The following is a 98,407-nucleotide window of genomic DNA, read 5'->3' as shown; positions in this document are numbered from 1 at the left end:
CTAAAGCAACACTTGCTGCTAAACTTAATTTTAGAAATTTCATTTTAATCTCCTTTTTCGTTAAAATTTCGAAATTACAACTCTGACTACTTAGGGCTAAGGCTTCATAAAGCAAACTTGTGCTTTAATCCGCTTCACCCTATCAATCAAGTAAGATCTAGCTTTAGGAATATTCTAACCTAACTAAAGCAAGGTTCAAATTGTAGCAAATTGGGGGGGGTGTCAAGTTATTTTTTAAGATATTTTTAATTTAAAGTAAATTTTGCAGAAAAATTCTCCTTTGGATTCTTTTTCTTAATCCTCAAAAACTCTCTATTTTAAGATATTTCCTTATCCTTTTACTTTTGAATTAAGGACTCTACTATGAAATTTATGATTTTATAGAATTTATGTAGCAGCCTATGCCAAGTGGGGTGGGTTTGCGTCTTGAGTTGTTATTATCTGTATTATAGATTGTTTCGGGCATTGCCCTCTATTTCAATTCGCCCCAATTATTTGCGGTGCTAATGGTGCATTTGAGAGGGATTTTTAAAGTAGTGATGTTTTCCATAATAGAAGCGATTTTTTGTGCTTCCTCTTGTGCATAATTTTTGGGAGATTCAAAAATTAATTCGTCATGCACTTGTAAAAGTAATTTAGATTTTAAATTTGCTTGTGTGATAGCATTCATTGCCATTTTAATAATGTCTGCTGCACTTCCTTGAAAGATTGCATTGATTCCCTCACGCAAAAATGCTGCTTTTTGGTATTCTTGTGTTCCACGAAAATCAAATTTGCGCATTCGCCCTAATAAGGTAAGAGAATAGCCATTTTCTAAAATAAAATCTTCTTGAGCTTTTAAAAAATCTTTCACGGTTGGGAAAGATTCAAAATAGTTTTGGATATAAGTTTTTGCTTCTTGGAAGCTGATTTTTAATGTTTCAGAGAGTTTTTTTGGTCCCATACCATAGATAAGCCCAAAATTAATGCTTTTAGCCACTGCACGTTTTTCTTTTGCTAAATCTTCACCAAATATTTTTTTGGCAGTTTCAAGATGAATATCTGCATTTTGCCGAAACGCTTCAATCATTGCTTTATCTTGTGAGAAATGAGCCAAAAGTCTTAGTTCAATTTGCGAATAATCTAGGCTTACGAGTAGATGGTTTTCTTGTGCAATGAAACCTTGCCTTATGCGTCTGCCCTGCGCAGTTTTGACAGGAATATTTTGCAAATTGGGATTTTTAGAGCTTAGTCTGCCTGTGCTTGTGCCTGTTTGCATAAATGAAGTGTAGATTTTATGTGCAGAGTTGAGTTTCGCGTGTTCAATTAAAGGTTCAATATAGGTGCTAAAAAGCTTGAAAAGCTCACGATATTCTAGGATTTTTGGGACGATGGGGTGTGCATCAAAGAGAGAGTTTAACACCATTTGAGAAGTGCTTAAACCAGATTTTGTTTTTTTGCCACTTTGTAATTTTAAATCTTCAAATAACACAATAGAGAGCTGTTGGGGTGAGTTGAGGTTGAAATTCTTTTGCGCAAGGGAGAAAATCTCCTCTGAAAGGCTAGAAAGTTTGGCAGACATTTCAGATTTGAGTTCTTTAAAATATTCAATATCAATTTTTGTCCCGCTTAATTCCATATTCACAAGACATTGAATAAAGGGAAATTCTGTGGATTGCGCGACTTGAAGTAGATTGGGCGGAAGTAGGCTAGTTAGCTTTTGATAGAGTTGATAACAAGCTGCTGCGTCTTCACTAGCATATTGACAAGCATATTCTATTGGAATCTGTGAGAAATTTTCCCCCTTTTTAACCACATCTTTATAATGAATCATCTCGTGTTTGAAGTATCGTAACATTAGTGAATCAAGGTTACAAGGCAAGTCGCTTTGGTAAAGCCAAGCGACAAGCATACTATCTTTAATGTTAAAGAAATTTTGAGGAGTGAAGTTAAAGTTTGTGCGTAAGATTTCTAAGTCATATTTCAAATTATGTCCAATAATGGCTTTGGCATTAAAAAGTGCTTGGATAAATTCTAGGGCGACTTGTTTGCTTATTTGTTCTTCTACGCCTAGATAATTATGTGCCAAAGGTGCGTAATAGGCATTGATTCCATCAAGACTAAAGGAGAATCCCACGATTTTAGCATTCAATACATCTAAATTTGTTGTTTCGGTGTCAAAAGATACGATAGAATCGCGGGTAATTTGAGGTAAAAAATCACGTAATTTTTCATCAGTGTTTAGTAAATGGGCTTTGAAGTGAAAGGGGGTTGGTGCTGGTGTTTGTGGAATAAAATCTTGCGATTCTCTAATTTTTGTAGAGTTTTGAAATAAGTGCAAAGAGTTTTTTGGTAAATCTTTAGGTAGAATCTTTTTTAATATGCTATTGATTTCATAGGCTTTTAGGGATTGCGTGATTTTTAGCAAAGGGTTTTGGTGGGGCATTTGGCAATCTTGCAAATTGAAATCTTCTAACAAATCATCACGCAAACGCACAAGTTTTTGACTACGATAAGCATCGTCTTTATGAAGTTTTAGTAGTTCTTGTGTGCGTTTGGAGGCAATTTTGTTAATATTTTCATAGATTCCATCTAAGGTTTGAAAGTTACACAACAATCCCGCTGCACCTTTTGCTCCGATTCCTTTGACGCCCGGAATATTATCAGAGTTATCGCCCACTAAGCTTTGAAAATCCACAAATTGTGCTGGCGTAACCCCATATTTTTCTAGGCAATCTATTTCGTGTATTTCCTTTTTTTTCTTAGGGTCAAAAAGAAAAGTATCCCCATCAATGAGTTGATAAAGGTCTTTATCGTGGCTGATAATTCGCACATAAACATTAAGATTATTTGCTTGCTTGTTGATAGAGGCTATCACATCATCAGCCTCATATCCTGCAATGGAAAGGTTTTTAAACCCCATTTGTTCTACCCAATCAATCGCGACTTTTAATTGTAATTTAAGGTCTTGTGGGACTTCCGGACGATTTGCTTTATAAAGCGGGTCTATACTTTTGCGGAAGTTTTCTTCCTTGGAATCTAGTGCAAACACTAAATAATCTTGTGGATAGTCCTTATATAATTGCATAATCAGTTTTGCAAAGCCTGTGAGTAGTCCTGTGGGAAAACCATCGTGGTTTTTAAGTGGTGGTAGGGCAAAATAACTGCGAAAGAGGAAACCAAATGTATCAATGATTGTAAGTGTTTTCATAAATTTATCTCGTTGGTTTGATGGGAGTTTGTTGCATTTTCTTTACGTTTTTGTGTAATTGTGATTCCACCTACTCCATAATTATCGCAGTCAATTTCGTCAATGACAACAACAAGTGAAGCAGGGTTTCTACCCAACACTTCACTTAAAAGATTCGTAACCCCTGCGATAATGCTTTGTTTTTGTTCTTTAGTAGGTGTGCCATTTTCTCTTGTAATTTTAATATTAACATAGGGCATAGGATTCCTTAATATGTGTAAAGTTAATTTTCTCTTTTGGCTAATCGTTTTTTCTTAATATAAATGTTAATAGATTCCACACCCAAAGAGAATGCCATTGCAAAATAAATATAAGCCTTAGAAATATGGAAATCCAAACCTTCAGCAACAAGTGTTACACCTACTAAAATCAAAAAAGCAAGTGCGAGGATTTTAATCGTTGGGTTGTTTTCTACAAATTCTGAAATACTTTTACTAGCAATCATCATTACACCCACTGCAACAATCACTGCAATCATCATAATTTCAATATTGCTTACCATTCCAACAGCGGTAATGACAGAATCTAGGGAGAAAACAATATCTAAAATAGCAATTTGAATTAGCACACTAAAAAATCCTTTTCTTACTCCTGCTTGTAAGGAATTTTTCTCGTTGGATTCTTCTGCATTATCAATGTCGTGGTGAATTTCTAATGTAGATTTTCCAATTAAAAAAAGCCCACCCAAAATTAAAATCAAATCACGACCGGAAATCTCTTGCCCTAAAACACTAAATAAAGGTGTGGTAAGTTTCATAATCCAAAAGAGCGAAAGAAGCAACAAAAGACGCGTTATCATTGCCAAAGAAAGCCCAAGAATACGAGCCTTTTGTCGTTGTTCTTTTGGTAGTCTTCCTACAAGAATCGCAATAAAGATAATATTATCAATTCCAAGCACAATTTCAAGAGCAATCAAAGTTGCTAGTGCTACCCACATTTCAGGATTTACAATCCAATCAAACATTAAGATTCCTTATTTTAAAATCATAATTATAAGTTATTTTTAGCAAAAACTGCTTAAAAGGTATTTATTGGGATATAATTCTGCCTTATAAACTTATAATTTAGGAGATTATATGCTAGGAAGAATCCTTAGTGAAAATATTATTAGTGGCAATGATGGGCATCGTTATAACTTTGAAGTTTCAGAGATAAGAAACCTAGAAGGTAGAGCAGTGCAGAGCATCATAGAAAATGAAGTGGATTTTGAAATACAAGAGGACAAAGCCGTCAATATTTATTTAATCAAGAAGCAGTTTAGTTTAAGTAAAGAAAGTCTTTTAGCAGAGGATATTCCAAGCATAAAAATGAAAGCATTTTTAATGTATGGTTGTTATGTGCTTAGTGGGATTCCAATCATAGGGCAGATTCTGGGCATTATTGGCTTTGTATTAAATATCTTAATTGTGATTGCATTGAAAAAAATAAGTGGTAGTCAAACTTTACTCAAAAACTTCGTTATCGGAATGATAGCAATGGTATTTTCTATGGTATCCATTATTTTTTCTATCGTAGGTGGTTTGCTTTTGGCTAGTTATACAGATAATGCGTCCTTTGGTATCTTTGGTATCGTTTTCTCTTTAGTTGTTTTGCTTGTATGTGCTTATTATGGGTATTTGTATCATAAAGAACTTGCGCAAATCACGAATCAACCCTTTTTCTTATATAGTTTTTATTTGACAATGGTTGGTTTGGCAACTTCTTTTTTCTATATCGGCTTCCTGTTCTTAATCGGAGCAATTGTTTTACAAGTTTTAGCGTGGATTAAATTTGAAGAAGTAAAAAAGTCTCCTAATGCCTTGTAATACATTAGTTATTGTAGAAAAGTGTAGGGGTTAGAGTAATGCACAACCTCTACAATCTCATTCTTATTTGAAGTTTTACCTTAGTTATTGTCTTTTCTAGAGAATTAAACTCATATATTATTTAGGATAAAAACATAAGACGCCATTGCTTTGCTTGAAATTTATTGAAATTTTTGGTATAAGTGCAAGTTTTAATTTTTGATTCAAATTTAGGAATCCTTGATAATGCAAAAAATCTTAAAAATTGCGCATATTTTAGATAGTTTAAGCCTTTGGAATTCTCGTGTTTCTATGATTGCATTGTGGGCATTGTGTTTGCTTACCTTTGGGCTTTCTATTGCATTGAATTTTTCTTATGTGAATAGCAAATTAGACGACTTCAGCCTTTATTGTTTTGCTTTAATGGTGCTTTTAGCATTTTCTTGGACATTAAAAGAAGACAAACACGTGCGTGTAGATTTGCTCTATGTGCATTATAGTGATAAAGTAAAAGTGGTGAGCTTTCTTTGTGTGAATCTCTTTTTTATCTTGCCATTTTGTCTAGTGATGATAAAGTATGGTTTAGATTTCACGATTCAATCTTTTAAGATTGGAGAATCCTCGCAAAATGGAAAAATTCCTTATTATTTTATTTTTAAGTCTTTTGTTGTGTTTGGATTCTTTCTTCTAAGTTTGCAAAGTCTTAGTGAAATCTTGAAGTCGTTTATAAAGATAAAGCAGCAAGATTACTCAACACGCATAGGTTTTTTTACAGAAGAAACACAAACACTAAAGGCAAATTTAAAAGCACAAAAGCAGGAATCTTAAATGGAATTACTCGCTTTAATTGGAATTGCAATCATTCTTTTGGTTGTGGGTGTGCCTGTTGCTTTTGCTTTTGGTTCTAGTGGGTTGATTGTAGGTAGTTATTTAATGGCTTTTGGTGGTAATCCTTATGTGCTGACTTTTTTGCCTAATCGTTTGGAGGGGATTTTTAGTAATACCACTTTGATTGCGATTCCATTGTTTATTTTAATGGGAATGATTTTAGAGCGAAGCGGAATCGCAGAACGTTTGATTAACTCTATTGCAAAGCTTTTTGGCTCACTTGGCGGGGGTGCAGCAATGGGAGTGATTCTAGTGGGTGTCTTGCTCTCTGCTAGCACAGGAATTGTAGGGGCAACCGTTGTAATGATGGGTGTGATTGCAGTGCCAACAATGATTAAAGCTAACTATGATAAACGATTAATTTCTGGTGTGGTGGCTGCAAGTGGAACTTTGGGACAGATTATCCCTCCATCTATTATTTTAATCATTTTAGCTGATGTTTTAAATGTGAGTGTGCGCGACCTCTTTAGTGCCGCAATTCTGCCGAGTATTATACTTGTGGGAGTTTATGTTTTGTTCGTTTTAGGGGTAGTGATGTTTGCCCCTAAACTTGCCCCCGCCAATCCTGATGATTCTAAAAATCTACGCACTTTGGCATTAGATGCATTGAAAATGGCGATTCCACCGATTATTTTAATCACATTAGTATTAGGAAGTATTTTAGGTGGAATCGTAGAGCCAACCCAAGCCGCAGCAATCGGTGTAGTAGGTGCGTTACTCCTAAGTTTGCTCAATGGACAACTTCATTTAAGCTTAATTAAACAAGCAAGTCAAGAGACGATTACCTTTTGCGGAATGGTGTTTATGATTCTCATTGGTGCAAATTGCTTCACGCTCGTATTTAATGAGCTAGGTGGTGATGTGGTTGTGCTAGAGTTTTTTGCAAATTATTTAAATTCACCTCTTTATTTTATGCTAGTGGCAATGCTTGTGATTTTTGTATTGGGATTTCTAATTGATTTTTTTGAGATTTGTTATATTGCTTTACCGATTCTAGCGGGGATTGCTATGCACTATCAAATTAATATGCTATGGTTTGCATTGTTAGTAGCGATTAATTTGCAGACAAGTTTTTTAACTCCTCCCTTTGGATTCTCCATTTTCTTTTTGAAATCTGCAGTTGGAGACGCAATTAAGATTGGTGAAATTTATAAAGGGGTTGTGCCATTTATTGTGCTACAAGTTTTGGTATTAGGATTGGTATTTTTGTTTCCTCAATTAACGCTTACAAGTGCAGATTGGGCTACAATTTTGCGATTTATTTTTTAAAGGATTGATGATGAAAAGACGAGAGTTTTTAACAACAAGTTTAGGGGTGGCTTCTATGCTAGGGGTTGCGACTCTAGCAGGGTGTAATAGTGAAGAGAAAGTTGCTAATGCTAGTGAGACTCCAACCCCTACAAAAAGAGCAACTCTTAAAATTCGTTTGGCGATGACTTGGTCTATTACAATGCCGATTTTAGCAGATATAGTAAAGCACTACGCTAAAGTTGTTAAAGAGCTAAGTGGTGGTAGTATAGAGATTGATATTTTTCCTGCGGGTAAGCTTGTGCCAGCACTTGGGGTATTTGATGCAGCAAGTAGCGGACAGATTGATGCATTTCATTCTGCTCCTTATTATTGGGAGGGCAAAAATACTGCTTTTAACCTGTTTTCAGGGATTCCTTTTGGAATGATTGATAGTGAGCAAAATGCTTGGTATTTATATGGAGAGGGAATGGAGCTGTGGCGTGAAGTGGCAGCAAAATATAATCTTTATCCTATGTTAGGTGGGGCAACTAGCATTCAAATGTCGGGTTGGTATAAACAAGAAATGAATAGTCTCAAGGATTTTGAGGGTTTAAGGATTCGTATGGTAGGTGTGGCAGGGCAAGTGTTATCCAAACTTGGTGCAGCAACCAAAAATACTCCTGGTGGTGAGATTGTGCCGAATTTAGAAAGAGGTGTTTTAGATGCAGCAGAATGGGTTTCACCCGCTTTTGACCAAAAGTTAGATATTCATAAGGTTGCCCCTTATTATTATACGCCTTGGCAAGAAGCAGGTTCTATCACGGAATTTGTTTTTAATAAACAAAAATGGGAAAATTACTCTAAAGAAGTGCAAACGATTTTGGAGGTTGCAAGTCGTGAAGCGCATATGCAAATGACTGCAATGGGAAATTTCTATAATGCCAAAGCCTTAGAGATTCTGAAAAAAGAGGGTGCAAAAGTGCGCACATTTCCTCCTGAAGTCATTGAGGGATTCAAAAAGACACTTGCAATCGTGCTAGAAGAAGAAAGTAATAAAAATGCAGATTTCAAAAAAGTATTAGAAAGCTATCAGAAATTTCAAAGTGAGCAAGCAACTTGGACACAAGATAGTTTGGGAGCGTATTTAGCAATTCGTTAATTTTACTTAGAATTTATGGTGGGGTTTAACTAAATATCTATCAATGGAAGTTGTGTTAATCTAGTTTTTAAGATTCTACTTTATGGTAGAATTTTGGCTATAATTGTTGAATTTTTAAACTTAAGGATAAGAAATGTTACTTTTTACTCCCGGTCCTACTCCTGTGCCAGAATTTGTGCGTGTTGCAATGAGTGAGCCTACGATTCATCATCGCACTCCAGAATTTGAAGCAATTTTTGCAAAAACTCGCACACTCTTAAGGGAAGTGATTCAATTACCTGAAGTTCTAATGCTAGCAAGTTCAGGAAGTGGAGCAATGGAAGCTTGTGTTACTTCCTTATGCCAAAAGAAGCTTTTAAGTGTAAATAGCGGTAAGTTTGGGGAAAGATTTGGCAAGATTGCAAAAGCATTTGGAATCCAAAATGTAGAGATTAAAAATCCTTGGGATACACCTGCAAGCGTGGATTCTATCCTGGAGGCTTTAAAACAAAACCCAGATATTGATGCCTTTTGTATCCAAGCGTGTGAGAGTGCTGGGGGATTACGTCATTCTTATGAAGAAATTGCTAAAGCAATTAAGAATCATAACCCTGAAATTATGGTTATTGTAGATGGTATTACTGCAATGGGGGTAGAGGAGTTAGATGTACGTTGTGTAGATGCGCTTATTGGTGGTTCGCAAAAGGCTTTTATGCTACCACCGGGACTTAGTATCATCGGACTTAGTCAAAAAGCCATAGAAAAAATTGAAGAACGCAATGTGGGATTCTATTTTAACCTCAAAACGGAGCTTAAGAATCAGATTAAAAACACTACGGCTTGGACTGCACCAACAACAATCGTCATAGGGCTTTGTGCCTTTTTGCAAAAGGCAAAAGAAATAGGGTTTGATACAATTTATAAGCAGACAAAAGCACGTTCCCTTGCTTGCGATAAAGCAATGGAAAGTTTGGGATTGAAAATTTATCCAAAGAAACCAGCGCTTTCTATGACTTGCATTTATGATGAAGCAAGTGATTTGGTGCGCAAAACTTTAAAAGCAAAATTTAATGTTAATATTGCAGGTGGGCAAGATGATTTAAAGGGCAAGATTTTCAGGATTAATCATATGGGATTGATTGATGTTAGCGAGACTTCTTGGGTGGTTAATGCGATAGAATTAAGTCTTGCGGATTTAGGAAGGCACAAATTTAATGGAATCGCAAATCAAGTGTTTTTAGAAAACTATTTCAATCTTTTGTAGGATTGTATGATGAAAATTTTATTAACAGGCACAGCCGGGTTTATCGGTTCTTTTTTGGCAAAACGTTTGTTAGAACGTGGTGATGAAGTTGTGGGGTTGGATTGCATTAATGATTATTATGATGTGCGTATTAAATATGGCAGGTTAGCAGAAGCTGGAATTACACAAGATACTATTGTAGAAAATCAGTTGATACAAAGTAGCAAATATCCAAATTATCGTTTTATCAAATTGAATTTAGAGGATAGAGAAAATCTCTTTACACTTTTTAAAAATGAACAATTTGATAAAGTGTGTAATCTTGCCGCACAAGCGGGTGTGCGTTACTCCTTGATTAATCCTTATGCGTATGTTGAGAGTAATATTGTAGGATTTGTCAATATTTTAGAAGCTTGTAGGCAGTTTGGTATTCAGCATCTTGCTTATGCGTCTAGCTCCTCTGTCTATGGATTGAATGAAAAAATGCCATTTTCTACAAGTGATAATGTAGATCACCCTATTAGTCTCTATGCAGCAAGTAAAAAGAGTAATGAATTAATGGCGCATACTTATTCTTATTTGTTTGGTTTGCCAACGACAGGTTTAAGATTTTTCACGGTTTATGGTCCTTGGGGTCGTCCAGATATGGCATTATTTTTATTCACAAAAGCAATCTTAGAGGGTAGAGCCATTGATGTTTTTAACCACGGGCAAATGTTGCGTGATTTTACCTATGTAGAGGATATTGTAGAGGGTGTAGTGCGTGTGATAGATAATATAGCACAGCCAAATCCTGCTTGGAGCGGATTAACTCCAGATCCCCATAGTTCTAAAGCGCCTTATAAGATTTATAATATCGGTAATAATAATCCTGTGAAATTAATGGATTTTATTGAAGCTATTGAGAAAGAGCTTGGAATGGTAGCAAAGAAAAATATGCTTCCGCTTCAGCCAGGTGATGTACCAGCCACTTATGCTAATGTAGAGGATTTAGTCAGTGATTTGGGTTATAAACCAAATACAAGTATTCAAGAGGGAATCAAAAATTTTATCCAATGGTATAAAGAGTTTTTTAAAGTTTAAAGATATTGCTTGTGTTTATAAGATTGTTTGACAATAAAAAATAAATCTTTATTGATTGCCACGAATATTTTTGAATTTTCTTGCAGTAACAGAAAGGTAAAATTTCATACAAATCAAAATCTTAAGTTGATTTTTGGCAAAAACCTAATATAATCCCACTCGCCTTTCTTGAGACTTGTGCAATAGGTGGCTTGGATAATGCTTCAGGGTGGGAACACAGCAGAGCCCCCAAACCGCTTAGGTGCCGCAAGTATCTTGAGGAAGGTTTTTCGCAATTTCCTATTATCTCCATTATAACAAAGTGATTTCTAAAGTATATGGATAATGTAGAATTTTATTTATAAAAATTACATTGTTAAATTTAAGTGATGCAATGTTATGGGTTTTTTATGATTCTGATAAAAATTTACAATAAATGAGGAGTTATTCTTCCATTATTGGAGTATTTTTAGCGGATTCTAGGTATTTATAGATTGCTTCAATTTCGCTTGGGGTTAAATAATACTTTGGCATAATGTTTTTACCCTTTTGTAAAGCACTTTCAAATCTTTCAAAGCCTAAATTATTGATGCGCGAACCTTGTAGGGTTTTGCCTTTGCGTTTATGAATATAGTTTGCAATCTGTTGCCCTTCACCAAATCGTCCGTGACATTCCACGCAACCGATTCCACGCGGATTATTGTAGAGCATTTTGCCATATTCTAAAGTTGTGATAAAGCTTTCCTCTGCATTAAAAATTGTAAAAATACTCATTAGGATTAGAAAGGCTTCAAATACTTTTTGCACTAATACTCCCTTAAACTTTTAAAAAATCTTTTTTGATTATAATAACAAAATTATTTTTTAAAGGGTATTATGAATGCAGATTTTAGATGGAAAAGCACTTGCACAGCAAATTGAAGCAGAAATCAAATCTAAAGTTGAAGGTTTAAGTCAAAAGGGCATTACGCCCGGATTGGCAGTGATTTTAGTAGGAAACGACCCTGCTTCGCAAAGTTATGTCAATATGAAAGCAAAAGCGTGTAAGCGCACAGGTATTTATTCTATTACACATGAAATGCCTGAAAATATTGCGCAAGATTCTTTGCTGCAAACCATACAAATGCTAAATTTGAATCCAAATATTGATGGAATCTTGGTGCAGTTACCTTTACCCAAACATATTGATACTACTGCAGTGTTAGAAACGATTGCGCCTCATAAAGATGTAGATGGATTCCACCCTTTTAATATGGGACGTATTTTTGCAAATCTTGAGAGTTTTACTCCCGCGACTCCTATGGGTGTTTTGACGCTTTTAGAGCATTATAAGATTCCAATACAAGGTAAAAATGTTGTGATTGTAGGTGCTAGTAATATTGTTGGTAAGCCGCTTGGTGCATTATTTTTAAATAAAAATGCAACCATTACGCTTTGTCATATCTATACAAAAGATTTAATTCAACATACAAAAAAAGCAGATATTTTATGTGTAGCAGTAGGCAAACCAAATTTAATCACACAAGAAATGGTAAAAGAGGGTGCAATTATCGTAGATATTGGAATCTCAAAATTACCTAATGGTAAAATTGTAGGTGATGTAGATTTTGAAAATGTTGCGCCTTTATGTGAGTTTATCACTCCTGTGCCTGGAGGAGTTGGACCTATGACGATTGCTTCTTTGTTGCAAAACACATTAAAATCTGCCAAGCTTCGTGCTAATGTTTAAAAAGGAAAAAGAGAATGAAAAGAATCTTTACCAAACTTTACGAATTTGTTAATAGCTGGGTTGGGACAATTATTATTGTATTAGGCATTATTTTCTTTGTTGCACAAGCCTTTGTGATTCCAAGTGGAAGTATGCTAAACACAATGTTAATTGGGGATAATTTGTTTGTCAAAAAATATGCCTATGGAATCCCAACGCCTACAATTCCTTGGATTGAGCTTAAAATCTTGCCCGACTTTAAGGGCAATGGACATTTAATAGAAGGTGAGCGTCCTAAACGCGGAGATATTGTCATCTTCCGCTATCCACAATCACCCAAAATTCACTATGTCAAACGCAATGTAGCCATTGAAGGAGATGAGGTGCTTTACACTTCACAAGGGCTTTGGGTGTATTTCAGTAGTGATTCAACCTATCAAGATAAAACCACCAAGACTCTACAATTTAGAGGAAAAACCTTTTATTATGACCCTTATTTAGCATCACATTTGGGTGTGCAATATATTGATGTGTTTCCTGACGCCTTTAATCAGTTGGAGATTCTATCCAAACAAGGTGAAGTGCTTGGTATGGAGAGAGTGCAATTACAAAATGGCGAGATTGGGTTTTATGTGAAAGTTAAAGAAGACGAATTTTTTATGATGGGAGATAATCGCAATAATTCTAATGATTCGCGTTTTTGGGGTGCAGTTCCTTATAAATATGTAGTAGGTAAGCCTTGGTTTGTGTATTTTAGCTGGGATAAGGATTTTAATATTCGTTGGGAACGTATTGGCAAAAGCATAGAGTTTTTAGAATCGCAAATGAAAGAACATACAAAGAGTGAAGTTTCTAACAATGCTAATGTGCCTAAATCACATAATATTAAATCACAAGTAATGTAAGGAAATCTTTAATGTTTGATTTGCCACTTAGTTTTAAGATTCCTATTATGGTGGTTGCATTGTTGGTTGCAATCATTGGACACGAAATTATGCACGGATTGGTTGCGCTGAAGTTTGGCGATACTACCGCTAAAGAAGCAGGGCGCTTGAAGATTAATCCGTTGTTACATATTGATTTGGTGGGTTCTATTCTTTTGCCTAGTATGCTGTTTCTTTTGAACGCACCCTTTTTATTCGGTTGGGCGAAGCCTGTGCCTGTGCGGATGGAGCAAGTGATTTTCGGCGGAGGATATTTTGGAGCTTTTGCTGTTTCTATTGCAGGTGTAGCTTATAATTTTGCTCTTGCAGTTTTTACTGCTTTATTGATTTATGCGTTCAATGGTGGAATTTTTGCAGGATTTTTTGAATATTTTTCTAGTCCAAACTTTGTCGCTCTCCTTGTGCTATATTTTTGTTTGCAATTATTGATTTATAATGTTGTATTAGGTGTGTTTAATCTGATTCCAATCCCGCCTTTAGATGGTTCGAATGCGCTTGCTTATCTTGGCTTGATGTTTAAAAATGACTTTTTTGCTAGATTGTTTGATAGAGTGCCTCCAATGATAGGTATGATTTTGTTAATGATTATTTTAAGCACACCCTTATCTCGTGTAATTTTTGTGCCTGTGCAAACCATTATAAACTTGTTATTATAGGAGGATTAATGAAGTTTTTTATTGCAAGTGATCACGCAGGATTTGAGTTAAAAATTTTTGTGATTCGGACATTAACACAAATGGGGCATAGTGTGGAAGATTTGGGACCACAGGATTCTAATCGTGTGGATTATCCCGATTTTGCCAATGTTTTATGTGAAAATGTTTTGAAAAATGAAAAAAATTTTGGAATTTTAATTTGTGGAAGCGGAATTGGAATGAGTATTGCTGCTAATCGTCATAAGGGAATTCGTGCAGCACTTTGCAATGAGCCTTATAGCGCAGCAATGAGCCGTGCGCATAATGATGCAAATGTCTTATGCCTAGGTGCGCGTATCGTAGGTGAGGGTATGGTGGAATGGATTTTAAAAAGTTTTTGTGAGGGTGTATTTGAGGGCGGTAGGCACGCTTGTCGTATAGGGAAATTATAACTTTTAAGGAAATATAATGGCGCAATTTACGCAATGGTTGTTTTTAACAGCATTTATTTTGTTTATTTTGTTTATGGTTGTTAAAACCTTTTTTTATAAAAGTGTAGCCCAAAAGGAAGAAAAAAATAGTGCCGTGATGAAACTCACACTGCAAGAAGCTGAAATTTTAATTCGCAAACACCAACTACAACTTCAAAGAGCTTTGGGAAATATTGATATTTTAACTGATGAAATTACTTCTTTACGAAATGAGGTTAAAGCACTCAAACAACGTAATTCGCAATATCGTGTAGAGAGTGAAAAATACAAAAGTAAAATCAAAGATTTAGAACAAAAAATTGAGGCTTTGTTGTAGTCTGCTTTATTGCAAGGCTAATCCATAGTTTTGTGCAACTATGGATTGAACTCTTAAAGATTCCTCATAGGGTTTTTCAAAATCAAATAAGCAAATTTACCCTAGAATTTTATAAAATTTTTAGGAATCTAAAATTGTGAAAAATTATATTTTATTTGTCGTAATGTTAAGTGCTATGGTAACGATTTCTAGTCTTTACATCACGCAGCCTATGCAACCTCTTTTTATAGAAGAGTTTGGAATCTCTATTGCACAAGTTACGCTTTTTACTTCCGTTGTTTTACTTGCACTTGCTTTTGCGCCCATAGTTTATGGATATTTGTTAGAAAAGTTTGATACGCGTAGAGTGTTGCTTGTTTCATTAATTTTGATTGGAATGTTTCAATGTTTGCTTTGCTTTGCCCAAGATTACAAAACATTTTTATCCTTGCGACTTCTTGAGGCGCTTGCGATTCCAGCAGCTTTAACTGCGACTTTAACAACTTTAATGCGCCTAGATACACAAAAGATACAAAAATACATTAGTCTTTATGTAGCCTCAACAGTTTTTGGTGGTGTGTTGTCGCGTGTAGGAGGTGGGTTTATCACTTCTATTTCTTCGTGGCAATTTACCTTTGTAGCACTTGGGATTACAACATTAATCGTTGCGATTCTCTCTTATAAAATCCCTCAAAGCTTGCAAATGACTAATGCCAAAATTACACCTAAGATTATCCTAGAGTTGCTCAAAGATAGACGTTATGCAGCAGTTTATATGGGGGCTTTTTTAGTGTTGTTTTGCTTTCAAGGTGCATTGAACTTTATGCCTTTTGAAATCAAGGCTTTAAATCCAGATATCACTCCCGCACAAATTGGGTTTTTATATCTTGGATATATCGTTGGTATTATTACCGCTCTTTTAGTGGAACGCATTAAAAGATTTGTGGGTGGGGATTTAAAGGCAATTATTGTTGGCTTTATTATTTTTGGAATTGCACCTTTAATAATGTTAATTAAAAACTTCTGGTGGCTGTTTTTTGCGGTATTTGTGATTTGTATTGGAATGTTTATCGTGCATTCTGTCTTATCTGCGTTGGTTAATTCTATTTCAGCAGAAAAAAAAGGTATTACCAATGGTTTGTATCTTGCATTTTATTATACAGGAGGCACGATTGGGACCACAATGCCGAGTTTTTTATATTATCATTTTGGTTGGGAAGTGCTTTGTTTATTTTTAAGTGGAATTTTATTTTTAAGTGCATTAGTATTTTATAAAATACATTTAATTTTTAAGGAGGTAAAATGAATGAATTAGGAGAATATTTTGAATCAATCTTCAAAGAAATTGTGCCATTAGGAAATTTGCATATTTTAGAAAGTGAGCAAGCAAGTGAAATCTTAGCGATTTTCTTAAGCCTTGATAATCATACATTTAATCTATTTTGGCAAAGTTCTGTGTTACAAAACCTCTGTGAAAAGTATTGCAAAACTTTGAGTTTTAAAGGAATCTTACAAGTGCAATACACTTTACTTTTAAATATCCACAAAGTCTTTTTAAAAGAGCCAAGATTCATACAGAATTTACTCAAAAAAGTCTTAGAAAATCTTAATCTATTAGAGCAACACGACCTTGCAAAAGGAGAGTTTTTTTACCAAATCAAAAGACATTTAGATAGTATTATTCATCAAGAAATCAAAGAATCTCATATGCATAAAGAGCAACAAAAATTAACCTTAGATAAAAGTTTCTTGAGGGATTTTTTAACAAATAGTTTAAGGTTGTTGGAGCAGAAAAAAGAGATTTTAAATGCAATGCGCACTCAAAATTTACTCAATCTTAATCCAAGTTTAGAAGAGTTAGAATCTCTATTAGAAAAACTTAGAAATCAACATTTTTCTATTGGAATCACGGGCGTTTTAAGTGCGGGGAAAAGTACGCTTTTAAATGCTCTTTTAGGGCAGGAAATTTTAGGTAGTTCTACGATTCCAGAAACTGCGAGTTTAACGCTTTTAAAATATGATAAAACACCCAGTGCGCTTGTGAGTTTTTGGAATAAAGCAGAGTGGAAAGATTTGAAATCCACAATGGAGGATTCTTTGCTTCGTGAGATTATGGCAAATGCAGAGTTTAAAGAATTTTTAGAAAAATATGTGCAAGATTCTACAACAAGTCTTAGGATTTCTTTGCAGGAATTACCCAAATATACTTCAGCAAATCATCCAAGCAAGTTGTGTAATCTCATCAAAGAAACAACACTTTTTACTCCTTTGAAGTTCTTAGAAAACAAAGTTGAAATTGTAGATACTCCCGGTCTTGATGACCCTATTGTTCAAAGGGAAGAAATCACTAAGGGCTATATTTTAGATTGCGATTTGTTAATACACGCAATGAATGCTGCGCAAAGTGCAACACAAATTGATGTAGATTTTATCTTGCAGACTTTGCAAAATGCAAATATTTCAAGAATTTTAATTTTACTAACACACGCAGATTTATTGGAACCAAAGGATTTAGAATCGGCTTTGAATTACACAAAAGAGAGCATTAAGACACGCTTATCTCAAAGTATGGCAAAGCAAAGTGTAGAACTTTTATTACAAAGACTTGATTTTATTGCACTTGCAAGTTATCCTGCGTTGCTTTGTCAAACTAATCCGCAAAAAGCTAAAGAATTAGGGTTTAGTTTAGAATCTTCCAATTTTAATGCGCTAATTGATTATCTCAATCAAACTTTATTGGGTAGCAATAGCACAAAAGCAAAAGATTTAGTTTATTTAAGTGCGCAAGGATTTACAAGAGTTTTTGAAAAGATTAAATCTGCTTGCAGTTTAGAAAAAAGTTTGCTTTTTGCCAAAGAGAGTCAAATCCAAGAGTTAATGCAAGAAGCTAAATTTGAGAAAGAACAAAGTTTAGCTAAACTTCAAGTGACTAAAGAATCTTTAAAGAGTGCGACAGCACAGCTACAAGAATACCTTGTTACACTTCAAAAGGAATTGAATCAGCAGCTAGAAACTTCTAAAAATATTTTAAGTGAAAGGATTTTTGCTGATATTATCTATGATTATGAGAAAGGCAAAATACCAAGTTACGAAAGGCTACAAAGAATCTTGGATTTAGGATTAAAAGATGTTTTGAGTGATATTTTGCGCTTTTGTACTCAAAGTTTGGACAAAAAAATCACACAATTGCAAAGTCAATTTGAAATGTATGTTGAGTTTCAAGAAAAGGATTCTAGTCTTTTGGGTAATTTTCATCTTCATTTTGATGAAAGTATTTTGAAAAAAACAACACTTAAAATCTTAAATCGTATGATAAAGTCTGTAAAGAAATTTGGTAAAAATCAAAAGATTGAGCTTAAAAGCGCATTGGATTTGGATTTTAAAGATGGGTTTTTGGAATTTTTTGAAATCATTATCAGACAAAGCAAAGCATTGGAATCTAAGCTAACAGAGAATTTCCAAAGATTTCTTAATGATTTAGAAGCTGCTTTAAAAACAGATTTGGAGAATAAAGAGAGAATTTTACAAAATGCTTTACAAACTTCGCAACAAAGCACACAAGAAAAAACAGAGAAAGAAATGTTATTAACACAAAATGAAGTTGTTTTAGAAGAATCTTTGCAGTGTTTTGGTGCTTTGCAAGATTATGCCACACAAGGAGCGTAGTGATGCTAAAGAAATATTTAGAAGAATGTAAAATCTTGCAAGCAAAAATTGCACAAAAATCTCCCACTCAAAAGTTAATTTTGGCTTGTCAGAATCATCTTAATCCAAATGATTATATGTTAAGTTTTTTTGAAAATTTAGCACAAAAGGAAATGGAGCCTATGCAAATTGCGATTATTGGGCAGTTTTCAAGCGGGAAAAGCACTTTTTTAAATGCTCTTTTAGGGCAAGATATTTTGCCAACAGGTATTACGCCTATTACTTCAAAGGTATGTAAAATCTGCTATGGCGAAGATTATATTTTAGAGATTCTTTATAAAGATGGGCGTAAAGTGTTGCAGAATGTGGATTTTTTGCATAAGCTTTCACGTGAAAATTCTCAAAATATTGATTATTTTTGCCTCTATGCCCCGATTATATTATTAAAAGAAATTAATTTTTTAGACACACCCGGATTTAATTCTCAAAACTCTGATGATACACGCACTACACTAAAAATTTTAGAAAATGTAGATGGAATCATTTGGCTTACCCTGATTGATAATGCAGGAAAAAATAGTGAAAAAGCATTACTTAAAGAGTTTATTACACATTTTGCACAAAAAAGTCTTTGTGTATTAAATCAAAAAGATAGGTTAAAAGATGAAAAAGAAGTGCAAATTAGCGTAGATTATGCAAAAAGTGCTTTTGAAGGGATTTTCTCTGCTGTGATTCCAATCTCTGCAAAGTTAGCACTCAAAGCAAGATTAAACACGCCACAAAAATTTCTTGAAACAACTCTTTTGGACTTTGCACAAACAATCCAATCTCTTGCATTAAAAGTTTCTGATGAAGCTTATGAAAAATATCAAAACCCGCAGAGTGTGCTAGATTCTTTAGGTATGACTTATCATAAGATACAAGAAAAAATTAACCAAGAATTGCTTTTACTTAATACTCAAAATGCAACAACTCTTATGCAAGATTCCAATATGCCTTTGATTTTTGATTTTCTCAACCAAACGATTAAGCCAAAGGCAAAACTTGCTAAATCTTATAGCATACTTAAAAAACTTCGCGAAATGCACATTTTATTGCATTTACAATACCATAAAATTAACCAATGTTATTTAATTTTACAAAAGACTTTGCAACATAATTTGCAGCATTATATTACGAGCTGTGCTATCTCACAAGAAAAAGAACAAAAAATTTTTAATGATTTGTATATTGGGCTTGATTTATGGCTTGACACTTTAGCACAAAGAATCTTTAATGCGTTGGAGAAAAAATCTCTAAGTTTTGCGCAAAAAGAAAAACGTTTTTTGGGGACTAAATCTGTTGAAACGACTAAAGAAGTGGTTTTGCTCCCAATAGAAAAGATTCGTTTAGAGTTACAAAATCCCGATACGCAATTAGTTAAAAATTACAAGGCACTAAGTGTGCAAATTAAAAATTTCTTAGATTTGTTTATCCAATCTATTGCCAAAAATACAGATACTTTGAAGCTAGAGTTGGCAAAATGGCAACACGATGCGCCCAAGAGTATTGAACTTTATCTCGTTGCCCCACAAAGTCAAGCGTTAAATGATTTGCACGATTTTGCACAAAATTGTTACGAAAATTTGCTAGATGATTTCAATAAAAATACTCTCGTGGCAACCTCTTATTTACAAAGTGAATTAAATGTTTTAAGTAACTTTTTGGCTCTAAGTTATAATAATGCAATAGATTTGACCTTAAATCGTTTAGATTTGAAAATCAAAAATGCAATTGCTAAACATAGCGAGAACCAAGAAGAATTTGCCCTATTTAGCCCCACTTTGGAAAATGTGCGTGAAAGCTTGAATGAAACTTTTTGTTTTGAACAATTCCAAGCACGTCTTTTTGGTCCAATGAATTGTTTAAAGAAAACCTATGCGCAATTTTTAAATCAAAGCGAACAAACCACGCAAGAGAAAATTCAATTAATTGCACAAGTTTCTTTTGAACTTAAGAAAGAAATAGATAAAATTACACAGAATCTTAAAGCAATCAAGCAAGAGCTAAAGAGCGTAAATGCTTAAAGATAGCAAAGTGGAATTAGAATTGCTTAATTCTAATTTGAACTGCCATATTTGGATATGTCAAATGGCAAAACTAAGGATAAGACTTAAGGAAAGTTTATGAAAGTAGAGCTCTTAGAGCCATACATTCAAATCAGCATTGAAAAAGAATCACAATTTTTAAAACGTGCAGTGGATTTTGCGTATAAACATTTTTCTAAAGCCTATCGTCTTTCAAGTTCAGTCTTGATTCTTGACGATGGTGAGCGTTACAAGAAAGATTACTTTTTGAATTGGGCATATCACGTTGCTATGCAAGAGGAAGCCAAAAAGGATAGCGAGGATTTTCAAACTATTATTGATAGTAGCTATCTTCCGATTCGTATCAAAATGATTGAAAATCGTGCAATGTTAGAGCATATTATCGTGTCTTTGCAGATAATTCAGAGTTCTTTTGGTAATTCGCAAGTCTGTTTAAAGCTAAATCGTCCAAGTCGTCTTGCAAGACGTTATTTAAGCTCAATGTTTCAAGATTTTGTGCTAAGTTACACAAGGCAAGAAATTTTTTTAGATTCTAGTAGCCCTTATTTTTGGGAAAAGTTAATTGGTGCGCTTTCACAAAAAGTTATTCATAATATCGTGTTGGATTTTGATTATGAGACTTTTAAAACGCACAATACTTTTGAATGTTTTGAGGAATATTTAACTAAAGAGGAAAAAATCCTTAAGAAAAGCTACAAGATTCTAGGTTGTGGTTATAATGATGATTTTGAATGTGTGAAAAATCGCTATATTGAACTTGCCAAAATCTATCATCCTGATAATGTTTATGGTCAAGATAAAAAAATTATTGATGGCTATGCGGAAAAATTCCGCCTGATTAATGAAGCGTATGAAAACATTAAATCTAATTTTAAACGCGTGGCATAACTAAGGAGTTAAAATGTCAGATAATACACAAAAAAATCCAAAACTTGAGAGTCTATCCGCTACGATTCCAGATAATATTTTTGATACTTTTGAAGAGTTTAAAGAAGAGCCAAAAACTAAATCTAGATCTAAAGGAACGATTGAATATTCTTTAGAAGATACCAAAGAGTATTCTGAAAGCAAAGGACATTTCTTTGTCTATCTATTTTTACTTTTTGTATTAATTGCATTGATTTTTGGTGGAGGATATTATTTCTTGACAAGCCCTAGTGGGCAATCTTTGCTTCATAAAGCGCAAGTTGCGTTAGGATTCCAAACAAAGGCAACAGAAGCGGTACAATCCCGATTAGATTTGACAAGTGAATTTGCCAAAGATGAAGAAATTAAACGTTTGCAAGAAGCTCTTTATCAAAAAGAAAAAGAGCTTGCTTCTCTTGCGCAATCTGTTGATGGATTGAGTTTGTCTGTGAAAGAAATGCAAAACGCACGTGGCGCAGAAGCAAATACAATGGCAAAGTTGCGTTATACCATTAAACCTAAAAAGCAAATTATTGCTGAATGTTTTTCTATGAATGTGGGACAATGGCAGATTCCACAAAGTTGTATGCTTTCAATTGCGACAAAAGTGGATAAAGAATTGCAAGAAGATAAACGCGTGGTTGCTTTTGAAGTGCAGGGTATTGTAGATACTCGTCCTTATCGTGGTTTATCTTCAGAATTAAAACAAGAAGGACTCGCAAGTTTTCGTGCGTGGAATGCGATTCGTGCAATAAATGCTAAAATCCCAAATGCTACTGTGTTTGAAGGTCCAAGTTTGCAACTAGAAAACAAACGCGGGTATAGTATTAAAGCTTATTTTGTAGAATAAGATGAATCATAATCCACCCATTCATACTTTGGGCGTATTTTTGCGCCCCTCTACCCCAGAGTTAAAGGCTTATTTTTTGGAATTTCAGACTTTAGCCTTAGATTTGGGATTCCGTGTGATTTTGGATTCCTTAAGTGCGGGAATGATTGGAATGCGTGGATTAAACTTTGAAGAGCTTTGCAGTGAATGTGATGCGCTTATTTCTATTGGTGGCGATGGCACATTGATTTCTACTGCAAGACGCTCTTTTGCTTTTGGTAAGCCTATTTTGGGAATCAATATGGGGCATTTAGGATTCCTTACGGATTTGCAAAAAAATGAAGTAGAATCCTTTTTACCTCATCTTAGAGCGGGAAACTACAATATAGCAAACCATCTGATGCTAGAGGGTAGCATACAAAATGTAAAGAGTAATACTGCAAGTTTTTTTGCACTTAATGATATTATTTTAACGCGTCTTGATGAGGCATCTATGATTTATCTTAAGGCTTACATTGATGGTGAATATTTTAATTCCTATTATGGTGATGGATTGATTGTTGCTACACCCACAGGTTCTACGGCTTATAATATCAGTGCAGGGGGTGCAGTGGTTTATCCTTTCTCTCATAATTTACTTTTAACTCCCATTTGTGCGCATTCTTTGACGCAACGTCCGCTCATCTTGCCAAGTAGTTTTGAAATTGCTGTGGAGCTTGGTGAGCAGGGACGTTGTAATATTGTAATTGATGGGCAAGAGAGCAAACCTCTAAAGTTTGGTGAGAAAATTGCGATTCGTGTTCAAAAGAATGGGGTTAAATTGATTCATAATGCAAATTGGGATTATTTTAAAATTTTAAAAGAAAAATTCCATTGGGGAGATTTTGAATAATGCAAAAATTGCTTATTCACAAAATTACAATTAAAAATTCTCCAATTTTTAGAGAAATTACTTTTTCTCCAAGTGCGCATTTTAATGTTTTCAGTGGGGCAAGTGGAGCAGGAAAATCTGTGCTAATGGAATCTATCCTTGCGCTTTTTGGTCTGCGTGAATGCAATGCACAGGTGTTAGAAGCAACTTTAGAATTACAAGGCTTCAAAGAGGAATTTAAAGGATTAATAGATGAGGGTGAAGTGATTTTGACACTAACAAAAAAAGACAAAATTCGCTTTTTTCTCAATGCACAAAATATTCCTAAGAAAAAAGTTCAAGAACTTTTTGCTCCGTTTTTAAAACATTTAAGCACAAAAATGGACGATGCAACAAGTTTGGAAAATTTATTTTTGGTTTTTGATTCTTTTTGTTTATCTAAAGATTCCAAGTATAAGGTGCTTTTAGATGCTTATAAGGATTCTTTTGTGCAATTTCAAACTGCAAAAGTTGCGCTTAAAAAAATACAAGAAGAAGCACTCAAAGTTGAAGAACTTAAAGAGTTTGTGCGCTTTGAAATCCAAAAGATAGAATCTTTAAGCCCTAAAAAAGGAGAATATGAAGAGCTTTTAGAGCTTAAAAAGGAAATTTCTAAAAAAGAAAAAATCAATGAGAGTTTGCAAGAAGTGCAAGAATTTTTAAATCATAGTCCTCAAGTTTCTCATTTTTTAAATCTTATTGGTAGAGAAAATGATTCTATCTTGAATGCTTTTAGTGAATTAGAAGAGTTATGTGCCCAAGAGAGTGAGCGACTAGGAGAGTTAGAAAATATCAACCCTGAAGAGATTTTAAATCGTTTGGAATCTTTAGGAGCATTGAAGCATAGATATGGTGGCGTAGAGGAGGCATTAGAATATTTAGAAGTTAAAAAACGAGAATTAACAAAATATGAAAATTTGGATTCCATTTTAAAAGATTCTAAAGAGGAGTTTCAAAGTGCCAAAGAATCTTTGATTCAAAGCGCAAATACATTACAAAAGGCAAGAGAAAAGTGGGTTATAAACTTTAATTATACTCTAGACCAATCCCTTAATTCACTTAAAATGCCAAATGCTAAAGTGTTATTTAAGCCAATAGATGAAGTAGAATCTTATATGCCCTTTGGGAATCAAATTTTAGAAATCACCTTAAATACGGATTTAAAAAATCTAAGTGCAGGAGAGTTTAACCGATTTCGTCTTGCACTTTTGCTTACTCAAAGTGCGCAAGAAAAAAATCAAGCCCTTATTATTTTAGACGAATTAGATGCAAATCTAAGTGGAGAGGAATCGCAAGGGGTCGCAGAAGCCTTGAAAAAACTCTCTTGCAATTATCAAGTCTTTGCAATTTCGCATCAACCTCATATGCCAAGTCTGGCGGATACACATTTCTTGATTCAAAAGCATTCGCAAGGTTCAGAGATTATTCTACTAGACCAAAAGGGCAGAATTTATGAAATTGCGCGTATGATTAGTGGTAATACAATTACTAAAGAGGCTTTAGAATTTGCTACTAAACGCATTGAGGGAGAATAATGTATAGTTGTATTTTAAAGATTGAAGATGAATCTTGCAATACTGCAAAAATTTGCTAGTTATTTACAGCAAACTCCCCCCTTTAAACTTCGTTCTATTTATAGAATTGCAGATAATTTGTTTAAAATGGACATAGATGGACATTCGTTTTTTATGGATTTAAGCAAGGGCAAAAGTACAATTTTCATCAGTAATGAGGTCTTTGTCGCCTCAAAGGTTTATCAAGCTCCTTTTGATAAAAGTTTGCAAAAATATTGCTTCAATGCTTGGATTATAGGGGCGAAAATAGATGGTAATAATCGTATCTTGCAACTTACTTTACAAACGAAGAATAGCTATAAATCTTCACAAATTATCTTACAAGCTGAATTTACAGGGAAAAATACAAATTTAATTTTACTAGATACTAACAAAATCGTTCTAGATGCTTTGCGACATATTACCAAGGAGCAATCATTCCGTGATGTGAGGATTGGGAAGCCACTTTTACCTTTGCCGCAGCCCAAAACTTCTCCTTTGTTTCAATGTGAGGGAGAATTATTTGAGAATCTTTTAGATAATTTTATCCATTTAAAGACAAAGGAATTAAAGGAAAAAATTGCAAAATCTAGTGCGAAAATTCATCATAAAATTATGCACTTAAAGCAGCATTTAGAATCCCTAGAAGCAAAAGATATTTTAGAAGCAAATGCCAAAAGAGAAGCGTATCTAGGGCAACTTGTTTTGCAAAATCTTTATTTGTATCCAGATTTTAAAGGGAGAGAAATTTGCTTAGAAAATGAAAAAATTATATTGCCTAAAAAAGCTTATTCTCTAAGCCATTGCGCACAAATTTTCTTTGAAAATTCCAAAAAACTTGCCAAAAAGGCAAAAAATATTTATCTACAAGCCCAAAATCTACAAGAAAAGATTTTATTCTATCAAAATTTGCTAAAAATGATACAAAATGTAACAAATCTAAATGATTTACAGATTTTGGATTCTAATTTACAAAAAAAATCCAATCCTAAAGAATCTAAACAAAAATTAAAATTGTTTGAAAGTTTTTTTATCGCAGGGATTAAGGTATCTATTGGCAAGAATGAGAGAGAAAATATTGCATTATTAAAGGAAGCTAAAGCGGAAGATATTTGGTTACATATTCGCGGGATTCCAAGTTCGCATTGTATTGTTCATTGCGGAAAGGCGAAAATTTCTGATATAATCTTGCAAAAAGCTACACAAATTTTAGCAGGATTGACAAAAGATGTTGGTGAAAATTATGCAGTAGATTATACCAAACGTAAATTTGTAAAAATCACATCTGGTGCAAATGTTGTTTATGCTAAAGCACAGACGATTCAGCTTAAGAAGGACTAATATGGCAGTTTCTCCTATTGGTAATATTACTCATATCCATCAAAATGCTCAAGTTGGTTCTGTGCAACACGCAAACACGCAAACAAAACTTGATTTTCAGGCAATGGTCAATTTGCAAGAAATGCAAGATAAACAAGAGGAAATAAAAGAAGTGCGTCCTACTGAAGAAACGCTTAAAGCAAACGATGAGCGTGAGGGGAATGGTAAAGAGCCTGAACAAGAAGAGCAAGAGAAACAGCAAGGAGAAAATTCTCAAGAATCTCAAGAAGAGAAAGATTCTATACAAACCAAGGAAGATGGCACAATCTTGCATTTAAATATTTCTGTATAAATCTTCTGTATATCAAGCAAACAAAAGTATATATGGAAGGGATTTGTTGCATAGTTTATGGCAAATTTTTAGAAGATAAATAATTAAGGGAGGGGATTAAGATGAATAGAATCAAGTTCTATTCTAAAGAGCGTAGCCATAGAATCTTAAACATTGCAATTCCTTCTGGCTTAAATTCACTTTTAGATATTATTAATCTTTCCATAGATTTGTTAATGATTGGGACTTTTGGGGCAAGTGCGATTGTCGCAGTCGGAGTGAGTTTGAACTTTATTATGCTGCTTTTTGCTTTCACAACCATTATTTTTGTAGGCAATAGTGCTTTGGTGTCAAGATTTTTGGGTGCGAATAACCAAAATGCAGCAAATGAAGTGGTAATGAGTTTAAGTTTTGCTGCATTTTGTTTGTCTTTGCCTTTAATGCTCTTTGCTTTTTTTGGCTTTGAAGTTTTTTTCTCTTGGATTGGGGTAGATTCTAATGCACATAGCATTGGGAGAGAATATTTAAGTGTTGTGCTTTTTAGTGTGCCTTTGTTGTTAATCAAGCAAGTGAGTATCTCTGCATTTTCCGCAGCTGGAGCAACAAAATTGCCTTTTTATATCAAGGTTTTTATTACATTTTTGAATCTTTTTGTCAAATATGCTTTGATTTTTGGATTCCTTTTTATTCCTGCATTTGGTGTGCTTGGAGCGGCAATTGGGACCTTGATTATTAATTTTTTAGAAACTTCTGCCCTGTTTGCTTGTCTTTTATTCTATAAAAATAGCCCTATTTCCCTTAGAGGTAGGATTAATTTTGATTATATTAAACGTGCTTTTATTGTAGGGATTCCTAGTGGTTGTGAGCGTCTCTTTACGCTTTTTGCCATTATTGTGATGACAAAGTTTGTTGCGCTTTATGGGACTTATGACTTAGCGGGTTATCAGATTGCGACAAGGATTGAAGGATTTGCTTTTATGCCAGGATTTGGCTTTATGATTGCAGCAATGGCATTAATGGGACAGAATCTTGGAGCAAAAAAACCGCTAGAGGCGAAATATTCTACATTGAATACTTTACTTTTAGGTGGGATTTTTATTGGAGCGGTTGGGTTATTTATGGCGATTTTTGCACCCTTTTTATCTAGTTTTTTTAGTCAGGATTCTGCTACAATCCAAGCAAGCGTTCATTATCTTATTCCTATTGGAATCTCACAAATTGCTTTTGCATTTATTTGTATTCTTGATGGTGCTTTGCGTGGAGCGGGTATTACAAAAATTACACTTTTAATTAATAGCATAATGATTTGGGGATTACGCGTGATACCTTGTTATTTTATTGCTACTATGAGTTATCCTGCAATTTATATTTATCTTTGTATTTGTATAGAGACTTTTTTGCGTGCATTTGTTTATTGGAAAATTTTTCAAAGTGGTATTTGGAAAAATCAAAAAGTTTAAAGTTTGACTCAAAATAGGGCGAAAAATAAATTTAAGTTAGAAAAAATATAAAGCAAAATAATTCCAAGACAGAGTAAAAAAGCCACAACGAATAAAATCTTTTTTTCAAAAGGAGTGAGTTTATCACCACTCTTACTGACTGAAATCGCTGTAATTGCTAAAATGATGATGGATACTAAACCCAAAACCCCAAGTATCATTGTAAAATTCTCAACTGAATTCAATCTTTACTCCAAAATATTAAGGTAGTTTTGCTAGAATCTACAAAACTTAAGAATAATTTTTAATTATACACCATTCTCTTATAACTTTTGATGATTTTTAGAAATTTTAGTGTGTTTTAACAAGCCTTAGTGTAGAATCTAGCCATTTAATTTAAATTTTGGGACTTAAATTATGATTGATTTAAAGCTTCTTATTCATCATTTTGAAGAAACGATGGAAAAACTCTCTAAACGTAATGTTGATGCAGTTTTTTTAAATACATTACGTGAAAGTAGTTTGAATTATAAACAAAAAAAATCTGCTTTAGAAGAATTGCAAGCTACGCAAAATACAAAAACCAAATTATTTGCTAAAATTAAACAAGAAGGAGGCGATATTAATGCCTTAAAAGAAGAATGTGATTTGTTAAAGGCGCAAATTGCACTCTATTCTCAAGAAGTAGAATTATGGGATAATAAACTTCAAGAGCTTTCTCATAATATTCCAAACATTCCTGATTCTAAAACGCCTTTTGGCAAAGATGAAAGTGATAATCTTGAGATTAAAAAAGTATTAGAACCCACGCATTTTGATTTTAAGCCCAAAGAGCATTGGGAGTTGGCTGAACAAAATGGTTGGATTGATTTTGAACGTGGAGTAAAGCTTGCTAAAAGTCGCTTTAGTGTCTTTATGGGAATGGGAGCTAAAATAGAGCGCGCATTAATTAATTATATGCTTGATTTTAATAGTAAGCGAGGTTTCAGTGAGGTTGGGACGCCTGCAATTGCAAATGCACAAACTCTCTTTGGCACAGGTCAATTACCAAAATTTGAAGATGATTTGTTTAAAATATCTGAGTTTGAAGAGGAGGAATATGAAGATAAAAATGCTAGAAAAGGACACGAACTTTATTTAATACCTACCGCAGAAGTAACGCTTACGAATCTTTATCGTAATGAAATATTAGAAGAAGAGAGTTTGCCTTTAATGCTAACAGCCTATACCCCTTGTTTTAGGAAAGAAGCAGGAAGTGCAGGACGTGATACACGAGGAATTATTCGCCAACACCAATTTGACAAAGTAGAGCTAGTTGCCATTACGATACCAGAGGAGAGTGATATGATGCAAGAGCGTATGGTTGCGTGTACATCAGAGCTTTTGGTTTCTTTGGGGCTTCCTCATCGTCTAATTCAGCTTTGTGGTGGAGATTTGGGATTTTGTGCAAGTAATACTATAGATATTGAGGTATGGTTACCAGGACAAAATTGTTATCGTGAGATTAGTTCTGTTTCTAATACGCGTGATTTTCAAGCAAGACGTGCCAAAATTCGCTATAAAGACTCTCATAAGAAAAATAAGTTAGTCCATACTCTAAATGGTTCAAGTTTGGCAGTTGGACGCACATTAGTTGCAATAATGGAAAATTATCAACAAAAAGATGGAAGCATTAAAATTCCTCCTGTTTTAGAACCGTATTTAAGGTGATTAAATGCCAGAAAATCAAGAAAATAACCAAGTTATCCAGCTTGATGATAATTTTAGTGTTTTAGATGATATTTTAAAAAAAGAGCCAGAAGCACCTAAACCACAAAGTAAGCTTGATAAGCTTCTAGAATTTTTTAATCAACATAAAAAAATAAGTGTTATCTTAGCAATTTTATTGGGATTTTTTATACTTGGATTTATTTTTTTAATTGGTTGGGTTTTGACGCATAAAGTTGAGCCTCCGCAAACTCAAATGAATGTTTTGCCACCTGTGGAATTTAAGATTGAAGGAGGAGCAGACCTTATTACAGATGCTGAAAATTTAGAAGCACTCATTAAAAAAGCCAATTTTCTTTATGCAAGTGGCAACAAACAAGAGGCATTAGATTTGTATGGCAAAATTTCTAATTATTCTGAAGGGCTTTCTAACTACAACTTGGGTGTTGCACAAATGGAAGAAAAATCTTATTCTGAAGCATTAGATTCTTTCCAAAAGGCGATTGATTTAGGAGAGGATAGAGTGATTAGTGCATTAAATGCTGCAATTTGTTCTTTATATTTACAAGAGCCTCTAAAATATCGTTATTACTTACACCTTGCACAAACCTATCTCCCAAAAACAGGGAATTTACCTATTTATTCCTATCTTTATGCCCTTACAAATTTCTATTTAGGAAATTATTTGGAAGCTTTTTCCTCTTTATTACATAATTCTTCCAGTTTTTATCAAGAGGAAAGTAATCAACTTTTAGCTTCATTGTATGCATATTTTAATAATAACTATAATGCGATTGATGCTTTGAGTAAAAATTCCACCGACCCACAAAATTGGTTCAATTTAGCTTTGCTTTATGCGCGGATTGGGGATTATAATGAGGCGAATAAGCTTCTGATGCAAAGTATTGACACCTTAGGAAGCACTTTAGAATCTGATATGGCTCTTATGCTTATTAAGATTCAACTTGCAGAGTATAGTCAAGCGGCGCGTCTTGCAAATAAATATTCTCAAAAAGAAGAAGATTTGAATCGTAATCCTTATCCAATTCAAATTGCTTTACGTGATGATTTTTTTAATATTGAAGTTGCACAAAAACGCTTTTGGGGAGATTTTATAGGGCAGAAGTTGAACGCTTATAATATAATATTTTATTTTGCATCTTACAAGGTTTTTGACGCAAAAGAAGCTTTTAATGTGATTCAAGAAGGAGGGATTAATATTAACATTGAAAATTTGCAAGAAGCCAAAGAAATTTTAGTGCGCGGACAGACTATTTCAAGAATGAATCGTAATATTGCAAATGCAATTTTAGAAACTTTAAATGGTAATATTCGGAATGCGAATGCTTTATTAACAGAAGTGGTTAATGCCTATCCAAATCATTCTATTTTGCATTATAATTTAGGATTAAACTACGCACAGATGGGTAATTTTGATGCAGCTTATCGGCATTTTTTGCGCTCTTTTCACTTAAATCCAAAAGATTTGTATGCAGGCATTTTTGCCTTAATTGCTGCTAAACTTACATTCCGTGATAGTGGGCGATTGGAGAGTGAAATCGGGAAAGAGATTGTAAATTTTCAAGGAAATGCTAAGGAGCAAGAATTTATCAATGCTTTGTTAAATTTTACACGTGATGGTGTTCCAACACCTTTGCAATTTCTTGAGAATGAGGAAAGCAAGGTTGCAATCTATTATGCTTTGGATTTTGCACAAGGTGTGCAGATGAACAACCAAACATTATTGATAAAATCTGCTAACAGATTAAAAGATTTATATCCTAGCGACCCAATTAGCAATCTTTTAGCTCTTTTGGCTTTGAATTATCAAGATGAGCCAAAATCCCTTGCCTTGAAACTGCAAAGCTATTATCAAGACCCCAAGATTAATAAAGATCCTATTTATTATGGTGCGTCTGTTGTGCGTGAAATGTATATTGAAATTGCACATATTATTGGAACATTGCATTATATTCAACAAGACTTGGATATGCGTTTGATTACAGAGCAAAAAGATGCGCGTGGCGTGATTCAGGCTTTAGCACTGACTTATTTGTATTTACAAGAATTTGAAAAGTCTTTTACGCTTTATAATAGTTTAATTGATGATTTTAAAGAGCAAGATACCCAAACACTCTTTTTGAGCGCAGTTGCTGCGATTGGTGCAGGACATATTGAGAATGCCGCAACGCTTTTACAACTTTCAAAGTTAGAAGCTCCCACAAACTATGAAACAAGAATCGCAAATGGAATCTTGTTTTTGCAAGAAAAGAACTTCAGCGCCGCTGCATCACAATTTACTGCCATAGCTGCTTCTAAATTGCGTTCTAAATATTTTGATTTTAAAATTGACACCAAACAAATTTTACAAAATCCTTAAAGATTCACAAGTTTTAAAGGCTTGTAAAATTTGCTTGAATTTGTCAAAATTCACATTCATTTTAGAGTTTTGATATAAAATATCAGCTTTATTTTAAGGAGATATTTTGGCGCAATCTATTTTGTGCAAGACTTTATTAAAATATTTTGCATTATGTTTGTCCCTCATTGGTTGGGTGTTTTTTGGCTGTGCTGCAAACTTGCCTAAGGAATCAGAAATCACTCAAACGCTTCCACAATCCTTTCAAAACACTTCTTTAATTAGTGTAGATACTCAATCCCAAGCAATGCCAAAAGCAACGCCTACGGAACAAATTAAGATTCTATTTTGTAATGATTCTACATTAGAGAATCTTTTTGAGATTGCATTAAGTCAAAATTTGGATTTGCAAATTATGAATGCAAGGATTTTACAAGCCAAGGCACAGCTAAAAAGTGCTTGGGGAGAGCTTTTCCCAAGTGTAGATGGAAGTTTAGGGGCAAACGAATCACACACGCGCACCAACACATCAAAGGTGCAAAAAACACAATCTTATACTTCTCAAATGGGTGTGATACTTTCGTGGGAAGTGGATTTGTTTGGACGTTTGCAACATAGTAAAAATGCTAGAGCTTCTCTTTATGAAAAGTCCTTGCAAGACTTAGAAAACGCTAAAATCACGCTTTTAGCAGATATAGCAAGCTTTTATTTTACACTCCTTGAATCTTCTTCAAATCTCTCTTTAACGCAAGAAAATATTGTGCATTATCAAAATGCTTTAGAATGGACGCGTTTAAAGGTTGAAAATGGCTTATTGGATAGCACAGAGCTTTTTGAAAAGCAAGATATGCTAACGAATGAACAAAATACTTTAGAATCTTTAAAAAGTATTTTTGAAGAAAACAAAAATGCTTTGTTGGTTTTATTAGACTTACCCCATCTTCCTTTTGTAATAGAATCCAAAACACCGCCTAAGTTCACAGACCAATTACATTTGGATTCTATGCCAGCAGAAGTTTTGTTAGCTCGTCCAGATATTAAAGCCGCACTTTTTAGTCTCTATGCGCAAAGCTATCTTAAAGCCAATGCAAAAGCAAGTTTGTTTCCGATTCTCTCTATTAGTGCGAATTTAAATGAAATTTTAGATTCCAACACTCAAGCAAGTGGTAATTTGGCTTGGCAGTTTGCTAGCTCTCTTACTGCGCCGATTCTAAATCGCACACAATTAACGCAAAATTACTTTTTACAAGATGCAATTTTAAAAGAATCCTATGCAACCCTTCAAAAATCACTCAAAAATGCTTTTGCTGAAATTGAAAATACAAGTTTTAATTTCAAAAGCACCGATTTGCAATTGCAAAATAGCCAAAAGAGAATGGAAAATGCACAAAATTATTTTGAATTTTCCTCTAATCGTTATTTTGTAGGCTTAATTGATGGTTTAGAACACGCATTAAACACTGCTTCATTTAATAATTCCAAAAAATCGCTTAATTCTGCTAAATTTGAGAATCTCAAAGCACTTGTTTTGCTCTATAAAGCCTTTGGTGGTGATTTAAATCTTGCCGCTTCCCAACAACCTGATTTAATGAACAAGGAATAAAATGCAATCCACAAAAGAAATTTTAATGAATTTGAATCCTAAAAAAAACTATAAAAAACTTTTTACCCTTTGGGGTGTAATCTTCATCACTGCGATTCTATGTGCTGCACTAATTTATTGGTGGAAAACTAGAGAACCAAACTATATTTACACGACACAAGAAATAATTTTAGGAGATATTTCTACAAGCATTAGCGCAAATGGTACACTCTCCCCTACGCACGAAGTTTCTATTGGTTCAGTGATTTCTGGAATCGTGCTTGAAGTACTTGTAGATGTTAATGATGAAGTCAGCAAGGGGCAAGTCCTTGCCAAAATTGATAGTGAAAGCATTGAACAAGACTTGTATCGCTATGAAGCACAGCTTGAGAGCGCCAAAGCACAGCTAAAAAGCGCAAGAGTAACTTTAGAAGAGAAGCAATGGCAGTATAAGCAGCTTCAAGCACTTTTTAAAACAACAGGGGGCAAGACACCCTCAAAGCTTGATTTACAGAGTGCAAAGACTTCCTATAATGCGGCTTTAAGCGAGGTTGAGCTTAGAGAGGCGAATATTAAAGAGATTGAAACAGCGATTCGCTCCACACAAGTGGATTTAAAAAATGCTCATATTACAACCCCTATTGATGGGGTGGTGCTTAGTCGTTCTATTGAAGTCGGGCAAAGTGTTGCAGCAAGTTTTCAAGCTCCCGAATTTTTCATCATTGCAGAAAGTTTAGAAGAAATGGAACTCAATGTTAGCATTTCTGAAGCTGATATTGGTAAAGTCAAAGTAGGACAAAGCGTGAAGTTTAGTGTAGATTCTTATCCTCAAAAAACTTTTGAAGCATTAGTGGATAGGGTGAATTTTGGTGCAAGTGAAAGCACGGATAATATCGTAAGTTATGAGGCGCGTATTTATGTGAGCAATAAAGATTTGCTTTTAAAGCCCGGAATGAGTGCGACTGCAGATATTGTTACAGATTCTGCTAAAAATGCGCTTTTGATTCCCTCTAGTGCGCTCTATTTTACTCCAACAACAAAAAAGGATTCTGCGAAATCCTCCTCAAAATTAAATTCTTTTGGTTTAGGAATGCGTCCTGTGCGCACAAGAGGAGGTGGCAACAAACCGCAGACGAACTCTAGTATTTGGGTTCTAGAAAAGGGTGTGCCTAGGGAAGTTACGATAGAAGTAGGCATTAGCGATGGAATCTTGACACAAGTCTTTAGCGATTCTTTACAAACAGGAATGCAAGTTATCATCACGCAAAAAGAAGAGAAATAATGCCTTTTATCAGTCTGCAAAACATTCATAAGACTTATGGGAAGCCACCCAATCTTTTTGAAGCTTTACGCGGGATTAATTTGGAGATTGTAGAGGGTGAATTTGTTGCACTGATGGGTCCAAGTGGAAGTGGTAAAAGCACTTTAGCAAATATTTTAGGTTGTTTAGATAGCCCAAGTAATGGTGTTTATGAGTTTTGTGGCGTGAATGTGTGCGGTTTAAATTTGAAGCAAAAAGCCCTTTTAAGACGATATTATATTGGCTTTATTTTTCAAGGATTCAATCTTTTGCCCCGCACGACTGCATTAGAAAATGTTGAACTTCCTTTGCTTTATCGTCAAGTACCCAAAAAAGAGCGTATCAAATTATCTATGCAGGCTCTTGAAATGGTAGGTTTAGAGAAATGGCACAATCACCAAAGTAATGCGCTAAGTGGTGGGCAACAACAGCGCGTGGCAATTGCTAGAGCAATTGCTTCTAACCCCCTTTTTTTACTTGCCGATGAACCCACAGGCAATTTGGATACAAAAAGAAGTGTGGAGATTATGGAGATATTAGCACGTTTGAATCGGGATTCAAAAATTACAATTTTGATGGTTACACACGAACCGGAAATGGCGCAATATGCCACGCGCGAAATTATGTTTTTAGATGGTTTAGTGCAGAGTGATTCTGCAAGTTTGCAATCTGCAAATGTAGAATCTACAAAAGTGGATTCCATACAAAAGGAGTGCAATGATTCTTAATGCTTTTTTTCTTGCCTTTCGTCAGATTAGACGCAATTTTTTGCGCGCACTTTTAACAATGCTTGGGGTTATTATTGGGGTGGGCGCAGTGGTGATTATGATTACGCTTGGGAATGGCACAACACAAGTCATTACAGAGCGTATGAGTAGTTTAGGGAGCAATATTTTGCTTGTTTTTCCTGCACGAAATCAAAATATCGGTGGGGGTGGAAGAAAGCTTTTTAGCTTAGATAATATTAAAGCACTCAATCTCCAAGTTGGGCATATTACACGCGCAATTGCACCAATTTCTATGACTTCTGCTCTTGTGCAATTTCGCCAAGAAAATACTCAAACACAGATTCAAGGTGTAAATCTTGATTATTTTATTGCGACAAATTGGAATATAGCTACTGGGACGACCTTTAGCACACAAGACTATCGCGCAGGGAGTAATACTTGTATCATTGGAGCAAGTGTGAAAAAAAACTTGTTTGATAAATCTTCTACGAATCCTCTAGGAAGTAGAATCCGACTAGGAAATATCGTGTGTGAATGTATCGGAATCTTAGAGGAAAAGGGGCAGGGTGCAATGGGAAATGACCAAGATGATGTGATTTTGCTTCCTCTTAAGACTTATCAGCGCAGTATTTCCAAGTCTAGCACATTGTATAATATCTCAAGGCTAATGATTTCGCTTAAAGACAATGTGGATTCTACCCAAGCCACGACACAAATTTCTAGTGTATTGCGTGAAATTCGTAATGTCCGAGAGGGGCAAAAAGATGATTTTGAGATTATGGATACAAAGCAAATCATAGAAATGATGCAAAACACCACCGCAAACTTGACAATTTTTTTAGGAGCAATTGCCGGAGTGAGTTTGATTGTTGGTGGAATTGGGATTATGAATATTATGCTAGTTTCTGTAACCGAACGCACAAGAGAGATTGGCACACGTCTTGCTATTGGTGCAATGCAAAGTGAAGTGTTGTTGCAGTTTTTAATAGAGGCTTTAACGCTTAGTGCATTAGGTGGAATCTTAGGCGTTTTTTTGGCGTTTTTAGGTTCATTTGGCATTTGCTATGCTATGGAGTTGCCTTTCAACTTTGATTATACGATTGCGTTAGTGGCATTTATTTTTTCTGCTTTTATGGGGATACTTTTTGGCTATCTCCCAGCACGGCGTGCTTCAAGATTGAATCCCATTGACGCCTTGCGCCACGAATAGGTTTTCCTTAATGTGGAATCTCACACAGGAAAGACGCGAATGCTAGAGTCTAGACTCTCTTGCAAGACAGATTCAATTGCAAAGAGTGTGCCAGTTGATCCACTTGCGCACCCGCTACAAGCACCCAAATACCTAATATATACATCATTGTAGCCATCACTTGCATTTTTTAAGTCAATAATCTCCATATTTCCGCCGTCCATCATCAGCATTGGACGGATTTTTTCATCAATGACAGCTTCAATTGCTTTGATTTTTTGCACCATTGTCATATTGGAGAATTTTAAATCCCCCTTAGATTCCAAATCCACCTTATTTTTCAGCCTTTCCTCTTCCATTTCTGAATGCACTTCGCGTAAAATATCTACCAAATAATGCTCTCTTTCCTCGTGTCCTCCGGGCTTAATACAGCTTTTACAAAATGCACCCGCTTTTGTATATTCGGTAATTTCTTCAATTGTTTTTAAGTTGTTTAGTTTAATTACTTCTTTTAAAGTGCCTAAGCTTACACGTGCGCATTCACACACGATGATTTCATCTTCAAAATCCTCTGGTTTTTTGCCTAAATATAATGCAGCCGCTTTTTTAATCACATCATATGCCATAACAGAACAATGCATTTTCTGTCCAGGAACAGCAGGGGTGTTTGGCTCATCTCGCAAGGCTTTTTCTACATCAATATTTGTGATTTTTACCGCTTCTTGCACCTTTTTTCCAAGACAGAGTTCCACCATCATATCACTACTTGCAATCGCAGTTCCGCAGCCAAAGCTCTTAAATCTAGCATCTACAATCGTGTCGTTATTGTCTATCAGCCAATAGAGACGGACAGCATCACCGCAAGCTTCTGCACCATAGTCTGCAACAATGAGTTTTAATCCTCTTTTGTCTGCCTCTTCTTGTGTGATGACACCCAAATGCGTTGGGTTATCCATTCTCTCGCTAACTTTTTTGCTATATGCGTCCCACAACGCACCACCTAATAATTCGTTTTTTGCCATTCTTTTCCCTTTATATTAATTATTAATAACTGCTTGAAATAGAGCGCAAACGCTCAATAGATTTTTTGAAAATTTCAATTGCATAGTCAATTTCTTCTTTGGTTGTAAAACGACTAAGTGAGATTCTAATTGCTGTGTGAGCTAGTTCTTTATCTGCCCCAATTGCACTCATTACAGGGTTCGCTTCTAAATCTTCACTTGCACACGCACTTCCTGTGGAACAAGCAATTCCATATTTATTTAAATCCCACAACATCGCCTCTCCTTCTACTCCACGAATGCTAACTAAAATCGTATTTGGCACGCGTAAAGAACGTTCTCCAATCACAAAAACATCTGGAATCTCTAGCAAGGCATCTTCTAGTCTATTACGCAGACAGCGGACATTATTACGTTCAAAGTCTAAATGCAAGGTTGCCTGTCGCATTGCTTCTCCTAGCGCAATGATATAAGGGACATTGAGTGTTCCACTGCGCCTACCGCTCATATGCTCTCCCCCGTGAAATAGTGGCGTGAGCTTAATACTTTTGCGGATATATAGCCCACCGATTCCTTTGGGTGCGTGGAATTTATGCCCACTAAAGCTTAGAAAATCCACTTGTGTTTTCTGCACATCTACCGGGATTTTGCCGATTGCTTGCACGGCGTCTGTGTGAAATAGCACATTTTTTCGTTTGCAAATTATACCAATTTCTTCAATGGGAAAAATGATTCCTGTCTCGTTGTTTGCCCACATTATACTGACTAATGCCGTTTTATCTGTAATTGCAGCTTCTAGCTTACTCGGGTCTAGTGTGCCATTCTCGCCCACAGGTAGATAAGTCACTTCCACGCCCAAATTTTCTAAAAACCGACAGGTAGAGAGAATAGCTGGGTGTTCTACTTGTGTCGTGATGATATGGTTTTTCTCACCAAAACGCAAAATATCAAAATATATACCTTTTAACACCCAATTATTGCTTTCTGTCGCGCAAGAAGTGATGATAATGTCGTCCTCGTCTTTTGCATTAATTCCTTCATAGAGGTAATTGAAAGCTTCGCGGATCGCGGTATGTGTCTCTGTGCCAAAACTATGCAATGAGTTAGGGTTGCCATATTTTTGACAAAAATAAGAATCCATTAACTCCTTTGCATTTGGGTCTAGCATAGTGGTTGCGTTATTATCTAAATAAACTCTTTTAGATTCCATATTACTCCTTAAATATATTTTAGTTTTTATTGAATCTTGCCTATTTGGACAAAATAATCTTTGTCTTTTACCCTAAAAAAGCTTAATGTAATCTTGTGTAACAAACACACTTGAAAAGATAGAATTTAGTGTGTAAATTGTTTCAAAGCACGTTCTAAATCTTCTTTGGTATCAATGCCAAAGGATTGGGATTCCACCTTTGCCATTACGATAGTTTTAGAATACTCTAATGCGCGTAGTTGTTCTAGTTTTTCTAAGGATTCTAAAGTGGATTTTGGCAGTTTGCAAAACTCTTGCAAACTCTCTCCGCTAAAGGCATAGATTCCTAAATGTCCTAAATATCCTATACCATCAACATTTTCTCTATTATAGGGAATGATGGAGCGTGAAAAATAAATTGCTTCGTTTTTGGCGTTTAGCACAACTTTAACAAGATTTGGGTCGTTTGCTTGTTTTTCTGTGATTGGTTTAGCACAACTTCCCATAAAGGGGACTTTACCACGACTTTTTGCTTCTCTCTCCATTAAACGTTTTAAGCTTAATATCACTTCTTGCTCTAAAAAGGGTTCATCTCCTTGTAGATTAATAATGATTTCTTCTTTGGTAAGTTTTAGGATTCTGGCACATTCTGCGATTCTATCTGTCCCGCTCTCGTGCGTGTTACTTGTCAGAATTGAGCGCACATTATAACGCGTACAGACCTCCGCGATAATGGGTTCATCACAAGCAACAATGACATCATCAATTTCCTTTGCAAGTTGTGCGGTACGCACTACCATTGGGATTCCATAAATTTGAGTTAAGACTTTATGGGGGAAACGAGTAGATTTTAACCTTGCAGGAATGATAATCATCAAGAACTCCTTTTTGAAATTTAAGTGAGATAAGCAAATAATCCAAATCTCCCACACATTGGGTTTCTACGATAAGAAAAATAAGTTGATGTGCAACAAGTGCAATGGGGAGAGAAGTAATAATTTGTAATGTTTGCATTATTAAATTGTTCAAGGATTAATGCAATTAAATCTAAGTAAATTTTATCTCCTTGCACAATTTTGCCGACTTGTAAAATGGAATTGCTGAAGACTTCTTCGCCCACTTCATAGCAACACGCACGAATAGAAGGACCAACATAGGCAAATAAATCCGAAGCATTCGTGTTAAATCCTTTTTTCATCAGCTGGAATGCGTTTTGAATAATGCCTTTTTGTAAGCCTACTCTTCCTCCGTGCAGTAATGTGAAAACTTTGTGTTTGGTGTCAAAAAGTAAAATAGGATTACAATCTGCTACCATAATCAGTCCTATGATATTTCTTTGCATACTTAAGATCCCATCACCTGTGCCTAATAATCCACCTTGATTTGCCTCTAAAATTTCTTTGCTATGCACTTGATTACAATAAGCAAGAGAGGAGAGGTCAAAAGGAGTAATACAAAGAGCACGATTTTGTTTTATGATTTCTTTAGAGTCCCCTCCAGCGTGAAATGCGATATTTAAAGGTGCTTTGCTTAAAAAAGCTTTGATTCCCTTAGGCGTGGCAATAGGTTCAATAAAGGGGGAAGTGCAATTCATTAGAGACTTTTTTCGTAGATTTCATAGTTTTGCATAATTTGCCAAACACCTTTAGAAATATCTAAAAGAGGGTCTGAAGAAAGATGGATTTGCATACGAAGTTCTTTTTCTAAAAAGTCTTTAAGTCCGGGAATGAGAGCTAATCCTCCTGTAAGAGTTGCTCCATCCTCAATAAGGTCTGGTGCAATCTGTGGTGGAGCATTATGAATCGCCTCAATAATAACCTCTTTAATTTTATAAATATTCTCTAAAATAACATTTTTAAATTCCTCTAAATCTAGTTCGCATTCTATTGGCATACCATTGGCAAGATTTTTTGCACCAATATGTATTGTAGGATTCTTGTCAAAGACATTCACTCTTCGTTTGAGGTTTTCGGCTATTTCTTTACTGATTCCAATGTTTTTGTTATGGCGACAATGTTCCATTAAGGCATAGTCTATAAAATCCCCTGCTTCTTTTGTAAAAGCACTTGTGATAAGTCCATTTAAAGAAATGATACTAACTTCTACTAATCCGCCTCCCGCATCAATAATCATTTTTGCACGTGCAGTGGAGATGTCTAGTCCAGCCCCTACACTCGCGCTAAAAGGGTCTTCTATGAGTAAGACCTCTTTCGCACCTGCTAGCATTGTTGCTTCATAGAGGGAATGTCTTTCAACTTGGGTAAGGTTTTGAGGAATGCTAATGCCAACGCGTGGAGCAAGTGAGCTTGTTTTGCTTTTTTGTAAAATGGCATTCATAAAGATTTTTGTTACTTCAAAATCACTAATGGCTCCATTTAAAAGTGGATTAATGACTTCTATTTCACTAGGTGTGCGTCCTAGCATTTTTTTTGCTGAATCGCCAAGCGCAAGAATACGGCGAGAGGTGAATTTGTTTTCAAGTGCAATGCAGGTTGCTTCACAAAATAAAGCTTCTTCAAGATTGTTACGCACAATCGTATTGACTGTTCCTAAATCAATCGCAATATCATTTCGTTCAAAAATTCCCATAGTAAAATCCCAATAAATTACAATATTTTAAGTTTTTTAGATTATATACTAAAGCCATAATTTTGTAAATGCTTTTTGCTATAATGCGCAAAAATTTTATTCTATAAAGGGTTTATTATATGGTGTTTGTTGTGTGTTACATTTTATTTTTTAGTGTTCCTAAATTCACTTTATCTCTTTTGCAAATAAATTTTTTAAAGCAAGAGAGGAGAAAAACTCCTTATATTTTGGAATCTCAAGCATTTTTGAAAGCAGCAGATTATGCAAGTGTGCGTGAGAGAATCGCAATGGCAAGTATCCTTGTAGATATGTTGTTGATCATTTTTTGGATTTTTTTTGGGTTGTCAGCTTTGGATTCTGCATTAGAGTTTTCACCTCTTATAAAATCGGTTGTCTTTGTGCTTTGTTTTCTTGTGGTTGGCATTTTGGCTAATTTGCCCTTTGAAGCTTATCAAACTTTAGTAACTGATAAAAAGTTTGGTTTTGCAAAAGGTGGAGTAAAACTCTTTATATTGGATAATTTAAAGTCTTTTGCGCTTTTGCTTGTAGTGGGTGGAATTTTGATTCTAATTTTTAGTTGGATTATTTTAGAAGTGCAGTTTTGGGAAGTTTATGCTTTTGTTTTTGGAGTTGTCTTGATTGTTGGAGTGAATTTTTTGTATCCTTTACTAATTGCACCAATGTTTAATCAATTTACTCCCTTGCGAAATACAGAATTAAAAGATGAAATTAATCATCTTTTAAAACGTGTAGGATTTCAAAGCAAAGGAGTATTTGTAATGGACGCCTCTAAACGTGATGGGAGATTGAATGCTTATTTTGCAGGATTAGGACGGGCAAAACGCGTGATTTTGTTTGATACTTTGTTAGATAAGATTCCACACCCTTCTATTCTTGCTGTTTTGGGACACGAATTAGGACATTTTAAACATTATGATATTTATAAAATGATGGTTTTGGTGCTTGGGTTTTTTGGTGCACTATTATTTATGGTAACCAATTTACCTGAATCTTTGTTTAGTAGTGCGAATGTAGAAAGAAATGTGCATACATTAATTGTTTTTTTGTTGCTTTTAAGTGCGCCGATTGGATTTTACTTTATGCTACTTGTGAATTGGAAAAGTTGTCAAAATGAGTTTGCAGCTGATAGATTTGGTGCAAGTTTAACTAGTGCAGAGTCTCTTGCAAATGCTCTATTGGTGCTTGTTAAGGAGAATAATTCCTTTCCTTTGGCGCATCCCTTATATATGAGGTTTTTTTATAGCCACCCTCCATTAATGGCGCGTTTATTGGCACTGGGTTGTCAAGATTTGGCAAAACGATGAAAGATTAAAGACTATGAAATCCAAACCTTTATGGAGTATTAAAGAAGCTTTAGGCTATGGCGCAGTAGAGTTAAAAAAAAGTGGGATTGAACGCCCTATTTTAGAATCTGAAATTTTACTTGGATTTGTTTTAAAGCAGTCTAGGGTTGCTTTGCATTATAATTTTGAAATGACCATAGATTCCTTTTGGTTGGAATCTTTTAAGCGATTAATTCGGCGCAGAAGATTTTATGAGCCAATGGAATATTTGATTGAGAATGTGAGCTTTTATGGAGAAGAATTATATATCTCCTATGGCGCACTAATTCCAAGACCAGAAACAGAGATTTTGGTGCAAAAAGCAATGGATTGGATTGTGTGCAAATCTTGTGTAAAAATTGCAGAAATTGGGGTGGGAAGTGGTGCGATAAGCGTTATGTTATCGCACCTGCTAAAGAATCCTAAATTAGAATTTCACGCAAGTGATATTTCTCCTGAAGCTCTCTTCAATGCTTATGTGAATAAAGTAAAGTTTCAAGCGGATAATCTTACATTACACAAAAGTGCGTATTTGGAGTTTAATGAAAATTTAAAGATTCCTTTTGATTTACTTCTTTCTAATCCACCTTATATTAAAGAGGGAGAGATTTTACCTAAAACTCTTGAGTATGAGCCTAAAACCGCACTTTTTGGTGGTAAAAAAGGTGATGAAATTCTTCTTAAGATTATCCAACTTTGCTTTGATTGCAAAATTCCATTTTTGATTTGTGAGATGGGGCATAATCAAAAAAAAAGTGTGGAGTCTTGTTTGCAAACTTTGCCATATAAGTCGCTAGAATTTTATAAAGATTTAGCAGGATTGGATAGAGGTTTTATGATAGAATTTTAATCGTTTTTATAAGAGTAATAAAAAATCTTTGCCATTTTTGCCAATTATAATCTTGTGTATGTTAAAATCTGCCACTATTAAATTTAAGCATCAAAAGGTGGATAAATGCTACGATTTGCACCTTCTCCAACAGGGGATATGCACACAGGAAACTTGCGCGCAGCAGTATTTAATTATATTTTAGCTAAACAAAAACAAGAGAAATTTTTACTCCGTATTGAGGATACAGATACTGCAAGAAATATTGAGGGTAAAGATAAAGAGATAATGTTTTTATTAAATCTCTTTGGAATTACTTGGGATAATCTTGTTTATCAGAGTGATAATTTTCCACGTCATCGGCAATTTGCAGAATATTTAATTGCCAAGGGTTGCGCGTTTTATTGTTATTGCACTAAGGAGTTTTTAGAGCAAAAGCGAGATGAAGCAAGAGAAAGGCACGAAGCTTTTCGGTATGATGATGGTTGGGCGGAGTTAGAAAAAGGAAGTAATTCTAAGCCTGTTGTGCGTCTGCGTGGCTCTAAAGTAACAATGAAATTTGTAGATTGCATTAAAGGGGAAATTCAGTTTGCGCCCAATGAAGTGGATAGTTTTGTGATATTAAAAGAAGATGGAATCCCTACTTATAACTTTGCTTGCGCCGTAGATGATATGCTTTATGATGTAGATTTTATTGTGCGTGGCGAAGACCACGTGAGTAATACTCCCAAGCAAATGCTGATTCATAAAAATTTAAATTATGATAAAGAAATCAAATTTGCTCATTTGCCTATTTTGCTAAATGATGAGGGCAAAAAAATGAGCAAACGTGATAATGCTTCTAGCGTGCAATGGTTATTGGATTCTGGATTCTTACCACAAGCAATTGTGAATTATCTTATTTTAATGGGTAATAAAACACCTTGTGAAGTTTTTACTTTGCAAGAATGTTTAGAATGGTTTGATATTTGTAAGATTGCTAAAGCTCCAGCACATTTTGATATTGATAAGCTAAAATTCCTTAATCGTGAGCATTTTAAAAGACTAAATGAACAAGATTTAGCATTGCTTTTAGGATATAAAGATTCTTCCATTGGGGCATTAGCAAAAATTTATTTGCAAGAAGCAAGCACTTTAAATGAAATAAGAGAAAAAATGGATAGAATCTTTGCTAAAAAGGCATTACTTTTGCATCAAATTCAAAAATTAGCAGAAAATAAAAATTTACAAGAAATAGAATCGCAAAATATTGAGGTTGTAGAGTTTAAAGCTGAAATTTTAAGCTTGCAAAAAGTTATTTTAAAAATGTTAGAAGAACAAGATTGGACAAAAAGTGCATTTGATACCTTTAAGGAGTGTGCAATACAAAAAAGTGCCTTAAAAGGTAAGAAGTTTTTTAAGCCTTTGCGTTTTTTGTTCACAGGCTTTGTGCAGGGTCCAGAGCTAAGTGATTTATTCCCAATTTTGCGTTTGTATTTAAAAGAGATTGTAAGGAGTTAAGATGGTTTTAAGCACATTTGTTGAAGCTCTTGCGCAGATTTTAAGTATGGTAATAAATATCTATATTTGGGTAGTTATTATTGCAGCACTGATTACTTGGGTGCGTCCTGACCCTTATAATCCTATCGTGCAGGTTCTTTATAAACTAACTGAGCCTGTTTATGCAAAGATTCGTCAAGTCATTCCTACATCAATTGGAGGTATTGATATTGCGCCTATCATAGTGATTTTAGCACTGAAATTTATAGATTTATTTGCTGTGAAGTTACTTTTTGGATTGGCAAATAGCATTTAAATTATAAGGAAGTCAATGAAAAATCTTTTTATTTTATTAATTTTTATTAGCACACTTTTCGCACAAACTGTGCAAAAAGAACAGAACTCCAAACAATCCTCACCCCAAACTTCAGGTAAGCAGCAGACAGCTAAAAAACAGGATTCTAAGCATAATGTGAATAAGAAAGATTCCAAAACAAAAGCCACTCAAACCAAAAAAATAAGCACAGCCCCTACATTGAATCAAAAGATCACTTTAGATTATCTTAAAAAGCAACCAGCGGGTATTTCGCGTGATTTTTATATTTGGTTATTTTTGCAGCAAGATATTAACCCCAAAGAAGCTAAAGAGGCTTATGACCTTGCAATTCGTAAAAATGCAAAACTTTTTGGATTATATTTTAAAAAAGGTAGCAATAAAACTCTTTCGCGCAAAACAATTTGCCAACGTATGAGTTTAGATAAACTTTTAAAAGAAGATACTAAGTGCATTGCTCTAGCACTCACGACTAAAAAGGCGGAATCCTTAGATAAAAAAATCTTGAAAAAGCTTTCACATAATGTGCAGCCTCACAATCAAAAACTTGCTAGAAATCTACAAATTTTAGCCTCTAAAGACCCTTTTTCCCATCTGATTACACAAGATGCAAAATCTTTTGGAGATTTTTATTTTGCTATTTCACAAAATTATCGTAATCATTTAAACTTTGCTATTTCAAAAGAAACTTTAGCAAGATTATTAAAAGAACGCAATGAGACTTTTAACCGCGCACTCAAAAGTATGATTATGAATACAAATTTAGGAAACTTTAATCGTTCGCTTACTACACTGAATTTAGAGGAGGTTTTAAATATACTAGATGCGGAGAGTTCCTTTTATCTAGGATTAAATGCGATGAGGTATCAAAAAAATGGACAAGCTCTTAAGTTTTTTGTTCATTCAAAAGAAAAGGCAAAGCATACTTTTAATAGGAATCGCGCAACTTTTTGGGCATATTTGGCTAGTCAAGATAAAAAATATTTGCAGATTTTGAGTGATTCCAAAATTGTAGATATTTATGTGCTTGCAAGTCTTGAGATAATAGAAGCCAAACCGAAATTTAATCTCGTCTATGACATTTCTACGCAGCAAAAAAATGCAAATTGGAATTTTAAAAATCCTTTTGAATGGGAGCATATCCGCAATTCTTTTAAAAAACTTAAGGGGAAAGAAGCGCAATCACGCAAACAGCAATTACTTGCAAAGGTGGATAGTGAGGAGACAAAAGCGCATTACATTTGGCTCGCACGTCAAAAAGACACCGAGTATTTTTTAATGCCCTATAAAGAAGTGTTTTCTAGATTTCCTCAAGATAAGCAAGCTTTGCTTTACGCTCTTGCAAGACAAGAGAGTTTATTTATCCCAACAGCAATCTCAACTTCTTATGCTTTAGGTCTTATGCAATTAATGCCTTTTAATGTTAAAGCCATAGCTAAAGAATTAAAAGAAGAGGATAGAGTAGGATATTTTGATATGTTTGACCCAGCGGTAAATGTGCCTTATGCGGAATATTTTACGCGTCCATTGTTGCGAGAGTTTAATCACCCGCTTTTTGTAGCGTATGCTTATAATGGAGGTCCTGGATTTACGCGTAGATTGCTTGGAAAAAATCATTTGTTTAAGAAAAATAATTCACTAGATCCTTGGTATAGTATGGAGATGATTCCTTATGAGGAATCACGCGTGTATGGTAAGAAAGTATTAGCTAATTATTTTATCTATCAAAATAAACTTGGCAATAAAGTGAAAATGTTGGATTTATTGCAGCAAAGTTTAGTATATTGAGCGAAGTTTTGCTATAATTATGAAAATAATAAAGGAGCAACAATGGATACAACAAGCATTAGTAGTTATTCAAGTTATTCGAACTATGGCTCACAAGCAAGTTTAGAATCTCAATCTCAGACACAACAGGCACAACAAGCTCAAGAAACAAGAATGCAAGAACAAAATCAGCAAACACAACAAGTAGCAAATGCAGATTATTTTAGTGGTTTTAGTGTAATGGCGTAAGCCATTGCCTAGCTTTCTCTTCTTTTGTAATTTGCAGCTACATTGAATCTATCTTTTATCACAATTTATTTTATTTCTCGTAAGAACTTTCCATAAAAATTTTAATTTTAAAAATAAATTTTAGATTTTTTCGTTATAGTTTTAGAATCTTTAAAAAATACAGGGAGAAAAATGGAAATTAGTAGCCAAAATATCGGAGTTTATAGTGGTTTTAATGCTTTTGATAATGGACAAAGTGGAATTAATGCAAATGTTCAAACTGCAAATGAAGCTGCAGTTTCTATTTCACAAGGTTTTTTAGAGGCTTCAAATGTAGATTTGGCACAAAGTGCAGTGGGGCAAATCATTGTGCAAAATGGTATGGCAGCAAATGCACAAAGCATTCAAACTGCGGATTCCATCTTACAAACGTTATTGGATATTCAAGCATAAGAGATAATTTAAAGGCTGGAAATGGTGGATTATGGGATTGAATATTGGGGAAAAGATGACTTTATTATTGAAGATGGGCAGGTAAAGGTTAATTATAAATCTAAACCAGCGTTAATTAACATTGTTAAGCAAGTGCGTGAAGAGGGCTATCGTGGTCCGCTTTTAGTGCGCTTTCCTCATTTGATGAAAAAGCAGGTAGAAAAGATTTTTACAAGTTTTGAAAATTCTATTAAAGAATACCATTATAAAGGCAAATTTAAAGCAGTTTTTCCGATTAAGGTTAATCATTATCCTAATTTTATCTTGCCATTGATGGAAAATACGACCCATCGTTGTTATGGATTAGAAGCAGGAAGCAAATCAGAGCTTATAATTGCAATGGCTTATACTAATGACAATGCTCCTATTACGGTAAATGGCTTTAAAGATAAAGAAATGATTTCGCTTGGGTTTATTGCTGCGAAAATGGGACACGATATTACTCTAACGATTGAGGGGTTAAATGAGCTTGAAACTATTATTGAGGTTGCTAAAACACTAGGAAAGCCTTATCCAAAGATTGGGCTTAGAATCCGATTGCATAGCACAGGGATTGGAATTTGGGCAAAAAGTGGAGGGATTAATTCTAAATTTGGATTAACTGCAAGTGAACTCGTAGAAGCAATTTCATTACTAAGAAAAAATGACCTACTTAATAAATTCACAATGATTCATTTCCATATTGGTAGCCAAATTAGTGATATTTCTCCATTAAAAAAAGCCCTAAGAGAAGCAGGAAATATCTATGCAGAGCTCCGTAAAATGGGAGCAAAGAATCTAAATAATGTCAATATTGGTGGTGGGCTTGCTGTAGAATATGCACAGCACGAAAATCAACAAAATCGCAATTATACACTTGCAGAATTTAGCGGAGATGTTGTTTTTACATTAAAAGAAATTGCGAAAAACAAAAAAGAGCCTGAACCAAATATTTTTATAGAATCTGGACGCTATGTTTCTGCAAGCCACGCAGTGTTAATCGCTCCTGTATTAGAACTATTCTCCCAAGATTATGATGAAAAATCTTTGCATTTAAAAGATAAAAATCCCCCTTTAGTAGAAGAGCTTGTTGATTTGTATAATACTATCAATGAACGTTACGCCATAGAGTATTTACACGATAGCTTAGAGCATATGGAATCTTTACTTACGCTCTTTGATTTGGGTTATATTGATTTACAAGACCGTAGCAATACAGAAGTGCTTGTGCATTTGATTATTAAAAAAGTTATTAAGACTTTAAAGCACAAAAACCATAGTGATATTATTCGGATTCAAGAGCAGGTGCAGGAACGATATTTATTAAATTGTAGTTTTTTTCAAAGTTTGCCAGATTATTGGGGATTAGAGCAAAAATTCCCTGTGATTCCATTAGACAGATTGAATCGCCGTCCCACTCGTTCTGCGAGTCTTTGGGATATTACTTGCGATAGTGATGGTGAAGTAGCATTTGATAAAAATGCCCCTTTATTTTTACATGATATTGACATAAATCAAGAAGAATATTTTGTAGGATTCTTTTTGGTTGGTGCATATCAAGAAGTGCTTGGAATGCGTCATAATCTTTTCACGCACCCAACAGAATTTAGTGTGGTATTTGACGAAGAAGAGGGTGGATATAAGATTGAAAACTTGTTAGAATCTCAAACAATTTTAGATGTATTAGAAGACTTGGACTATGATACTAAAGAAATTGAACGTTCCTTAAAACAACGTTTGGAGGATAGCAAGGAGATTTCAGAAGATGCTAAAAAAGAAGTTTTGGGACAACTTTATATAATGCTTAGTGAGAATGGTTATCTAAGGACGGTATTCAAGAATGGAGGGGAAAAGTCTTGAACTATGCCACAACGCTTTTTGGCACTATTAAAGAAGATTTCGCGGTAATTTTAGAAAAAGACCCAGCAATTAATTCTAAAATTGAATTATTTTTTAATTATCCTGGACTGATTGCTTTGGTGCATTATAGAATCGCACATAAGATTTACGATATAGGATTTAAAGGATTGGCTAGAATCCTTATGGGAATCACGCAATGGCTTACAAATGTGGATATTCATCCTGCGTGCAAGATTGGACATCGTGTATTTATTGACCACGGACACGGGGTTGTGATTGGTGAGACAGCCGAAGTAGGCAATGAGGTTGTGATTTATCAAGGTGTGAGCTTGGGAGGTGTGAGTTTGGAGCGCACTAAAAGACACCCTACAATTGAGGATTATGTTATTGTTGGAGCAGGTGCTAAAGTCCTAGGAAATATTATCATTGGAGCGCATTCTAAAATAGGTGCAAATTCTGTTGTGATTCGCTCTGTTCCGCCTAATTCCACAGCAGTTGGAATCCCTGCAAAAAATATCATTAAGGGAATGAGTGATGATTTAAATAAGATTCCAGATATTCAATATCAGCTTTTTAATTATTTGCAAAAGCGTTTGGAGCTATTGGAATCTGTTGCACCAAAAAATATAGAGTATATAGAATCACGTAAGAAGTTAGAGATTTTGTATCAAGAATTTTTGAAAGTAAAATTTTAAATCATAAATTTTTATACTTGTGAAAGAATAGTATAAAATAGAAAATTACTAGTTGAATTTAACTTTAGAAATTTTATAGAATTGATATAATTTCAAAATTTTAATTTAGAGGTGCGTAATAGATAATTTGCTTATAATTATTTATGTTTTGGCTATGGCGGTAGTTTCTGGGATTATTTTAAATAAACTAAAAATTCCAGCAATTATTGGGTATATTATTACAGGGACACTCACTGCTTATATTTTTGGATTGCGTGTGCAAGATTCTGTGGATTTAAACGAAGCTGCAGAACTTGGAATCGTTTTTTTGATGTTTATGATTGGATTAGATTTTAGTTTCAAGAAAATCACACAAATGAAGCAGGAAGTATTGCTTTTTGGAGGAATGCAAATTGGATTATCTATCCTTGTTTTTTTTGCAATTTGTTATTATTTACTAGGCTTTAATTTTGATACTTCTATCATTATAGCAAGTGCAGTAAGTCTCTCTTCCACAGCAATTGTTTTAAAGAGCTTAAATGAAACCAATCAGACAAAAACACCTTATGGAACGGCTTCAGTTGGGATTCTGGTTTTTCAAGATATTGCAGTCATTCCGATTTTGTTAATGATTAAATTGCTAAGCAATAAAGATTTAAGTATGGGAGAAATGCTATTTAGCACAGGTATTTCAGCGGTTCTTGTGCTTTTGTTATTGATATTGCCTGGAAGATTTTTTGCACGAATTGTCTTGCGTTCTAGTGCTAGAATGAAAACAGATGAAATTTTTGTTGGGACTGTGTTTTTGATTGTATTGGGTTCAGCCTACCTTAGTAAATATTTTGGGTTTTCTCTCTCACTTGGAGCATTTTTGGCAGGAATGATTGTCTCAAATTCGCCTTTTAAATATCAGGTTGCAAGTGTATTGGTGTATTTTCGTGATTTACTTTTGGGAGTATTTTTTATCACTATTGGTATGCAAGTAGATGTGATATTTTTGGCTAAATATTTTGTGGTTGTGCTGATACTCGTTGCGATAATGTTGTTTATCAAAACTTTAATTATGTTTGCGTTTTTGAGTCTTTTTAGAGGTGCAAAAGTTGCAATGCGTATCGCACTTTCTCTTTCGCAAATCGGGGAGTTTTCTTTCGCAATCTTTCTACTTGCAAGCCAGCATAAAATCTTAAATTTAGGATTAGAGGGTGGAATCTTAAATTGGATTTTTGGGCATCAATTTTTGGCTTCTATTACACCTGATGAAATTTATCAATTTCTTACCTTAATGGTTATTTTTTCTATGATTGCAACACCTTTTATTTTAGACCGATTAGATTTTTGTGTAAAATCCGCTTTAAAAATCTTTAAAATTCCACTAAAAATTGCAAAAATTGGTAGTAAGGCAGGAAAGAGTCAAAAACCACAAGTGGAATATCATTGCGAAGTTGTGATTTGCGGATATGGGACTTTAGGTAAGAAAGTATTAGAGTTTTTTAGTGGTTGCGATGTTACAACATTAGTAGTGGATTCTAATTATGAACGTGTAGAAGAGGGGTTGAAAAAGGGGTTTAATATTGTTTATGGCAATATTACAGATAAAATGATGTTTAAAGAAATTGGGATTGAAAAGTCTAAAGTTGTTATTTTGTGTGTGGAATCCCCTTTGGCAATTGAAAAAGCGTGTCGTCATATAATGGATATTTCTCATTTAGTCAAAATTATCGCTCAAACTGATGAAGAGGCGATAGAAGCAGATTTGAAAGGAATCGGGCTTTATAATGTTCTTAATGGCAGTCGTGAATTAGCAACAATGCTTGCAAATCTCGCATTAGAAGCGATTAAAGAGTCTAAAGAAATGGGAATAGATGAGAAAGAGGAAATAAAAACTTAAAAGATTATTTATAATAATGAAAATTTAAATCAATGGTTAGCTAATGAAATCTTATCCTGAAAATTTTGCAAAACTTGTAGAATCCCTAGAAAAACTCCCAAGTATTGGCAGGAAGTCCGCAATGCGTTTAGCATATTTCTTGGCATTTGAAGATAAATTCAGTGCCATTAGACTTGCACATAATATTGAATGTTGTGTTCAGCAGCTGCTTGTTTGTGAGGAGTGCGGTGCAATTTCTAATGATAGGATTTGTGGTATTTGTAGTGATAATGAACGTAATAATGGTGAATTGTGTATTGTAGCAAATCCTAGGGACATTTTTTTGCTAGAAGAAAGTGGAGAGTTTGTGGGTAAATATTTTGTTATAGAAGGTCTTGAAAAGCTAGAATTAAAGCATTTAGAAGAAGTGATTCAAAAAAATAAAATCAAAGAAGTCATTTTTGCTTTTAGCCCTTCTTTGGGTAATGAGAGTGTAATGTTGTATTTAGAGGATAAATTGGAGCATTTAGGATTACAATTTACCAAAATTGCGCAAGGTGTGCCAACAGGTGTTAGTCTAGAAAATATTGACCAGCTTTCTATCGTTCGTGCCTTACAATCACGAGTAAAAGTTTAAAAATTAAAAGGAGAAATTTTGTCGGAAATTATTGATAATCTTCATTTGTATATCATAGCCATTGGAGTGATTTTATTTATCAGTGTTTATGCGAGTAAGATTTCAGAGAAAATTGGTTTTCCATTATTGCTTGTGTTTTTGATTTTAGGAATGTTATTAGGAAGTGAGGGAATTGTCGGAATTAAGTTTGATAATGCCCTTTTGGCACAAGCAGTTGGTTCAGTCTCATTGATTTTTATTCTTTATAGTGGAGGGCTTGATACGCATTGGGGACATATTAAGCCAATCTTAGTCAGCGGTGTGATGTTAGCAACATTTGGAGTTTTGATTACAGCAATAATTTTAGCTTGTTTTATTTATTTAATGTGGAATGTAACGATATTGGAAGCTTTGTTGCTCGGCTCTATTGTGTCTTCTACGGACGCAGCTGCAGTGTTTATGATTTTTCGCTCCCACAAAATCAAATTAAAACACAATATTCAACCGCTTTTGGAACTAGAATCTGGGAGTAATGATCCAATGGCAATTTTTCTCACTATTACCGTGCTGCAGTTGATTGTGATGAGCAATGCCACTTCTATAACAGAATGGATTGTGCAATTTGTCGCACAATTTGCTATTGGAGGCGCAGTAGGATTACTTTGTGGTTATACTTTTCCAAAAATCTGTGAAAGATTGAATATCTCTCAACCTGGTCTTTATCCACTTATCAGTGTTGCGTGGCTTTTTATGATTTTTGGACTCTCTATGATGTTAAAAGGCAATGGTTATTTAAGTATTTATATTGCAGGGATTTTGACGAATAAATTTGCTTTTCCTTATAAATCACATATTATTGCTTTTCACGATGCGATTGCTTGGATGATGCAAATTCTTGTATTTTTGGTGCTTGGATTACTTGTATTTCCATCTCAACTTCCAGAAGTTGCTTTGCAAGCTTTGATTTTAGTTTTTGTGCTGATGTTTTTTGCGCGTCCTATTGGCGTGTTTATTTCTTTGGCAAAGAGTAAATATAGCAAACGTGAAAAGGCATTTATATCTTGGGTTGGCTTACGCGGAGCTGTGCCAATTATCCTCGCTACTTATCCTTTCGTGTATGATTTGGAGCAATCCCAGCTGTTTTTTAATGTAGTGTTTTTTATGGTGCTTGTCTCTGTGCTAGTGCAGGGTATGACTTTGGGCTTTGCTGCAAAAAGGTTAGATATTATTGAAGAAAAGGAGAAGCACTGAATAACTCATTGAAAACTACATTTTAAAATTTCAAGATTCTATTGCAAATGCCTATAATAATGTCCCTAAGTTTTCGTAACAAGAGATTAGATTTATAAATATTTTATTTTCCTTAAATATTAAATTTAATTTTTGAATTTAAATATTATTTTTGGTATAATTTTTTCAAATTTGAGAGGAGAATCAATGGATAAGATTTATAAGGTTGAAATTATCACACGTTCAGAAAAGTTAAATATTTTAAAAGATTCTTTAGCGCAAAGAGGAATCAAAGGTATGACGGTCAGTAATGTTATGGGAGCTGGTAACCAAAAAGGCAAAACAGAAGTGTATCGTGGCAATGAAATAACCATTGATTTGCTACCAAAAATTCGTGTAGAAATTATTACAAAAGAGAGTTTATTACAAACGATTATTGAAGTAACAAAAACTACTTTAAAAACAGGTAATGTAGGTGATGGTAAAATTATTATTCTCCCTATTAGCAATGTAATTAGAATCCGCACAGGTCAAGAAGGAGAGGACGCAATTTAACAAAACTAAATTATAGAATTAATATGATTTAGGATATTCAAGATTGGAGAAATAATGAAAATCATCTTGTTGGTTTTAGCGTTGAACAATATGGCTTTTGGCGCAGAATCCACAATTTCCGCTGTGGATACATTGTTTTTAATTGCTTGTTGTGGTTTGGTTTTGTTGATGACACCAGCGCTAGGAATGTTTTATGGTGGAATGGTCAATCGTGGCAATGTATTAAATACAACCCTAAATTGCACAATACTTTTTGCTTTGTTGTGCATTCAGTGGGTGATTGTAGGCTATACACTTGCATTTGGAGATGATGTAGGGCAGTTGATTGGAAATTTAAATCATATTTTCTTAATTAATATTCAAGATTCTATGGTTGGTTTAGTTTCAGAAAATCTTTTTGTCTTTTTTCAAATGCTCTTTGCTGTAATTGGAGCGGCAATTATTACAGGTTCATTCGTAGAAAGAATACGTTTTGGCGTCTTGTTGATTTTTATTTTATGTTGGAGCACTTTAGTTTATGATGTTTTAGCACATTGGGTATGGGGTGGAGGATGGTTGATGAAAATAGGCTCATTGGATTTCGCAGGAGGGGGAGTGGTGCATATTGCAGCAGGTGCGGCTGGGCTTGTAGGCTGTCTATTAATTGGAAAACGCAAGTCTCAAAAAGGAATCCTCCCACATAACCTTCCTTTATCGTTTATTGGGGCAATCTTTTTATGGATAGGTTGGCTTGGATTTAACACAGGAAGTGCGCTTAGTGTTAATTCTGTCGCTGTCAATGCGTTTTTAGCGACAAATTTTGCGGTGGCGGGTGCAATGATTTCTTGGATGATGATAGAATGGACAAAATATGGTAAGCCTACATTGTTAGGGAGTATCACAGGAATTGTTGTTGGGCTAGTAGCTATCACGCCTTCTGCCGGGTTTGTAACACCATTTTCTGCGATTGTGATTGGGTTTTTGGCTTCACCTATTTGTTTTTTTGCCATTGGTTCTATGAAATCTAAGTTTGGATATGATGATACATTAGACGCATTTGGTTTGCATGGCATAGGTGGGATATGGGGAGGAATCGCAACAGGACTTTTTGCTACGAGTTCTGTAAATGAGATTGTCTGTAAAGAAGCAGCAGGAGAGGGGCTATTTTATAGCGGAGAGTTCAATTTATTATTTGTGCAGATTGTTGCAATTATTGCGTGCTTTACCCTCTCTGCTCTAATGAGCTTTATTGTATTAAGAATAATTAGTATTTTCGTGTCATTGCGTGTAGAGGAAACACAAGAAGAAAATGGATTAGACCAGTCTCTGCACGGAGAGATTGCCTATCGTTAAGGATTCTTTATCGTATTTATAAGGGGGTATTTTATTTTAAAGTGGAAAATTAAGAAAACTTTAACACAAGGTTTTTTGGATTATATTATGAGGCAAATTAAGAGATGGGTTAATACAATGAAATTAGTAAAATTTAGTTGGTTGTGTGAGATTGCAATAAGGAATCTCACACAAATGATACAAAGGTAAATTGATTATTTTCCCACAATACTTTTAATGTATTGGTCTGCTAAATAAAGTCCATTAGCTTGTTCTCCAATTAGTTTAATCTTATCAATAATGTTTCTAAAAAGTGCTTCTTCCTCGTGTTGCTCTGCTACATACCATTGTAAGAAATTAAAAGTTGAATAATCTTTATGTTCAAGCATAAAGCTTACCATATTGTTAATAGAATCAGTAATGGACAATTCGTGTTGATATGTTTTTTCAAACACATCAAGTAGGTTTTTGAAGTTATTATCAGGTTTCTTGATTGCTTGTATCTCAACCATAGAATCTGTCTCATTTAGATAGGTGATGAGTTTTTTGGCGTGATTATTTTCTTCTCCAGCGTGTTCAAATAAAAAAGCACCTGCGCCTTCATAGTGATTTTTAAAGCACCAAGAACTCATACTTAGATAGAGATTTGAGGCATACATTTCTTTTGCTACTTGCTCATTTAGCCTTTTGACAATTTCTTCGTTTAACATATATAAACTCCTAAAAATAATTTTGCTAATTTGAATTAACATTGAGGATTATAACAAATAAATAATAAATTTAATAATAATTATCATATTTTTATAAAATCCACACTGAGACTATCTTGTATAAAGAAATAGTAAAATGTAATGCAATTTTATAGATTATCTTTAAAGATAAATTCTTTCGGGGGAGGACAAATAAAGTTGTAGCCTAAAAGTGTAATGGATTCAGCGTGTAGTAAAATGCGATTAGCAGGTTTTGCTCCATAGAGTGTATCGCCAATAATTGGGTGTTTTAAGTGTGCTAAATGCGCACGGATTTGATGTGTTTTACCTGTTTTGATTTCCACTGCTAACTTAGTTTTTTTGCCTGAAATTTCTAAAGGACGAATTTTTGTAATTGCCTTTTGCCCCTCGTTACTTTTGCTAATTGTAACTTTAGCAAATTTTCCTTTTTTGATAAGTAAAGGGGCGGTAATTTCGCTCTCTTCTTCTATAATGCCCTCTACAATAGCGATATAATGTTTTCTAACTTGCATTTGTTTAAAGGATTCTTTTGCTTTAAGATGAAATGTGCTTTGGTCTTTTACTAATAGCAAAACACCACTAGTCTCTTTGTCTAGCCTATGAAGCAAAACCCATTCTGGATACGATTTGGCAATTTCTTCACTTGTTAAAAACGCGGGTTTTGCAAGAGCTAAGATTTGCGAATCTTTAAAGATTTCTGTTATATTGCTTGGAGTTTGGAGGGCAAATTTTGTTTGTGAGGTAAGAAGAGTTCGTGCAATTTGTAGTTTTTTGCCATTAACACTAACCAATCCTCTATCAATAAGGTTTTTGGCTTCGTTGTTGGAAATATTTTCTTGTAGGCTTAAAAGCTTGTAGGCTTTTTGTGCATTTTTTGGAATCTTTGATTCTTGATTTGAATCTAATTTTGTCGCTCGTTGCTTAGAAAAATTGGATTTATTTTTGAAATGTTTTTTGCAAGATTGAGTTTTAGATAATTTTTTATTTTTCATTGATGACCTTATTGGCGCAAATGGCTTGAATGATTTTTTTAAGATTGAGTTTTTTGGTAATTTTTGTATTTTTTAAAACTTTATATTTTTGCAAGGCTTTTGGCAAATTTTGAATAGAGCATAAAGTATAATTTTGTATGCTAAAAAAGAGTGATTTTTGATTAAAAATATAAATTCCACTAATGAGTTTAGTGCGAAAAAATGCGGGTTCTATTGGATTGTGTCCCCCAATATCTTTCAAGAAACTTCCCCCTAGAATCACTCCTTGTGCAATTTTGTAAAGATTATTCAACTCTCCTAAAGAATCTAGCAGAATAAAGGGAGCGTTGAGGGCATTTTGCACACCATTATTTGAAGTTTTTACTAAAAGGGGGAGGGAATGGGATTTTAAGATTTTATTTAATCGAGATTCTACTTCTAAAAAACGTTCTGGGTGGCGAGGAGCAAATAAAAAACGCGGCATAGATTCTAAGTTGGAATTTTGATTGGGGTTGTCTATAAAAAATGCCTTTAAAATAGCATCTAGGATTAGGGTTTCTTCACTTTGATGATGCTTACAATGTGTGCTAGCAATTACCCATAAAGGTTGCTTTGGAGAGGTGTAATGAACACTTACTTGCGGAATTTGAGCTAATTTTAAATTCCCTAAAACTTCAATATTTTTAGCGCCTAATATCTTAAGATATTTTTCATCAGAATGTGTTTGACAAAAAATTTTTTCCACAAGACTAAAGAGCCTACGATAAAAAAATCTAAATCTTTTATAACGTGGAAAAGAATGTTTAGAAATTCTAGCATTAATAAGTAGTGTCTTGGCACCTTTTGATTTAGCACAAACTAAAGGCATAAGCCATAGTTCCGCTTCTACCAATGTAAGACTTACCAAATTAATCTTGTGCAACCAAAAAGGAATCAAAGTTTCAAAGGGCAAATAACGCACGATACACTTTGGATAAAGTTTGCAAGCAAGAGTGAAACCCGTTTGTGTAGTAGTAGTAAGCAAAATCTTTTCATCACTAGAGAGTTGTTTTATAAGAGATTCTATTACACTTTGTAGGGATTGAACCTCTCCAAATGAGCAGGAATGTAGCCAATGTAGTTTGAAACCTGTTGCATCTTGGAGTAAAGAATCGGGTACAAAAAAACGTTTTTTAAGAGAGAAACGATATTTTAACTTAAAGTTTAAAAGAAGTAAAAAGGGTATAGCACAAATATGTGCTATACAAAGCACAATATAGTAAATCCTAATAAAAAGATTCATTATAAATTAAGCATTTTCTTCTTGAAAGTAAAGGATTCTACCGCAATGAGGGCAAGTGATAATATTATCAAGGCGGATAACATCAGAATAAATCTTATCATTGATGCGAATAAAGCAACCACCACACGCTTGACGTGTAATAGACACAACACTTGTGTTTTTTGCCCATTTGCGAATTTTTTCATAAAATGAGATAATTTTTTGGTCCATTTTACTAACAAGTTCTTCTTTTTGAGTGAAAACCTTTTTTTGTTCTTCTTTTACCTTTTGGACTTCTACTGCTACCTTTTGTGCAATTTCTTTTTCGCTGATTTTTAATGAATCTATTTTTTCTTTTAAAGAATTAATGGAATCTTTTTTGGATTCTATGAGCGTATTTAAGCGAGCAATTTCTTCATTAGCAAAAGTAATTTGCTCTTTGGCGAGTTCCTCTTCTAAGCTTAATGCTTTACTCTCTTTTTCCGTTTTAATTAGTTTTGTTTTGTTGGCAATCTCTTCTAGTTTTAAGGATAAATCTTCTAAGTGATTCTCATTTTTGGCAATAGAAAGTGAAATATCACGTGTTGCACTTTCAAGCTCTTCTACTTCACGATTGAGCGTATTTTCTTCCTCTTCAATGAGATTTAACTCTTTTCTCACTTCTTTAATGCGAGGCTCAAAAGAATCAATTTCTTTATCAAGATTTGCAATTTCAATTAATTGACTTAAATGCTTATTCATAACAGCTACTCCAAAGATTAAAATATTATTTAAACAAAATTAAAGGGATTTTGTGAATCTAAAATTATAGCTTTATAGCCTTGATTTGTCAAAAAGGGCAACAAGATTTCACCAAAGTAACGTTCTAATTCATAATGCCCACAATCAATGATGTGAAGATTTTTAACCAAAGCTTCCATTGCTTCGTGGTATTTTACATCACCTGTGATGAGGCAGTCTATGTTATCAAGTGAATGAACGAATCCCCCACCGCTTCCTGTAACAAGGGCAATATTTTGACAATATTTATTTTGCGATTCTGTGATTTTAAGTTGTTTTAAGGCAAACTTCTCCTTGATAAGCGCGCAAAGGGATTCTAAACTATCACACCATCTAAAACACACCATAAAGTCATTTTGTTCAAATTTTTGAATCTTTAGGATTTCTTTTACGATATATTTGCCAAAATGTGTTTTATCAAAATTTGTGTGCATAGCAATGAGTTGAATGTTTTTTAATATAGCCATTTGTAATAACTTAGAGGGATAGCTTTCAAAGACTAATGTTTTAAGAGGATTAAAAATCAATGGGTGGTGCGTAATGAGTAAAGAATCACATTCCATTTGCTCTAACACTTCAAGAGTTACTTCTAAGCTTAAATAGACTTTTTCAAAGCAATGATGGGGTGTGCCTAAAATTAATCCAGAATTATCCCAAGATTCTTGTAGATTAAAGGGACTTAGAGTGTCCAAAAACTTAAGAATCGTAGCAATATCGTATTTTTTATTATTTACCATATTCGTACAATCTTTACAATTAGAGTTTCTGCTTTGCACACTCTAATCGTTCTTGACGCATAGGTTCTTGCTCTTTGTATAGGGTTGCGCACGCCTTAGAAAGTTCTCGGATTTTTAGAATATAATTTTGACGCTCTGTTGCAGAAATTGCTTTTCTAGAATCTAATACATTAAATAAATGACTTGCGAGCATAGCGCAATCATAAGCGGGTAAAGGCAGTCCTGCTTTTAAGGCTTGATTGCCTTCATTTTGTATTTTAGCAAAAAATTCAAATAGCATTGAGGTATCCGCAATTTCAAAATTATATTTTGAAAATTCATATTCCCCCTCCAAATGCACATCTGCATAGCTATAATGTTCGTTCCATTGAATACTAAAAACATTTTCCACACCTTGTAAATACATTGCTAATCTTTCTGTTCCATAGGTGATTTCAACTGCCACAGGCTCACAAGGGATTCCACCTACTTGTTGGAAGTAAGTGAATTGTGTTATTTCCATACCATCTAACCAAACTTCCCACCCTAAGCCCCACGCACCAAGCGTTGGAGATTCCCAATTATCTTCAACAAATCGGATATCGTGTTCTTTAAGATTTAGACCTAAGTATTCTAAACTTTTCAAATAAATCTCTTGGATATTATTAAGGCTTGGTTTAATGAGAACTTGGAACTGATAATAACTTCCTAAGCGATTAGGATTTTCCCCATAACGTCCATCTGTTGGTCGGCGAGATGGGGCAACATAAGCTACGCTCCAAGGTTTAGAATCTAAACTTCTAAGCATTGTAGCAGGGTGAAAAGTGCCTGCACCTGCTGGAATATCATAAGGTTGAATAATCAAGCAATTTTGATTGCGCCAAAATTGTTGCAATTTCAAAAGTAAATCAGAAAAATATAACATTAAAATTCCTTATAACCATTCTAAAATTTTTTGGCTAAGTGTTTCTTTGTCAAAAACTTGATTATGAATTTCTGGTTGATTGAAGAGAGTGAAAATCTGTTTAGGAATCGTAACTTTATAGGTCTTAGAAATACTCTCTAAGGCTTCTTTATCGCTTAAATCTCCTAAGCCAAGTGCTTTAGCTAAAGTTGGAGCAAATTTTGTCCATTCTGCAGTAGAACAAAGCACACAAGGTGTGTTAGGAAATTTGGCTTTGATTTCCTCAAAAGCTTTGAATCCACACGCTGTATGTGGGTCTATGATATAGCCTTTTTCCGCATAGGTTTTGATAGTCTTAAGGCAATAATTATCATCGCAACTTGTTGCACTAAAATACATATGTATCCACGCAAGTTCTTCTTTTGTGAGACTATATTTTCCGATTTGCTCTAGGGATTCCATAAATTCTCTTGTGCGCTGTGCGTCAAAGAGGGTAAAAAGCACACGCTCAATGTTGGAACTTTTTAGAATGTCCATTGCAGGTGAATAAGTCTTTTGTAGGGATTTTTCTGAAATATCATAAATGCCTGTATTGATAAATTCTGTCAAAACATTATTGGCATTAGAAGCAATCCAAATGCGCTCAATAGGGAATCCCATAAGTTTAGCATAAAATGCACCTAGCGCATTGCCAAAATTACCACTTGGCACGATGATATGGATTTTTTGATGATTGATTTTAAAGATTTGCAAACTAGAATAAACGTGATACAGAATTTGAAATGCGATTCTACCAAAATTTACACTATTTGCAGCACTTAAAGCAATATTTTTAGATTTTAAAACCGCATTAAATTTTGGGTCTTTAAGAAGAGATTTTAACAAAGTTTGTGCCTCATCAAAATCCCCTTTAATGCCAAAAACTTTAATATTATCTGCATTAATCGTAGTCATTTGCAAACGTTGGACATCGCTCGTTCCACCTTCTGGATAAATGCAGACAACTTTAATATGTGATTTGTTCGCAAAGCTTTGTAAAGTTGCAGGTCCAGTATCACCACTTGTTGCAACTAAAATAAGATAATCTGTGTCTTTTTTGGATTCTTTTAAAAAATCGCTAAATAAAGAACCAAAGGGTTGTAATGCCATATCTTTAAAAGCACGCGTAGGTCCGCAATAGAGTTTTTGCACATTCAAATAGGGATGCACTGAATAAAGAGGTGAGGGCGTAGTAGGGTCATCAAAATTATGGTAGAGTTGTAATGCAGCTTGTAGAGATTCCTTACGTATACCTAAATTTAAATGGCGAAAAAGTTCTTGCGCCAATTCTTCATAATTTAACTGACTCAATTCTTTAATAGAATCTCCATCAAATTTTGGAAGATTTTTGGCTGTATAAAGTCCCCCAAACGCTGCATTTGGATTTAAAACCGCATCTTTGAAAGTTAAAGCGGTATCTTGTCCCCCACGAGTGCCAATAAAATGTTGTGTTTGCACGCAAATCCTTTATGAATAAATTTGCGTATTTTACCAAAATCAAGCCAAAATTTGTCTTTAAAAAGGCCAAACGGATTCAATAAGTTTTGTTCCCCAACCTTTTTCGGTGGTTTTCTTTAATTCACCTTGTGTGTCATACATAATTTTCGCGTCTGCAATATATTGGGATTCTATAGTGTTATTTCTTGCTATATCTGTTGGACGCACAACCCCGCTCAAATGAATGATTTGTTTTTCGCCATTAATCAGCACTTCACGACTGCCTTCAATGAAATAATTTCCATTTTGCATTACTTTAATAATACGTGCTGCAATCGTTGTAGAAAAAGTTTCTTGACGATTTTGCGAACCTGCTCCTTGATAAGTGGAAGTATTGTTACCGCTTGTAATGCCAAATCCTGTCAAGTTATTTAATGTTCTTGTTAAGTTGCCAATACTACTACTAGGTCCACCAAAAGTGATTCCAGGACCTGTTAAATTAGAATTTGAAGTTTCATTAAGATTCTTGTTTGCCGTGGAAGTTGCTTGAGCTGTTTGATTGATAATGACGGTTACTAAATCATTTAATTGCATAGCACGGCGGTCTGAAAACAATAAGTTATCTCCTTGTCCAAAAATACTGCCTGGATTACCAAAGTTATCTTCCTCTTCTTTTGGAGGTAGTTCTTCTACATACGCTGGGGGGCGGAAAGAGATTTGAGGTTCTGTTGTAGCGCAACCGCTAAAAAGAATCCCGAATGCAAAATAAGGCACGACAGCAAAGGATAATTTCAAAAAAATAGCTCTAAATTTCATAGCATTTCCTTATGTGAATTTTAGGTATAATTCCTAACTTTTAAAGCTTTAAGCAAAGCTCATTCCAAAATCAAAGGATAATTAATGGTAAGTGCTATAAAAGAAAGAATTTTAAATGATATTAAAAAGGCAATGAAGGAAAATCATAAAGAGAGACGTGATGCACTACGAATGATAAGTAGTGCATTAAAACAAGTAGAAGTAGATGAACGTAAGAACTTAGAGGATAAAGAGGTTATTTTAATTCTTAAAAAAGCTTACAAACAACGTTTGGAAGCGGCAGAGGCTTATAAAAAGGCAGGACGAGAGGATTTATATCAAAAAGAAAATTTTGAAATGCAAGTCATTATGGAATATTTACCCGAGCAATTGGGTGAGGAAGATTTGCGCAATGCGTTAGAAAAAATTTTAAACGAGATTGGAGTAAAATCCAAAAAAGATATGGGTAAAATTATGGGAGCGGCAAGTAAGACATTAGGAGAAGTGGCAGATAGTAAGCGTATTAGTGAAATATTAAAAACATTGTTAGAGTAAAATCATTAGGCGATTGATATGATTTTTTAAAGATAATGTAAAGTTTTTGAGCGTTATATTTAGAGCCTTAAAATTTTAGGATTCTAAATTTATTCAGTATAAGTTGTTTTGATTTAAAGTTTTGATAAAATATAAAGCAAACTCTATATTTGGGGTAGATTAAGATTAAGGGAGAGGTTATGGAGAGTTTTTTACAGCCTGATAGAGGGTTTAAAATTAACAAGGAAAATTTGCAAAAAGCAAGTATTATTTTTTTATTTGTGCTTGTAATTATTGTAATGGTTGCTTTTGCAGAAAAAGTTAGTAATCCAATTCTATTAGGATTTGCAGCTATTGTAGGTGGCTATATGGCGCTGAATATTGGTGCAAATGATGTTGCAAATAATGTAGGTCCTGCTGTCGGTTCTAAAGCATTGACGATGACAGGAGCAATTATTATTGCAGCAATCTGTGAGATTTCAGGCTCATTAATTGCTGGAGGGGAAGTTGTCAGCACTGTGAGTTCTGGGATTATTTCAGTAGAAGCTATTGGAGACCCTGAACATTTTGTTACTCTAATGCTTGCCGCATTGATTTCTGGCGCTATTTGGCTTAATATTGCTACAATAATCGGTGCTCCTGTCTCTACAACTCATGCGATTGTTGGTGGTGTTTTAGGTTCTGGAATTGCTGCAGGTGGATTTGGTGTGGCAAATTGGAGTGCACTTGGAGAAATTGTAGGAAGCTGGGTTATCTCCCCTGTGATGGGAGGAGTGATTGCAGCAGCATTGTTGTTTTTTATTAAGCATACTATCACTTATAAAAAGAATAAGAAAAGTTCAGCAGAAAATATTGTTCCTTATTTGATTGCTTTTATGACTTGGGCATTTAGTTTGTATTTGATTAAAAAAGGTTTAAAACATATTATTGTGTTAGACGATATGGTTGCATTTGGTCTTAGTATAGTAATCTCAATTATTGTATTATTTATAGTAAAACCAATTATTAAAAGAGCTTTAGAAAAATTAGAAAATAAAAAAGAAGAAATCAATAAGCTTTTTACGATTCCATTAATTTTTGCAGTGGCTCTTTTGAGTTTTGCACATGGTGCAAACGATGTTGCAAATGCAATTGGACCGCTCACGGCTATTAATGAAGCTCTAAAAATCAGCTTTGAATTTGGCGGAAAGGCTAATGTGCCATTTTGGATTATGTTAATCGGTGGGCTTGGAATTTCTATCGGGCTTGCGCTTTTTGGTCCAAGATTAATCCGCACAGTTGGAGGAGAAATTACAGAGTTAGATCAAATGCGTGCTTATTGTATCGCAATGAGTGCAGCATTAACTGTGCTTGTCGCAAGTGAATTAGGAATGCCTGTAAGTTCAACACATATTGCGATTGGTGCGATATTTGGCGTGGGTTTCTTGCGTGAGCATTTGAAACGACAATATAAAGAAATGGAGTCTAAAATTTTGGAATCTCGTAAGGGGGAAGATAGTGAAAAAGTTAAAGAATTTTTAGAGCAGTTCCGTAATGCTTCCATTAGAAGAAAAACAGCGATTTTAAAAAGTCTTGAACGTAAAGATTCTAAAAAGAAAGCCAAAGTTCCTCAAAATATTAATATTCCAGAATTAAAGAAAAAAGAAGCAAAAAGGCTTAAAGAAGCTTATCAAGAGGAGCTAGTCAAACGCTCTGCTATCAATAAAATTGTTGCTGCGTGGCTGATTACTGTGCCTGTATCTGCAGTCTTCAGTGCTATTTGTTACTTTATTCTTTCTGCTGTTGGATTTTAATCTATCAATTAGGAAATTTGAGATTGGGAATAGAAAAGTTTAATCTTTTGCAACCTGTATATGTAATTGGTGATGTGCATGGTTGCTTAGATACTCTATGCTTGTTGATTGAGAAATTGCCAAAAAAATGGGAATCGCAAATTATTTTAACGGGAGATTTAATTGATCGCGGAAATAAAAGTTGTGAAGTGATTGATTTGGCAATTTCAAATGATTTTGCCTGTGTGCTTGGGAATCACGAAGAGTTAATGCTAGAATATTATCATAGGATACCAAGTAGTGGCAGGGGGAGTGTGTGGATTAGCAATGGGGGCTATGAAACAATGGAAAGTTATCGTAGATATGGTGGTTTGCGCAAGATTCACGAACATTTAGAATGGCTTGTAGAATTACCAAGATTTTTGGAGATTGATATTTGTGATGAGCAAGGACAAAAATTGTTTGTTACACACGGATTTGGATTGCCTTATTATAAAATGCGAAAGAAGGAATCCCAAGCAATGACTTGGAGCAGGCTTAAAATGCATAATTTTCAAAAAGAAGCAAAAAAACAATATGGAGTCTTTAATGTCTTCGGACACGATGTGCAAAAAGAAGTTTTAATGACAGAAAACTTTGCTGCAATTGACACGGGTTGCGTGTATTACCAAAGCAAACCAAATGCAAGATTAAGCGCCTTGGAATGGCCTAGCAAACGTGTATTTGAACAAGTCTTTGTTGCTGAATTTTTTTCTTGATTTGTTTTATTTGTCAAGAAAATTTCCTTGAAATAGGCGCAATAACGTTAGAGGGATTCTTTTTAACAAACTTTTATTAGAATATTGTAATAACAATTCTGCAATTTCTTGTCTTCCAAATAGAATCGCAAAAGTATAAGGGGTTGCGCCTAAACCATTGTTAGCATTCGGATTTGCACCATAATCTAGTAAGAGTTTTGCCATTTTTGTATATCCTTTGAAACATACTCCTGCAAGAGGAGTTTGCCCTCTATCGTTGCGTTCATCAACTAATGCTCCTCTTTGTAGGAGTGTTTTTGCGCAAGCCAAAGAGTTATTATAAGCCGCTAACATTAAAAGTGTATCGCCTTTATGAGTTTTAAGATTAATGTTTAAACCTGCATCAAGCATTATTTTGAGATTTTTGCATTCATCTTTTCTTGCAAAGTCAAATGCCATTTGGCATAATTCATCAAATCTTTGTTCTTCTTGGATACTTAAAGCTATTTGCATAAGAGATTCCTTTTTTCAAGTGCATTTTGAATGCCTTTAGCATATTGTGGTGAGATTTTTTCAAAATGCTTCAATGCTTTTTCTATAATCTTCGTTTCCACTTCTTGCATAGAAAAGGCAATATTATCAAATAATTGATTTTTCTGTTTTTCGTTCATAAGTTCAAATAATGCTCTAGGTTGTGTATAAAAATCCTCATCTGATGGTTCATATCTTTGAGCATTACCTATGATTTCTAAATCTGGTTCCAAAAATTTTCTATCTTCTTTGGGGCTATATTTGTAACTATTTGGCTCATAATAAGCACCACCATTTTCATAGGTATCAAAGTTCATAGCACCCGCAACATTATAGGTATGGGCTTCACTTCTTGGGCGATTAATTGGTAGAAGATGATAATTTGTCCCTATGCGGTATCTTTGTGCATCTGGATAACTAAAGATTCTACCTTGTAGCATTTTATCTGGGCTAAATCCGATTCCTGGAACAACATTGCTTGGTGCAAAAGCAGCTTGCTCTACTTCATTAAAATAATTTTGTGGATTCTTATTTAAAACCAATTCTCCAATTTCAATAAGAGGCGCAATTTTATGAGACCAAACTTTGGTTAAATCAAAGGGATTAAAGCCAAGTTTATTGATTTCATTTTCTGCTAAAACTTGTATTTTAAAACTCCATTTTGGAAAATCACCTCTTTCAATTGCTTCAAATAAATCTCTCTGATGACTTTCTCTATCTTTGGCGATTACTCCTTCTGATTCTGCATTAGTTAAATTTTTGATTCCCTGTTTGCTCTTAAGGTGGAATTTAACCCAAAACCTCTCCCCCTTATCATTAATCAGACTATAAGTATGACTTCCAAATCCGTGCATATACCGATAACTTGCTGGGATTCCTCTATCACTCATAAGAATGGTAATTTGATGGAAGCTTTCAGGACACAAAGTCCAAAAATCCCAAATTGCATTATTACTTCTTAAATGTGTGCGTGGGTCGCGTTTTTGACTATGAACAAAGTCTGGAAATTTATAAGGATCTCTTATGAAAAATACAGGGGTATTATTTCCAACTAAGTCCCAATTCCCTTCTTTGGTATAAAATTTAATTGCAAATCCCCTCACATCTCTTTCTGCATCAGCTGCTCCTGATTCACCCATAACGATTGAGAAACGCAAAAATAACGGGGTTATCTCATCTTTTTGCAAAACTTTTGCCTTTGTATAAGCTGAAATATCCGCTGTAATTTTAAGTTCTCCATAAGCACCACTTCCTTTGGCATGCACTGTTCTTTCAGGGATTCTTTCTCTGTTTTGATGTGCCAACTTTTCAAGCAAAATATAATCTTGTAGTAAAAGAGGTCCTTTATCTCCAGCCGTTAGTGAATTTTGGTTATCTGCTACAATATTTCCAAAGTCATTCGTCATCTTTTTCATAATCAATCCTTTAAAGTGTTTGAGATGAAATAATAAACATTTATTATTTCTGCTTGAATTGTATATCCAAAAAATAAACAAAAAATAAATATTAAATAAAAATAATATAAATTTATTGATTAATATAATATTTTGAAAGTCTATTTTTAATTTTTTAGAATGCTATAAATCCCTAAAATACGAAATATATAAAAGTATATATTGACTTAAATCAATTCTTAAAAATACTTAAATTGCTATAATTACCTAGCATTAAAATGCTAAAAATTAAAGGTTTAAGGAGGCTTTTGTGGCATACAATAGACGCGAATTTTTGAAAACAGCGGCAGCAGCAAGTGCAGCAAGTGCAGTTGGAATCGCATTGCCAAGTCAAACATTAGCAGTAGCGAAAGAAGCAGAAGGTGGCTGGAAATGGGATAAGTCAGTTTGTAGATTCTGTGGAACAGGTTGTGGGATTATGGTGGCGACAAAAAATGAACAAATCGTTGCAATCAAAGGAGACCCTGCAGCCCCTGTGAATCGTGGGTTAAATTGTATCAAAGGATACTTCAATGCCAAAATTATGTATGGTGCAGATAGGCTAACACAACCTCTTTTGCGCGTAAATTCCAAAGGTGAATTTGATAAAAAAGGGAAATTTGAACCTGTAAGTTGGCAAAAAGCTTTTGATGTAATGGAAGCGCAATTCAAAAAGGCATACAATGAGTTGGGACCTACCGGAATCGGTGTGTTTGGCTCTGGACAATACACCGTGCAAGAGGGTTATGCGGCAGTCAAGCTTATTAAAGGAGGCTTTAGAAGTAATAATATTGATCCTAATGCTCGTCATTGTATGGCAAGTGCGGTTGTTGGGTTTATGGAAACTTTTGGGATTGACGAACCTGCGGGTTGCTATGACGATATTGAACTAACCGATACGATTGTTACTTGGGGGGCGAATATGGCAGAAATGCACCCGATTCTTTGGGCAAGGGTTACAGATAGAAAATTAACCAATCCTGACAAAGTAAAAGTGGTGAATCTAACCCCTTATTCTAATAGAACTTCAGATTTAGCAGATATTGAGATTATTTTTGCCCCACATACAGATTTAGCGATTTGGAACTATATTGCACACGAAATTGTTTATAACAATCCTAAGGCGATTGATTGGAATTTTGTCAATAAAAATTGTATCTTTACAACCGGTTTTGCAGATATTGGTTATGGGTTGCGCACAGATATTAAACACGCAAAATATAGTGCAGCGGAGTTAGACATTGCAGCAAAAGAAAAATCCAAAGTCATCAGTGAAGCCGAAGGCGTAACGCTTGCATATCTTGGTATGAAAGCGGGTGATACAATGGAAAACAAACATAATGCAGCCGCAGGAAACCATTGGGAAATTTCTTTTGAGGATTTTAAAAAGGCATTAGAGCCTTACACGCTTGATTTTGTTGCAAAACTTGCAAAAGGCGATGCAAGCGAAAATTTAGAATCTTTTAAAGCCAAACTCAAACAACTTGCACAATATTACATTGACAAAAATCGTAAAATTGTGAGCTTTTGGACAATGGGAATGAATCAACACACAAGAGGAACTTGGGTCAATGAGCAAAGCTATATGGTGCATATGCTGCTTGGCAAACAAGCAAAACCCGGAAGTGGTGCATTTTCACTTACAGGACAACCTAGTGCGTGCGGAACGGCTAGGGAAGTAGGGACATTTTCACATCGATTGCCTGCAGATATGGTGGTAGCAAACCCAAAACATAGAGCAATGGCAGAAAAGATTTGGAAGCTTCCAAATGGGACAATCAATCCTCAACCGGGCGCACATTTTATGCAAATTATGCGGAATCTTGAAGATGGCAAAATCAAGTGGGCGTGGGTACATGTCAATAATCCGTGGCAGAATACAGCGAATGCAAACCACTGGATTAAAGCGGCTAGGGAGATGGATAATTTCATTGTAGTCTCTGACGCATATCCCGGAATTAGTGCAAAAGTAGCGGATTTGATTCTACCTGTGGCGATGATTTATGAGAAATGGGGTGCTTATGGGAATGCAGAGCGCAGAACCCAGCATTGGAAACAACAAGTTCTCCCACAAGGTAACGCAATGAGTGATACTTGGCAAATGATGGAATTTTCAAAACGATTCAAACTTAAAGAAGTTTGGGGTGAAAAAAAGATTAACGATAAATTGACACTTCCTAATGTGCTAGAAGCAGCAAAAGCAATGGGATACAATGAAGATTCCACACTTTATGATGTCTTGTATGCAAACAAAGAAGCATTAAATTATAAGATAACAGATTCTATGCTAAAAGATACGATAAATTCTGAAGTCTTTGGCGATAAGCGCGAGGTTGTCGGCAGTAATGGAGAGGTATTTAAGGGTTATGGATTCTTTGTGCAGAAATATCTTTGGGAAGAATATCGCAAGTTTGGTGTAGGACACGCACACGATTTAGCAGATTTTGATACTTATCATAGGGTGCGTGGGCTTAGATGGCCTGTTGTAGATGGCAAGGAAACACAATGGCGTTTTAATGCAAAATACGACTATTATGCAAGAATAGCAGGAAATGGAGAGTTTGCATTCTATGGTGGAGCGGGTAAAGAATTGCCACGCGGGGATTTGACAACGCCAAAAACTCAAGAGAAATTTTCACTCAAAAACAAAGCAAAAATTTTCTTCCGTCCTTATATGGATCCACCCGAAATGCCAAGCAAAGAATATCCATTTTGGTTAAGCACAGGGCGTGTGCTAGAGCATTGGCATAGCGGAACGATGACAATGCGTGTGCCAGAACTCTATCGTGCCGTGCCTGAAGCATTATGTTATATGAATCCTGAAGATGGCAAAAAGCTTGGTGTGCAACAAAATGACGCGGTTTGGGTAGAATCAAGACGCGGTAAGGTAAAAGCGCGTGTGGATATGCGCGGACGTAATCGCCCACCAATGGGGCTTGTTTATGTGCCTTGGTTTGATGAGAAAGTCTATATTAATAAAGTTTGTTTAGACGCAACTTGTCCAATTTCCAAGCAAACAGATTTTAAAAAATGTGCTGTAAAAATTTATAAGGCATAAAATGCAACAAAATACCAATCGGCGTAAATTTCTACTAAGTGGCGCACAAGCAATTGCACTTGTAGGGCTTGGTGGTTTGGTTTGGGGTGCGTTTTTGCAAGAGGGCAAGGCAAACTCTCTTATCCTAAGACCGCCGGGAGCTTTAAGTGAAAAAGAATTTTTAAAAACTTGCATTAAATGTGGTTTGTGCGTGGAGGCTTGTCCTTTTGATACCTTAAAACTCGCAGACGCTGGAAGCGGGAATCCCATAGGCACACCTTATTTTGAGCCTAGAGGGATTCCGTGTGAAATGTGTGAGGATATTCCTTGTGTGCCGATTTGCCCAACGGACGCGTTGGATTCTAAATTAGTCTCTAATGCAGAAGGGCTTGATATTAACCTCGCGAAAATGGGCGTTGCCGTTGTGGATAAGGAACATTGTGTGGCATATTGGGGAATCCAATGCGATGCTTGTTATCGTGCTTGTCCGCTTTTGGGCGAAGCCATTAAGCTAGAGTTGAAGCGCAACGAACGCACAGGGAAGCATTCCTATCTTTTGCCTGTTGTGGAGAGTGAAGTTTGCACGGGTTGCGGTAAATGCGAAAAGGCTTGTATCACAGAGAAAGCGGCGATTATCGTGTTGCCACGTGAAATAGCACTTGGTAAAGTAGGAGCAAATTATATTAAAGGTTGGGAAGCAGAAGATGAAATGCGTTTGCGAGAAGTTGAAAGTAGAGATTTAAAACACAATTTGGATTCTAAAGTGCAAGATTATTTAAATAGCGGAGATTTATAATGGAAAAATACCGATATTTATTAATGCGCAGAGTCATTCAAATAGGGCTTTTGGTCTTGTATGTATTGGGAAATTATACAAGCTTTAAGATTTTGCAAGGCAATCTTAGCTCCTCACTTGTGTTTGGTGTGATTCCATTAAGCGACCCTTATGCGATATTGCAGTTATTGTGTGCAGGTGGAATCGTAGGTGCAAATGCGTTTGTGGGTGCTTTATTGATTCTTTTGTTTTATGGTTTGCTTGTTGGGCGTGCCTATTGTGCGTATGTCTGTCCAATCAACCTTGTAACTGATTTCGCTTCCTTTTTGCGCCGTATTTTAGGTTTAGAAGCACTTGGGAGTCTGATTTACTTGAAAAACTCTTTGCGGTATGTGCTTTTATTTTTGGGTTTGTTGTTGTCTTTATTGTTTGGAATCGCAGCATTTGAAGCCATTAGCCCGATTGCAATGTTGCATCGTGGAATCATTTTTGGTCTTGGGTTTGGATTTTTATCTGTGTTGGTGGTGTTTTTGCTAGATTTATTTGTAGCAAATCACGCATTTTGTGGGTATATTTGCCCTTTGGGTGCGTTTTATTCCCTCATTAGTCATTTTGCAATTTTGAAAGTTAAATATGATTTGGAATCTTGCACACATTGTTTGGAGTGCAAAAAAATCTGTCCTCAAAAGCAGGTTTTAGGAATCATTGGAAAGGAAAGTGGCACGATTAATAGCGGTGAATGCACGCGTTGCGGACGTTGCATTGAAGTTTGCGGGGATAATGCGCTAAGTTTTAATCTCTTGGAATTTAAAAAGGAGAAAAAATGAAATTTAATAAAATTATGTTAGTTATAAGTGTAGCAGTAATTGGGCTTATAACTCTTGGTTGTCAAAGTGGTGTTGGTTATAGTGAAAATGAAATTGGTTTGCGTAAAAGCACTTTGTTTAGTGAAAATGCAAAGATTGAAAAATTTGATTACAATGGCAAAGTAGCAGGAGAGTCTGTGTTGATTGATAGGGCATTTGAAAATGCTCCACCTATGATTTCACATTCTGTGGAGGATATGTTGCCTATTACAAAAGAAAATAATAGTTGCACAACTTGCCATTTACCTGAAGTTGCAGAGGCGGTGAAAGCAACACCTATGCCAAAATCGCATTTTTATGATTTTCGCAAAAAAGCAAGTTTGCAAGGACAAATGGATGAAAATCGGTTTAATTGTATGATTTGCCACGCTACACAAGTAGATGCAGCACCATTGGTTGTGAATAAATTTGCACCAGACTTTCGTCAAGAAAATGGTAACACAAAGTCCAATCTGTTGGATATTGTTAATGAAGGTGTGAATTAGTGGCAAATCGTAGGGAGTTTTTTACAACCTTCTTAAAGCCAAAATCAAAGGGCTTTTTGCCCTTTCCACCTTATAATTCTAATCGTTTTCTTTTTTCTAAATTTTGTGTGCAATGTATTGCGGAATCTCAAGACAGACAAACCCCTTGTGTGCAGGTTTGTAAGGAAATTTATAATAAAGAAAACAAAAGCGGAATCCTAAAAGTAACGGATAATGCAGTCTATATAGACTTTGAAAAGAGTGGTTGTAAGTTGTGTGGAGAATGTGCAAGATCTTGTCAAAAGAATGTATTAGAAGAGCAACTTGCAAAAATACAGAATCCTCATTGGAATTTTATTGTAAAAATTAATGAGCTAGAGTGTTTGGCTTATCAAAAAACTTTGTGTTACACTTGCAAAGATATTTGTCATAGTGTATTAGGAAAAGAAAATGCCATTGTTTTTGCAGGGTTATTTTATCCAGAAATTCAAAAAAATTGCATTGGTTGTGGTGAGTGTGTAGGAGCTTGCCCCACTCAAGCAATTATATTAGAATCTTATGAAGATAAGTAAGGAAGAATGATGACTAGATTAAAGAGAATTAGAATTGCTTTATTTGTAATTTTTCTATCTTTATATGCACAAAGTATAGAATTGCAAGATATAGTAAAAACAAAAGAAGTTAAAGCAGGAAAGCAAAAAGAAAAGATTGTATTAGAAAACAATATTGTTGTTACTAACTTAGTAGGAAATTCTTTGCTTATTGGCACAGATTTTGGGGAAGTTTTAGAACTAACATTGTATGAAAAGTCTCTAAAGCGGATAATCAAACTCCCTAATATTGCAAATTTTTATACAGAATCTTACGCACCCAAAGTGTATAGTGTAGATAAATTTGAAGATAAGATTCTTATTCATAGTGAAGGGAATTATGGAAGTAAAAATCTTTTTTTACTTTCACAGGGAAAACTTAAGAATTTGCCAAATATTGAGTCATTAAATATTAAAAAGGCGACTTTTGTGAATGAAACACAGATTTTTTTGGGGCTTGCGAGTAATGAGATTATGCTGTATGATTTAAACAAAAATCAGATTCTTTATCGCAAGCAACTCTCCGAAGCTTCTTTTTCAGATTTTGCATTAGAGCTTGAAAATAGAAATTATGTAGTAGCGTGTGAGTCTGGAATTTTGTATTTTGGCGACATAGAGAGCGGAGAGGTGTTAGTAGAGATGGAGGGTGAAAATAGAGACAATGTTTATCAAGTGAAGTTAGCTAAAGTAGGCGATATAATGACTTTTATTACCGCAGGACAAGATAGAAAAGCTGGTGTGTATCGGCTAAATTTACAGACAAATGTAGTGGAATCTTACGGGATTAGCGCAAATTTCTTGGTATATAGTGTGGGTTTGAATAAAGATTCTACTTTGGGGGCTTATATGCAAAATGAACAAAGCGAAATTAGTATTTTTCAAATTGTGGATAAACAAGAAGTAGCACTTTTAAGTGGGCATATGAGTTTATTGAACAATATTATTTTCACAGATTCTCATTTGATTAGTAGCGAAGATGGTAAGAATATTTTGATTTGGAATCTTAAGGAGTAAAAATGGAAATGCAAGAGGATTTTAATGTTTCAAGTCTTGTTGTGCTGTGTGTCCCACAGGATATGGAATCTCTTTGGAAGAAGATTAATATGATAAGTGGTGCAGAATGTCATTATCAGGATGCAAGTGGTAAAATCATCGTAACTTTGGAATCGCAAAGTATTGAGGAAGAAATTAAGATTGTAAAGCGCATTGAAAGACTTGAGGGTGTTATTCTCGCACAAATGATTTATGCTTATCATAGCACAGAATTAGAGGCAATGCGTGAAGAAATTAACAAACAAGATACAATTCCAGCAGTCCTACAAGGGGAAAAAAACGCAGAAAAAATCTTTTATAGTGGAGATGTGCAAAGCACACTAGATGAAATTTTGAAATCATAAAACAAATATTAAAAGGAAGAATCACATTGAATATTTTTGGTCTGATTCTTAATAAAATGTAAGAAATAAACAGAAACTTAAAAGAAAGCTTTTGAATTTAGAGATTTTAAGCTGAAATTTTGTCAGTATTCTATATAATTTACCTTTTTAATTTTGCCGGGGTGGTGAAATTGGTAGACGCGCCAGACTCAAAATCTGGTGGGGGCAACCCCGTGTCGGTTCGATTCCGACCCTCGGCACCATTGCGTTTTTTACCTCTTAATCCATATATCATTGGAATTTAAGATTCGGGGTTTTTACTTTAATCTTTTATTGTCTTTGTGTTATTCTTGTGATATATCCTTTCTTTTTGATATCAATACTATCTAGGCATAAATTATAATTTATGCAATTATATTTCTTCAATGGTTTGGTCTAAACTTTCGTCCCAAAGAATAAACCATAAATTTTTCTGTAAGTTCCTCTGCATTTTTGTCTTTAAATTCGGAAGTAAAACCTTGTTTTCATAAGAAACCCCTTGAAAAATGAATAGGAATAGGATTTGATTTTAAAGATTGGTGGTTTTAACGCAAAATTTACATTCAAGTTTTTAAGGTGTTAAGATGAAGTTAGGTGAAGCATTGCTGGAGTGAAAAATAGTTGTGTTATAATTTTTGGCAAAATACAACATTAAAAGCTTTTGTAAAGTGGGCTCAATGCTTGGAGAAAACCACGCATTGTTGCTAATGGCAATAAGGTTTTGTGGGAAATTTTGGTAAAACTCTTCGCGTGTTGCTTCATAGCAAATAGCAATTTGGAACCTTCCATTACCAATCAGTGCAAAATTTGGTGCTTTAAATATTGTAGCGTCAAAATCACTTGCGCCTTTAAAGAATTTTTGATTGACCCAATGGGCTAAAAAACTAGGCAATGGAATTTTCTCTCCAAATGGCACTAAAATCAATTTATGAAAGACTTTCATCTCTCCATTTTGAAACAAATAAGCACTATTAAAAGTGTGCTTGTTTTCTTGATAAATTGCACCTGTAAGAATTGTAATTTCTTGGCTTGCAACTTTTAGGGATTCTATTAAGTTTGGATAGAGATTTAATGCAAGGGGGAAAGCAGTTTCAGGTAGAATCACTAAATCATAATGTTGTGCTTTTGCCTCTGCGATTTGCTGATAATTTTGTTCAATAATTTGGTGGAGGTGTTTGGAGTCCCAACGAATATTTTGTGGAATGTCAAGGCTTAAGGTTTTGATTTTTAGCTTGGAATCATTTTGTGATTCTAATGTGGTGGAATTTGGATTCTTGATATAATAGGGCAATGCTAGAGAAAAACAAAATAACATTAGCCAAATTATGCTGGTTTTATAAAGTTTTCTTGACAAGGTTAAACTAAAGATTAAAACTCCAATTAAAAGTAAAAAAAATGTAAATTTAGAAGGAAAGAAATAGCTTTTTGTTAAGATAGATTCTAAAATAAACCAATTAAAACCAAAGGGGTGGATAAAAGAAGAAAGTGTGAGTGAAATAATACGATAGATAGGGTTTTTAAAAAAACAAAAAACATAAAAAAGCCCACCATAGATAAGAATAAATACAATCCAAACAAGTGGAATCAAGAAAGTTAAATTATAAAATCTAAAGCTAAAGCCAACCCAATAAAACCACAGAATCCCAATTAATGCGCCACAGATAAACGCACCAAAGCGCGAGAGTTTAAAATATAAAAAGATTCCAATAATGGCACAGAGCGTAGAAAAAATTGGAAAATTAAAATTTCCTAAAAAATGCTCCAAGTAGATAAATGCACTAAAGAAGAATGCACACAGAGTGCCAGTAAGTGAAGCAAAGAATTTATTTTGTGGAATTGCGGAGCTTAAAAAAAGCATTTTTAAAGATGATTTGAAGCTAGTATTTTGCAGTTGTTTTGTTTTTGGAGATTCCATAATTTTAAAATTTCTTAAGAAAAATTTCCAAAGCTTAAAGAAACTTCCAATTCTATTTTGCGCAAATGTGCAATAACCTTTTGCAATTCATCAATATCCTTAGCTTTGATACGAATTTCATTACCTAAAATTTGTGTGCTAACCTTGAATTTCTCATTTTTAATCGTTGCATTGATAGTTTTAATATTTTTATCATCTAGAACATCATTTAATTTATAAGTTGCTTTTGTATTGCCGCCACTTGCAGATTCTATACTTTGCTCTCTTAAAACTTTTAAAGAAAGGTTGCGTTTAATCAGTTTAGAATCTAAAATATCCTTGATAGATTTTGCTTTATTATGGCTTGTTGCTAGGATTGTTAAAGTTTTATCTTTTTCATTAAAGCTTAACTCTTTGGCTTTGTCGTCTTTAAAATCAAAGCGATTTTCAATTTCTTTTTTTGCTTGCTCTAGTGCATTTTTGAACTCTTGAATCTCCACTTTAGCTGAAATATCAAAATGATGTTCTTTGGTTGCCATTACGATTCCTTGAAATGTAAAATTTTATTAAATTTGTTACAATTTATTTTAACATAAAATGTTTTTAGGTTTCTTTTGTGTAAAATACGCATTTTTATTAAAGTTTTTATTTAAGGTTTGCAATGAGTGATTTTAGTTTGTTTGATTTAGTGGTGGGTGCTTTAATTTTGATTTTGGCGATTCGGGGTATTTTGAATGGTTTTGTGCGTGAATTTTTTGGATTGATTGGAATCGTAGGTGGTGTGTATGGCGCTTCAGTGTATGGAGATACTATGGGAGAATGGATTAGTGCGAATCTTTATTCTTTCCAAAATCCCTCTGCTATTTCACTCATTGGATTTTTGGTCTTATTGGCATTGATTTGGGGTATCGCATTAATTTTAGCAGAAGTTATACAAAGATTGGTTCATTTAAGTGCATTGGGTGGGCTAAATCGTATTTTGGGATTTTGTTTTGGCGGATTAAAGGTTTTTATGATTTTTGCAATTTTAATTGCTACTTTAACCAATATTCAATTTGCTAAAAGCTTGATTGAAAAATACACACAAGAAAGTTATCTTTACCCAATGTTGCGTGATACAGGAGCGGCGGTGATTAAGCTAGATGTTGTGCAAAGCAATGCACCCAAAATTGATGATTTACAGAAAAATATTTTTTAATTAAAAGGAAACAAATGTTTGAAAACGATGCCTATGTGTTAGGCAGAATTGCAAAGGCTAATGCACTACGCGAAATGGGCATTAATCCTTATATTAATGGGATTCTAAAGGAGTTGTGCGTACAAGAGTTTTTGCAAACTTATGATTTTCTAAAGCAATTACCAGAGGGCAAGCAAAAAGATGAAAGTAAATTGGCACAAATTGCGGGGCGCATTAAATTTATCAGACTTATGGGCAAAGCGGCATTTATTAAAGTAGAAGATGTAAGTGGAATCTTGCAAGTGTATCTCTCCAAAAATGAATTGAACGATTCTTTTAATGTGTTTAAAAAATATGTGGAAGTAGGCGATATTATAATGGCAAAAGGGTTTCCTTTTGTAACAAAAACGGGCGAATTAAGTTTGCACGCTTTAGAATTTAAGCTTTTAACAAAAGCTATTAGCCCCCTACCAGAAAAATATCACGGATTAGTGGATATTGAATTGCGTTATAGACAACGTTATTTAGATTTAATTATGAATAAGGAAGTGCGTGATAGTTTTATATTACGTTCTAAAATTGTTTCAAGTGTTAGAAAGTTTTTTGAGCAAAAAGGTTTTTTGGAAGTTGAAACACCAATGATGCACCCAATTCCCGGTGGAGCGAATGCAAAACCTTTTGTTACTTATCATAATGCCTTAAATGTAGAGCGGTATTTAAGAATCGCACCAGAACTTTATTTAAAGCGACTGGTAGTTGGGGGGTTTGAAGCAATTTTTGAAATTAATCGTAACTTTCGCAATGAAGGAATGGATTATTCCCATAATCCAGAATTTACAATGATTGAGTTTTATTGGGCATATAAAGATTACAAGGATTTAATTAAAATTACACAAGAATTATTGAGGTATTTACTAGAAGCAATGGATTTGCCTAAAACTTTATCTTTTAATAACCAGGAAATTCATTTTGATAATTTTAGAGAAATCACTTATATAGATGCCTTAGTGGAGATTGGGAAAATCCCGCGTGAAATAGTAAATGATACAGATAAACTCTATGAATATCTTATAAGGAATAATGTAAAATTAGAATCCAAGTTAGAATTAGGAAAGTTACAAAATGAAGCCTTTGAAGCCTTTGTGGAGGAAAAATTAATTAATCCAACTTTTATCACAGATTTTCCCATTGCGATTAGCCCTCTTGCTAGACGAAGTGATAAGAATCCAGAAATTGCTGATCGCTTTGAATTATTTATCGGAGGGAGTGAAATTGCCAATGGTTTTAGTGAGTTAAACGACCCATTAGATCAATTGGAACGTTTTAAAGAACAGGTTAGAGCAAAAGAAGCAGGTGATGAAGAAGCGCAATATATGGACGAAGATTATATCACAGCCCTTTCTTATGGTATGCCACCAACTGCTGGAGAGGGCATAGGAATTGACCGATTAGTGATGTTATTAACAGGAAATACAACTATCAAAGATGTGATTTTATTTCCTGCTTTAAAGCCTCAAAAATTACACAAAAAAGGATAAAGAATGAGTTATATTTTAGAAGAAAATGACCCTGAGGTATTAGGTTTTATTAATCAAGAATTAGAACGTCAAAATACACATTTGGAGATGATTGCAAGTGAGAATTTTACCTTTCCAAGTGTTATGGAAGCAATGGGAAGTATTTTAACAAATAAATATGCTGAAGGTTATCCTTATAAACGATATTATGGTGGTTGTGAGTTTGTTGATAAGATTGAGGAGTTAGCAATAAATCGCGCTAAAAAGCTTTTTGGTTGTTCGTTTGCTAATGTTCAACCCCACGCGGGTTCTCAAGCAAATTGTGCAGTGTATTCTGCACTTTTAAAACCTTATAGCAAGATTTTAGGTATGGATTTAAGTCACGGAGGACATTTGACCCACGGCGCAAAAGTAAGCATTACGGGGCAAATTTATCAAAGTTTCTTTTATGGTGTAGAACTTGATGGGAGAATTAACTATGATAAAGTAGCTGAAATTGCAAAAATTGTTAAGCCTGATATTATTGTATGTGGGTTTAGTGCCTATTCAAGGGAGTTGGATTTTGCAAGTTTTAGGGAAATTGCAGATAGTGTAGGGGCAATTTTAATGGCGGATATTGCACATGTAGCTGGACTTGTTGCCGCACAAGAGTATCCTAATCCATTCCCTTATGCAGATGTAGTAACAACAACGACACATAAAACTTTGCGCGGACCACGGGGGGGATTAATTTTAACGAACAATGAAGAATATGCTAAAAAAATTGATAAAGCAGTATTTCCCGGAATGCAAGGCGGACCTCTTATGCACGTCATTGCAGGTAAAGCAGTAGGCTTTAGGGAGAATCTTAAGCCAGCTTGGAAAGATTATGCAAAGCAAGTGAAAGCAAATGCAAGAGTATTGGCAAAAGTTTTAATGGAAAGAAATTTTAAGATAGTGAGTGATGGAACAGATAATCATTTAATTTTATTGTCTTTACTTGATAAGGAATATAGTGGGAAAGATGCAGACTTGGCATTAGGAAATGCTGGTATCACTGTAAATAAAAATACGGTTCCAGGTGAAACACGTAGTCCATTTATAACAAGTGGAGTTCGCATTGGTTCGCCAGCATTAACTGCAAGAGGATTTAAGGAGGTAGAGTTTGAAATTGTGGCAAATAAAATTGCGGATGTGTTAGATGATATAACAAATACACAAAAACAAGAAAAAATCAAGAGTGAATTAAAAGAACTTGCGCTAAAATTTCTTATTTATAATAAGGCAATATTTTAAGATTCAAGAAAAGGGAGTAGGTAAAATGGTGTCAGATATGGATTTAAAACTTATCAAAATGATTACTTCGCATTATTGGCTGAAGTCTTCAGGAATCGGACAGAAAATTCATCATAATGGTAGAATTTTTTATGACAAATTCAAAAAAGTTGATGAACCAATTACACGCAATTTACTTCAAAGCCATTTTAAAAAAGAAGTTACTATTGCACATTCTTTAATTAATGCACATGATAAGGTAGAAAATATTGTTTTTGATTATAATGGGTTTAATGCAGAACGATTTTGGCATAGAGCGCAATTACTCTTACGTGAAGAAGGTTTTATTAATTTTACTGCTTATGAGACTAAGACACCAGGTCATTTACACTTATATGTGCATAAGGGACACACAACTTTTCAAGAAGCTTGTCAGATTTCCAAAATGCTTGGAGCAAAACTTGCACAAAAAATGCCAACAGAATGGAAAATGTTTCCTTCTCTTGATATTCCCAAAAATTTTAATATCTTAATAGTGCCTTATAATGTCTATAAAAAAGAACGCGGTGCTTCGTGGTCTAAACATATGTAAAAGGAGAGAATATGACAGAATTAGAATCAGACAAACATACAACTACAACACGAGATTTGGAATTGGACGATTTACTTATTAGCAATGGAGAGAACGATGAACTAAAAGGTGGAAATAATAAAAAATTAATTTTATTGAGTGCAATTGGTGTTTTATTGTTTGCAGTGGTTATATTGGTGGTTTATTTGTTCCAAGGAGATTCTGAAGATGAAAAGAAGCAGAATCTTGAAATGCAAAAGTCATTAGAGCGTATAGAGTCAAAATCTCCTCAAACATCAAGTGGAAATCAACAAAATACAGATTTTGGGCAAGTTCCTATTCAAAATAATACAAGTAGTGATGACCAATTTCAAATGATTATTAATCAGATTAAAGCACAACAAAATCAATCTAATAGTGCTTCTTCGCAAGCTTTACCAACAGCTCCTAGTTCAACACAAAAAACAGAATCTTCTAAACCATCTGTGCAGCCAATACAATCCGCACAAGTTCCTTCAAAGACTCAAAACAAAGAACCATCAAAAGTTGGTCCTAAAGAAAGCTTTAAAGATGTCAAGGCTAATGATCCGACTTTGCAAGGAAGTGAAGCCGTGCGAGGATTCTATGTTCAAGTAGGTTCTTTCAGTAAGTTTTCTCCCAATAAACAACTTTTAGGGTTGATCAATGATAACAAATTTAGCTATCGTATGCAAAAATCAGGCGATAATAATCGGTTATTGATTGGTCCATATTCTACCAAGCAAGAAGCACAAAGTCAATTAAGCGAAATTCGTACGAAAATTAACAAAGATGCTTTCATTAAAGAAATTAAATAATCTTTCTACCAATACAATTTGATTGTGTTGGTAGGCATATTACTTCAGATATTTTGGGATTTTAATTAAGAAGATTCAGCCCTGAAGGGCTGTGGATAATGAGGATTACTCAACGACAGGTGCGTGCGCATTTCTTTTATCTTCGCCAATATCATCTCTGTGAGGTTGAGACGCTACAATAGAATCCCATACAATACAGCCTTCTGTTGGACAAGCTGAAGCACAAGCAGGTTCATCGTTATGCCCTACGCATTCTACGCATTTATCATTATAAACAAAATAGCAACCATCATCATTTGGATTATCATCATCATCTACGATTGCCTCTACGGGACATTCGTCGATGCAAGCACCACAAGCAATACAGATATCAGTAATTTTAACAGACATTATTTCTCCTTAAAATTTGTATTAAATAATGAGTATATATTAAACTTTATAAAATGGAGCTTTAAAAATGAAATTCATTGTATTAAAATGATGAATTTCATACGATTCTATGTGTAAAATAGTGTAAAATATAAATTAAATTATGAGTTTTCCAAAGGTTAATTTATGGATATTATTTTTGGTCCTGTGCATTCAAGACGTTTTGGAGAATCATTAGGTGTGGATTTATCCCCTCATATAAAACAATGTAATTATGATTGCTTATATTGTGAATTGAAGGGTAAGAAAGCACAAGATTCTATGGAATCCTTATTAAGTGTAGATGAAGTTTTAGGAGAGATTAAAAAGGGTTTAGAGCATTTTCCAAACGTGGAATCCTTAACGATTACTGCAAATGGAGAGCCTACGCTCTATCCTTATTTATATGAATTGATGTTGCGTTTAGAAGATATTAAAGGGGCAACACAAACTTTACTTTTAACCAATGGTTCTTTGTTATATGATATAAGTGTTGCAAGGGCTTGTTTATTGTTTGATAAGGTGAAATTTTCGTTAGATGCAGTCAGTGAAGAAGTATTTAAAAAAATTGATAGACCGAGTAGAAGTGTGGAATTACAACAAATTTTACAAGGTATCTATCACTTTAGTGCAGACTTTGAGGGTGAGTTATATGCGGAGGTTTTATTTGTAGAAAATATCAATGACTCCTTAGAAGAGGTAAAAAAAATGGCAAAATTTCTTGCGCCTATGCGTCTTAAAAGACTTGATATTGGAACGATTGACCGACCTCCAGCTTATCAAGTTAAAGGCATTTCTGGAGAGAAATTAGAATCATTAGGAGAAGTTTTTTTAACGTTTGGGATTCCAACTTTTATTGCTAAGAGGGTAGAATCTAAAGTGCAAGAGAATTTAATTTTGAATCGTAAAGAGATTTTAAAGACACTCGCCTTACGTCCGCAGAGTATGCAAGATATAAAAATGCTTTGGCATCTTTCTACGCAAGAGATTTTGCAAGATTTATTAAAAAATAATGTAGTGGAAATTGTAGAAAATAATGGTGTAAAATTCTATCAGATTATGGCAAAAGCTTAAAAAATATGTTGAATTTTGCTATAATCTAAAGTTTTAATGTTTTATCGCAAGGAATCCCAATGCAGAAGTTTGTTCAAGTTAGTTTATTCGTAATTTTGATGATATTTTCATTTCAAGGTTGCAAAGAGGAAAAAAATATTGTTATGGCAACTGCCGCGGAGTTTCCTCCTTTTGAATTTAAAGAAGGCAGTGATTTTAAAGGAATTGATGTAGAAATTGCACAAGAAGTAGCTAAACGTTTAAATAAATCTTTAGAAATTAGAGATATGGAGTTTGATTCTGTTGTGAGTGCAGTAAGTAGTGGAAACGTAGATTTTGGTGTCAGTGGTTTGACAATTAATGAAACGCGTTTAAAAGTTGTAGATTTTTCAATTCCTTATTATAACGCTAATCAAGTAGTAATTATTAAAAAATCTAATTTAGAATTAAAGTCTGTTGGTTCAGATTCTGTGGCACTTGTAGAAGCTATTAAGCAAAAAGAGGGTATTCGGATTGGTGTGCAGACAGGAACGACAGGTGCATTTTATGCGCAAGGTGATAAAGATTGGGAGTTTGAAGGTTTTGCAAATGCTGAAATTAAAGCTTTTGTCAATGGCTCATTGGCGGTAAGCGCATTAGTGAATGGACAAATTGATATTGTGATTATTGATGAAGCACCCGCACGTTTGATTTCTAAAAATTATGTGGATACAGAGGTGTTGAGTGCGTATTTAACAGAGGAGAGATACGGAATCGCAGTTAAAAAAGGCAATAAAGCTTTGTTGGATTCTATTAACAATACATTGCAGACACTACAAACAGAGGGCATATTGGACAAAATTATAAAAAAATATTATTGAAGCTAGTATGGATAAAATAGAAATTTTTTATAATCAGTTAATTGTTAAAGGGAGTTATACGCTTGTTATAGAGGGTTTGCTTGTTACAATTGTGCTTGCTGTATGTGGATTAATCATTGGAATCTTTATAGGCACAATTCTTGCAGTTTTAATTACCAAAGAAGAAAAAAATACTTTAGAGTGCTTACTTGTATGGGTGGGTAAATTATATGTGGGATTCTTTCGCGGAACCCCAATTGTTGTGCAATTATTGTTTATTTATTTTGTGATTTTGCCCCTCTTTGGCTTGGCTGGGAGTAGTGCGTTATTGGTAGCTATTATGATTTTTGGTTTAAATAGTGGTGCGTATGTCAGCGAAATTATCCGGGGTGGAATCTTAAGTGTAGAGAGTGGTCAAAATGAAGCAGCAAGGGCGCTTGGGTTGAATTCTAAGCAAAGTATGCGGTTTATCGTGTTTCCACAAGCTTTGAAAAATGCGTTGCCAAACCTAGGTAATGAGTTTATCACTCTATTAAAAGAAACTTCGGTGGCAAATTATGTAACCGTGCATGACTTAACTTATGCATTTAAAACTATTGGAAGTGCAAGTTATGAGTATATGATTCCATATTTTTTCTTAGCACTTTGTTATTTATTTCTTGTAATGGTGGCAAGCTTTATTGTTAAGAAATATGAAGGGAAGCTAAGACAAAGTGATAAGCGTTAGAAATCTAGTTAAAAAATATTATGAAAATGACAACAAAAAGTTAAAAGTAGAAAAAATAGTCTTAAAAGGCTTAAACATAGAGTTTAAGCGAGGTGAAAAAGTCGTTATTATTGGACCAAGTGGAAGCGGCAAAAGCACTTTTTTACGTTGCTTGAATTTGCTTGAGATTCCAGATAGTGGTGAGATTTGGCTGGATAATCGGCGCATTTCTAAAATTAGTGTAGATTTGTATCCTAAATTAGCCAACCTTAAAGGTAAGCAATTGCAGCTTGCTATCAAGGAATACGATAAAAAAGACTGCCAAGATATTAATGAGGCGCGGGCTAAAATGGGTATGGTATTCCAACATTTTAATTTGTTTAACAATCTAAATGTAATAGAAAACATCACTTTAGCTCCTATACAATTAAGAAAAATGACCGCCAATGAAGCAAAAGAAACTGCTTTGGCTCTATTGGCACGTGTGGGATTATACGATAAGGCGTATGAATATCCCTCCCGCTTAAGTGGTGGGCAAAAGCAGAGAGTAGCGATTGCACGTTCCCTTGCAATGAAACCTGAAGTGATGCTTTTTGACGAACCAACAAGTGCATTAGACCCAGAAATGGTGGGTGGAGTGTTGGAACTTATGAAAAGCTTAGCAAATGAGGGAATGAGTATGGTGTGCGTTACGCACGAAATGGGGTTTGCTAAAGAAGTCGCAACAAGAATTTTGTTTATGGAAAGCGGAAGGATATTAGAAGACTCCGCTCCGCAGAACTTTTTTAATTCTCCTAAAAATGAGCGTTTGCAATATTTTCTAAGTCATATTAAACGATAATTTTTGGTTTGGAAAACTTTTGTGCAATTTCTATCAATCAAATAAATCGCCATACAAACCACGCAAAGACTAAAATAAGAATAACAGAAAACAAATTGACAAACGCACCATATTTCATCATTTCTATTTGACGAATGTAACCTGTGCCATAGACAATCGCATTAGGTGGCGTTGCAACAGGTAACATATAAGCACAACTTGCACCAAAACCAATCACAAGAGGCAACATTGCGTGAGGCATACCAAGTGCATCACCTACTACTCCAAAGATTGGGACTAATAATGCGGAGCTTGCAGTATTACTTGTAAATTCTGTCAAAAAAATGATAAAAAGTGCAGTTGCAATAATAATTGCAAGCCAATTACTCTGCCCAAAGAGCATTGTAACTCCATTTGCCAACACGGCACTAGCACCAGAATCTTTTAGAATCACACTTAGAGCAAGCCCTCCACCAAAGAGTAATAAAACACCCCAATCAGTATTGCTCTGAATCTCTTTCCAAGTTGCTACACGGCTTACACTTATGCTAATAGCACAACCAAGTGCAATAATGGAATCCAAATCTTTGATTCCTCCTAATAACTCACTAAGTTTTGTGCTAAAAATCCAAGCGGTTGCAGTGATTCCAAAGATAATTAGAGTAATAATTTTTTTAGAATCCCATTGCGTTTTTTCTAATTTTAATTGAAAAGTTTGATTTAAATTAGGTTTTAGAAGTAAATATAAAATCCCAATCATAAAAGGGAGCATTATGCACATAAATGGAATCCCAATCTCCATCCATTCTAAAAAGTTCATTTTAAGATAAGAAGCAGCAATGATATTTGGAGGGCTACCCACCATTGTTCCAAACCCTCCAATTTCTGCACTATAAGCAACACCTAAAAGCACGAATAAAAAAGTTCCACGATTCTTTGAAATGTCTAAGTTGGACAGAATCCCAAGCGCAAGAGGTAACATAATGGCTGCAGTGGCAGTGTTGCTAATCCACATAGACAATAGGGCGCTTACAATAAAAAGCATAAGAATTGCTAGGCTCATTTTGCCTTTAGCAATTAGGATTAAGCGATTGGCAATCAAGTGATCTAGCCCTTGAATATGCAAAGCACTCGCAAGTGCAAATCCACCAAAAAACAGAAAAATCACAGGATTTGCAAAAGGTCTAAGAGCACTTGCCACATCTTGCAATCCCAAAAGCACTGCGAGTAAAGGAATAATTAAAGCAGTAATAGTCGTATGCACCGCTTCTGTAACCCATAAAATCCCAACAAAAGTTAAAATGCAAATACCAAGATTTGCTTCTTTGGTGAAAGGTAGAGAAGTAAAAAGCAAACCAAATAATAAAAGATCTATAAAGATAATCCACAGAGCTTTTTTACTTCGCACTTTTTCTCACTATTTAAACCAATTTTTGATTTTATCTACTAAGCCCTCAAGGCAATGAATCGGTTTGGATTCTTCATAGCCAAAAGATTGATGGAGCTGTAAAAGTAAATCACGTTGTTTTTCATCAAGTTTATCGGGATAAGTGAGATTAACGACTGCAATAAAATTACCCCTTTTGCTACTATTGACACTTTTAACTCCTTCACCATAAAAAACAAATTGTTGTTTATCTTTTACACCAATGGGGATTTTGAGTTCTAATTCTTTTGTGAGGGCTGGAATTTTAATGTTTCCTCCAAGCATTACAAGGGTAAAAAACACAGGCACTTCTAGGTAAATATCATTGCGATGTCGTATGAAATGTGCATCTTCTTGCACAAGGATTTCTACATATAAATCTCCACGCAAGCCATTTGGCATTTTGTTTCCACGTCCTTGCACACGGATTTGATTTTGGTTATCTACGCCCTCTGGAATTTTGATTTCAAATTTCTCTTTTTCTTCTTTATAGCCTTTTCCGGAGCATTTTTCGCATTTTTCTGCACTCATTTCTCCGCTTCCGTGGCATTTAGAGCAAGTTTGAGCAAAAGTCATAAAGCCCTGAGAGAAAGTTTCCCTTCCACTTCCTTTACAAGTGCTACAAGTAGTCAATTTACCATCTTTTGCTCCACTTCCTTTACAAGATTCACAAGCGCTTTTATAGAGGATTTCTATTTCTTTTTTGCAGCCAAAAATTGCTTCTTGAAAGTTAAGTTCTAATTCAATAGCTAAATCGCGTGGATATTTTTCATTCTTTTTGTTTCTTGCGCCAAATCCACTACTAAATCCTCCAAATCCACCGCCAAAGACAGAGTTGAAAATATCAAAAATACTTCCTTCCATATCCCCAAATCCAAATCCACTTGATTCTAAGCCCTTTTTACCATAGGTATCGTAAATCTGTCGTTTTTCTTTGTCACTTAAGATTTGATAAGCTTCATTCACTTTTTTGAACATTTCTTCAGAATTTTTGTCATCAGGATTTCTATCTGGGTGGTATTTAAGCGCCATTTTGCGGTAAGCCTTTTTGACTTCTTCTCCACTTGCATTGCGACTGATTTCTAAAATTTCATAATAATCAAATTCTTCCAAAAATACTCCTAACAATAATTTTAGACAATAAAAATTCTGCATTTTATCGTAATTAAGTTTGAGAAGCTATTAAATGAAACTTTTAATTAAATGAGTAGGAGAATTTTAAATAAACTTTGTTAAGATTCTATCTTTAAAAAGGCAAAATATGGAATTTAAGTTAGCAAATACTATGCAAACACTCAAAATCCCAAAAAACCCATCTAAAAAGTTTCTTTATCATTTATTAGAAGAACAATATCATCTTTTTAATTCTAAAGATTCTATTTGTGAAGATTTACCAGACCCTTTAGGAATTGTAAGACAATTTCAAAGTGATAAAGTGGCTCTTTTTTGTGCTTTGTTTGCTTATGGAAATGTGCATTCTATTTTAAAGTTTTTAAATTCTTGTAACTTAAGTGCATTAGAGGAGTCTAAGTCTTGTGATTGTAGTGGTTCTGTGCTTTGCACTTCAAAGGTTTATCGTTTTCAAAATAATGCCGAGATTCAATATTTTTTTGAAACACTCTTGAATGTGGAATCCTTGCAAGAGATTTTTTATCAAGGTTATAAGAGGAATTTTGTTTTAGGTGGAATCCGCTCACTTCAAAGAGTATTTTATGGGAGATTAGGGGAGCAGCCCACACGAGGATTGAAGTTTTTATTAGGCTTATTTGATTCTAACTCACCGCTAAAAAGGTGGAATCTCTTTTTGCGTTGGGTTGTGCGACAAGATTGTTTGGATTTGGGTTGGTGGGAGAGTGTCAAGCGAAGTGATTTGCTCTTACCGCTAGATACGCATACTTTTAGAATTGCAAGGAGGTTAGGGCTATTAAAGCGTAAAACTTATGATTTCAAAGCTGTCGTAGAGATAACCAATAAGCTAAAAGAATTTGATGCAAATGACCCTGTGAAATATGATTTTGCCCTTTATCGCATTGGACAATTAAAGCTCATAGACTAAAGCATTATTTTACGCTTGTTTATTTCCCAAAGCCTAAAACAGAGTGAAAGGCACATTAAAAATTGCCAAAATACCTTACTGCACTAATTTTTCTCTCCACTTGGCTTAATAAGTTGGCATTTTCTTTGCTTAAATTGGTATTTTGTAAGATATTTTGTGTTTGCGCAGAATCAAGTTTTGGGTTGAATTTGTATAATACATCAAAACCAATTTTTTCTTCTTTACTTAGGATTCCACTTTGCTGCATTGCATTGCCTAGATTTTCCAAACTTTCAAGGTTTTTTGTGAAGTTTTGACTAAAGTCTTCAGCAAAGTCTTGAAGTTTAGAAAGCTCCGAGCTGATTTCAAATGAATCTCGAATCTCTGTATTTGTAGTTGTGGTATCAGAACCTAAATCAAACAAACTAGAGATTCCATTCACGCCTTGTTGGTTTTGCGTATTGAAAATGGAATTAGAATTATTGGAATAACCTGAAATGTTGTTAGATTGCGTGTTTCGCTGCGTGTAGGATTCCTTAAGTAGATTCCACATTGAGCTATTTTTGTCATTAACATTCATTTTTTATCCTTATTAAAAGTTTAATGCAAATAAATAAGCAAATTTTATTCCAAACTTTAAGATTTTTGCTATTTTTATTCAAATTTCTTAGTATTTTAAGAAATGAAACACAAAATAATATGTTACAATGTATTCCTTTGTATCTTAGGAGTATTAATGTATGCAGATTCTGCGTTAAGTTTGGTCGTGCCATTATGTGTGATTGCGCTTGTGTTTATCACGCGAAGAGTTGTGTTGTCTTTATGGATTGGAATCTTACTTGCAGGAATTATGTTAAAGGATTCTGTTTTTGATATTTTAAAATATATTTTTAATGTAGTATTTGGAGTATTTTATAGTGCAGGAGAGGTGCAATCTAATGCTTTATATGTTTTTGGATTTTTGATTCTTCTTGGGATTTTGACGCAACTTATGCAGTGTTCTGGTGGAATGAATGCTTTTGTGCATTGGGCGCGGGAACGTGTTAAAAGTGCTAGAGGGTCAGAGTTTGTAGCTTTTATTGCTGGAATTATTATTTTTATTGATGATTATTTTAATGCTTTAACGGTAGGACAAATTGCGCGTCCTTTAAATGATGCAAATCATTCTACAAGAGAACGTTTGGCTTATATTATTGATTCTACTTCCGCACCGATTTGTATTCTTATGCCAATTTCAAGCTGGGGAGCTTATATTTTAGGCATTATGGGTGGATTAATAGAGGGGACTTCAAGCTTTAGTGTGTTGGCACAAAGTATTTGGGGAAATTATTATGCTTGGTTTGCTTTGTTTGGGGTTTTTTTGACAATTTTATGGCAGATTAATCTGCCAGTTATGCGTCATAATCAAGGAGTAGGAGTAGAAAGCTTTGATGAAATTAAACCCCATAGTGGCGGGAATATTTGGCTTTTAATTCTTCCTATTGCTGCATTGATATTTTTTGTAGGATTCTTTATTTTTTATAGTGGTTATCAAGAAACACAAAGTTTGGAACTCCTTGTGATGTTAGCAAATGCGCAAACAGGGTTTTCACTCTTTTGGGGTGGAGTTTGTGCGCTAACTCTTTCTGTGTTACTTGCGTGGAATCGTATTGAATGGAATGAGTATCCTTTGATTATCAAAGATGGATTCTTATCAATGTTACCAGCAAATCTTATTTTGATTTTTGCGTGGGCGATTGGACCTGTGATTAAAAATGATTTACAAACTGGCATTTATCTAGCGAATTGGAGTAAGGATTTTTTAGCAAGTGGAGTATTATCCGCTGAGATTGTTACGCCTATTATCTTATTTGTTAGCGCAAGTTTTATTGCTTTTTGCACAGGAACGAGTTGGGGAACTTTTGCAATTATGTTGCCCATTGGCGCAAGTATTGCCTCTATTAATGGAGTTGATGCGATGTTAAGCATCTCTGCTGTGCTTGCGGGTGCAGTTTATGGAGACCATACTTCGCCTATTTCGGACACAACGATTCTATCTGCAACAGGAGCAGGTTGTTCTGTGCAAAGTCATTTTATTACGCAACTACCTTATGCTACCTCTGTTGCATTCGTGGCATTGATTAGCTTTGGGATTGCAGGTTTGTTTGAATCTCTTGTGTTTGGATATTTAATCGGATTTCTATTAATGTTTGGAATTTTTTATGGATTTAAGCGGTATTTTAGTGAGCCATTAGATTTTGAGAAATAGATATTGCTCGAGTTTAACCCTTAAGTTAATTTTATTGTGGTAAAGATCTATTAAATTTATAAAATAATATAAATATTGTTTTGTTGAATTTGATTCAAATTAAGCTAAAAATTTAAATCACAACATTAATAATTTAATTTAATTTAATTTAATTAGTTATAAAATTTGATTCTACTTTAATATTTCTAAAGGAAGCAAGTTTGTTGCATTAAAATTTGGAGGAATAAGAGATGTTTGGGAGTCAATATAAAGAACAATTACACCGCGCACTAGAAGAAAATAAGCTTTTAAAAGCAAAGATTCAAGAGCTAAAGGGACATAATGAGAAGTTAGAAGCAAAAGTCCAAGCAGTCCCAGAGCAGGATACATCAAATTCTGTTGGGGCTTTCAAAGATATGACTTTATCCCTTGTAGGAGGTTGTGGTAAAAATTTAAAAATACTTCAAGATGATTTTAGCAAGACGGTAGATTTACTAAGATCTGCAAAATCTATTGCGGAATCTAATAAGAAAAACTCCACTGAAATTCAAAATGTTTTAGCAGAAGGTCTCTCTACTATGACTGCAAAACTTTCTGAGTTTAATAATATGATTACACAAGTGCAAAATGATTTTAACGCCATTTCAAGTGTGATTGCATTGATCACAGATATTTCTGACCAAACTAACTTGCTTGCACTCAACGCTGCGATTGAAGCAGCCCGTGCTGGAGAACACGGAAGAGGTTTTGCGGTCGTAGCTGATGAAGTGCGCAAGCTAGCAGAAAGAACGCAAAAGGCAACAAAAGAAATTGAAATGAATATCCAAGTTGTTCAGCAAAATTTCTCTGAAGTGCAAACTTCTTCTGATGAAATTATTAGAGAAATGGAACAATTAGGAACGCAAAATGAGACTTTAGAACATATTAATCAATCCGCTGACCAAATTTATAATGATACAGACAAAATACTAACGATTACTTTTGTTGGTTTGATAAAGCTAGACCATTTATTCTTTAAAATCAATGGTTACAAAGCAATTTTCAACGAAGATATGGAAGCAAAATTTGCAGGACATCACGATTGTCGTTTAGGTAAATGGTATGATACAGGCACAGGCAAACAACTCTTCTCACAATATGCAAGTTATCCGAAAATTGAAGCACCACATCAAGGAGTGCATGACAATATTATCAATGGATATGCAATAATGAAACAAAATGGAAGCACAGAGGGTTGCTTAGAGGAAATCTATAAATATTTCCAAGAGGCTGAATTGGCAAGTGATGAGGTTGTGAAATATTTAGATGGATTAGCAGAGGAAAAGTTAGCTACTTTGGCATAATTCTTTTCTCAAAGGGCAAAAGTCTTTCTCATATTTATAATAATGAGGAGGATTCTTTCAGCTCTATCTCCTCTTCCTCAAGTGTTTTAATGATTTCTGCGTAGGTTTCTAGTGAGAGTTTAGCTTGCTCTTCATCAATTTTGCCCATTACATAGCCAATATGCAATAGTACATAATCGCCAACATTGACTTCATCATTCATTAAATCTAGGCTTGCTTCACGCATTACACCCAAAGTATCAAGAGTGGCTGTATTATCTGTTGTATTAATCGCAATGATTTTAGAAGGTATGGCTAGACACATAGTTTTTCTCCTTGTTTTGTTGTAGGAATGCGCAGAATTTACTTTGAGATTCTTTATCTTTAGAAGAAATGAGAAACAATGGAATCTCCTTTTTGAGTTTTTTTAAATCTTCTTTCACTTGTGAAACCTCAAAGTCAAAGACTTCTATCAAGTCTGCTTTGGAAATAATGACTGCATCAGCACATAGGAATATTGTAGGATATTTTAGCACTTTGTCATCACCCTCTGGTGTAGAGAGCAAAACAATATTCATATTTGCTCCTAAATCATAACTTGCAGGACAAACAAGATTACCAACATTTTCTATAAACATAAAATCTTTTAATTTTCCTTGGGAATGCAATTTTTTTAATGCGTCTTGCACCATTGCTGCTTCCAAATGGCACGCATCTCCTGTAGTAATCTGATACGCGCTAATTCCAAAAGCACTTAAGCGTTCTGCATCACGATTAGTTTGTAAATCCCCTTCTACTACACTGAAATCTAGCAATTCGTGTTTAGCAATATTTTCTAGCAATGTGGTTTTGCCACTACCAGGAGAACTCATCAGATTAATGACAAATAGATTTTCTTTTGCATAAGTTTTGCGTAATTCCTCCGCAATTTTATCATTTTTAGATAGAATCCTTTGTCCTATTTCAATATTTTTTATGTTTTTTTGAGATTCCATTTCCATTGATAACCTTTTATTTTTAGAGCATTGTAGCAAATTTGCTCTCAAATAAAAGTGAAATTTGAAATCTTAAACCACTTCTTACTGCAAATTGGTTATATTGTTAGTTTTTAAAACAAAATTTTAAGAGAGAATTGAAATGATAGAAATTTCAGAACAAGCAAATCTCCCAACACAATTTGGAGATTTTAAAATTCAGGCTTTTAGAGAAAAAAAATCTTTCAAAGGAGAAACTTATCTTTTAGAACATTTAGTGATTAAAACATTTGATATTCCAGAGAATCCGCTTGTGCGTGTGCATTCTGAATGTTTAACAGGAGATACCCTTTTAAGCCTTAAATGTGATTGTGGTGGCGAGTTAAACCTTGCATTATCAAGAATCGCAAAAGAGCAAGGAATGTTGATTTATCTGCGTCAAGAAGGGCGAGGAATCGGGCTTTTTAACAAAGTTAATGCGTATGCTTTGCAAGATAAAGGTTTAGATACGATTGAAGCAAATCTTGCTTTGGGATTCAAAGAAGACGAGCGAGATTATAGAATCGTAAAATTTATTTTTGATTATTATAAATTGCACAAAATCCGCTTACTCACAAATAATCCAGCGAAAATTCGTGCTTTTGAAACAATGATTGCACTCACGCGTGAGCCGATTATCGTGCAATGTAATATCCATAATGCACATTATTTGGAAGTAAAGAAGACCCAAATGGGACATTTGCTTTAAGGAAAAATATGCAAATTAAAATTGATTATCAAGAAGCCAAAGCAATTTTAGAATCTCAAAAAACTATGATTTTGGGCGTAGAACGTGTCTTCTTGCATCAAGCTTTAGGACGCGTTCTCGCATATGATATAGTCGCAATGCAAGATATGCCACAATCCCCATACTCCAATATGGACGGATATGCAATCCATTCTAAGTTTTTAAAGAAAAACTCCAAAGAACAATGCTTCACTATCTTGGGAGAGAATCCAGCAGGCAATGCGCAAGATTTAATCTTGCCACTTCATCAGCCCTATGCAATTAAAACTTTCACAGGTGCAAAAATTCCGCAAAATGCAGATACATTGGTACCATTAGAGCAGGTAAGGGTAGAATCTCAAACCTTGCACCTTTTAGAGATTCCAAAGGCAGGAGAATTTATCTGCCAAAAAGGAGCAAATTATCAAAAAGGAGAGAAACTTTTATCCAAAGGAATGCGACTTAATGCAAATCATATCGGGCTTTTGGCGAGTTTAAATTATGTATTTGTGGAAGTATTTGAGTGCGCAAAAGTTGGGATTTTAGTCAGTGGTAATGAAGTTTTAGAGTTAGGAGAAAATGCTAAAAAAGGAGCGAATACCTATAATGCCAATGGACATTTGCTTTTTGCAAAGGTATTAGAAAATGGTGGGATTCCAAAACTCTACCCGATTTTAAAAGACGATAAAAAAGAAGTAGAAAAATATATCCATTTAGCTCTTAGTGAATGTGATTTGGTCATTAGTAGTGGAGGGGCAAGCGTGGGGGATTACGACTTCATTGCAAAATTTTGTGAAGAACACGTAAGTGAAATTGTGTTTAAAGGGGTAAAAATTAAGCCCGGACAGCACATACTCTATGCACATTTTGAGGGTAAGCAGTTTTTTGGTCTGCCCGGTTTTCCAAATTCTACATTGGTAACTTTTGAACTTTTTGCAAAAGGGATTTTGTGGCGTTTGAATGGAACGCATTTTAAGCCGATTACTTTGGAGATTCCATTGCAAGAAAATGTTAGTAAAACAGATTCTCGCTTGGAATTTCGCGTGTGTAATGTGCGCAATATCAAGGGTAAATGGAGTATAGACTTTAAGGGCAAAAAAAACTTTCAAAGTGCGATTTTAAACAACTTTTGCCCACTAGATTCTGTGCATAATGGATTGTGTGTGCTAGATTGTGCCAAAAAAGCTGGTGAGATTGTGCAAGTAGTTTTATTGTAAGTCGTGCTTTGTAGAATCTTTGAAATAAGATTCAATCGTCTGTGATTTGTTATTTTTTGGATTATGGATTGCTTCGTGTGATTTGCAATGATTGGGATTTAATCGTTGCATCATTGAGAGAAATTAAAAAATTTTCGTGGCGATTCATAACATAGAATCTAGCAAGCGAGTAGGTGGGTTGAGTGGCATAAAGACTAAACTATGAATCCTAACAGATTCTAGGTAGCAATTCTCCGCTTGGGTAATCCAAAAATCGCCTTGCGCCAAAAGGGGTTTTTAACACAACCTTTGTCGCATTCTCTGAAGTAGTATAGCCAATGAGTGTAGCGTTGGTTGCACCAGAGGAGTGTAGAATTTCTAAAGCTTCCCCTGCGTCTTCTTTGGCAATACATAGCACACACATTCCCTCGTTTGCCAAATTGTAAGCTTCAAATCCTAACAATTCACAGATTCCACGCACTTGTGGGAGAATTGGTAAAAGTGCCTCGTCAATCTCTATGCCAATTTTTGAAGCATTTGCCCATTCATTTAACACGCTTGCAATTCCACCTCTTGTGGCATCACGCAAGGCATAAAGCTTGAGTTTTGCCTGAAAGATTGGTTCTAAAATAGAATAAAGCAAGGTGCAATCACTTTGTAAATCACTTTGTAATCCAATTTCCTCACGACTAGAATAAATCACTGCGCCGTGTGTACCGATGTTTCCACTTACCAAAACTGCACAATCTTGCGGAATCTTAAATGCACTTAAGTTTAAATGGGGGTAACAAAACTCTCCTAATGCAGTCGTGGTAATAAATAGCTTATCTAAAGTTCCTCTAGGAAGTACTTTAGTGTCTGCAGAGAGGAGTTTTGCGCCACTTTGTCGCAGAGTTTTGGCAAAGGATTCTACAATACATTTTAAATCACTCATTAAGAATCCCTCTTCAATCATAAAGCTTGCACTTAAATAACGCGCTTTTGCGCCCATCATTGCGACATCATTACAACTTCCACACACGCAGAGTTTGCCAATATCTCCCCCGGCAAAAAACAAAGGAGAGACGATATAACCATCAGTGCTAAGGGCGAATTTATCGGAGTTTTTCAAAATCCCAATTCCCGCGTCCTCTCCACTGCTTATCACACAACCCTCTAAAAGTGGATAAAAAAGCTCTGTAATAAGGCTTTGCGATTCTATACCACCGCTTCCATAACTAAGTAAAATAGAATCTGAAATGTGCATAAAGTTCCTTTGGTAGTCATTAGGCGTAGCGGTAAGCCGAGTTCTGTTTATGTGGTTATTTATCTGGATTTTGCCTTGCAGCAAAACTCTAGCGAAAGATTCAAATTTGGGATATTAACCATACCTTTCTTGCTGCGGATTGGGCTTGCAAAGCAAAGTGTATTGCTACACTTTCGGTAGGCTCTTACCCTACCTTTTCACCCTTGCCACGAAGTTTATAAGGTGGCGGTTTGTTTTCTGTTGCGCTTTCCCTTAGATTGCTCTAGCCATTCTTTAAATGGAATCCTATCCCAATGCAGCTCGGACTTTCCTCTCAAAAATAGAGCAACCACTTACTACACCTAAGTTGTAATTGTAGCAAAAGTGGGATAAAAAGATTTTTAACTGCTAGAGATTCTGCTTATTACAACCTTTGGATTCCTTTGTTTAATTTCTTGGATTAATTTTAAATATCCTCCTTTATACCAAAACTTACTT

General features: G+C 34.6%; 95 protein-coding genes, 1 tRNA gene and 2 other RNA genes. 67 read left to right on the top strand and 31 right to left on the bottom strand.

What is annotated here, in order from left to right; genetic code table 11:
• Positions 1–472 precede the first annotated feature (472 nt).
• From polA to Q0Y61_RS02105, 3 genes are read right to left on the bottom strand one after another with little or no spacing between them, the layout of a single operon-like run.
• Positions 473–3,190, bottom strand: a complete 2,718-nt coding sequence (polA, locus tag Q0Y61_RS02115) for a DNA polymerase I (RefSeq protein WP_297810610.1) — start codon at positions 3,188–3,190, stop codon at positions 473–475.
• Positions 3,187–3,429: a 4-oxalocrotonate tautomerase family protein gene (locus Q0Y61_RS02110; protein WP_297810607.1), complete on the bottom strand. Its 243-nt coding sequence runs from the start codon at positions 3,427–3,429 to the stop codon at positions 3,187–3,189. Before Q0Y61_RS02110 ends, polA begins: the two co-directional genes overlap by 4 nt.
• Before the next feature lie 23 nt (positions 3,430–3,452).
• Positions 3,453–4,193 (bottom strand): TerC family protein, encoded by a 741-nt coding sequence (locus Q0Y61_RS02105; protein WP_297810604.1) that lies wholly within the window; start codon positions 4,191–4,193, stop codon positions 3,453–3,455.
• A 112-nt stretch (positions 4,194–4,305) separates the two neighbouring features.
• Between Q0Y61_RS02105 and Q0Y61_RS02100 the strand changes: the two genes are divergently transcribed.
• The 7 genes from Q0Y61_RS02100 (at position 4,306) to ffs (ending at position 10,859) form a co-directional block, all read left to right on the top strand.
• Positions 4,306–5,034 carry a hypothetical protein gene (locus Q0Y61_RS02100; protein WP_297810602.1) on the top strand — a complete coding sequence of 243 codons (729 nt, stop codon included), beginning with the start codon at positions 4,306–4,308 and terminating at the stop codon, positions 5,032–5,034.
• A gap of 225 nt (positions 5,035–5,259) precedes the next feature.
• Positions 5,260–5,841: a TRAP transporter small permease subunit gene (locus Q0Y61_RS02095; protein ID WP_297810599.1), complete on the top strand. Its 582-nt coding sequence runs from the start codon at positions 5,260–5,262 to the stop codon at positions 5,839–5,841.
• Positions 5,842–7,170, top strand: a complete 1,329-nt coding sequence (locus Q0Y61_RS02090; RefSeq protein WP_297810596.1) for a TRAP transporter large permease subunit — start codon at positions 5,842–5,844, stop codon at positions 7,168–7,170.
• A gap of 7 nt (positions 7,171–7,177) precedes the next feature.
• Positions 7,178–8,290 carry a TRAP transporter substrate-binding protein DctP gene (gene dctP, locus Q0Y61_RS02085; RefSeq protein ID WP_297810593.1) on the top strand — a complete coding sequence of 371 codons (1,113 nt, stop codon included), beginning with the start codon at positions 7,178–7,180 and terminating at the stop codon, positions 8,288–8,290.
• A gap of 133 nt (positions 8,291–8,423) precedes the next feature.
• Positions 8,424–9,533, top strand: a complete 1,110-nt coding sequence (locus Q0Y61_RS02080) for an alanine--glyoxylate aminotransferase family protein (RefSeq protein ID WP_297810590.1) — start codon at positions 8,424–8,426, stop codon at positions 9,531–9,533.
• A 9-nt stretch (positions 9,534–9,542) separates the two neighbouring features.
• Positions 9,543–10,595: an NAD-dependent epimerase gene (locus tag Q0Y61_RS02075; protein ID WP_297810626.1), complete on the top strand. Its 1,053-nt coding sequence runs from the start codon at positions 9,543–9,545 to the stop codon at positions 10,593–10,595.
• Positions 10,596–10,761: 166 nt separating this feature from the next.
• An RNA gene (ffs, locus tag Q0Y61_RS02070) (signal recognition particle sRNA small type) lies at positions 10,762–10,859 on the top strand.
• A 159-nt stretch (positions 10,860–11,018) separates the two neighbouring features.
• Here the strand turns inward: ffs and Q0Y61_RS02065 are convergent.
• Positions 11,019–11,348 (bottom strand): c-type cytochrome, encoded by a 330-nt coding sequence (locus tag Q0Y61_RS02065; RefSeq protein WP_297810622.1) that lies wholly within the window; start codon positions 11,346–11,348, stop codon positions 11,019–11,021.
• Positions 11,349–11,454: 106 nt separating this feature from the next.
• On the opposite strand from Q0Y61_RS02065, the gene folD reads away from it, so the two are divergent.
• The 15 genes from folD (at position 11,455) to Q0Y61_RS01990 (ending at position 27,688) form a co-directional block, all read left to right on the top strand.
• Complete coding sequence (gene folD, locus Q0Y61_RS02060; RefSeq protein ID WP_297810587.1) at positions 11,455–12,303, top strand: bifunctional methylenetetrahydrofolate dehydrogenase/methenyltetrahydrofolate cyclohydrolase FolD; 849 nt, start codon at positions 11,455–11,457, stop codon at positions 12,301–12,303.
• Positions 12,304–12,317: 14 nt separating this feature from the next.
• Complete coding sequence (gene lepB / locus Q0Y61_RS02055; protein ID WP_297810584.1) at positions 12,318–13,187, top strand: signal peptidase I; 870 nt, start codon at positions 12,318–12,320, stop codon at positions 13,185–13,187.
• Between the two features lie 11 nt (positions 13,188–13,198).
• The gene (locus tag Q0Y61_RS02050) at positions 13,199–13,882 is read left to right on the top strand and encodes a site-2 protease family protein (RefSeq protein WP_297810580.1); all 684 of its coding nucleotides are present in this window, start codon (positions 13,199–13,201) and stop codon (positions 13,880–13,882) included.
• A gap of 8 nt (positions 13,883–13,890) precedes the next feature.
• On the top strand, positions 13,891–14,313 hold the full coding sequence (gene rpiB / locus Q0Y61_RS02045; protein WP_297810577.1) for a ribose 5-phosphate isomerase B: 423 nt from the start codon (positions 13,891–13,893) through the stop codon (positions 14,311–14,313).
• A 16-nt stretch (positions 14,314–14,329) separates the two neighbouring features.
• Positions 14,330–14,668 (top strand): hypothetical protein, encoded by a 339-nt coding sequence (locus Q0Y61_RS02040; protein ID WP_297810574.1) that lies wholly within the window; start codon positions 14,330–14,332, stop codon positions 14,666–14,668.
• A gap of 136 nt (positions 14,669–14,804) precedes the next feature.
• The gene (locus Q0Y61_RS02035; RefSeq protein WP_297810571.1) at positions 14,805–15,953 is read left to right on the top strand and encodes an MFS transporter; all 1,149 of its coding nucleotides are present in this window, start codon (positions 14,805–14,807) and stop codon (positions 15,951–15,953) included.
• Positions 15,950–18,313, top strand: a complete 2,364-nt coding sequence (locus Q0Y61_RS02030) for a dynamin family protein (protein ID WP_297810568.1) — start codon at positions 15,950–15,952, stop codon at positions 18,311–18,313. The genes Q0Y61_RS02035 and Q0Y61_RS02030 overlap by 4 nt, the downstream gene beginning before the upstream one ends.
• Before the next feature lie 2 nt (positions 18,314–18,315).
• Complete coding sequence (locus Q0Y61_RS02025; RefSeq protein ID WP_297810565.1) at positions 18,316–20,358, top strand: dynamin family protein; 2,043 nt, start codon at positions 18,316–18,318, stop codon at positions 20,356–20,358.
• A 99-nt stretch (positions 20,359–20,457) separates the two neighbouring features.
• Positions 20,458–21,267, top strand: a complete 810-nt coding sequence (locus Q0Y61_RS02020; RefSeq protein ID WP_297810562.1) for a J domain-containing protein — start codon at positions 20,458–20,460, stop codon at positions 21,265–21,267.
• A 13-nt stretch (positions 21,268–21,280) separates the two neighbouring features.
• Positions 21,281–22,135: a hypothetical protein gene (locus Q0Y61_RS02015; RefSeq protein ID WP_297810560.1), complete on the top strand. Its 855-nt coding sequence runs from the start codon at positions 21,281–21,283 to the stop codon at positions 22,133–22,135.
• A 1-nt stretch (position 22,136) separates the two neighbouring features.
• Positions 22,137–23,006, top strand: coding sequence for an NAD(+)/NADH kinase (locus Q0Y61_RS02010; RefSeq protein WP_297810558.1), 870 nt, complete (start codon positions 22,137–22,139; stop codon positions 23,004–23,006).
• A complete protein-coding gene (locus tag Q0Y61_RS02005) occupies positions 23,006–24,559 on the top strand; it encodes an AAA family ATPase (RefSeq protein WP_297810556.1) in 1,554 nt (517 codons plus the stop codon). Before Q0Y61_RS02010 ends, Q0Y61_RS02005 begins: the two co-directional genes overlap by 1 nt.
• Before the next feature lie 27 nt (positions 24,560–24,586).
• Entirely contained in the window at positions 24,587–25,918 is a 1,332-nt protein-coding gene (locus tag Q0Y61_RS02000) for an NFACT family protein (protein WP_297810554.1), read from the top strand.
• A gap of 1 nt (position 25,919) precedes the next feature.
• Positions 25,920–26,249, top strand: coding sequence for a hypothetical protein (locus Q0Y61_RS01995; RefSeq protein WP_297810552.1), 330 nt, complete (start codon positions 25,920–25,922; stop codon positions 26,247–26,249).
• Positions 26,250–26,350: 101 nt separating this feature from the next.
• Positions 26,351–27,688, top strand: coding sequence for an MATE family efflux transporter (locus Q0Y61_RS01990; protein WP_297810550.1), 1,338 nt, complete (start codon positions 26,351–26,353; stop codon positions 27,686–27,688).
• An 8-nt stretch (positions 27,689–27,696) separates the two neighbouring features.
• On the opposite strand, the gene Q0Y61_RS01985 is transcribed toward Q0Y61_RS01990, so the two are convergent.
• Positions 27,697–27,912, bottom strand: coding sequence for a hypothetical protein (locus Q0Y61_RS01985; RefSeq protein ID WP_297810548.1), 216 nt, complete (start codon positions 27,910–27,912; stop codon positions 27,697–27,699).
• Between the two features lie 172 nt (positions 27,913–28,084).
• On the opposite strand from Q0Y61_RS01985, the gene serS reads away from it, so the two are divergent.
• From serS to Q0Y61_RS01955, 6 genes are all read left to right on the top strand, one after another.
• A complete protein-coding gene (serS, locus tag Q0Y61_RS01980; protein WP_297810546.1) occupies positions 28,085–29,377 on the top strand; it encodes a serine--tRNA ligase in 1,293 nt (430 codons plus the stop codon).
• A gap of 4 nt (positions 29,378–29,381) precedes the next feature.
• A complete protein-coding gene (locus Q0Y61_RS01975) occupies positions 29,382–31,754 on the top strand; it encodes a tetratricopeptide repeat protein (protein WP_297810544.1) in 2,373 nt (790 codons plus the stop codon).
• Between the two features lie 106 nt (positions 31,755–31,860).
• The gene (locus Q0Y61_RS01970) at positions 31,861–33,336 is read left to right on the top strand and encodes a TolC family protein (RefSeq protein ID WP_297810542.1); all 1,476 of its coding nucleotides are present in this window, start codon (positions 31,861–31,863) and stop codon (positions 33,334–33,336) included.
• 1 nt (position 33,337) lies between these two features.
• Positions 33,338–34,597 carry an efflux RND transporter periplasmic adaptor subunit gene (locus Q0Y61_RS01965; RefSeq protein WP_297810540.1) on the top strand — a complete coding sequence of 420 codons (1,260 nt, stop codon included), beginning with the start codon at positions 33,338–33,340 and terminating at the stop codon, positions 34,595–34,597.
• Positions 34,597–35,343 (top strand): ABC transporter ATP-binding protein, encoded by a 747-nt coding sequence (locus tag Q0Y61_RS01960; RefSeq protein ID WP_297810538.1) that lies wholly within the window; start codon positions 34,597–34,599, stop codon positions 35,341–35,343. The genes Q0Y61_RS01965 and Q0Y61_RS01960 overlap by 1 nt, the downstream gene beginning before the upstream one ends.
• Positions 35,333–36,553, top strand: coding sequence for an ABC transporter permease (locus tag Q0Y61_RS01955; RefSeq protein WP_297810535.1), 1,221 nt, complete (start codon positions 35,333–35,335; stop codon positions 36,551–36,553). Before Q0Y61_RS01960 ends, Q0Y61_RS01955 begins: the two co-directional genes overlap by 11 nt.
• Positions 36,554–36,573: 20 nt before the next feature.
• On the opposite strand, the gene Q0Y61_RS01950 is transcribed toward Q0Y61_RS01955, so the two are convergent.
• From Q0Y61_RS01950 to Q0Y61_RS01930, 5 genes are all read right to left on the bottom strand, one after another.
• Complete coding sequence (locus Q0Y61_RS01950) at positions 36,574–37,554, bottom strand: iron-sulfur cluster assembly scaffold protein (protein ID WP_297810532.1); 981 nt, start codon at positions 37,552–37,554, stop codon at positions 36,574–36,576.
• A gap of 22 nt (positions 37,555–37,576) precedes the next feature.
• Complete coding sequence (locus tag Q0Y61_RS01945; protein WP_297810528.1) at positions 37,577–38,743, bottom strand: NifS family cysteine desulfurase; 1,167 nt, start codon at positions 38,741–38,743, stop codon at positions 37,577–37,579.
• Positions 38,744–38,868: 125 nt separating this feature from the next.
• On the bottom strand, positions 38,869–39,597 hold the full coding sequence (gene kdsB / locus Q0Y61_RS01940; RefSeq protein WP_297810524.1) for a 3-deoxy-manno-octulosonate cytidylyltransferase: 729 nt from the start codon (positions 39,595–39,597) through the stop codon (positions 38,869–38,871).
• Between the two features lie 20 nt (positions 39,598–39,617).
• Positions 39,618–40,316, bottom strand: coding sequence for a polyphenol oxidase family protein (locus Q0Y61_RS01935; RefSeq protein ID WP_297810521.1), 699 nt, complete (start codon positions 40,314–40,316; stop codon positions 39,618–39,620).
• Positions 40,316–41,311, bottom strand: a complete 996-nt coding sequence (locus Q0Y61_RS01930; protein ID WP_297810518.1) for a rod shape-determining protein — start codon at positions 41,309–41,311, stop codon at positions 40,316–40,318. Before Q0Y61_RS01930 ends, Q0Y61_RS01935 begins: the two co-directional genes overlap by 1 nt.
• A 119-nt stretch (positions 41,312–41,430) precedes the next feature.
• Between Q0Y61_RS01930 and Q0Y61_RS01925 the strand changes: the two genes are divergently transcribed.
• The 14 genes from Q0Y61_RS01925 (at position 41,431) to Q0Y61_RS01860 (ending at position 55,896) form a co-directional block, all read left to right on the top strand.
• A complete protein-coding gene (locus tag Q0Y61_RS01925; RefSeq protein ID WP_297810515.1) occupies positions 41,431–42,636 on the top strand; it encodes a M48 family metallopeptidase in 1,206 nt (401 codons plus the stop codon).
• A gap of 13 nt (positions 42,637–42,649) precedes the next feature.
• The gene (locus Q0Y61_RS01920) at positions 42,650–43,504 is read left to right on the top strand and encodes a HemK/PrmC family methyltransferase (protein ID WP_297810512.1); all 855 of its coding nucleotides are present in this window, start codon (positions 42,650–42,652) and stop codon (positions 43,502–43,504) included.
• A gap of 105 nt (positions 43,505–43,609) precedes the next feature.
• The gene (gene gltX, locus Q0Y61_RS01915; protein WP_297810509.1) at positions 43,610–44,983 is read left to right on the top strand and encodes a glutamate--tRNA ligase; all 1,374 of its coding nucleotides are present in this window, start codon (positions 43,610–43,612) and stop codon (positions 44,981–44,983) included.
• 1 nt (position 44,984) lies between these two features.
• Positions 44,985–45,278: a YggT family protein gene (locus Q0Y61_RS01910; protein WP_297810506.1), complete on the top strand. Its 294-nt coding sequence runs from the start codon at positions 44,985–44,987 to the stop codon at positions 45,276–45,278.
• 15 nt (positions 45,279–45,293) lie between these two features.
• The gene (locus Q0Y61_RS01905) at positions 45,294–47,084 is read left to right on the top strand and encodes a lytic transglycosylase domain-containing protein (RefSeq protein WP_297810503.1); all 1,791 of its coding nucleotides are present in this window, start codon (positions 45,294–45,296) and stop codon (positions 47,082–47,084) included.
• Between the two features lie 42 nt (positions 47,085–47,126).
• A complete protein-coding gene (locus tag Q0Y61_RS01900; protein WP_297810500.1) occupies positions 47,127–47,312 on the top strand; it encodes a hypothetical protein in 186 nt (61 codons plus the stop codon).
• Positions 47,313–47,483: 171 nt separating this feature from the next.
• On the top strand, positions 47,484–47,744 hold the full coding sequence (locus Q0Y61_RS01895; protein ID WP_297810497.1) for a flagellar basal body rod C-terminal domain-containing protein: 261 nt from the start codon (positions 47,484–47,486) through the stop codon (positions 47,742–47,744).
• Positions 47,745–47,765: 21 nt separating this feature from the next.
• Positions 47,766–49,622, top strand: a complete 1,857-nt coding sequence (gene speA / locus Q0Y61_RS01890; RefSeq protein ID WP_297810494.1) for an arginine decarboxylase — start codon at positions 47,766–47,768, stop codon at positions 49,620–49,622.
• Positions 49,619–50,317 (top strand): serine O-acetyltransferase, encoded by a 699-nt coding sequence (cysE, locus tag Q0Y61_RS01885; RefSeq protein ID WP_297810491.1) that lies wholly within the window; start codon positions 49,619–49,621, stop codon positions 50,315–50,317. Before speA ends, cysE begins: the two co-directional genes overlap by 4 nt.
• 127 nt (positions 50,318–50,444) lie before the next feature.
• Positions 50,445–52,184 carry a cation:proton antiporter gene (locus Q0Y61_RS01880; RefSeq protein ID WP_297810488.1) on the top strand — a complete coding sequence of 580 codons (1,740 nt, stop codon included), beginning with the start codon at positions 50,445–50,447 and terminating at the stop codon, positions 52,182–52,184.
• A 43-nt stretch (positions 52,185–52,227) separates the two neighbouring features.
• A complete protein-coding gene (recR, locus tag Q0Y61_RS01875) occupies positions 52,228–52,800 on the top strand; it encodes a recombination mediator RecR (RefSeq protein ID WP_297810485.1) in 573 nt (190 codons plus the stop codon).
• Positions 52,801–52,818: 18 nt separating this feature from the next.
• Entirely contained in the window at positions 52,819–54,030 is a 1,212-nt protein-coding gene (locus Q0Y61_RS01870; RefSeq protein ID WP_297810483.1) for a potassium/proton antiporter, read from the top strand.
• Between the two features lie 186 nt (positions 54,031–54,216).
• Positions 54,217–54,564, top strand: coding sequence for a P-II family nitrogen regulator (locus tag Q0Y61_RS01865; protein WP_297810480.1), 348 nt, complete (start codon positions 54,217–54,219; stop codon positions 54,562–54,564).
• Positions 54,565–54,678: 114 nt separating this feature from the next.
• Positions 54,679–55,896, top strand: coding sequence for an ammonium transporter (locus tag Q0Y61_RS01860; RefSeq protein ID WP_297810620.1), 1,218 nt, complete (start codon positions 54,679–54,681; stop codon positions 55,894–55,896).
• A gap of 194 nt (positions 55,897–56,090) precedes the next feature.
• Here Q0Y61_RS01860 and Q0Y61_RS01855 read toward each other — a convergent pair whose 3' ends face one another.
• The 8 genes from Q0Y61_RS01855 to flgH form a co-directional block, all read right to left on the bottom strand.
• Positions 56,091–56,585: a ferritin gene (locus Q0Y61_RS01855; RefSeq protein WP_297810477.1), complete on the bottom strand. Its 495-nt coding sequence runs from the start codon at positions 56,583–56,585 to the stop codon at positions 56,091–56,093.
• 149 nt (positions 56,586–56,734) lie between these two features.
• Positions 56,735–57,598: an RluA family pseudouridine synthase gene (locus Q0Y61_RS01850; RefSeq protein WP_297810474.1), complete on the bottom strand. Its 864-nt coding sequence runs from the start codon at positions 57,596–57,598 to the stop codon at positions 56,735–56,737.
• The gene (gene waaA, locus Q0Y61_RS01845; RefSeq protein ID WP_297810471.1) at positions 57,588–58,859 is read right to left on the bottom strand and encodes a lipid IV(A) 3-deoxy-D-manno-octulosonic acid transferase; all 1,272 of its coding nucleotides are present in this window, start codon (positions 58,857–58,859) and stop codon (positions 57,588–57,590) included. The genes Q0Y61_RS01850 and waaA overlap by 11 nt, the downstream gene beginning before the upstream one ends.
• Before the next feature lie 6 nt (positions 58,860–58,865).
• Positions 58,866–59,579, bottom strand: a complete 714-nt coding sequence (locus Q0Y61_RS01840; protein ID WP_297810468.1) for a zinc ribbon domain-containing protein — start codon at positions 59,577–59,579, stop codon at positions 58,866–58,868.
• A 29-nt stretch (positions 59,580–59,608) separates the two neighbouring features.
• Entirely contained in the window at positions 59,609–60,355 is a 747-nt protein-coding gene (locus tag Q0Y61_RS01835) for a Nif3-like dinuclear metal center hexameric protein (RefSeq protein WP_297810465.1), read from the bottom strand.
• A gap of 19 nt (positions 60,356–60,374) precedes the next feature.
• Positions 60,375–61,259, bottom strand: coding sequence for a glycine--tRNA ligase subunit alpha (gene glyQ, locus Q0Y61_RS01830; protein WP_297810462.1), 885 nt, complete (start codon positions 61,257–61,259; stop codon positions 60,375–60,377).
• Positions 61,260–61,268: 9 nt separating this feature from the next.
• Positions 61,269–62,735, bottom strand: coding sequence for a threonine synthase (gene thrC / locus Q0Y61_RS01825; RefSeq protein ID WP_297810459.1), 1,467 nt, complete (start codon positions 62,733–62,735; stop codon positions 61,269–61,271).
• Between the two features lie 57 nt (positions 62,736–62,792).
• Positions 62,793–63,530: a flagellar basal body L-ring protein FlgH gene (gene flgH / locus Q0Y61_RS01820; RefSeq protein WP_297810456.1), complete on the bottom strand. Its 738-nt coding sequence runs from the start codon at positions 63,528–63,530 to the stop codon at positions 62,793–62,795.
• An 84-nt stretch (positions 63,531–63,614) separates the two neighbouring features.
• Here flgH and Q0Y61_RS01815 point away from each other — a divergent pair, with 84 nt between their 5' ends.
• From Q0Y61_RS01815 to Q0Y61_RS01805, 3 genes are all read left to right on the top strand, one after another.
• Positions 63,615–64,064, top strand: a complete 450-nt coding sequence (locus Q0Y61_RS01815; RefSeq protein ID WP_297810453.1) for a GatB/YqeY domain-containing protein — start codon at positions 63,615–63,617, stop codon at positions 64,062–64,064.
• Positions 64,065–64,243: 179 nt separating this feature from the next.
• Complete coding sequence (locus Q0Y61_RS01810; RefSeq protein WP_297810450.1) at positions 64,244–65,836, top strand: inorganic phosphate transporter; 1,593 nt, start codon at positions 64,244–64,246, stop codon at positions 65,834–65,836.
• A 23-nt stretch (positions 65,837–65,859) separates the two neighbouring features.
• A complete protein-coding gene (locus Q0Y61_RS01805) occupies positions 65,860–66,573 on the top strand; it encodes a metallophosphoesterase family protein (RefSeq protein ID WP_297810447.1) in 714 nt (237 codons plus the stop codon).
• A gap of 6 nt (positions 66,574–66,579) precedes the next feature.
• On the opposite strand, the gene Q0Y61_RS01800 is transcribed toward Q0Y61_RS01805, so the two are convergent.
• Together Q0Y61_RS01800 and Q0Y61_RS01795 are read right to left on the bottom strand one after the other, a co-directional pair.
• Positions 66,580–67,065 (bottom strand): ankyrin repeat domain-containing protein, encoded by a 486-nt coding sequence (locus Q0Y61_RS01800; protein WP_297810444.1) that lies wholly within the window; start codon positions 67,063–67,065, stop codon positions 66,580–66,582.
• Positions 67,056–68,498 carry a catalase gene (locus tag Q0Y61_RS01795; RefSeq protein WP_297810441.1) on the bottom strand — a complete coding sequence of 481 codons (1,443 nt, stop codon included), beginning with the start codon at positions 68,496–68,498 and terminating at the stop codon, positions 67,056–67,058. Before Q0Y61_RS01795 ends, Q0Y61_RS01800 begins: the two co-directional genes overlap by 10 nt.
• Before the next feature lie 289 nt (positions 68,499–68,787).
• Between Q0Y61_RS01795 and napA the strand changes: the two genes are divergently transcribed.
• The 8 genes from napA to Q0Y61_RS01755 all read left to right on the top strand — a co-directional run bounded on the left by napA (position 68,788) and on the right by Q0Y61_RS01755 (position 75,887).
• Complete coding sequence (napA, locus tag Q0Y61_RS01790) at positions 68,788–71,574, top strand: nitrate reductase catalytic subunit NapA (RefSeq protein WP_297810437.1); 2,787 nt, start codon at positions 68,788–68,790, stop codon at positions 71,572–71,574.
• Position 71,575: 1 nt separating this feature from the next.
• Complete coding sequence (napG, locus tag Q0Y61_RS01785; RefSeq protein WP_297810434.1) at positions 71,576–72,349, top strand: ferredoxin-type protein NapG; 774 nt, start codon at positions 71,576–71,578, stop codon at positions 72,347–72,349.
• Positions 72,349–73,155 (top strand): quinol dehydrogenase ferredoxin subunit NapH, encoded by an 807-nt coding sequence (gene napH / locus Q0Y61_RS01780; protein WP_297810431.1) that lies wholly within the window; start codon positions 72,349–72,351, stop codon positions 73,153–73,155. Before napG ends, napH begins: the two co-directional genes overlap by 1 nt.
• A complete protein-coding gene (locus tag Q0Y61_RS01775) occupies positions 73,152–73,679 on the top strand; it encodes a nitrate reductase cytochrome c-type subunit (RefSeq protein WP_297810427.1) in 528 nt (175 codons plus the stop codon). Before napH ends, Q0Y61_RS01775 begins: the two co-directional genes overlap by 4 nt.
• A complete protein-coding gene (locus Q0Y61_RS01770; RefSeq protein WP_297810424.1) occupies positions 73,679–74,230 on the top strand; it encodes a 4Fe-4S binding protein in 552 nt (183 codons plus the stop codon). Before Q0Y61_RS01775 ends, Q0Y61_RS01770 begins: the two co-directional genes overlap by 1 nt.
• Positions 74,231–74,239: 9 nt before the next feature.
• Entirely contained in the window at positions 74,240–75,262 is a 1,023-nt protein-coding gene (locus Q0Y61_RS01765; protein WP_297810421.1) for a nitrate reductase, read from the top strand.
• A gap of 2 nt (positions 75,263–75,264) precedes the next feature.
• A complete protein-coding gene (locus tag Q0Y61_RS01760) occupies positions 75,265–75,645 on the top strand; it encodes a chaperone NapD (RefSeq protein WP_297810418.1) in 381 nt (126 codons plus the stop codon).
• 155 nt (positions 75,646–75,800) lie between these two features.
• Positions 75,801–75,887 (top strand) — tRNA-Leu (locus Q0Y61_RS01755).
• 347 nt (positions 75,888–76,234) lie between these two features.
• Here the strand turns inward: Q0Y61_RS01755 and lnt are convergent.
• Complete coding sequence (lnt, locus tag Q0Y61_RS01750; protein ID WP_297810414.1) at positions 76,235–77,578, bottom strand: apolipoprotein N-acyltransferase; 1,344 nt, start codon at positions 77,576–77,578, stop codon at positions 76,235–76,237.
• Positions 77,579–77,592: 14 nt separating this feature from the next.
• Positions 77,593–78,096 carry a YajQ family cyclic di-GMP-binding protein gene (locus Q0Y61_RS01745; protein ID WP_297810411.1) on the bottom strand — a complete coding sequence of 168 codons (504 nt, stop codon included), beginning with the start codon at positions 78,094–78,096 and terminating at the stop codon, positions 77,593–77,595.
• A 122-nt stretch (positions 78,097–78,218) separates the two neighbouring features.
• Between Q0Y61_RS01745 and Q0Y61_RS01740 the strand changes: the two genes are divergently transcribed.
• From Q0Y61_RS01740 to Q0Y61_RS01720, 5 genes are read left to right on the top strand one after another with little or no spacing between them, the layout of a single operon-like run.
• Positions 78,219–78,755 carry a CvpA family protein gene (locus Q0Y61_RS01740; RefSeq protein WP_297810408.1) on the top strand — a complete coding sequence of 179 codons (537 nt, stop codon included), beginning with the start codon at positions 78,219–78,221 and terminating at the stop codon, positions 78,753–78,755.
• 14 nt (positions 78,756–78,769) lie between these two features.
• The gene (gene lysS / locus Q0Y61_RS01735; protein WP_297810405.1) at positions 78,770–80,272 is read left to right on the top strand and encodes a lysine--tRNA ligase; all 1,503 of its coding nucleotides are present in this window, start codon (positions 78,770–78,772) and stop codon (positions 80,270–80,272) included.
• A 3-nt stretch (positions 80,273–80,275) separates the two neighbouring features.
• Positions 80,276–81,526, top strand: coding sequence for a serine hydroxymethyltransferase (locus tag Q0Y61_RS01730; RefSeq protein WP_297810402.1), 1,251 nt, complete (start codon positions 80,276–80,278; stop codon positions 81,524–81,526).
• A 25-nt stretch (positions 81,527–81,551) separates the two neighbouring features.
• Positions 81,552–82,097, top strand: a complete 546-nt coding sequence (locus Q0Y61_RS01725; protein ID WP_297810399.1) for a DUF1882 domain-containing protein — start codon at positions 81,552–81,554, stop codon at positions 82,095–82,097.
• Positions 82,098–82,108: 11 nt separating this feature from the next.
• Positions 82,109–82,912 carry an SPOR domain-containing protein gene (locus tag Q0Y61_RS01720; protein WP_297810396.1) on the top strand — a complete coding sequence of 268 codons (804 nt, stop codon included), beginning with the start codon at positions 82,109–82,111 and terminating at the stop codon, positions 82,910–82,912.
• 105 nt (positions 82,913–83,017) lie between these two features.
• Here Q0Y61_RS01720 and Q0Y61_RS01715 read toward each other — a convergent pair whose 3' ends face one another.
• Positions 83,018–83,302: a 4Fe-4S binding protein gene (locus Q0Y61_RS01715; protein WP_297810393.1), complete on the bottom strand. Its 285-nt coding sequence runs from the start codon at positions 83,300–83,302 to the stop codon at positions 83,018–83,020.
• Between the two features lie 165 nt (positions 83,303–83,467).
• Between Q0Y61_RS01715 and Q0Y61_RS01710 the strand changes: the two genes are divergently transcribed.
• The 4 genes from Q0Y61_RS01710 to Q0Y61_RS01695 are packed head-to-tail and all read left to right on the top strand — an operon-like array spanning position 83,468 to position 86,759.
• Positions 83,468–84,394: a radical SAM protein gene (locus Q0Y61_RS01710; RefSeq protein WP_297810390.1), complete on the top strand. Its 927-nt coding sequence runs from the start codon at positions 83,468–83,470 to the stop codon at positions 84,392–84,394.
• A gap of 59 nt (positions 84,395–84,453) precedes the next feature.
• Positions 84,454–85,233 carry a transporter substrate-binding domain-containing protein gene (locus tag Q0Y61_RS01705; RefSeq protein WP_297810387.1) on the top strand — a complete coding sequence of 260 codons (780 nt, stop codon included), beginning with the start codon at positions 84,454–84,456 and terminating at the stop codon, positions 85,231–85,233.
• A 7-nt stretch (positions 85,234–85,240) separates the two neighbouring features.
• Complete coding sequence (locus Q0Y61_RS01700; protein ID WP_297810384.1) at positions 85,241–85,939, top strand: amino acid ABC transporter permease; 699 nt, start codon at positions 85,241–85,243, stop codon at positions 85,937–85,939.
• Complete coding sequence (locus tag Q0Y61_RS01695) at positions 85,926–86,759, top strand: amino acid ABC transporter ATP-binding protein (RefSeq protein ID WP_297810381.1); 834 nt, start codon at positions 85,926–85,928, stop codon at positions 86,757–86,759. The genes Q0Y61_RS01700 and Q0Y61_RS01695 overlap by 14 nt, the downstream gene beginning before the upstream one ends.
• Before the next feature lie 37 nt (positions 86,760–86,796).
• Here Q0Y61_RS01695 and Q0Y61_RS01690 read toward each other — a convergent pair whose 3' ends face one another.
• Entirely contained in the window at positions 86,797–88,146 is a 1,350-nt protein-coding gene (locus Q0Y61_RS01690) for a DASS family sodium-coupled anion symporter (RefSeq protein WP_297810377.1), read from the bottom strand.
• Positions 88,147–88,155: 9 nt separating this feature from the next.
• Positions 88,156–89,277, bottom strand: coding sequence for a molecular chaperone DnaJ (gene dnaJ, locus Q0Y61_RS01685; protein ID WP_297810374.1), 1,122 nt, complete (start codon positions 89,275–89,277; stop codon positions 88,156–88,158).
• 148 nt (positions 89,278–89,425) lie between these two features.
• On the opposite strand from dnaJ, the gene Q0Y61_RS01680 reads away from it, so the two are divergent.
• Positions 89,426–90,220 carry a TIGR02757 family protein gene (locus Q0Y61_RS01680; RefSeq protein ID WP_297810371.1) on the top strand — a complete coding sequence of 265 codons (795 nt, stop codon included), beginning with the start codon at positions 89,426–89,428 and terminating at the stop codon, positions 90,218–90,220.
• Positions 90,221–90,275: 55 nt separating this feature from the next.
• Here Q0Y61_RS01680 and Q0Y61_RS01675 read toward each other — a convergent pair whose 3' ends face one another.
• The gene (locus Q0Y61_RS01675) at positions 90,276–90,779 is read right to left on the bottom strand and encodes a hypothetical protein (RefSeq protein ID WP_297810368.1); all 504 of its coding nucleotides are present in this window, start codon (positions 90,777–90,779) and stop codon (positions 90,276–90,278) included.
• 156 nt (positions 90,780–90,935) lie between these two features.
• On the opposite strand from Q0Y61_RS01675, the gene Q0Y61_RS01670 reads away from it, so the two are divergent.
• Positions 90,936–92,447 carry a Na+/H+ antiporter NhaC family protein gene (locus tag Q0Y61_RS01670; protein WP_297810365.1) on the top strand — a complete coding sequence of 504 codons (1,512 nt, stop codon included), beginning with the start codon at positions 90,936–90,938 and terminating at the stop codon, positions 92,445–92,447.
• Positions 92,448–92,677: 230 nt separating this feature from the next.
• Positions 92,678–93,769, top strand: coding sequence for a methyl-accepting chemotaxis protein (locus tag Q0Y61_RS01665; RefSeq protein WP_297810362.1), 1,092 nt, complete (start codon positions 92,678–92,680; stop codon positions 93,767–93,769).
• 34 nt (positions 93,770–93,803) lie between these two features.
• On the opposite strand, the gene Q0Y61_RS01660 is transcribed toward Q0Y61_RS01665, so the two are convergent.
• The gene (locus Q0Y61_RS01660; protein ID WP_297810359.1) at positions 93,804–94,073 is read right to left on the bottom strand and encodes a HypC/HybG/HupF family hydrogenase formation chaperone; all 270 of its coding nucleotides are present in this window, start codon (positions 94,071–94,073) and stop codon (positions 93,804–93,806) included.
• Positions 94,051–94,743 (bottom strand): hydrogenase nickel incorporation protein HypB, encoded by a 693-nt coding sequence (gene hypB, locus Q0Y61_RS01655; protein WP_297810616.1) that lies wholly within the window; start codon positions 94,741–94,743, stop codon positions 94,051–94,053. Before hypB ends, Q0Y61_RS01660 begins: the two co-directional genes overlap by 23 nt.
• 136 nt (positions 94,744–94,879) lie before the next feature.
• On the opposite strand from hypB, the gene ribA reads away from it, so the two are divergent.
• Both ribA and Q0Y61_RS01645 read left to right on the top strand, forming a co-directional pair.
• The gene (gene ribA, locus Q0Y61_RS01650; protein WP_297810613.1) at positions 94,880–95,470 is read left to right on the top strand and encodes a GTP cyclohydrolase II; all 591 of its coding nucleotides are present in this window, start codon (positions 94,880–94,882) and stop codon (positions 95,468–95,470) included.
• Between the two features lie 8 nt (positions 95,471–95,478).
• Positions 95,479–96,705, top strand: a complete 1,227-nt coding sequence (locus Q0Y61_RS01645; protein ID WP_297810356.1) for a molybdopterin molybdotransferase MoeA — start codon at positions 95,479–95,481, stop codon at positions 96,703–96,705.
• Here the strand turns inward: Q0Y61_RS01645 and Q0Y61_RS01640 are convergent.
• The 3 genes from Q0Y61_RS01640 to rnpB form a co-directional block, all read right to left on the bottom strand.
• Positions 96,697–96,819 carry a hypothetical protein gene (locus Q0Y61_RS01640; protein ID WP_297810352.1) on the bottom strand — a complete coding sequence of 41 codons (123 nt, stop codon included), beginning with the start codon at positions 96,817–96,819 and terminating at the stop codon, positions 96,697–96,699. The two genes, Q0Y61_RS01645 and Q0Y61_RS01640, sit on opposite strands and share 9 nt — an antisense overlap.
• A gap of 94 nt (positions 96,820–96,913) precedes the next feature.
• Positions 96,914–97,930: a hydrogenase expression/formation protein HypE gene (gene hypE / locus Q0Y61_RS01635; RefSeq protein ID WP_297810347.1), complete on the bottom strand. Its 1,017-nt coding sequence runs from the start codon at positions 97,928–97,930 to the stop codon at positions 96,914–96,916.
• A gap of 16 nt (positions 97,931–97,946) precedes the next feature.
• An RNA gene (gene rnpB / locus Q0Y61_RS01630) (RNase P RNA component class A) lies at positions 97,947–98,274 on the bottom strand.
• Positions 98,275–98,407 lie beyond the last annotated feature (133 nt).

The organism is uncultured Helicobacter sp., assembly GCF_947367035.1.
Lineage (GTDB): Bacteria > Campylobacterota > Campylobacteria > Campylobacterales > Helicobacteraceae > Helicobacter_D.
This window is presented reverse-complemented; position numbering and strand designations above follow the sequence as displayed.

Excerpts from the sequence above, each read along its gene's own strand:
- polA (WP_297810610.1), bottom strand. The coding sequence starts at position 3,190 with ATGAAAACACTTACAATCATTGATACATTTGGTTTCCTCTTTCGCAGT.
- Q0Y61_RS02110 (WP_297810607.1), bottom strand. The coding sequence starts at position 3,429 with ATGCCCTATGTTAATATTAAAATTACAAGAGAAAATGGCACACCTACT.
- Q0Y61_RS02105 (WP_297810604.1), bottom strand. The coding sequence starts at position 4,193 with ATGTTTGATTGGATTGTAAATCCTGAAATGTGGGTAGCACTAGCAACT.
- Q0Y61_RS02100 (WP_297810602.1), top strand. The coding sequence starts at position 4,306 with ATGCTAGGAAGAATCCTTAGTGAAAATATTATTAGTGGCAATGATGGG.
- Q0Y61_RS02095 (WP_297810599.1), top strand. The coding sequence starts at position 5,260 with ATGCAAAAAATCTTAAAAATTGCGCATATTTTAGATAGTTTAAGCCTT.
- Q0Y61_RS02090 (WP_297810596.1), top strand. The coding sequence starts at position 5,842 with ATGGAATTACTCGCTTTAATTGGAATTGCAATCATTCTTTTGGTTGTG.
- dctP (WP_297810593.1), top strand. The coding sequence starts at position 7,178 with ATGATGAAAAGACGAGAGTTTTTAACAACAAGTTTAGGGGTGGCTTCT.
- Q0Y61_RS02080 (WP_297810590.1), top strand. The coding sequence starts at position 8,424 with ATGTTACTTTTTACTCCCGGTCCTACTCCTGTGCCAGAATTTGTGCGT.
- Q0Y61_RS02075 (WP_297810626.1), top strand. The coding sequence starts at position 9,543 with ATGAAAATTTTATTAACAGGCACAGCCGGGTTTATCGGTTCTTTTTTG.
- Q0Y61_RS02065 (WP_297810622.1), bottom strand. The coding sequence starts at position 11,348 with ATGAGTATTTTTACAATTTTTAATGCAGAGGAAAGCTTTATCACAACT.
- folD (WP_297810587.1), top strand. The coding sequence starts at position 11,455 with ATGCAGATTTTAGATGGAAAAGCACTTGCACAGCAAATTGAAGCAGAA.
- lepB (WP_297810584.1), top strand. The coding sequence starts at position 12,318 with ATGAAAAGAATCTTTACCAAACTTTACGAATTTGTTAATAGCTGGGTT.
- Q0Y61_RS02050 (WP_297810580.1), top strand. The coding sequence starts at position 13,199 with ATGTTTGATTTGCCACTTAGTTTTAAGATTCCTATTATGGTGGTTGCA.
- rpiB (WP_297810577.1), top strand. The coding sequence starts at position 13,891 with ATGAAGTTTTTTATTGCAAGTGATCACGCAGGATTTGAGTTAAAAATT.
- Q0Y61_RS02040 (WP_297810574.1), top strand. The coding sequence starts at position 14,330 with ATGGCGCAATTTACGCAATGGTTGTTTTTAACAGCATTTATTTTGTTT.
- Q0Y61_RS02030 (WP_297810568.1), top strand. The coding sequence starts at position 15,950 with ATGAATGAATTAGGAGAATATTTTGAATCAATCTTCAAAGAAATTGTG.
- Q0Y61_RS02025 (WP_297810565.1), top strand. The coding sequence starts at position 18,316 with ATGCTAAAGAAATATTTAGAAGAATGTAAAATCTTGCAAGCAAAAATT.
- Q0Y61_RS02020 (WP_297810562.1), top strand. The coding sequence starts at position 20,458 with ATGAAAGTAGAGCTCTTAGAGCCATACATTCAAATCAGCATTGAAAAA.
- Q0Y61_RS02015 (WP_297810560.1), top strand. The coding sequence starts at position 21,281 with ATGTCAGATAATACACAAAAAAATCCAAAACTTGAGAGTCTATCCGCT.
- Q0Y61_RS02010 (WP_297810558.1), top strand. The coding sequence starts at position 22,137 with ATGAATCATAATCCACCCATTCATACTTTGGGCGTATTTTTGCGCCCC.
- Q0Y61_RS02005 (WP_297810556.1), top strand. The coding sequence starts at position 23,006 with ATGCAAAAATTGCTTATTCACAAAATTACAATTAAAAATTCTCCAATT.
- Q0Y61_RS02000 (WP_297810554.1), top strand. The coding sequence starts at position 24,587 with ATGAATCTTGCAATACTGCAAAAATTTGCTAGTTATTTACAGCAAACT.
- Q0Y61_RS01995 (WP_297810552.1), top strand. The coding sequence starts at position 25,920 with ATGGCAGTTTCTCCTATTGGTAATATTACTCATATCCATCAAAATGCT.
- Q0Y61_RS01990 (WP_297810550.1), top strand. The coding sequence starts at position 26,351 with ATGAATAGAATCAAGTTCTATTCTAAAGAGCGTAGCCATAGAATCTTA.
- serS (WP_297810546.1), top strand. The coding sequence starts at position 28,085 with ATGATTGATTTAAAGCTTCTTATTCATCATTTTGAAGAAACGATGGAA.
- Q0Y61_RS01975 (WP_297810544.1), top strand. The coding sequence starts at position 29,382 with ATGCCAGAAAATCAAGAAAATAACCAAGTTATCCAGCTTGATGATAAT.
- Q0Y61_RS01965 (WP_297810540.1), top strand. The coding sequence starts at position 33,338 with ATGCAATCCACAAAAGAAATTTTAATGAATTTGAATCCTAAAAAAAAC.
- Q0Y61_RS01960 (WP_297810538.1), top strand. The coding sequence starts at position 34,597 with ATGCCTTTTATCAGTCTGCAAAACATTCATAAGACTTATGGGAAGCCA.
- Q0Y61_RS01955 (WP_297810535.1), top strand. The coding sequence starts at position 35,333 with ATGATTCTTAATGCTTTTTTTCTTGCCTTTCGTCAGATTAGACGCAAT.
- Q0Y61_RS01950 (WP_297810532.1), bottom strand. The coding sequence starts at position 37,554 with ATGGCAAAAAACGAATTATTAGGTGGTGCGTTGTGGGACGCATATAGC.
- Q0Y61_RS01945 (WP_297810528.1), bottom strand. The coding sequence starts at position 38,743 with ATGGAATCTAAAAGAGTTTATTTAGATAATAACGCAACCACTATGCTA.
- kdsB (WP_297810524.1), bottom strand. The coding sequence starts at position 39,597 with ATGATTATCATTCCTGCAAGGTTAAAATCTACTCGTTTCCCCCATAAA.
- Q0Y61_RS01935 (WP_297810521.1), bottom strand. The coding sequence starts at position 40,316 with ATGAATTGCACTTCCCCCTTTATTGAACCTATTGCCACGCCTAAGGGA.
- Q0Y61_RS01930 (WP_297810518.1), bottom strand. The coding sequence starts at position 41,311 with ATGGGAATTTTTGAACGAAATGATATTGCGATTGATTTAGGAACAGTC.
- Q0Y61_RS01925 (WP_297810515.1), top strand. The coding sequence starts at position 41,431 with ATGGTGTTTGTTGTGTGTTACATTTTATTTTTTAGTGTTCCTAAATTC.
- Q0Y61_RS01920 (WP_297810512.1), top strand. The coding sequence starts at position 42,650 with ATGAAATCCAAACCTTTATGGAGTATTAAAGAAGCTTTAGGCTATGGC.
- gltX (WP_297810509.1), top strand. The coding sequence starts at position 43,610 with ATGCTACGATTTGCACCTTCTCCAACAGGGGATATGCACACAGGAAAC.
- Q0Y61_RS01910 (WP_297810506.1), top strand. The coding sequence starts at position 44,985 with ATGGTTTTAAGCACATTTGTTGAAGCTCTTGCGCAGATTTTAAGTATG.
- Q0Y61_RS01905 (WP_297810503.1), top strand. The coding sequence starts at position 45,294 with ATGAAAAATCTTTTTATTTTATTAATTTTTATTAGCACACTTTTCGCA.
- Q0Y61_RS01900 (WP_297810500.1), top strand. The coding sequence starts at position 47,127 with ATGGATACAACAAGCATTAGTAGTTATTCAAGTTATTCGAACTATGGC.
- Q0Y61_RS01895 (WP_297810497.1), top strand. The coding sequence starts at position 47,484 with ATGGAAATTAGTAGCCAAAATATCGGAGTTTATAGTGGTTTTAATGCT.
- speA (WP_297810494.1), top strand. The coding sequence starts at position 47,766 with ATGGTGGATTATGGGATTGAATATTGGGGAAAAGATGACTTTATTATT.
- recR (WP_297810485.1), top strand. The coding sequence starts at position 52,228 with ATGAAATCTTATCCTGAAAATTTTGCAAAACTTGTAGAATCCCTAGAA.
- Q0Y61_RS01865 (WP_297810480.1), top strand. The coding sequence starts at position 54,217 with ATGGATAAGATTTATAAGGTTGAAATTATCACACGTTCAGAAAAGTTA.
- Q0Y61_RS01855 (WP_297810477.1), bottom strand. The coding sequence starts at position 56,585 with ATGTTAAACGAAGAAATTGTCAAAAGGCTAAATGAGCAAGTAGCAAAA.
- Q0Y61_RS01850 (WP_297810474.1), bottom strand. The coding sequence starts at position 57,598 with ATGAAAAATAAAAAATTATCTAAAACTCAATCTTGCAAAAAACATTTC.
- waaA (WP_297810471.1), bottom strand. The coding sequence starts at position 58,859 with ATGAATCTTTTTATTAGGATTTACTATATTGTGCTTTGTATAGCACAT.
- Q0Y61_RS01840 (WP_297810468.1), bottom strand. The coding sequence starts at position 59,579 with ATGAATAAGCATTTAAGTCAATTAATTGAAATTGCAAATCTTGATAAA.
- Q0Y61_RS01835 (WP_297810465.1), bottom strand. The coding sequence starts at position 60,355 with ATGGTAAATAATAAAAAATACGATATTGCTACGATTCTTAAGTTTTTG.
- glyQ (WP_297810462.1), bottom strand. The coding sequence starts at position 61,259 with ATGTTATATTTTTCTGATTTACTTTTGAAATTGCAACAATTTTGGCGC.
- flgH (WP_297810456.1), bottom strand. The coding sequence starts at position 63,530 with ATGAAATTTAGAGCTATTTTTTTGAAATTATCCTTTGCTGTCGTGCCT.
- Q0Y61_RS01815 (WP_297810453.1), top strand. The coding sequence starts at position 63,615 with ATGGTAAGTGCTATAAAAGAAAGAATTTTAAATGATATTAAAAAGGCA.
- Q0Y61_RS01810 (WP_297810450.1), top strand. The coding sequence starts at position 64,244 with ATGGAGAGTTTTTTACAGCCTGATAGAGGGTTTAAAATTAACAAGGAA.
- Q0Y61_RS01800 (WP_297810444.1), bottom strand. The coding sequence starts at position 67,065 with ATGCAAATAGCTTTAAGTATCCAAGAAGAACAAAGATTTGATGAATTA.
- Q0Y61_RS01795 (WP_297810441.1), bottom strand. The coding sequence starts at position 68,498 with ATGAAAAAGATGACGAATGACTTTGGAAATATTGTAGCAGATAACCAA.
- napG (WP_297810434.1), top strand. The coding sequence starts at position 71,576 with ATGCAACAAAATACCAATCGGCGTAAATTTCTACTAAGTGGCGCACAA.
- napH (WP_297810431.1), top strand. The coding sequence starts at position 72,349 with ATGGAAAAATACCGATATTTATTAATGCGCAGAGTCATTCAAATAGGG.
- Q0Y61_RS01775 (WP_297810427.1), top strand. The coding sequence starts at position 73,152 with ATGAAATTTAATAAAATTATGTTAGTTATAAGTGTAGCAGTAATTGGG.
- Q0Y61_RS01765 (WP_297810421.1), top strand. The coding sequence starts at position 74,240 with ATGACTAGATTAAAGAGAATTAGAATTGCTTTATTTGTAATTTTTCTA.
- Q0Y61_RS01760 (WP_297810418.1), top strand. The coding sequence starts at position 75,265 with ATGGAAATGCAAGAGGATTTTAATGTTTCAAGTCTTGTTGTGCTGTGT.
- lnt (WP_297810414.1), bottom strand. The coding sequence starts at position 77,578 with ATGGAATCTCCAAAAACAAAACAACTGCAAAATACTAGCTTCAAATCA.
- Q0Y61_RS01745 (WP_297810411.1), bottom strand. The coding sequence starts at position 78,096 with ATGGCAACCAAAGAACATCATTTTGATATTTCAGCTAAAGTGGAGATT.
- Q0Y61_RS01740 (WP_297810408.1), top strand. The coding sequence starts at position 78,219 with ATGAGTGATTTTAGTTTGTTTGATTTAGTGGTGGGTGCTTTAATTTTG.
- lysS (WP_297810405.1), top strand. The coding sequence starts at position 78,770 with ATGTTTGAAAACGATGCCTATGTGTTAGGCAGAATTGCAAAGGCTAAT.
- Q0Y61_RS01730 (WP_297810402.1), top strand. The coding sequence starts at position 80,276 with ATGAGTTATATTTTAGAAGAAAATGACCCTGAGGTATTAGGTTTTATT.
- Q0Y61_RS01725 (WP_297810399.1), top strand. The coding sequence starts at position 81,552 with ATGGTGTCAGATATGGATTTAAAACTTATCAAAATGATTACTTCGCAT.
- Q0Y61_RS01720 (WP_297810396.1), top strand. The coding sequence starts at position 82,109 with ATGACAGAATTAGAATCAGACAAACATACAACTACAACACGAGATTTG.
- Q0Y61_RS01715 (WP_297810393.1), bottom strand. The coding sequence starts at position 83,302 with ATGTCTGTTAAAATTACTGATATCTGTATTGCTTGTGGTGCTTGCATC.
- Q0Y61_RS01710 (WP_297810390.1), top strand. The coding sequence starts at position 83,468 with ATGGATATTATTTTTGGTCCTGTGCATTCAAGACGTTTTGGAGAATCA.
- Q0Y61_RS01705 (WP_297810387.1), top strand. The coding sequence starts at position 84,454 with ATGCAGAAGTTTGTTCAAGTTAGTTTATTCGTAATTTTGATGATATTT.
- Q0Y61_RS01700 (WP_297810384.1), top strand. The coding sequence starts at position 85,241 with ATGGATAAAATAGAAATTTTTTATAATCAGTTAATTGTTAAAGGGAGT.
- Q0Y61_RS01680 (WP_297810371.1), top strand. The coding sequence starts at position 89,426 with ATGGAATTTAAGTTAGCAAATACTATGCAAACACTCAAAATCCCAAAA.
- Q0Y61_RS01675 (WP_297810368.1), bottom strand. The coding sequence starts at position 90,779 with ATGAATGTTAATGACAAAAATAGCTCAATGTGGAATCTACTTAAGGAA.
- Q0Y61_RS01670 (WP_297810365.1), top strand. The coding sequence starts at position 90,936 with ATGTATGCAGATTCTGCGTTAAGTTTGGTCGTGCCATTATGTGTGATT.
- Q0Y61_RS01665 (WP_297810362.1), top strand. The coding sequence starts at position 92,678 with ATGTTTGGGAGTCAATATAAAGAACAATTACACCGCGCACTAGAAGAA.
- Q0Y61_RS01660 (WP_297810359.1), bottom strand. The coding sequence starts at position 94,073 with ATGTGTCTAGCCATACCTTCTAAAATCATTGCGATTAATACAACAGAT.
- hypB (WP_297810616.1), bottom strand. The coding sequence starts at position 94,743 with ATGGAATCTCAAAAAAACATAAAAAATATTGAAATAGGACAAAGGATT.
- Q0Y61_RS01645 (WP_297810356.1), top strand. The coding sequence starts at position 95,479 with ATGCAAATTAAAATTGATTATCAAGAAGCCAAAGCAATTTTAGAATCT.
- Q0Y61_RS01640 (WP_297810352.1), bottom strand. The coding sequence starts at position 96,819 with ATGATGCAACGATTAAATCCCAATCATTGCAAATCACACGAAGCAATC.
- hypE (WP_297810347.1), bottom strand. The coding sequence starts at position 97,930 with ATGCACATTTCAGATTCTATTTTACTTAGTTATGGAAGCGGTGGTATA.